This window comes from Tenacibaculum ascidiaceicola, assembly GCF_047470925.1.
Taxonomy (GTDB): domain Bacteria; phylum Bacteroidota; class Bacteroidia; order Flavobacteriales; family Flavobacteriaceae; genus Polaribacter; species Polaribacter discolor.
This window is the reverse complement of the sequence record NZ_JAZKJP010000010.1, coordinates 173015-285332: the sequence shown is the minus strand read 5'-3', so window position 1 is coordinate 285332 and position 112318 is coordinate 173015. Positions and strand designations below refer to the sequence as shown.

The window sequence follows — 112318 nt, the reverse complement described above, 5'->3', positions numbered from 1 at the left end:
TCCTGTGATTGTCAATACAACCGATGTTCTTGTTAAACTTGTACAAGTACCATCGTTATACTCTGCATAATAAGTTGCTGTTCCTACTGTATTTAATGTAGGGCTTGCAACTACATTTCCACCTGTTGAAGCATCGTACCAAGTAATTCCTGTTGTACTTGATAATGCATCGTTGGCATCTAAAGTCTGGATTGGACTTGTCTCACACTCTGTTATATCTCCACTGCTCACTGGGGCTGATGGAGCAATGTCTACAACTACTACAACAGACTCAATTTCATAACAACCACTAACTGAAGTTAACTTTATATAATAAGTTCCACTAGTAGCTACTGAGTTAGGAGATACTAAGGTATTAGTCGCTGCTGAATCTGTCCAATATGTTAATGTACCTGCAGAGCTACTTCCGTTAGCTCCATCTGTTACTGTGCTAGCCGTTAAATCAACAGTTGATGGGCTACATACTGATGCTGGATTCGTTATTATTAAAGTTGGTACAGCGTCTGTGTTTGCTGTAGCACTTGTTCCTACTCCTTGACCTTGTGTATTATTACCTCCATCAGCAGAACCACCAAAATTAACTATGTTAGGAACACCATCACTATCTACCCCTCCTGTTATTCTACCACCTGATAAGTCTGATATATCTACATCTTCATTTCCTTCTATAGCATCAAAACAGCCATCTCCATCTGAATCGGTATCTAAGTAATTTGGGATATTATCGTTGTCGGTATCTGTACAAGAAGAAAATACTGTAGCTACTCCCCCAACAGCATCTAAACCGGTACCATTTTGATTTTCAATAACAAAACTATTGCTTCCTGCTAAAAAAGAAATTGTATTAAAAGTACCTCCTCCTCTAATTTGCATTAATTCTAAAGATGTAGAATTGGTTGAGCGAGAACCATATACTGTAACATTACCTGAAAAATCAATTTCTACCTTTAATCTTGGTAAGCCATTATTATTAGCTACCCATGGTGCACTCATTGCTGCACCATCTGTAAATTCTAAAAACACTTCTCCTGCTACCGCCGTTGTTTCTAATTGAAGAATATTATTTACATTTAAACCTCCTCCATTTATAGAAACAGATACAGAATTATCAACATAATAAAAATTAAATATAGCTGAAGAAACTGCAGATTGAGAAAAACTTGCTGTGCTCCCTCCATCTCCACCAAAAATAATAAAATCACTAGTAGAGCAACTTCCTTCAACAGAGTCTAAAATACCGTCATTATCATCATCTAAATCACAAACATCATCAATACCATCTCCGTCTGAGTCATTAGTTCCTAAGGTACAAATATCTCCTGTTGGAGTACTGACTGTGTTTGAATCAACAGATTGATTAGTAGTAACACCTCCTGTAACAATAGGATATTCTACTGTTCCAGTATTATCAATATTAGCTGGTAATGTTCCGTTATCTACTGTTACTCTAAATGTAATAGTAACAGGACTACCAATAGTAACTACCCCATCTGGTTGTGTATCAGAATGTATTTCTGTAGCGGTAATGTATGGCATATTACCACCTACATCAGCTACCGAAACTCCGTTTAACTGAGTCGAGTTTGCTATATAAGTTGTAGAGGCCGGTATTGCATCTATAAATGTGGCATTAGAAGCTGATAAATTACCTATATTATTTACTACTATAGTATACTCTAATACATCTCCACTTAACGCTATAACAGCTGGATCTGCTGATTTTGTTATATTTTTAACTGACTTTGTTGCTGTTAAATCAGGGTTATAGGTTGGAGTTGAACAAGATCCCATATCATACACCCCTGGTGATGCTGTACCGATAAGAGTTCCTGATAATGTTGGTGACGAAAAGTCTATTGAGTAAATATCACTAGTACCATCTCCATTAGATGTACTCGTAATCATATTTCCACTACTATCAAATGCAACTCCCGTTGCTGCATTAGGTCCCACATTACCTAGGTTTTGTGCTACTAATGTATTCGTGTTTATTATAAATAAATAAGAAGCTCCACTACCTCCTACTGAAGCATACCAATGTAAACGACCATTACCATCAAAAGCTAAATCTCCTGCTACTAATGTGGTTCCAATAGTATCTGTACCAAAGTTTAGAGCTCCTAAATCGGTAGCAGTACCCGATCCTTTCTCTATTACTCGTAAATGATATGAAGTATCAATATAGTATACATCTCCATCAGTATTCGCTCCTTGACCAACTAATTGATTTGGTAACGTAGCCCCCTCAGACACCTGAGTTGATCCATCTGAACTATATAAAGGAAATGATGCTGAAGCATCATCGTAATACGCATTACCATCAGCACTAATTGCCAAACCTCCTATTCTTTGAGGAGCCGTATACACAGGTGTCATAGTTGAACCTGTTAACGTATATAATGAATTTAAATTACCTAAAGTACCAGATGATGAACTTGCGTATACATCATTGCATGAAACCTCATGTAAACAAGAAATCTCAGCCTCCCATCCTGAAGCGCGGACAGAAAAATCAGAATCAAAAACAAAATGAAGTGAACTTCCTGTTGAAGTTATTGTAGTTGGAATATTACTATTACAAAAGTCTCCTATTTTTGTTGCTGTAGCATCTGAACCGTCATATACTGTTAAAACATCATAACAACCGGAACCATTATTCTCTACATCAAAACTAGTGAAATTAAAGTTTAAACGATCTCCAGTTGGTGACTCAAAGGTAACCGAATACAACTCGTTGTTGTTATAATTTCCGTTGCCTAAGTTATTTGAATCGGTAAACGTACCTGAACAAGTAACAATTGTATTTCCATTCTCATTTCCAATATTATACGTTTGAGCAAAAGACTTAACTGTAGACAAGAGAATTAACACTAAAAAGAAGACCTTCTTATATGTACTGATTTTAGAAACGTAGCTTTCCCCCATATTAATACATTTTATTTTATATACAATGTTGTACCCCGAAACTCTTCGAGGCTATTTATTTTTTAATAAACAATATGGTGGGATATAAAAAACCCCACACAAAAAAAACGTTAAGTTGCTCTTTTACAACTTATTTCTTGTGGGGGGCCTCTAAATATTTTTAGTGTGCAAAAGTAAACTATTTTTACTTTCACTAAAATATTAGACGTAAAATTAACAATTTAGGTCACATTATAGTAAAAAAAAACATTTAAGTAATTATCTATAAATAAAACCTATTGAAAACAATTCTATTAAATCACTTTTAAAAGATTTAATTTCTAATCAGAATAGTTTACAACAAATAAATAAAAAAACCTCTTAAAAACAAACAAAAAAGACTTTATTATTTTTTTACCACTTTTTTTAACTGATTAAGAACATAATCAACTTCATCGAATGTGTTTAATTTACTAAAAGAAAACCGTACAGATGTTTTCTTTTCTTCTTTCTCATCTAAAAACTCCTGTAACACATGAGATCCTTTACTACTTCCACTTTGACAAGCACTACCTCCAGAAACAGCTACTCCAGACAAATCTAAATTAAACAATAGCATTTTATCTTCTATAGGAAACCGTAGATTAAGTATTGTATAACTTGTTTTTTCTACAGACTCTCCATTAATCTCAATATTAGGGATTAATTCTTTTACTTTTTTTACAAAATATTTTTTTAATCCTATAATATACTCTTCATCTTTTCCTAAATCTTCATAAGCTATAGCTAGTGCTTTTTCCATACCAACTATGGAATGTACATTTTCAGTACTTGACCTAGCTCCTTTTTCTTGCTCTCCTCCATGTAACATCGGTAGTATTCCTATACCTTTTTTAAAATAAGCAAATCCTACTCCTTTAGGTCCATGAAATTTATGAGCACTTGCTGCAATAAAATCTATTGGTGTTTTTTGTAAATCTAAATGATAATGCCCTATAGCCTGTACTGTATCTGAATGAAAATACGCTTCATATTCTTTACATAATGCTACAACATCTTCAACAGGCAACATATTACCTATCTCATTATTTACATACATTAAACTTACCAAAGTTTTTTTCTTTGATTTATTTAGTAAGTCCCCCAGACTCTCCATTGAAACAGTCCCGCTTTCATTTACCCTAACATAATCTACAGCTATTTTATGTTTTGCTTCTAAAAACTTTACTGTATTTAAAACAGCATGGTGCTCTATCTTAGAAGTAACAATTCTTTCAACTCCTAAATTTAAAACGGCATTAAATAAAATTAGATTGTCTGCCTCAGTTCCTCCAGCTGTAAAAATGATTTCACTTGAAGAAATATTAAAGTGTTTCGCTATATTTTTTCTAGCTGTTTCTACTGCAGCTTTAGCTTTTCTACCATATTGATGTATAGATGACGGATTACCAAAATTTGTTAGCATTGACTGTTGAACAGCTTCAATAACTTCGGGCAACATAGGTGTTGTTGCAGCATTGTCTAAGTAAACAGATTTCATAGGGCAAAAATAAGGTTTTCTTACTGATGGTTAAGTTTTAAAAAAATTATTGATTTTGAAAAATATATACCTCGGTAGCACCTTGTCCATATTTTTGATAAGAAGCATCGTAATATTTAACGGGGTAATTATTCAATAAATATCGTAACTCAGTTTTTAAAACTCCATCACCTACTCCATGTATTAAAACTAGTTTTGATATTCTTTTAGATATACAGTATTCTAATTTATGTTTTGCTGTATTAATTTGTATTGATAAAATATCAAAATTATCCATTCCTCTTGTAGACTTAACCAACTTTTCAGCATGTAAATCTACTTCCATTACTATTTCTTTTTTATCTTTTACAAAAGATGTTTTTTTCTTCTTTTCTTTGGATTGAATTTTTGCTTTTAGCATTGGATTATTGATATCAGAATACTTGCTTAACTCATTTTGATCCACATCAACTTTTACCAATTCTTTCCTAAGAAAACAATACTCCATTCCGTCCTCATCTTTAACAAAAACCTCTTCATTTTTAATTTTTGTTACAAATCCTCTAATATCAGCATCAATTACTGCTACTTTATTACCGATTTCTAAACACATCCTTAACCTTTATTTAATTAGCTAAAAGGGTATTAGCTTGTATTTTTGCAAATAATTATACTCTGCAAAAGAACTGCAAATAAATGATAAACACTAAGAATATTAATACAAAAATTTTCTTTGAGGAAGCAAGAAAAGAGTTAATCCTTACTGAAGAGCGAAAAGATTTATTACTTGAAATAGCTGATACTATTCTTGAAGAGTATCTTGATAGAGAGAAAATAAATTTAAACTTTATTTGTACTCATAATTCTCGTAGAAGTCAGTTAACACAAGTATGGAGCTTCTTTGCTATTGAATATTTCAACTTAAAGAATATGTTTACTTATTCTGGCGGAACAGAAACTACCTCTTTCCACAGAAATACAGTAAAATGCTTACAAAAAACTGGTTTTACTTTTAGTGTAGTTGATTTTTCTCATCAAAACCCAAGATATTTGGTTTCCTTTAACGGAACTAAAAAATCTATCTTAGGTTTTTCAAAATTATACGATCATCCTCAAAACAGTTATCCTTTTATCGCTATCACTACTTGTGATAGCGCTGATCAAAACTGCCCGTATATTCCTGATGCAATTGAGCGTTTTCACCTACCTTATAACGATCCTAAAGTATCAGACAATACTGATTTAACTGAAGAAACGTATCTAGAAACAAGTAAACAAATTGCTGGTGAGTTATTTTATATTTTTGAAAATATTCAACAAAAATTATCTTAGTTATTATACCTCTATACTTTTATCGTAAGGTATTCTTTCTAAAATATAATTAATCACGTTTATCCTTGCTATTGTTTTTCTATTTGCTCGTATAACTTTCCAAGGAGATATTTTTGTGTTTGTTTTTGAAAACATGGCCTTTTTGTACTCTGTATAATCATCCCAAAGCTCTTGCGCTTTCTCATCCACAGGTGTCATTTTCCATTGTTTTAATGGATTATTCTTTATATCATTAAATCGTTTCGCTTGTTCCTTTTTGTTGATAGACATGTAAATTTTCACCAAACGAATACCCGACTCTAGAATCATACGTTCAAAATCGTTTACCTGATTCATAAAAATCTCATATTCTTCTTGCGTACAAAAACCATTAACAGGTTCAACTACTGCTCGGTTATACCAACTTCTATCAAAGAAAACAATTTCTCCTGCTTTTGGAAACTGTTCTACGTATCGTTGAAAATACCACTGTGTTTTTTGATCTTCATTAGGTTTTGGAAGCGCTACAATTCTCATATGACGAGGATTTATACGTTCTGTAATTCTACGTATTGCACCACCCTTACCTGCTGCATCTCTTCCTTCAAAAATTACTATTATTCGTTCATTTTCTTTTATTGCCCAAGCCTGTAAACGAATTATTTCAACTTGTAATTTTTTTAGTTTTCTTTCATAATCAACATATCGAATTGCTCTTTCTAAATTAAAAGATTTCGATAATAAAGCTTTTAAGCCTCTAGTTGTATTTAGTTTATTTACGTCTCTTTGAGTTAACTTTCCCATTCTTAATCTAAATGTTTTACTGAACGATAATAGCGCATTACGATATTTGGATCTGGTGTTAAAATCGTTTGAGCTTCTTCTTTTCCGTCATAGTCAAACTGAGATAGCACATGACGCATACACTCAACTCTTGCTTCTTTTTTATTATTTGTTTTTACTACTATCCACGGACTGTAAGCTGTATGTGTTTTGCTAAACATTTCATTTTTATAATAACTATACATATCCCATAATTCTTGTCCTCTTTTATCTACAGGACTAAACTTCCAACGTTTTAGTGGATTGTTATTTCGAGAATTGAAACGACGTAACTGCTCATCTTTTGAAATTGAAAGCCAAAACTTTATAACCACCACCCCATCTTCATATAACATATGTTCAAACTCTGGTACTTGCACCAAAAAATTCTGATACTGATCGTCATTACAAAACCCCATCACAGGCTCTACTACTGCTCTATTATACCAGCTACGATCAAAAAAAACTATTTCTCCAGGATTTGGTAATTCTTTAATATAACGCTGAAAATACCATTGTCCTTTTTCTACTTCTGTAGGCTTATTTAAAGCTACCAAACGAGTAGAACGCGGGTTCATATGTTCCATAAAACGTCGAATACTTCCCCCTTTCCCTGCTGCATCTCTACCTTCAAAAATTACAGCAACTCGCTTTTTATTTTTTGCAATCCATTGTTGAAGCTTAACCAACTCTATTTGTAGCTTTCTCAACTCTTCTTCATAATCTAGCTTTATCTGAACTTTAGTGATAGAAATTCCCTTTTTCTTAATAATAGCCAACAATTCTTCATTTGTTGAAACACTTTCAAAATCTTCAATTGTTAATTCAGGTTTTTCTTTCATAAGTTTACTAATTATTCTTGTTAATAATTTAACCAAGGTTGTGCTAAAATAATACGATATTTACAGCTATGAAAAAAAATATACTACTTTTATTCACCTTACTTTCTCTGCCTTCTTTCTCACAACGAAAATATGCTAGAGAGTTTAGTTTTATAAATGACAATGATTTATACACCTCTACTTACCAAGACAGATATTATACTAACGGAGCATTTTTAACATACCGTTTCTTAAGCAAAAAACAAGTAAAAAACATTGATAAAAAAATATATGAAATTCAATTAGGACATCATATGTACACTCCTTATAAAGCTATCGTAGAAACCGTTGAAGAACACGATCGTCCCTTTGCTGGTTATTTATTTGGTAGCTTTGGTATAAACAGGTTTTTCAAGAATGAATCTATTTTAAAAACATCCATACAAATAGGTGTTATCGGTTCATCTTCTTTAAGTGAAGAACTGCAAGGCGTTATTCATAAAATGTATGGTTTTAGAGAAGCTACTGGATGGGAGTACCAAATAAAAGACGCTTTTGCTCTTAATTTAAAAGCTGATTATATTAAAAAAATAACTAAAGACAATGTTTTTGATCTTAATTGGACTAACTCTGCCAGATTAGGTACTGTTTATACTGATTTATCAACTGGTTTATATACTCGTATTGGTTTCAAACCTTTAGAAAGTATTATTAACTCTATTGCCTTTCATGGAAACTTAAACAATCAGAATACAAACTTCGAGAATAAAGCTGAAGTCTTTTTATACTTAAAACCAATGATACATTATGTAGCCTATGACGCTACTATAGAAGGTAGCTTTTTAAATGACAATAGTCCTGTTACATTTGATGTAAAACCTTTTAAGTTTACAACGGAGTTTGGAATTCGTTTTACAAGTAATCGTTTTAATTTTGGTTATGCTATAAATTACCATACTAAAAAACTTAAAAGTTCGCGTGTTCCTAAAGGGAATTTTTACGGTACAATACAGTTAAATTATCAATTTAATTAAGCTTATTGTACACCCATAAAAAAATAATTTTTAAAATCATCAAATTAAGATATATTTGTAAGTCTAATAAATAGAAAAATTACTAAATGAAATTTATCGTATCTAGCTCACAATTATTAAAACAACTACAAGTTTTAGGTGGGGTTATAAATAGCAATAACACGTTACCAATTTTAGATAACTTTTTATTTGAACTATCTGAAAACGAATTAAAAATATCTGCTTCTGACCTTGAGACTACTATGTCTTCAGTTATTGAGGTAGAAAGTACTGATACTGGAGCGATTGCTATAAATGCTCGTTTATTATTAGATACTTTAAAAACATTTCCTGAGCAACCACTTACTTTTAAGGTTGAAGGAGATAATACTATTGAAATTATTTCTGAGCAAGGAAAGTATGATATGGCATATTTTAGTGGTGATGAATTCCCTAAAGCTGTAGAATTACCTTCTCCAAGTAGTACAGAAATTCCATCAAATATTTTAGCTACGGCTATTTCAAAAACTATTTTCGCAGCTGGTAACGATGATTTACGTCCAGTTATGAGCGGTGTGTTTTTTCAGTTCAATTCAAAAGAATTAACTTTTGTAGCTACTGACGCTCACAAATTAGTAAAATATACCCGTACTGATATTACTGCTGATAAGTCGGCTGAGTTTATCATGCCTAAAAAACCTTTAAACCTATTAAAGGGTATTTTAGGAGGTTCAGAAAACAACGTAACTATTGAGTATAACGATACCAATGCTAAGTTCACTTTTGACAACATAGTATTAATTTGTCGATTAATTGATGGGAAATACCCTAATTACGAAGCAGTTATACCAAAAGAAAACCCAAATAAATTAACAGTAGATAGAGCTTCTTTCTTAAACTCTGTTCGTCGTGTATCAATTTTCTCTAGTAAGACTACACATCAAATTCGTTTAAAAATGGCTGGTACCGAGTTAAATATTTCTGCCGAAGATTTAGATTACTCTAATAAAGCCGACGAACGATTAAACTGTGATTATCAAGGAGACGATATGCAGATTGGATTCAACTCTCGTTTTTTAAGTGAAATGTTGAACAACTTAAACTCTAACGATGTTTTAATTGAAATGAGCTTACCAAATAGAGCTGGAATTTTAACTCCAATTGACGGAACTGAAGAAGGAGAACTAGTAACTATGCTTGTAATGCCAGTGATGTTAAATGGGTAACACACACATATATAAACTAAGAAAACCACATTTAATTAATTAAATGTGGTTTTTTTATTTAATAACTTGAGTTTTAAACTTCTGTTTCTAATAAATTAATGTAGTTGAAACAGTATTTGGAGTTGTACTATACCAATGTGCCCAGTGCTTCGTTTGACCTTCCTGAGGAACATAAATATTAGGTGCAATAGGAAAACCTACCGACCAGTCATACACTTTGTTAGCTGAATTACAATAACAATATTTATGACCAGAAGCATTAAGCGTTACAGTTGGAAACCCAAAAGTTGAATAAACTTTATAACTTAACTCATACTCTAATCTGTTATCTGTTTTTACTGTTTTCCAATTTGACCACCATAAAAATTTCTTACGCTTTTGAACCTTCGTCTTAGCTCCTATAGAACTATAAAAAACCCAATATCCATTATACTGTCTGGCTTTCATCCTATAGTTACTATTGAAATAAACATATGAAGTAGCTCCTTTTGCACTTACATCATCTCTTTCCAACTTGTTATTGTGCATATATACACTTAAATCTTTGGTATACTCAATGGTTTTTCCTTTTTCTATTTCTACTTTACCTTCTTTGTAAGCTGATAAAAATTCGTTTATTTGACTTGAACTTCCTTCAGTGTATGTGTAAACAAATTCTCCATCAATTCTAAAGATCTTATCCTGAATTCCTATTTCCCCGTCTTCGTTTAGCAACAGCAACAACATGTCATCATTAGAACTTACTAAGGGAACCTCTTTTTCATTAATTCCTAACTTTTCTGCTTCATCTACCTCTAAGTTATAAACTAATAATAATGGATTATACTTCCCTTCTTCTGACATTCTTCTTGCTTCATCTAATAAATCTGTTTCAGATTCATGATGCTGTGAAATAAACGCTTTTAATTCTTCAGCAGTTGCAAAACGCAACATATTAGAACCACTTTCTCTAGATAGCTCAATTTCTTTTATTTGAGTTTTTTCTTTTACCTCCTCTTCTTTGCAAGATATAATCATGATACTTAACATGATTACTGTAATAATTTTTTTCATGTAATAATTAAAGTTTATTTAGTTTTACCTACTCGTTCGCTTTTCGGTTGCCGCGATTAATTTTAGCAGATTCTATAATCTACATAACCATTCTTATAACTAGTTAAAAAAGAACACTTCAAAAGTATGATTGAACCTTTAATGTAAAGAATGTTAAAAACTATACTTTAAGAGGGAAAAAAACCCAAAAAAAAAGAGGATTTAATTTTAGCTTATTAAAAATAAATATGAATTAATTCTTTTGATAAGTGGCAATTATGAACTTAATCATTTTTATTAACGTCTTTCTCTTTCAAAAATGATAAATAATTGTAAATTTACCTCTTTCAAACTTTATAAATTATAATGGGTAGAATTATTGCAATTGCAAATCAAAAAGGTGGCGTAGGTAAAACTACTACATCTGTAAACTTAGCTGCGGCTTTAGGTGTTTTAGAAAAAAAAGTATTGTTAATTGATGCTGATCCCCAAGCAAATGCTACTTCTGGTTTAGGTTTAGACGTTGAAAGTATAGAAATTGGAACATATCAGGTTTTAGAACATACAATCCCTGCTAAGGATACTGTTTTAAAAACGGACTCACCTAACGTTGACTTAATCCCTGCTCATATTGATTTAGTAGCCATTGAAATTGAATTGGTAGACAAACAACAACGCGAGTACATGTTAAAAAAAGCGTTAGAAGATATTAAAGATGATTACGATTTTATTTTAATTGATTGTGCCCCATCTTTAGGTTTAATAACCTTAAATTCTCTTGTAGCGGCTGACTCTGTTGTTATCCCTATTCAATGTGAATATTTTGCTTTAGAAGGTTTAGGAAAACTATTAAATACTATTAAGAGTGTTCAAAAAATACATAACCAAGAACTAGAAATAGAAGGTTTATTATTAACCATGTTTGATTCTCGTTTACGCTTGTCAAACCAAGTGGTAGATGAAGTACGTAAACACTTCAGTTCTATGGTTTTTGAAACAATAGTACATAGAAACATTCGTTTAAGTGAGGCACCAAGTTATGGAGAAAGTATAATTTCATACGATGCAACGAGTAAAGGTGCCGTAAATTACTTAAATTTGGCGAACGAAATTTTAACTAAAAACGCATAATCACTGTAAATGGCAAAAGCAACAAAAAAACAAGCTTTAGGTAGAGGTTTATCAGCATTATTAAAAGAAACTGCAGAAGTAAATTCAGCAGAAGATAAGAATGCAGATAAGTTAGTAGGAAATATTATCGAAATTGATATAAATTCAATAGATGTAAATCCATACCAACCTAGAACTTATTTTGATGAAGAAGCGTTGCGCGAATTAGCTAGTTCTATTAAAGAATTAGGGGTTATCCAACCTATTACTGTTCGTAAATTATCAAGTGATAAATTCCAATTAGTTTCTGGAGAGCGTCGTTTTAGAGCTTCTAAACTTATTGGTAACAAAACAGTTCCTGCTTACATTCGTTTAGCTAACGATCAGGAAATGTTAGAAATGGCGTTGGTTGAAAATATCCAGCGTAAAAATTTAGACCCAATTGAAGTTGCTCTTTCTTATCAGCGCTTAATTGATGAAATTCAACTTACACAAGAAGAACTAAGTACTCGTGTAGGTAAAAAACGTTCTACAGTTACTAACTATTTGCGTTTACTTAAGTTAGACCCAATTATTCAAACTGGAATGCGTGATGGGTTTATTTCAATGGGACACGGTCGTGCTTTAATTAATGTTGATAGTAATTCTGATCAATTAAACATTTATGAAAAAATTGTTCGTGATAAACTATCGGTACGTCAAACAGAAGAGCTAGTAAAAAACTTAAAAGCAGGTAAGGTTGCTAAAACAGCAAAAAAGAAAGCTTTACCTAATTATATTTCTGAAAGTGTTAAGGATATTAGCGACTATTTTGGACATAAAATTGACGTTACGGTGAACAATCGTGGAAAAGGTAAAATCTCTATACCTTTTCATTCAGAAGAAGACTTTAATCGTATTAAAAACTTATTAAAGTAATTGAACGTACGTACAATCATATTCGCTTTTTTTAGTCTTTTTTTGTTTCAAAATACCTTTGCTCAAAAAGATTCTATTGCTGTTAGGGCAAAACAGCTTCAATTAACTAGCGACAAATACAACCCTTTATCCCCTTCAAAAGCAGCTTTTTATTCTGCAATTTTTCCTGGAGGTGGGCAAATTTATAATGGAAAGTATTGGAAAGCCCCTATAGTATGGGCAGCAATGAGCGCTAGCGCTTATTTTTATATTGATAATAGCAACCAGTATGATCGCTATCGAACAGCTTTTAAGCTTCGTAAACAGGGTTTAAAAGACGAATTTACTAGAGAGGATGGAACTGTTCTAATTTCTACTGCTGGTTTAGAAAGTGCTCAAAAAACTTTACGAAAAAATAGAGATTTATCATTATTAACTGGTGTACTTTTATACGTTTTACAAATTGTTGAAGCTAGTGTTAACGCACACTTATTACAATTTGATACAGATGATAGCTTATCTGTAAAACCAGTAATAACTCCAGATCCTTTATTTATTGAAGCACCAAAGGTTGGTTTAACACTAAAATATTCTTTTTAAAATGAAAATAGCCTTACTTGGTTATGGTAGAATGGGTAAAGAAATTGAAAAAATTGCTTTACAAAGAGAACATGAAATCGTTATTAAATCTACAGGAGAAAATAGTTACGACATTACAAAAGCTGATGTAGCCATTGATTTTAGTATTCCTTCTTCTGCATATGACAACATAAGCAATTGTATTAACAATAATGTACCTGTTATTTCCGGAACTACTGGCTGGTTAGATAAATACAACGATATTGTTGATTTATGTAATAAAAAAAACGGTGCTTTTATTTATGCCTCTAACTTTAGTTTAGGTGTTAATGTTTTCTTTGAGCTAAACAAACAACTTGCTAAAATGATGAGTACTTTAGAGCAATACAATGTTTCTATTGAAGAAATCCATCATACTAAGAAGCTAGACGCCCCTAGTGGTACTGCAATTACATTAGCTGAAGGTGTTATTGAAAACACAAACAAAAAAGCTTGGGAGCTAGATAAAAAAACATCAGACGAAAATATTTCTATCAAAGCTATCCGAACTCCAGATGTTCCAGGTACTCATACTGTAACTTATAACTCTGAAGTAGATACAATTGATATTAAACACACCGCTCATAATCGTCAAGGTTTTGCTTTAGGTGCAGTAATTGCTGCTGAATGGTTAAATGGTAAAACAGGTGTTTTTACTATGCGAGATGTGTTAAACTTAGGTTAATAGCGTAACAAAAAACTCTAAAAGCACACAAATAATATTGAATTTATTCCTTGCAAGGAAATACAAAATATATAGATTATGACATTTACTGAATGGTTTTTATTCTTCTTACTTATACAAGTTATTCATTTTTTAGGTACTTGGAAACTATATACTAGAGCTGGTAAAAAAGCTTGGGAAGCAGCTGTGCCTGTATATAATGCAATAGTACTAATGCAAATAATAAATCGCCCAAAATGGTGGGTAGTTTTATTGTTTATTCCTATCGTTAACCTATTAATGTTTCCTATTATTTGGGTTGAAACATGTAGAAGTTTTGGCTTTAATAAAAGACCTGACACCATCTTAGCTATTCTAACTTTAGGGTTATACATCTATTATATCAACTACTTTACAAATGCAGAGCATATAGAAAACAGAAGTTTAAAACCTAGATCTCCTTTAGGTGAATGGGTAAGTTCTATTGCTTTTGCTATTATTGCTGCTACTTTAGTGCACACTTATTTTATGCAGCCTTACACCATCCCAACATCATCGTTAGAAAAAACCTTATTGGTGGGTGATTACTTGTTTGTAAGTAAATTTCATTATGGTGCACGTGTTCCTATGACTACAATCGCAGCACCTATGGCACATGACACAATTCCTGGATTAGGTGTAAAATCATTTTTATCTGATGATAAAAATAAAGATGGTTTACTAAATAAACTGTCATTACCTTACATGCGTGTTCCTGGTTTTCAAAAAATTAAACGTAACGATATAGTTGTTTTTAGCTGGCCTTCAGATTCCTTAGCTACAATGTGGGGTGATAATTCTGGAAAATTCACTTATAAACCTATTGATAAACGTACTAACTATGTAAAGCGCGCTGTAGGTACTCCTGGTGATAGCTTAGAAGTTCGTGATGGTTATGTGTTTATTAATGGAAAAAAAACGGTATTACCTGATAGAGCAAAGCCACAATGGTACTTTTTCATTGATACTGATGGAGAAAAATTTAGTCAAGGAGCTATTTCTAGATATAATATTAGAGAAGGACAAATGATGCCAGATGGTAGATATGCTTTAAATCTAACAGATGAAGAGGCAGCTTTGATAGCAAAAAACCCTATTGTAAAAACTATTGAAAAGCATATAACTCCAAAAGGGACTTATGATAAATCTGTTTTTCCTCACGACCCAAGATATGCTTGGTCTACTGATAACTTTGGACCTATATATATCCCTAAAAAAGGAGCTACGGTAGAACTAAACTCTAAAACCATACCTTTTTATGAGCAGATTATTCGTAGATATGAGAATAACAACTTAACAATCTTTGGAGACGACATTTACATTAATGGTAAGAAGGCAAAAGAATATACTTTTAAGCAAGATTACTACTGGATGATGGGAGACAATCGTCAACGCTCATTAGACGCTAGAAATTGGGGATACGTACCTTTTGACCACGTAGTTGGTAAACCTGTAATGATTTGGTTAAGTTGGGATGCTAACGCACCTAATTTTATCGCTAAATTAAACTCTATTCGTTGGGATAGAATGTTTACAACTGTTGGCGGCAGTGGTAAACCAGTTTCTTATCTTTGGTTAGTTTTATTATTAATTGGAGGTTATACTGTATATAGTTTTAGAAAAAGTAAAAAGAAGAAAGCGTAATGTCACTTTTTATCCCTACTTACTTTGCTCCTATTTCACAGTATGCTGCAATCTATAAGTCAGACGTAATAACTTTTGAAGTAGAAGATAATTATCAAAAGCAAACCTACCGTAATCGCTGTTATATTTATGGAGCTAACGGTAAACTTGCCTTAAATATTCCTGTTAAACACAAAACAAAAGACGGTAGAAAAAAGACAAAAGACACGTTAGTGGAAAATGATTTTCCTTGGCAGCAACAACATTTTAAATCGTTACAATCAGCCTATCGCTCTTCTCCTTTTTTCGAATTTTTTGAAGATGATTTACATACTATTTTCAGCAAAAAATACGCCTTTTTACAAGACCTAAATATTGATACTCATTTATTTGTAGCAGATGCCTTACAAATTGATCAACAATTTAGTAAAACAACTAGTTACGAATTAAGCCCTGAAAAAACTGATTTCAGGTCTTTAGCAATTGCTAAAAAAGGAGTTGAAATAGAAATGGATTCCTATGTTCAAATGTTTGATGAAAAATATGGATTCATACCAAATTTATCTATTTTAGATCTCCTTTTCATGGAAGGTGCTAATACTATTAGCTTTTTAGAGAAAATTAATGTAAATTTGGAATAACCCCCTCTAGTTATTTCATCCTTTCATTATTTTACTTATGGAGTTTTTTAGAGAGTTTTCGCAAAATTTTCATCCTTTATCTGAAGCTGCTTTAAATAAAATATTTGCTATTTTATCAATAAAGAAATTTCCTAAAAATTATGAGTTGGTTTCTTTAGGTCAGAGGCCCATAAATGTATACATCTTAAAAGAAGGGATTATAAGGTCGTATAATGTAGACTCTAAAGGAAAAGAACACACAAAAACCCTTTACACTCCCGTAATTACGTCAGGTAATTTGGGGGCTTTGATAAAAAATGAGCCTTCTGAATTAATTTATGAATGCTTAACCGACTGTGAAGTTTTAGAATGTAATTATCAAGATTTTTATAATCTTTCTTTACAATATCATGAAATTTCTATTTTTCACTACAAAATACTGCAAAACATATACGTTAGGGAGGAGTCCAAAATTTTAGAATTACAGATGTTGGATGCTACTCAGAGGTATAAAAAACTACAAGAAAACTATCCAAATATTGATAACCTTATTAATCAATATCATATAGCTTCTTATCTTAATATTACTCCTGTTCAACTTAGTAGAATTAGAGCTAATTTCATTTATTAACATATGTTAATGGTTATACTATAAAACTATCCTAAATTTGCTATTGTAATTAACAAGTTACATACCCCTTAACACATTTCAGACCTAATTTCCCCTTAAAGTTAGGTCTGTATTTTTACTTCAATACTGAAAGTTTTTTATTAACTTAGTAATTTACCCTCACTATTATCATATAACTTGTTAATTATGAATGATGATATAAAAAACTTTGTTCATCTCTACGTTGACTTGCCCGATTATTTAGTTTCTCTATTTGAAGGTATAGTTACATTTACAGAGTTAAAACCTAAAGAAATTCTCACTAAAGAAGGAGAATACTCAAATGATTTTTTTATAATCAAAACAGGAATTATGCGGTCTTTTTTATTGAATGAAAAAGGAACTGAAACCACTAGGGCTTTTTTTATTTCTGGCGATATTTCTGGAGCAAACTCTGCAATGATGCAAAAAATCCCCTCGGAAGTTAACTATCAAGCCTTAACAAACGTAACAGGTTATAAAGGAGATTTTGATAAACTTATAGAACTAACATTAAAGTATAAAGAATTTAGTATATTCTACATAAAAGCACTTGAAAATGCATATTTAATAGCTGAAGAATTACTTTTAAATATTTCTACACTTACTTCAACAGAAAGATATATAGCATTAAAAAAAAGAATACCAAATATTGATAAACTAATTACACAACGACACATTGCTTCATATCTAAACATTTCTCCTGTACAACTTAGTAGAATCAAGAAAAAACTAAAAAATCAATAATTTTTTAACATAAATTAAGAGGCCGTTTACTTATTTTATATATATTTGTCAGCGAAACATTTCCCCCTTTTTAATGTTTCATTTCCCCCTTATTATTAAGAAAAGACTTGTTCCCTTTGTGTGCAGGTCTTTTTATTTTATATATCTTTTTGCCAAGTTATTTATCTGTTCTGAAATAGATAACTTTACTACAACAAAAACATAAACTGCAATAATTAGTATACTTTTTAAAATGATATTTATTATAGGATGAATTGGAAAATCCAAAAGGTAAAACTCAGGTATTGAGAAGTTCCAAAAATTAAACCCTAAAAACATAATTAAGACAATAAGAATCATTAAAAATGTTTTATTAGTAAAAGGTGTCATATTAAACTTTTCTTTTACAAACCATAGTTTAAAGGTATTAAATACTAAAACTGTAATAAGCGTTGCTAGTGCCAACCCTTTCGTTCCCATTTCTAAATCATTAAAAAAGTAAATATTTAAAAAATATACAGAAAAGGCCATTCCTAAACCTACAGGTAAAGTAATACGGTAAAATTTAGAATTGCTTATAATGGCACCGTTACTACCTAATGACATTAAAAACAACTTTGCAGACGAGATTAATAATACTACTAGTACTCCTTCTTTTCCATAGTTTTTATTCGGCATCAGCCTGAATAATTCCTCCACATTACAATTCACTAAGACAAAAAATAGTCCACCAATCAACAATAAGTTAATAGAACTTTTTTTGTATAAGTTCTCTGTTTCTTTAGGATTATTTTCATTAAGTGCCTTAGAGGTTAATGGCTGTAAAATTTGTCCCATAGCTCTGCTTGGGGCTTCTATAAACGACCCTATAAACACAGCTACCGTATAATATGCTGCTGTAGCAAGACCTTCTTTACCTGGTATCATTACTTTATCTATATCTAAAATAATAGCCCCAGCACTACCTGCTAAAATAATATAAAAAGTATATCTCAATACTTCTTTAAAGTTACTTGGTAAACTAAATGTAAATTTTGGTGTATACAAACGAAAAGCGTATGTCATCATTAGCAAAACTCTAAATATATATGCTACCGACATATAAATTAAAAATTCTTCTTTAGTTATTACATTAAAGTACACAGCTAAAAGCAAAACCATTACTGCCACTCTATTATATAATTCTTTTAAAAGATTTCCAAAAACTGACTGCATTTGTACCCTTGCCCAAGAGTAAAACACTTCAAAATAAGCACAGGCAACAGCTATTATATAAATATAAATTGTGTAGTCTTCAATTATTAAATTCTCATTAGCTCCACTTTCTACTACATAACTCATAATCCAATCATGAAAGAAATTCCAAAAATACCCTATTGGAATTGCTATGAATAATGGTAAAAAAATTATAGAGCTTAAAAACTTATCTTTTTCTACCTTTGAAGTATACCCTGAAAAAAACTTGATTATAGTAAAATGAACTCCGAAAGCTGTTATGGGCATTATTAAATTTGAAGCAGAAAACACATAGGTTGCTAACCCATAATACTCATCACCTAAAAATCGTGTATATAATACCAAGGTATTAATACCGCCTATTAAAAATCCTAAATAAATTATTAAGGTGTTTCTGAATGATTGTTTAAATACAATTCCCAACTTATTCTTTTATTAATTTTAGTATTGATTGATATATTTTTTCTCCTACATTCTCTCCGTACAACGGCTCTTTAAAATCTTTTGTTGTCGCTAAAAACTGTTGGAAATAATTTTCTATTTTTTCTGTACTAGCTCCAGCTATAGCTGCATAACCGTTATCTACTAATTCTTTCCATTCTGTTTCTTCTCTTGCTATTATGCAAAACTTCTTATTAAAGAAAGCCTCTTTTTGTAATCCTCCACTATCAGTAATAACCAAGCTACAGTTTTTTAACAACTCTAACATTGAAAAATAACCTACAGGTTCTATAAAAGTAACGTTTGGTTGTAATCGGTATTTCTCTAACACCTTTTTTGTTCTCGGATGTAAAGGAAGTACCACTTCTTTTGTTTTATGAATCTCTTCTAAAGCAGAGAAAATATTAGTTAATTTACCTTCATCATCTGTATTTTCTTGACGGTGAATTGTTGCTAATACAAACTCTTTTTTCTCTAAACCTAAGTCTTTAATAATAGTTGACTTGTTTTCGGAAACTTGACTATAAAACTCTACAGCATCTTTCATTATATCGCCATGCTTCTTTATCAAAATATCAAAACTATCAAAACCTTCATTTCTTAAGTTTGATACAGCAATATCTGTTGGACAACTTAGTAAGTTCCCTATTCTATCTGTTAAGATACGGTTAATTTCTTCAGGCATTAGCATGTTAAATGAACGCAATCCTGCTTCAATATGCACTACTTTTATATGAAGTTTTTTTGCCGCTAAAGCTCCAGCTAAAGTTGAATTAGTATCTCCGTATACAACAACTACATTAGGCTTTTCCGCTAATAAAATTTCTTCAATTTTTTCTAGCATTTGCCCCGTCATTGCCCCATGATTTAGTCCATTAATATTCAAGTTATACTTAGGCTTAGGAATTTGCATTTCATCAAAAAAAACAGCGCTCATGTTTGCGTCAAAATGTTGTCCAGTATGCACTATTACTTCTTCAATTTCATTGTACTTTTTGATTACTCTACTTAACACGGCTCCCTTTATAAATTGCGGACGTGCACCTAATATAGTTACTATTTTTTTCAAGAATTAACGACTTGTTTTAATATGATAGATAATTTTTCAGTTAACTTTTTTCGATGATATTGCTCTATGTTTTCAGAATTAACTTCTAAAACTCCTTTCTTATATTGATAATAGAGAAGTTTAATTTCTTTTTTCATTTTTACTACATCATCAAAATCAACAATAGTTCCTGAGTTAGTTTTAGCCAATATTTTTGCTAAATCACCATCTTCTGGACCTACTGCTAAGATAGGACGTTTTGCTTGTAAATATTCAAAAATTTTACCTGTTATAATCCCTTTAGCACTTGGTACTTTATTTACAGCTAACAATAAAATTTGTGATTTTCTTTGGTGTTGCTGTACTTCTTGGTGAGGAACATAAGCAATTTTTGTAATATTTTTAAACTTATATCCTTCTAAAACTTTTTCAACTTCTTTAGCTACTTTTCCTATAAGTTTAATTTCTAAGTCTTCTGCAAATTCATTATTTTCTACACATAACTCTGATAAAGCTTTCCATAAAACCTTAGGGTTTCTATCAGCATTCATCAAGCCTATATGCGTTATTGAAAAATTTTTATCAAGAACAACATTTTCTTTATCATTCAATTCAGAATCAAATCCATTGGTTATAACGTGAATATTTTTGGAAAATTTTTGATAATTCATTTTCATTGTTTCCCCTACTACCAAACTTGCATCAGCATATCTTAGAACTTCCTCTTCTAGCTTATAATGTTTTATTTTAGATTTTTCAGTTAAAGGTAATTGATGAAAATAATCAATATCTGTCCAAGGGTCTCTAAAATCTGCAATCCATTTTACTCCTAATTCTTTTTTTAATTCTAGTCCTATTAAATGTAAGCTATGTGGAGGGCCAGTGGTTATAACAACATCAATATCACCTTCTTTTAAATAGTTTTTAAGTTTTTTAACTGAAGGTTTTACCCAAAACTTACGTGCGTCAGGAATAAAATAGTTAGCACGAATATACTGCATTACCTTCCCTATAAAACTTGGATTAGGGTCTAGAAATCCTGCACTTATTTTTGTTTCTTTTTTCTTAAAAACAGATAATAAATCATTAGGTTCCCATATCGGAGTTTTAAATACTTCTAAATCCTTAGGAACATCTTTTTTTAGTGATTCATCTATAATCGGGTATGTTGCCCCGTCAACAGTAAAAACTACTGGTTCAATATTAAAATCTCTTAAATATTTTACAAACTTCAACCATCGTTGTATACCAGAACCTCCAGCAGGCACCCAATAATATGTAATTATTAATACTTTCAAATTATAAACTTTTGTACAAGTTTATCAATCCTTTTGAGGTCTTATCCCAAGTAAACTCATTTCTAACAAAAGTTTCACCATTCTTCCCCAGTCTTTCTCTTAATTGTTCTTCTTTGTACAGAGTTAAAACCTTCTTTGTAAAATCAGCCACATTTTTTTCTTCGTGTACTAATCCTCCTCCTACTTTTTCAATTATATTTTTTTGTGCTGTAGCATCACTAACTAATAAAGGTTTTCCTAAACTCATATATTGAAATAACTTATTTGCATGTGTAGTATCATGATGAATGTTTCTATGTAGTGGAGATAAACAAATATCACTATTACTTATATAACTTGGGAATGTCACTTCATTCTGCCAACCTTCAAAACTAACGTATTGCTCTACATCTAAGTCTTTTACTAATGCTTTTAAATCATCATTTACATTTCCTACTATAACTATTTTGATGTTTTTTATATCTTTTTTTAAAACAGGTAGGCTTTTTATTACTGTTTTTAAACCTCGTCTTTCACCCGTATCACCAATATACAATAAGTTAAAACTATTTTTTATTGTATGTTCTTTAAGTTTATTTAATGATTTAAAAAAAGAATTTCTAACAGTATTAGGAACTATAAAAATTTTTTTTGACGCTATTTTAACTCTTTCTAATATTTCTTTTTTTGCCTCCTCAGTAACAACTATTAATTTACTAGCTTTTTTAATAAACTCCTCTTCTTTCTTCTTCCATTTGTTAGTTGATATTAAAATACTTTGTGGAAACTTTTTTAAGTGAGGATAAAACTTCATTATCTCAGGCCTATTCTCATGTAAATCTAATATAAATGGTATTTGCTTTTTTTTATTAGCTAATAGAACAGCTTCTGCAACAATTATATCATGTACATGAATCGCTTCTATAGCGTATTTATTAAGAAAATGACTTATCTTTTTTTTCATTAGAATAGAGTATAATGGTATAGTATAAGCTAAAGCTGATAATTTATATTCTAATTTATTAGATTTATATCTCTTTACCTTTATCTCATTTATAAACTCTTCTGAAGGTTCATTAGTAGTATAGGTTAAACAAAACAAAAAAACCTCATGACCTGCTTTTATAAGCTCTATAGCTTCATTTTGCACTCTAGGATCTGGAGGAAATGTTTTATCTAAAATCATTCCTATTCTCATTTCACATTAGCTTTTTCTGCGTATACAGCATAATACCTAGGAGTATATTTTCTTAAAACAGGTCTAATTCCAAACTTATTAATTGGGCTAGTCCATTTTTTTGTATCAACAATATTCCACCCTGATTTTTCTAACAACCAATCATACTGCCAATCTTCAAACTCATGATAATGTCTATCCCACATATCTGTTTTACTCCTGTAAGCACTCGTAAACCATAATTTTAATGGAATAGTTGTTATTATTTTTGTTGCCTCAATTTCTCTTAACACATTGAAAGGGGCTAACAAATGCTCAAAAATTTCAAAAGCTGTTACAGCATCTACTTTATATTCTTTTACTATTTCTGGTAACAAATCTAAATCTTCCCCATTAGTATTATAAACTGTGTAACCGTTCTCTTCCATTATTTCAGAAAAAGGGTTACGAACTCCTAAATCTAGTATAATAGCCGGTGCAGGAAGATGCTTTTGTAAAAATTCAAGTGTGTGCTTATATCTTTTTTGAGGTAGTTTAGAATACATGAACATTATTTTAATAACAAATGTATTACTATTTTATCATTTCAAACAACAATGCTTAAAATAGAATTAAGTAACATCGTATAAAAAACAAAAGCGAAAGATTACTCCTTCGCTTTTAACTATTTAGTTTTCCATAGCAATTCGTACTTATTTTAATTAGTACGTTTTACATGCTACAAACATATTATTGTTTCACTTATAAAAAAAACATTATATACCGTATTTTATAAAAAGCATCATTAAAATAATGTATATTTGAAGTTGTTGCATATGTTTTTTTAGAAAAAGAACTTTCTTTATTTGACTGATTTATATTAAGATGACCAGATTTATAATTATAATACTTATAACCTTATTCTCTTCTTTAAAAATAATTCCCCAAACGAAGTATTTAGACTCTATAAATCATAGTAAAATTGACTTTTATAAAAACATTAATAGTGATAGCTTATTTTTTTATTGTGATAAATTAGAAAACTCTAACGATATCTGTAAAAAAATAGTGGCCTCTACTGGTAGAGCTTATGGCTTTTATAGATTAAAAAAATATGATAAGGCTGAAAGAATATCCATCAATGTAATAAAACAAGTAGACTCTTTGTTAAAGGTGGAAAATTTAACTTGCCTTATTGACAGGAAGATTGCTGCCTTAAATAGACTTTTTTGGCTTAAAAAAAACCAAGAAAAATATGAAGAAGCATACTCTATTCTCATAAAGTATGAACATGAAATATTAAATCATCCTATTCAAGATCAAAAATGGATTAGAAATAAGTTAGGTCTTGCTCTCAGTAAAGCTGTAATAAAAAATAAGCTTAACATGCAAGAAAAATCGAAAGCTATATTATTAAACACTATCTCTGAATCAAAAAACCCTATTCTAAAAAGTGTTCAAAAGAATAGTTTTTTTCTTCAATGGAAGGCTAATTCTTTTAATTGCCTTGGAAACACATATATGTCTATTAACAGTAAAAAGCCAAATAAAACTTACCTAGATTCAGCTGATTACTATTTTAACAAAGCTTATAAAATAACTCAACAGTTTATACCCGAGCATAAGGACTCTGAAATCTTTTATAACTTAAGAAAAACTGAAGTTTTAATGGCTAGAAAAGAATTTTCCAAAGCCATCGACTTAATTAATAATTATAAAAACATAAGTAACGGATACCCTTATTTTCATAGAGAGTATTTTCAAAAAGCTATCTGCTTTCACAACTTGAAAAAATCTGATTCTGCTATTTATTATTCAAACAAACTCTTAAAAAATCACAAAAAATGCGAAACAAGTAAACTTATTACCATTTACGATATACTCTCTAAAGAATACAATAATTTAAACAAACTAGATAGTGCTTATAAATATTCTAAACTTACTTTAGACCAGTATAATTTGGCAAAAAACACTAAGGATAAAACTTTTAATTTATTTTACAACAACAACTTTGAGCAGGCTCAAAAACTCAACAAAACTATAGAAAAAAGAGAAGCCAAAAAGCAACGAAACCTTATCATTTCTTTTATAGTATTACTATTAACTTTTATTATTATCACCTTTTATCTTTTAAATAAAGAGAAAGAAAAGAAAAAAGAGCTTATTTTAATAATGAATAAAAACAAACCTATAGAAACTGAAAGAAAAGAGTATAATATTGATGAGGCTTTAGAAACCAAAATTCTTGATGAATTTAAAAACGTAACTGAAAGTTTAGACTTTTTAAAACCTGAATTTTCAATTAATTACATTGCAGAAAAACTAGATACTAACACTACATATATTTCATTTGTTTTTAATAAACATCATGATGAATCTTTTAAGCAATACTGTACTAAGCTTAAGATTAACTATGTGGTAGAAAAATTAAAGACAGACAAAAATTTTAGAAAATATTCTATACAAGCCATAGCTGAAGAAATAGGCTATACCAATGCATCTGCTTTTACAAGAGCATTTAAAAAACACATTAGTATAACTCCTTCTGCTTTTTTAAAAAGTATTGAGAATTAGTTCTTCTTTCTTTTTATTACAAACCAACCAATAGGTATTATCAGTAATAAAGCATAACAGAATAAAGACAATAAACTTCCTGTTTTTATTACACTAGGTTCATATTTAAAAGTTATAGTATGTTTTCCTTTAGGAACTTCCATCCCTCTTAAAACATAGTTTACTCTATAGTATGGTACACTCTTTCCATCAATATAAGCATTCCATCCATCTTTATAATAAATTTCTGAAAATACAGCAAATTGATTTGAATTTGTATTTGACTCATACATCAATTCAGTAAGGTCCTTCTTTACTAAAGAAATAGTAGCTGTTGAATCCTTTTGAAATCTATCAACTTCTACTTTAAACTCCTTTGAGTTAATAACCGCTTCTGATTTAGTATTCAAACTATCTAATGTCACAATTTCTTCATTAGCTGAATTAACCTCTTTTAAAGAGTTTACAAACCACACATTTCCATTCGCTTTAGGGTTTTCTTGAAATTGTTCATCACTAATAATAAAGTACTTAGTATTTAACATATTTAGTACTTCCATATTATTTTTAGCTATTTGATAATCAAACAACTCTTGATAACGTTTCATTTTTGCAGCATGGTACCCTCCTATCGAATTGTGGAAATAAGATGTTCTACCATCTTGCATAGGACTTACACTAAAATTAACAACTCTGTAATATCCTTTATCTTTTAAAATTTCTGTATCAGCTTTTGTTGCTGTAAATGGCTTTTGCACTCTTCTTGCTGATGTAAAATCTTCTTTATTAACATAATTAGCATCTATTGACACTAAATCAAAAATTATGAGTCCTCCCAATACCATCAATACAGGTACTTGCTTCAGTTTTCCTTTTAAATAAAACCATAATATTCCTGCAACAGCTAAAACAAGCAAAAGAGAACGTAAACTATCGTTAAATAACATTGATTTTCTATCTGCAATTAAAGCATCAATTAACTCTGGAAGTTGCTGATATTGCGCATCTCGTAATCCTTCAAAAGCAAACAAACTAGACCCAAACAGTAAGAATAGTAAAGAAATACCTCCTACAATATAAAAAGCTTTCTTTACTGCATCTTCTTTTTCTTCGGAAGAATTCTCAGAAGAGAAAAATTCTTTTAATGCTAGAACACATAACAACGGAACACATAATTCTGCAATTACTTGAATAGACGAAACTGCTCTAAACTTATTATATAACGGAACATAGTCAATAAAAAAGTTCGTTACTATGGAGAAGTTTTTACCCCAACTTAATACGATGGAAAAAATAGTGGCTGCAACCAACCAATATTTTAATCGTCCTTTTACTAAGAAAATTCCTAAAAAGAACAAGAAAAAAACAATTGCTCCAATATAAGCTGGTGCTTCAACAATAGGTTGCTTCCCCCAATAAGTTAAAACTTGACTAGAATAGTCTTTTGCTACACTTCTACCTGCATTCTGTTCTAAAACTTGATAAAAATTAGAGTTCTCCCCTAACTCTTCAACTGTTCCTCCTCCCATAAAACGAGGAATTAATAAATTAAATGTCTCAGCAATTCCATAACTATACTCTGTTATGTACTCCTTATCTAATCCAGAAGATTTTTCTTTAGGCAGCCCTTCAGGAGTAATTGTTAACTCCGATTTACCTCGTGTACTATAATCAGCATATTCTTTCATAGCTAACAACCTAGTAGAATTAGCTCCAATACCAATTAACATTGCTGCTACTAAAATAGCTGATTGTTTAAAAAACACAGGCAATGTTCTCGATTTGAAAGCTTCAATACCTTCAACAATTGCCAAAATCAACAAACAAAATCCTAAATAATAAGTCATTTGCGGATGATTTGAATAAATTTCTAAAGCCATTGCCAAGGCCGTTAGAATAAACCCGAGTAAATATCGCTTTCTAAAAATATAAATTACTCCTGCAATCACCATTGGCATATAGCCTATAGCATGTGCTTTCGCATTGTGACCAGCTCCAAAAATAATTATTAAATACGTAGAAAAACCAAAGGATAAACTTCCTAAAACAGCTAGCTTCCAATCTATCTTTAAAGCTGTTAACAACAAGAAAAAACTTAAAAAATATAAGAAAAGGTAATCTGCTGGTCTTGGTAAAAAACGAATTGCTTTATCAATATAACGCACAAAATCATTAGGATAATAAGCACTTACTTGATATGCTGGCATTCCGCTAAAAGCATTATCTAACCAATACGGCTCTTCTCCTTTTTCAGCTCTATACTCTTTTACATCTTTTGACATTCCTATAAACTGGGTAATGTCACTTTGTTTAATTTGTTTTCCGCTTAAAACCGGATTAAAATACAATACAGATGCTATTGCAAAAACAATAATTGCTATTGCAAACGGTAAAAATTTCTTTAAGTTCATGGTTAGTCTATTTCTTCATAGTCAACGTACTCGCCAACAGAATTATTACTTTCTTTTGAATTATTTGGCTTTTTATCAATAACAGTCTTTCCTACTTCAACATCAGATGTTTGTTGTTGGTTTCTATACTGTTGCTCAGCTTTCTTTTGTACTTTGTCTACTGCTTTTTTTATTAAGTATGGTCCAAAAAGTTTTGCTAAAAACTTAATAGCATAATAAACTAACAGAATAATTAATATGGTTTTTATAAAATTCACAGGTCCAGCTTCATTTAAATATGTCATCTTTTTCTTAAAAATAAAAAAATCAATCAAAAATAACAATTTGAAGCAAAAGGAAGCGTTAAGAGTTTACAAAACTTATATTATATAGGTAATTGTATTTTTACGTATGTTTGTACAACCTGAAAATTTGGATTTATTATATGATTAAGAAACTTCTTATCCTTTTTGTTTTTTGCTCAATTTTAACTGCTAACGCGCAATATACACCTGTTATAAATTCAAATAGGCCAGGTTTCTCTGAGAGCCCTTATAGTGTTGGCTCGGGAGTTTATCAGTTTGAAACAAGTGTTTTTTATAGAAAGATGAATCCTACACCTACCTTTAGTAACCCTGAAGCACTAGGTTTAAATTTATTTTTTAGAACTAGTTTTATTTCTGAAAAGCTAGAAGTTAATTTTAATACTTCTTTACAAAGAGATAAAATTGCTTTTAAAAATATTTTTGAATCATCTTATAATAAAACAGGATTGAGTCAATTTAGCTTAGGTGCAAAGTATATGATTTATGCTCCTAAATATGATGATAAAAGCAAAGAAATAAGAAGTTGGAAAAAAAGACACTCTTTCGACTGGAAAAGATGGATACCACATATTGGTGTTTCTGCTGGAATAAATATTGGAAGCTTTTTAACTGATTACCATGAAAGAGGTGGGTTTAGTCCTAAAATTGGTGTTTTATTACAAAATGAACTTTCTGACAAGTTAAATGTTATCACCAACCTTCATTACGATTATATTGGCACTGATTTTTCTCAGTTTTCTTATATAGTAACTGGTACTTATAACTTCAATGATTACTGGTCTGGTTTTGCTGAAATGCAGGGTATTTTTGAAAAATATGAGAAAAAAACAAATATAGGAGCTGGAGCTGCCTATCTTTTTAGCGAAAATTTACAGTTTAATGCTTCTTTAAGAGCTAACTTACAACAAGATGAAATTGGAGTTTATAGTTCTTTAGGGGTATCGTACAGACTTAATAGACATAAAGATGATTTTGTTGAGATAGACGAATTCGGAAACAAAATTGAAAAAGAAAAACCTGTTAAATATGACGAGGATAGAAACTTCTTTGGTCGTATGTTTAGTAAAGTAGGTAAATTATTTTCTAAAAAAGATAAACGAAAAATTGATTCGAATACTGACTCTGGTGATAGTGACCTTTTAAATGAAAAACCAAAGAGACAACGTCAAGAGTCTTTAGTTGACATGATCGTTAAAGAAGATAAAAAACAAAAGAAAAAAACAGCCAAAGAAGAAAGAAAAGCCGCTAAAAAGGCTAAAAAGAAAGCTGAAAAAGAAGCTAAACGTAAAGAAAAAGAACGCCTAAAGCTTGAGAAGAAAATAAAAGAAGAAGAAGAAAAAGAAGCCAAGCGTAAAGAAAAAGAGCGTTTAAAACTTGAAAAAGAGATAAAAAAGCTAGAAGAAGAAATCAAGAAAGAAGAACAACAAGAGAAAGAAAAGGAAAAAGAAAAGGAGGACAATTAAAAGACTTAAATTTGCAAAATGATTCAAATTAAAGAAATAACTACCAAAAAGGGAATGAAACAATTTGTTAAGTTTCCTTTTTCTCTTTATAAAGACAATAAGTATTGGGTTCCTCCTATTATTAAGGATGAAATTGAAAGTTTTGACAAGAATAAAAATCCTGTTTTTGAATATGCCAACGCTCGCTTTTTCCTAGCCTTAAAAAACAATAAAATAGTTGGTAGAATTGTAGCTATCATCAATTCTTACGAAATTGAAAAACAGCATATAAAAAAGATACGTTTTGGTTGGTTTGATGTTATTGATGATATAGAAGTATCTAAAGCTTTGTTAAATAAAGTTGCAGAAATAGGTCGTGAGAACAACCTAGAATATATGGAAGGTCCTGTCGGTTTTAATAACTTGGATAAAACCGGAGTTCTTATTGAAGGTTTTGATTATATAGGTACCATGATTACTTGGTACAATCATCCATACTATGCTAAACATTTAGAGCAATTAGGCTTTACAAAAGAAAAAGAATATATTGAAAGTATATTCTCTTTTAGTAATGTTGACATTAAAAAATATGGAAAGGCTAGCAATATAATTCAAAGAAGGTATAACTTAACTCCTTTGAATTTTACTTCAACAGATAAAATAATGCCTTATGTAGATGAGATGTTTGATTTGTTTAGTAAGACTTATTCAAAGCTATCTACGTATGTACCTATTTCAAATGCTCAAATAGCTTACTTTAAAAAGAAATACATAAGCTTTATAAATCCTGAATATATAAAGTTTGTTGTTGATAAAAATCACAAATTAGTAGCCTTTGCAATTGTAATGCCTTCATTTTCTGAAGCCTTACAAAAAGCAAAAGGAAAACTTTTCCCTTTTGGAATTTTCCACTTGCTAAATGCCAGAAAAAACTCAAAAGACGTTACGTTTTATTTAATTGGTGTTGATCCTGAATACCAAAACAAAGGTGTAACCGCTATTATTTTTGAGCAATTTCACCCTATCTTTTTAGCTAAAGGAATTCAAAATTGTATTAGAACACCAGAACTTGAAGAAAATCAAGCAATTCATCAAATCTGGAAAGATTTTGATCCTAAAATTCATAAAAGAAGAAGAACATACAAACTCGACTTATAATGCAACTCTTTTATAATTCAGATTTATTAACTACTTCAAAAGAAATTACTTTCAATAAAGATGAAAGTCGTCATATAATTCGTGTATTACGAAAAAAAGAAGGAGACGTATTACACATTACCAACGGAAATGGAACTCTTTTTTTTGCCGAAATAATTATTGGAAGCGATAAAAAATGTATTGCTAAAATTATTAAACTTGAAGAAAAACCTCGTACTAGAGATTACTATTTACATGTAGTTATAGCTCCTACAAAAAATAATGATCGTTTAGAATGGTTTTTAGAAAAAGCTACAGAAATAGGTATTGATGAAATTACTCCTATTATTTGTAAAAACTCAGAAAGAAAAATTGTAAAAATTGATCGTTTAGAGAGGATTATACAATCTGCTATGAAACAATCACTACAGTTTACATTACCTAAACTTAACCCTCCTATAAATTTTTCTGATTTTATAAAGAATGATTTTTCAGAAGAAATATTTATTGCACATTGTGAAGAAAGTATTGAAAAAAAGTTTTTAAAAAATATTGCTTCTCCTAAATCAAAATACATAATTCTTATTGGTCCAGAAGGAGATTTTTCTCATGAGGAAATTCAACAATCTTTAAATAAAGGGTTCATTCCTATATCTTTAGGAGCTAATAGACTTAGAACAGAAACAGCTGGTTTAAATGTAGTGCAGAGTATAGCCTATTTACACCAGTAATTCATTTTTTGTATATTTAGCTACTCTTAAAGGTTTTTTATTTTGACTACAGCAGATTTTTTTAATCTCTTTTTGTTGATTAGTGCCGTTCACGGTTTCGCTTTTAGTATTATACTTTTTTGTTCTAAAAACGGAAGAGAAAAAAGTATGATATACCTAAACCTCCTAATATTAGCTATTTCATTAAACAATATACAATCTTGGGCTTTAGAAAAAGAATTGTTTCAACATAAGTTTGCTTTAGACTATGTACAGGTTCCTTGGCACTTTTTAGCAATGCCTTTTTTGTACATGTTTTTAATACACTACCTAAACCTTGCTGAAAAAGCTTACAAAATATTAAAGATAATTATTCCTGTTTTTTTTATTCTAGTTGCTAGTCAAATCAGTTTTGTTCTTTATTACAGTGATTCGGCTTCAAGAGAGAATTTAAATTTTATTTACGAGAGATATACCTCTATTGAAGAAATATTCAGTTTAATTACCTCATTAAGTATATTTATATATTCATTTTACATTTTATATAAAAAGGAAAAACTTTTCCCTAAAATCCTATCATTTGACAACCTTAGATGGATTTATACATTCTTTATATTAAGTTCTATTGGATATACTCTTTGGATTTTAGCTTTAATCGTTAAGGTAAGTATGAACTTTACTGGTTTCTTATTTTCATATTATCCTTTAAGAATTTACACCACAGTCTTAATTTATTGGTTAGGGTATCAGGGATTAAAACAAATTCGTGTATTAAAAGAACGTGAAAGAATTAGAAAATCTCTTCTAATTGATTTAAATGGGGACTTTAGTGTTGACACAATTAATTTGAATACGGAAAAAAGTTTCTCTGAAAATCAGGTTGAAAAACAAAAGGAACAGTTTATCGAGATAGATAAATTCATCCGATCAAAAAAGAAATATTTACTAAATAAATACACACTACAAGATCTTTCAAAAGACACAGAGTTGAGTTCTAGCACACTTTCTCTTATTATAAATAATATTGCTAAAAAATCTTTTACTGATTATTTAAACGAAATGAGAATAGATTTAGCCAAAACACTCTTATTAGATCCTGATTACACAAGCTACACAATAACATCTATAGGACTAGAGTCTGGATTTAACTCTAAATCTACATTCTACACTGTTTTTAAAAAACATACAGGATATACACCTGTTCAATTTAAAAGCTCATCACTAGCTGTTTTAAATTAAAGAAACTTACTTTCTTTTTATAAAAAGACAGTTCGAAAACATCCATTTTGGATGTTTTCGAACCTCTATCTCCTTATTCCAAAGTATATTTACTTAGTGAAATTAAAAAATTAGTAATTGAAAATAGTTGAAGGGGTTTTCAATTTATAATTAAGATTTCTAATAAAATTATTGGGAACACTTATTCTCAATACGAAAAAGGAAAAGCTATAGCTTAAAAACACCAATATTAATATTGGTGTTTTTTACCTTTTATAAACCAAATACACTCCATAAACAAAACAATATTAATCATGCTTTTTATAAAAAGTTGGTTTTAAAACACCTTTTTGGATGTAACTGGACTACATATATAATAGCTTACAATATTTTTATCACATAGAATAAAAAGCTTTTTTGAAAAATTAGGGGAATTTTCATAAAAGAAAGCTTATTTATTTTTTAAGGGGAAAAAACACCAACACATTTGTTGGTGTTTTTTATTGTTGTTTTACTATATTGCTTTTAAATTCAAGTTAATTAATGAAAAACTTCACCCTGTTTTTTTTCTTTCTATTAAACCTCAATATTTTTTCACAAGAAATAGCTATTATACAATATAATGGAGGTGGTGATTGGTATGCAAACCCTACAGCATTACCAAATCTTGTAAAGTTTACTAATCTAAACACAAAAGCACAAATTGATAAAGACATACAAAGCATTAAACTTGATGATGATACCATCCTTAACTATCCTATAGTTTTCATTACTGGACATGGTAATGTTTTATTTACAGATAATGAAGTATCAACACTAAGAAACTACCTTATTTCTGGAGGCTTCTTACACATATCAGACAATTATGGTCTTGATAAGTACATACGAAGAGAATTAAAAAAAGTTTTTCCCGAGCTAAAACTTCAAGAAATTCCTAATAACCATCCTATTTATCATCAAACCTTCTCTTTTCCTAAAGGTCTGCCAAAAATTCACGAGCATGATAAAAAGCCACCACAAGGATTTGGTTTATTCTACAAAGGTAGACTCGTAGTTTTTTATGATTATGAAAGTGATTTAAGTGATGGTTGGGAGGATACCGCAGTACATAACGACCCAAAAGAAATCAGAACTAAAGCTCTACAAATGGGAGCGAACATAATAGAGTATGCTTTTAAACATTAACACTTTACAGATTGATAATATTAAGATTAATTTTGACACAGAGGCTTTATGGATGCTTAATATTGCTCTAGCAATAATTATGTTTGGTATTGCCTTAGATATAAAAATAGATGACTTTAAAAGACTTGTTAACAACCCTAAAATATTATTTGTCGGATTATTATCTCAGTTTATTCTACTTCCTTTTTTAACTTTTGTTCTTGTTAATATTATTAATCCATATCCTAGTTTTGCTTTGGGTATGATGATGATTGCTGCTTGTCCAGGGGGAAATGTTTCTAACTTTTTTAGTAAAATGGCAAAAGGCAACGCTGCATTATCTGTCAGCCTAACGGCTTTTTCTACAATTATTTGTTTAATAATGACTCCTTTAAACCTACAGTTATGGGGTAGTTTATATGAACCTACCAATGAAATTTTAAAAAGTGTTTCCTTAAATCCTTTTGAGCTTTTTAAACTTGTACTTCTTATTTTAGGGATTCCAATAGTTTTAGGAATGCTAGTTAATCATTACCATCATGAAATGGCGAAAAAAATAAATAAGCTTTTACGTCCGTTTTCTATCTTCTTTTTCCTCTTATTAATTGTAATAGCATTGTATGATAATGCGAATATTTTTAAAAACTATATACATTTAGTATTGTTTCTCGTAATATTTCATAACATTTATGCGTTTGTTATAGGCTATGTTACCGCTAAATCTTTTAAGTTAAATAAAAAGGATTGTAAAACGATTTCTATGGAAACTGGAATACAAAATGGTGGCTTAGGTTTACTTCTTATTTTTAGCTTTTTTGACGGCTTAGGCGGTATGGCTCTTCTTGCTGCGTTCTGGGGTGTTTGGGATATTTTTTCAGGAATGATGTTAGCTACTTATTGGGGAAGAAATAAACAATAAATGAAAACACTTTTATACTACTTTTTTAAACTCTTTGTAAGAACCGGTTTATTCTTTTACTCTAAAAAAACAACAGTGATTGGTAGTGAACGTATACCAAAAAATGAAGCTGTAATTTTTACTGCTAATCATCCTAATGGTTTAATTGATCCTTTGCTCATAGCCACCCACATAAAAAGGAGAACAAACTTTTTAGTACGCGCTGCAGTATTTAATAACCCTATTATTGCTAAGTTTTTTAACTTACTTGGAATGATGCCTATATATCGTATTAGAGATGGTGTACAACAGCTTAGTAAAAACGAAGAAATTTTTAATAAATGTCAGTTGATATTAAAAAATAACAAAACCTTACTAATCTTTCCAGAGGGAACTCATAAAAAATATAGAACTGTTAGACCTTTAAGTAAAGGTTTTACAAGAATTATTTTTAAAACTTTAGATAATTTCCCTGACACTAAAATTAATATCGTTCCTGTAGGAATTACATATCAAAATGTATCTAGTTACCCTTCAAAAACTGCTATCCATTTTGGCTCTCCAATTTTGGCTAACAATTATTACGATAAACAAAACATAAATCAATCAGTAAAAAACATAAAGGAACTTGTTTCAAATCAACTAGAAGATTTAAGTGTTCATATAAAACAAGATGAAAATTATGAAACTATTTTGTCTACCTTAAACAATGCTCAAGTTGATTTTACCAAAGTTAATCATGTTAATGCTCTTATAAAAGACAAAAAAATACTTCCACAAAAAAAGCGCAGTATAAACTACGCTCTTCCTTTACTTTTATTAATTGTTTTAAATAGCTTAGTTCCATATTCAATTTGGAAGCTTTTAAGTAAAAAAGTAGACGAAATAGAGTTTATAGACACCTTTAGGTTTGGTGTAAATGCTATTTTATTTCCTTTGTTCTACTGTATCCAAAGCTGGGTAATTAATATCTTTTTTGGCTGGAAAATAGCTTTACTCTATTTTTTAACTTCTTTCTTACTTATTCTTTTATACACCAAATTATCTATTACTCCGCCATCAAAATAGCATCTTGAATATCTTGCTGAATTTTAGTACGTATATTACTTTTTACTAAACCATAATTTCTCATTGTGGGATAAATTCTATTTGATAAAAACACATATACAACACCTGTTGCTGGATCTGCCCAAGTATAAGTTCCTGTAAAACCACTATGCCCAAAACTTACATCTGACACACAACCACAGGTAGCTTTAACTTTAGGGTTTAACTGTGGTTTATCAAAACCTAAACCTCTACGTACTTTTTTGTTTGCATAATAACGCTTATTAAACTTGTGTACAGTTTCTGGCTCTAAGTACTTTTTTCCTCCATAAGAACCATCTTGTAAAAACATTTGCATAATTTTAGCTACATCATTTGCGTTTGCAAACAAACCAGCATGTCCACCAACACCTCCAAGCATTGCTGCTCCCATATCATGAACATACCCATGAACTAATTGGTGTCTGTAGTAATTATCTCTTTCAGTAGGAACAATTTCATCTTTTGTAAACTTAGTTAAAGGTAAGTAAGTCATTCTATTTGCTCCAATAGATTGATAAAACTGCTCATCAACTAGTTTATTTAATGGTCTTTTGTATTTTCTTTCTATAATTTCTTTAAAAATATAGTATCCTAAATCACTATACTTATACCCTACCCTTTTTCGTTGCTCTGAATCTACTATCTGCTTGTATATTGAATCTTTATATTCTTTAGCTAGGTATAAATTTTTAGCTACTTTTATACTAAACCTTGGTGTGCGCTTTTTTCTATAAAATTTAGTAGAGTTTTTACCTGTTATACTATCTTTAGTACCCAAGTAAAAAGGAATCCAAGAACGTAAGCGTCCGTAATGAGATAATACTTCTTTTAATAGTAAAGTATCTTTATTAGACTTACTATATCGTGGTAAAACATCTCCTAAACTTGAAAACAAACTTATTTTTCTCTCTTCTTCGGCTTTCATTATCATTGGTAACGATGCCAATATTTTGGTTAAAGAAGCTAAATCATAAATATCAGAATTTTTAACAGGATGTTTTTTTTCTAAAGTATGATAACCAAAGCTCTTGTTATAAATCACTTTACCATCCTTAGCTACTAAAATTTGTCCTCCTGGAGACATTTTCTCTTGTAAAATGGTATCGATTCTTTTGTCTATAATTGAAAGTTTTTCTGATGAAACTCCGGCCTCTTCAGGAATTGTATACTGTAACACATCCAATCCATCTACCAATAGTCCATACCCAACTTTAAACTCATTTTTTATAGATACTGGCAACTTTCCTTTTAAATCGAAAGCTCCAAAAAGAGCTTGCGCTGAAAGTTCTTGAGCTAACTTACTATTTTGGTATGACATAACAACTCCTTCTATATTAGTAAAAGAAGGAACTTGAAGTAAACTATAAGGACTAGCAAAGACATCTAACACTACTTTATTACTTCTAGCTATTTCTTGTAACCAAACAAGGTCTTTGTTAGAAAACTTATAACTTTTCCATGGGTTTTTATTTGATTTATGAAAACCAATAACTATAAGATTATACTTTTCTAACTTCTTCTTTAAAACGCTTAAATGCTTATCTGAAACTTTATCTACCTTAGTATAATTTTTAAGCATTTCATAGAAATCTGATCCATTATCACTTCCTAAAGAAACATAAGCTACTTTTTTATCCTTAAGGTTGTTAATTGGTAAAATGGCTCCTTCATTTTTCAAAACTGTGATAGAGTTTTTTATCAACTTACGATGTAAAACCTCATCATAAGGATTATTTATATCTTTTAGAACATTTTCTGTAACAATAGGCTTATACTTATTCAATCCAACTAGGTATTTAGCCTTTAAAATCTTTTTAACTGAATGATTTAAGCGCGCCTCTGTTAATTTCCCTTCTAAAAGAGCTTTTTTAATCAATCTAATTGAACCTGGAACATCTTGAGGAATCAATAACATATCATTCCCTGCTAAAATTGCTGCCAAATCTATTTCTGCTGGTGTTGAGTAATTTGCAGCTCCTTTCATATTCAGTCCATCAGTAATAACTAATCCTTTAAAACCTAGTCTGTTTTGTAACAGATTAGTCACTACACTTTTTGATAATGATGATGGTAGTTTTGGATTGGTTTCTAATGCTGGAATGCTTAGATGTGCAGTCATTACACTTCCTACTCCTGCTTCAAATATTTTTTTGAATGGATATAACTCTATAGAATCTAAGCGTCTTTCACTAAAATTAACTGTTGGTAATGTGTGATGAGAATCTGCTTCAGTATCTCCATGTCCTGGAAAATGCTTCGCATTTGCTAACACGCCTACACCTTGCATTCCTTTTGTAAAAGCTATAGCTTTTTCTGCTACATTTTCTTTACTCTCTCCAAAAGAACGGTTTCCTATAATAGGATTATTCGGATTTGTATTTACATCTACAACTGGAGCAAAATTCATATGAATTCCTACTCTCTTACAATGTTCTCCTATTCTTTTACCAACTTCTTGAAGTAGAACGGTGTCTTTAACAGCTCCTAAAGTCATGTTCCAAGGAAAACGATATGTATTTTTTAAACGCATATCCAAACCCCATTCACCATCAAAACCTACCATTAGAGGTACTTTTGCTAATTTTTGATATTTATTGTTTAAAACTACTTGTTTATCTGGTGTTCCTTGCATAAAAATAATATTTCCTACATGGTATTTTGTAACCATACTTGAAATAAAATCCTCATGCTTTTTATCTTTATTTGAATAAGCTTGTATCATGAACAACTGCCCTATTTTTTCATCAACAGACATGCTTTTCATAATACTATCTACCCAAACATTTTGTGCTATAGAATCTTTTGCCAACAAAGGATCTACTTGCTGAGCTTGAATTATTTGTATAAAAACAAACGCTAGTACCGTAAATACTTTTCTCTTCATATTATCATACTTCTTTACAAACTTTACACATTATTGTAAAGTTTTAATTCCTTTTAAATGAAATCAATAGTTATACCAAAAATCGTGCATGCCAACTCTCATTTGCTGGCACTTCCCATTTTTTCTCAAAATCTTCTTTAGTATTTACCATATTATTAAACACAACTGTTTCTGCTGTTACTTTTTGTTCTTTGGCAAAATTTTGGAACTCTGGAAGTTTTACGATATTAATGTTATCTCCGTCTTTAAAAGAAACATTCATTTTATCCATTAAATCTAATTCTAGCTCTTTTTCTAATTCTTGTATAAAACGTACAGAAGCATCTATTGAACACCCTGAAACGTTATTAAAATTCTCATCTACTCCCAATATTAAAAATTGATTGTACTTAATAGTAAAAGATCCTCTTAAATCATCCCCATGACGCGTCCAATTATCTATAAAAAGTAATGCTTTTGCACTAATAAACTCTATTTCTTCTTGTGTAAACTCTCTATCTGACTGATACACCCAAACTCTTGAGTTTTGAGGTAGTTTTTTATATTCTGTAAACATTTTTATAGTGTTTGTTTTCGTAATATCTAAATTAAAGAACAACTTAGATAATTACTAAAAATAAATGTTAAAGATTACCTTAAATTAAATTTTTGTTGTAAAGCTTGTAGCTTTTCTTCATCTGTCATGGTATCTTTTGGTGCCGACATTCTTTCTTTTATTTCTCGTAATACTTTTTTTGTATATAACGGAAAATCGGCATTTTGTATCCAAGCATTATATCCTGGGTTCTCTTTTAGTACTTCTTCTACAGTTCTTCCTTTATACTTTCCAAAAGAAAAGATTTCTTGGTCTTTATCATTAAATAAGATAAAACCAGCAAAATCAGCTCTTTTTCCATGTGTGGAAAACTCACTTAATGCCTCTACTGAGTTTTCTAAATCTTCATACTTCTCAACTTGTGCTAATAAGATTTCATAAGTTGCATTGGTATCTGCTTCTGCTCCATGTGCTCCTACTAACTCTTTTCCACAATAAAACTGATATCCTGCTCCTAACGTTCGTTGTTCCTTTTTATGAAAAATAGTTTGTACATCTACAGCTTTACGGTTATTCATATCGAAATCAATTCCTGCTCGTAATAATTCTTCTGCTAATAAAGGAATATCAAATCGGTTTGAGTTAAACCCTGCTAAATCAGCATCGCCAATTAGCTCATTTATTTGCGGTGCTAATTCTTTAAAAGTTGGTTCTGTTACTACTTTTTCATTAGTAATTCCATGAATATCTGATGCTTCTTTTGGTATTTCTATTTCTGGATTCACCAACCATGTTTTACTTTCTTTATTACCATTAGGAAACACTTTTAAAATAGATATTTCAACTACTCTATCTTTAGCTATGTTTACTCCTGTTGTTTCTAAATCAAAAAATACGATTGGTTTTGTTAAGTTTAGTTTCATGTATATTGTTTCTCTAGTTCGAAAGTTTTTAATATTTAAAAAGTTGGTATGTTCTCTATCTATACTTTACAGCTTTGTACTTTCTAACTCTTTATTCTTTATTTAATTCTTTTTTGAATTCATCTATTTGGTCTAACACTTTCTGCGGAAGTGTAGGCTCTTTAAAATTATATTTTTCTAACTCTTCTTCTAACGTTTTTGCTACAATGTAACGTGCTGTTGGTTTATCATCAGCTGGTATTATATACCAAGGTGCGTTATCTGTAGATGTTCTTTGCAACATATCTTCATAACACTCTTGATATTTATTCCACAACTTTCTTTCCTCAAGATCACCAGCAGAAAATTTCCAGTTTTTTTCTTCAATATTTAACCTACGTAATAACCTATTTTTTTGTTCTTCTTTAGATACATTTAAAAAGAATTTTAAAACAATAGTTCCGTTTTCTGATATGTGTTTCTCAAACTGATTAATACGTTCCATTCTACTATGATAAAAAGCATCAGTTAAATCATCTAAACTTTTTACTGTCGGAATATTTTCTGCAAATATATACTCTGGATGCACTCTTGTTACCAAAACATTCTCGTAATGTGTACGATTAAAAACTCCTATTTTTCCTTTTGCGGGTAATGCAGTATAATGACGCCATAAAAAATCGTGCTTCAACTCCAAATCTGTTGGTACTTTAAAACTATGTACCACTACTCCACGCGCATTTACATCTTTAAAAACTTCGCGAATTAAACTGTCTTTTCCCGCTGTATCCATTCCTTGTAAGCACAATAAAACACTATACTTACCCTCTGCATACATAGTGTCTTGTAAATCACTAATCTTTTTTCTTGATTTTTTTAGCTTTTTCTTAGCATTATCGACAATTTCTTTAGTTGAAAATTCTTTTAACTCTCTTTTTTTAGAAAATTTATAGGTATTTGTGTTCATTCGCTTTTTATATAGTATAAAAGTACAAAAATATAGAGTTTTTTAATTGATTTTTTCTTGGTTATTATCAATTATTACAATTAAATCTAAAATATTTCTTAATTTATTTTTTTGAGCTTTACTTCCAAATAAACAACAGATGAATAAAACAATTATTATACAAGCTAGCTCTAAAAGTACAGGAAACACTAATAAAGTGATTAACTACCTCAACAGTAATAAATCTTTTGATTTTGTTGACTTAAAAACCAAAAATATTGGTGTGTTTGAATACGACTTCTCTAATGCTGGTGATGACTTTATTCCCCTAATGGAAGAAATTATTAACAAGTACGATACCCTTGTATTTGCTACTCCTGTTTACTGGTATACCATGAGTGCTACTTTAAAAACTTTTTTTGACAGATTGTCTGACCTACTAAAATATAAGAAAGATTTAGGAAGACAATTACGTGGTAAAAATATGGCTATGATTAGTAACTCATGGGCTGATGACCGTAGAAATGGTTTTGAAATGCCTTTTATTGAAAGTGCTAAATATTTAGGTATGAACTATCTTGGTAGTACCCATGCTTGGTTTACTGAAGACGGAAACGACATACATCCTGATGCTAAAGTTAAAATTAATGAATTTAGAAATATTTTAGCTACTAAAAATTTTAAGGATGTTTTAACCCGTTAGAATTTTAAGATGTCGTTTTTTTACAATTTATAAGAAACCTTTGACAGTATTTTTGAGTTTTAATTTTAATTCATCACAATGCAAAAAGTAATTATAGCTCAAATAACAATTCAACAAGGAAAAGAAAACGATTTTTTGAAATTGGCTGTAGAAATGGTAAAAACGAGTAACGCTGAAACAGGATGTATTACCTATCAATTACATAAAGACCTATTTAATGAAGGTAATTATTTGTTTTATGAAGAGTATATTGATAGCAAAGCTGTAAATACACATAATAACTCTGCTTACTTTCATCAATTTATAAAGGATATTACTCCTTTAATTACCAAAGAGCCTATTATAAATATTTATTAATTTAAATGAGTATAAAACACTATAAACCATCAAATTACCTATCTCCTTATATTGATAGGTATTTTGTTTGTTCTCAAACCAAAAGTCTTCCTTTAATTTTACCAGGCACTGGTTTAGAAGTACTTTTTCATATTGATACCCCTTTATCTATCAATAATAAAAAATTAGATGTTGCTCATATTATTTGTCCGAGGGAAAAATTAATTTTTGATTCAACTAACAATGTAAATTATATTTCTGTACGTTTTCATAGTGGCGGTTTTAGACATTTTACTTCCATACCACATACACAAATTGTTAATCAATATTTGTCTGTAGAAGGAATATGGAATAATGAAGGTAGAGAACTTTTAGAAATTCTTTATTCATTACCTAGTATAGAAGAAAAAATTAAACTAATTGATTTCTTTCTATGCAATCAATTAAAAAAACATCATTTTTCTACTATCGTTAATTGGGATTTGATAATTAAAACTCTATACAAAAACTTTAATTCAATATCTCTTCACGAATTAGCCTATCATAGTAACTTAAGTTACCGTCAATTTGAACGTCTTTTCAAACAAAAGTTTGGCGTTTCTCCTAAAAAATTTCAACGAATCACTAGGCTTCAAAAAACTGTAAAACAAGTATTGCTATCGAGTAACAAACATTATTTGTCTACTGCTTTAGATAATGGTTATTACGACCAAAGTCATTTTATTAAAGAATTTCAAAGTTTTACAAATCTTAAACCTTCCCAGTATTTTGTAACTAAAAACTTTGAAAACCACTTTTATTATAAACCTTTAAGCTAGTCAATCCAGTTTTTAAAATCTTTTACACGCTCCCTACTTACAATTATTTCTGAGTCTTCATAAGATTCTAATTTTAGTTGTAAGCGTGAGTTTGTATAAGACACAATATCTTTTATAGCGTTTATATGTACTATAAATGTTCTATTTACTCTAAAAAACTGCTCTGGATCTAACTCTTCTTGCCAGTACTCTAAAGAATTATCTATCAAATAGTTTCTGTTGGAATTGGTCTGTATATAAGTTGCTTTATTTTCCGAATAAAAGCATTCAATATCTTCTGTATTAATTATTTTTAAGTGCTGTCCTACTTTTATAGTAAATCGTTTTTTATACTTTCTATCTACAGGATTAATTAATAGCTTACGAATGTCATTTATATTGACTTGAATGTTACTTTGTAAAGGTTGATGTTCTTTAAACTTATCTACAGCTATTTTTAACTCGTCTTCATCTATTGGCTTTAATAGATAGTCTATTGAATTTAACTTGAATGCTTTTAATGCATATTCGTCATAAGCAGTGGTAAAAATAATGGCTGATTTTACTATTACTTCTTCAAAAATCTCAAATGATAACCCGTCTGAAAGCTGAATATCTAAAAATATCAAATCTGGATGAGTATTATTTTGAAACCAATTAATTGATTCTTCTACTGAATGCAACATTTGCTGAACTTCTATGTTTAGTTCCGCTAACATTCTACTTAACCTTCTTGCAGCTGGCTTTTCATCTTCAATAATTATAACATTCATAGTTTGGTTTATTTTTAGCAATTATTTGTTCATATATTCTTTAATCTTTCGTTCTTCCCATTTTTTAGAAAAAAGTTTTCCTTTTGCAAAAACATTAAATCCGTGTAAAAATACTATAACTCCCCACCAAAAGAATAAATTATAGTTGTTTATATCTAAAAAGGCCTCCATTACTGACTCATCTCTATAAACAATATCTTTATATATTACTAAGTCTTAAGACCATTCTCCTCTATATGGGTTATAACTACATTTAAGAGGTTTTGAGAGAGGATTAATGGGTTCAGAGAGAAACGCTCTACAATCAGTGCAAATATGTCTGAATTCACATACTTTACAATCGTTTATGTCATCTTTTTTTATAGATGTAAGTTTTGTATAATCTTTACTATTTAATAGTTCCTTTGAAATAAATTCTACCTCCGTGTTTTTTATATTTCCAAAAGTTAAATCGAGAGCTGGGCAATTTTTTATATTCCCTTTTCTATCAATTGCTAGTTTTTGATTTAAACAAGAGTTAAAATTTAGAGACTCTAAAAATTTTTCCTGATTAAGAGTGAAGTATTTTTTAGAGATAGTACCACAAAAAGAAAAATCAGTAAATGTTGTCTCAAGATGTTTGGAGGTAAAAAAAGGAATTTGAAAATAATTCTCTTCTGAAAAAGAGCTTCCATGTAAAATAACTTTTTTAAACCTTGGATTACTGAGGTGAGCTTCTTCAAAAAATGCTTTATCTTGATTATTATGGTATTTCATAATGATTTCGATAGTAGATAAGCTTTTTAAATTAAAAAGCTTTAAAAGCTTATTTAATTCCGTTTTACTCAAAGAAAAATAACAGACGAAATGTAATGATTTACTGCTAGTTATTCTTGCTATTTCTTTTATCCTTTGAAGTTTTTCAAAATCAAAAAAATCTAGTTCTACAATAATATCATTTAATTGGTTCGCTGTCTTATAAGTAGTATCAAGATCAGGAAACAAATCGAATTCTTCTATCTCACAAAAAAAACCAAAATTTTTATTCTCCAAATGAAGCAGGGCTTCATCTATAATTTTTTCTTCATCAGGATGAAACTCTTTTTTTATAGAAGAAATACTCTCTCTATTATTAAGGCTTTCTATTATATCTGCTATTTCATTTGGCAAAATAAAGACTTCTTTTGCTTGTAAATCACAAATAGTAGACCTACTAGCTCCTTTTACTATTAAACAATTAGCAAATAATTGGAAATAATTTTTCTTTATCATAATCTTATAATTTCTTTATGAGGATTTGACATAGATTCAGGAACTTTTTTTATTTCTTGAGGAATCTTTAAGTAGGAATCATTTTTTGCATAGGTTATATATTTAGTTATAACAGGTAATAAGTGTTGTTTATCTCTCATTTTCATTTCTTTTAATTAGCTAAATAATCAGCTATTTTTTCTTCTATTCTATAATTACAGGGATAAGAGAGCATTCCGAATTGACCAACTGGATTAACCTCTAAAAAGTAATATTTGTTATTTGGTGTAACAAGAATATCAATAGAACCAGAGTTTAAGTTTAACCTACTCATTAAGAGTTTTATTTTGCTCTCTATTTTTTCAGGTAATTTATAGGGGACTTTTCTTTGCACTATATCAAAATCATGGTTTCTCAAATCTATAGATGTTGCTTTGTTTTTCTGAGAAAATATAGCCATAGAATAAGTCTTATCATCTAAGTAAAAAACTCTCAATTCATATTTTTTTTGAATTGTTTTTTGAAACAAAGAAGGAAAAAATGTATCTTCTTTTATATCATCAACTAGATTGGTATACATGGCTCCTTTCTTCTTATTAATTCTTATTATAGGATTTCCAAAAATTGTTTTAGTTACTAAAGAAGTTTCGTACTTTTTAATTTTTAAAAACTCTTTTTTTGAATTTATGACATAACTTTTAGGAACATTTAAACCTACACTTTCTGCAATATCTATTGCAATCAATTTATTTACAGTTGCAGTTGAAAACGTATTTAGGTGTTTTTTCTTAAATAACAAAAAATATAAATACTCTTTTAAAGATTCTCCCTCTAATTCTAAAAAACTTAAAAGGGACTTGTATATTTTTTTATAATCCTTTTCTGTAGAGACAAAAGAATTATTATTTATATATCCTCTTCTATACCAAACTGATTTTATTTCAGATAATTTAAAACTTTCATTATTAAAATTAAAAAGAAAGTCATCAGCAACAGGGGTTACAATTACTTTATCTTCTTTATTTATACGTATCCATGCTACATTTTTCCTGTTAAGCCAGCTAATAACATCCAAAGTAGAAGCCTCATTTTCTTTTGAAATTATTAAAACCATAATTATTGAATTAATTCAATTTAAAAATGCTAGACAAATTTGCCTAGCACTCTTTTTCACAAAATGTAATCCTACTACAAATTATTACTCTCTAGTTATAAATTGTAGAAGGTCCCCAGCTAATTTTGTCTATACAATCAGTATCACCTCCTTCTGAACTAGCAGCGGTAGAATATTTTACCATATCCCCTGGCGATTCTACCGAATGCTCACCTCCTTTAACACTAGACATTGATTGGTTGTTTAAACTTTCATTTTCTTGAGCGAAGGCTCCGATCGATTTTAATGATCTTTTCATAATAAATATTTATAATTAATAATTAGGTTACAATTTTAATTCCACAAGTTTATAAGGTAGTCTTGCCAAAAAATATCAAACTCGATAGTTGGTAATCCAATTCTTAGCTTTCTTCTATTTTCATTGTAATAGCTATATTTTTTTGGTGAAAGCTCTTTTGTGTTATATGTCCCATAAAGTTGTTCTCTGTCATTATATAAATGGTATTGATCTACCATAATGGCATAGATATGAGGTTCGCATTTACCTTCAAAAATAAATTTCTTCATTTTAGGTAAAAAATAGTTCATTCTTATGCTATCCTTTGTATGCAATAAGAGAACATCAATGTCAACTACTGAACCTTTATAAAATTTAGGACCTATAATTGTTTCATTTGGGAATATATTTTTCTCAAATAAATCAACTAAAAGTTTCTCATTAATAGAATCACTTTTTTTCCAAAGCTTATCTTTATCTTTTCCTTCATAATAAGTTCTGTAATATTGATCTTCTTCAATCGCCTTGAATAATTGCTTTCGCAAAACCGTATCTAAAGATTTGACATAAGAATCATTCAAAGAATCAATTTCTCTCTTACTAATTTTATGTTTTTTAAGTAAATGTTTTAAAGTGGAATCTCTGTGCATATACATAGAAGAAGCTCCTCCATATTCACTAATTAAACGCTCAACTTCTTTTTTAGAAACATCATTTCCTGATAAATGCTTAGAAATTACATACCTGGTATATTCTCTAAAATTAAAGGTGTTCAAAGGCTTGTATTTATTGAATGTCTCATTGAAAATATTATATGCTTCTGAATATCTTTTTACAGCAAACAAGGAATCTGCCTTTGCCACATTACTATAATAAGTGGAGTAAGAATTTTCAGAAGTTTCAAGGCTTTTATTTTCTTTAACAGCCCTACAAGAAGCTAATAAGAAAGGAGCAAAAAGCACAAAAGATAAAACAGAGGATAAATTTAATTTCAATTTTTAATTCTTTTTCAGTATACAAATATATACAAAAACATATAAAACACGCAACTGAAACATAGTTTAATAGAAAGTTGCTTAAAATTTTAACATTTATTTTTACAAATCAAAACCATATATTACCACAAGAAAAACACTCATATTCTTCATTATGCTTGTAGATTTTTTTAATTTCTTCTACTCTTCTTTGAGCTCTTATATATTGTTGTTCTCTATTTAAAGTTTCCATTTTCTTTCTTTTTTAATTCATCTAGATACTCTTGTATTTTACGTTGTTCCCAATCTTTATTAAAAAACATATTGTTTCCAAATACTCCTAACCAATGAAAAAAAACTCCAATCCCCCAAAAAAGCCAAGTAGCATACACCCCAAAATTGGTTATTGATTTTGTAAAAGTTAATTTATCTTCATTCATCAATCCCATAATAATTACGACTGAAATAAATATATTCACAATTACATACGCTGCCAAGTGCCAGTAAAATCCTTTTATTTTTTCTACTCTTTTTTTAGCTAATAAATATTTATGTTCTTCTTTATAATCATTTTCCATACTAATCCTTTTTATTAAGGTATTCGTTTATCTTTTTCTCCTCCCAATCTTTTCCAAAACCTAATGCATTAACTCCAAAAACTAGCATCCAATGAATAAAAGTAACTAGTACTATTCCTATAACAGGAAACCAAAACCAATGATAATAAGGTGAGAATTTTAAATTCACTAAAACAATAATAATTACTGAAATTATATTTACTAAAACATGAGCATAAAACCCTTTAACCTGTTTTACTTTCTTTTTTGCTTCTAAATACTTTTTCTCTTCTGTATAATTATTTTCCATTGTTATTATTTTCTAAAAATTCTTTAATTTTTCGTTCTTCCCAATCTTTTCCTAACCCTATTTTTTCTATTCCGAAAACTCCTAGCCAATGAAAAAACACACCTATTAACATTCCTATTATTGGGTAATAAAACCAATGATAACTGGGTACAAACTTTAAGTTTATAAAAATCAAAACGGGTATAATTAGTACTGTTACTATAAGGTGAACATAAAAACCTTTAATTTTTTCTACTTTCTTTTTTGCTTTTGCGTATTTATACTCTATTGTATGGTCTTTTTTCATTTTACTTATAGTTTTTATCATCATCCATTAATTCCTTAATCTTGCGTTCTTCCCAGTTTTTTCCTAAGAATAAACTATAATTATTTACTTCTAAATAATGAAAAACTAGTCCTATTCCCCAACCTATCATTGGAAACCAAAACCATTGAAATTTTGAATATGTTTTAAGGTTTATAAATATTAAAAAAGGAATGACTATACAATACGAAACTAAATTTTGGTAAAACTCTTTTAGTTTTTCTACCTTTTCTACTGCTTTTACGTAGTTACTATTCTCTAAACTTTTTGTATCCATGATACTATCTTTTATATTAATTAACAGTGGTAAACACACTGTAAATGTTTTATTGTTATTAATTATTTGAACGTTTTTATCAGTTATTAAACCGTAACGATCTGCTATATTTCTTAATCCAACTTTTGTGCTTTTTCCTATAGCTTCTTTTGGATTAATATTATTTTGAATTTTTAAGAAGCCTTCTTCTTCAAAAATCTTTATTTCTAAAGGTTTAGTTGAAGAAACTACATTATGCTTTACTGCATTCTCTAATAATAATTGAAGAGATAATGGAACTATTTTTAAATCGGGATTACTTACTTCTTCTGGAATATTAAATTGTACAGCTTCTTCAAAACGCATTTGTAATAATTCCATATACGTCTTAGCAAATTGTAATTCTTCTTGTATAGGTACTAATTCTTTATTTCGTTGCTCTAATACATACCTATATACTTTAGATAATTTTGTAGTAAATTTTTCTGCTTGCTTTGGGTTTTCACTTATTAAAGAGGTTAGTACATTTAGACTATTGAATAAAAAGTGTGGATCTATTTGACTCTTTAAGGTTTCAAACTTTGCTGTTTCTGTTTTAGCTACTATTTCATGCTGTGTGGTTTCTTGTTTTACCGATGCCTTCCAGTTTACCATAAAATCTTTTGCATGGAAAAACACAGCGATGGCTAATGAAAGTATAATTGCAAATAAATGCATCCATAAAAACTGACCTTTAAAAAAGTTATCTATATTGTTATTAAAAATAACAAAGTATTGCACGTAATGGATTAATAATACTGCCACTACAGTGTAGCTTATTGTTGTTATGATACCTGCCCAAACTCTTTGATTGGTTTGTGAAACCCAATCCCACTTTTCACTTAAGTAGTCATTAATAACTCCATTGCCTAGTCCTAAAATAAAAGAATACATTGCTGAAAACAAAAACACCAATCCAGCTTCTTTTAACGTAAATGCTTGATTTATTAAAGTAAAAACAACACCAAAAATGATTGTAAGCTTTGTACAAATCCAAATATCATTTTTTAAGTTCTTAAGTGTTTTTTTTAATGGTGTCTTCATTTCTTTTCTTTTATTTACTACAAACTTAAGTTTACCTTAGTTCATTAAAATTTAATATCGAAAGATACATCTTTATCCTTAACTAAGAATTTTGCGGCTTCATATTGAGGTGGTCCAAAACGTGATAAATTATTATTTGATGCACCATAATCTTCTAAAGGCATTCCGTTAGGTTCAAAATCCATTCTATTATTATTGTTTGCATCATGAAAACAAATAATAGCATACTCACCAACAGGTACTTTTTCAAAAACCACAGTGCTTTTTCCTTCTTTTACTAGTGATTCTTTAGCTTCCAATGGTTCTTTTCTAAAGTTCTCTTTAGTGTATAAAGCGAACTTTACTTTTCCTTTGTCAGAAGTAACGTTTACAACTGTTGCTGTAATTGTTTTGTTTTGAGCTGACACTGTTTCAATAGTAAACAAAATTGCTATAACAAAAATGTGTATTAAGATTTTCATCGTGTTATTTTTTATGGTTAATTATGACACAAATATTCATCAAAGACTTTATTTCTAAAATAAAAACAAACTGAGTTGTATTATTTTTAGGATGAGCTGTAACAATTTGTATTTTTGAGCTACTTATAACATATCAACTCTACTAAACTTAGTGAAAAAAGAATTAGAAAATAAATTTTTAACTGATTTCGAAGCCAATCAAAACATTGTGCATAAGGTCTGTAGGATTTATACTACTAACCAAGAAGCTCATAATGATTTGTTTCAAGAAATTACCATTCAGTTATGGAAAAACTATAGTAAGTTCAGAGGAGATGCAAAGTTTAGCACTTGGATGTATCGAGTAGCATTAAATACTGCTATTTCTTTATACAGAAAATCAACAAGAAGTATAAAAACACAAAATTTCACAGATTATTCTTTTAAAATTAAAGCTGAAGAGTATGATGATACTGAGGAGGTACAGTTAAAAGCTCTGTATGGTGCTATCCGTAAATTAAATGATATTGATAAGGCATTAATTTTTTTATACCTAGAAGATAAACCTTACAAAGAAATCTCTGAAACTTTAGGTATTAGTGAGGTAAATGCTCGTGTGAAAATGAATAGAGCAAAAGATAAATTGAAAAAAGTATTAAACCCATAGTAATAAATGGATTTAGATTTAGATAAATATAAAAAGGCTTGGGGTAATCAATCAGAAGAAACAAACAAAGTTTCTAAGGTTGATATTTATAGAATGGCACATTCCAAGTCATCATCAATAGTAAAATGGATTTTTATTATTGGCCTTTTAGAGTTCGTTTTTGTAGCGGTTATTAATTCTTTTTTTAGAGTCAATCCTGATGATTATGATGCTTTAAAAGGTCATTTTATAGGAAATTACATGCTCGAAATTGAGATACTTTCTTATTTAATAATCATTTATTTCTTAATACGTTTTTATAAAAACTACAAAAGTATTTCTACTTCAGATAACACTAAAGTTTTAATGTCTAAGATTTTAAAAACTCGTAAAACAGTTAAAGCTTATGTTTTTATTAATTTAAGTTTTGTTTTTATTGTTGCCCTTATTACCATAACTCAAACCCTGTTATACGAAGAGCATGCTCATACTGCTACTTTTTATATAACTGTAATTGTTGTTTCTATTTTCCTTATAATTATAATTATAGGTCTATATTGGTTATTTTACCAACTACTATATGGTATTTTACTACGAAAGCTTAACAAAAACTATAAAGAGTTAGCGAAGCTTGAAGAATTAAACTAAAAACTTACTAACTATTTTATAAACTTCTCTTAACATTTTGTGATGACTATTCCCTATATTAGCTGAGTTAACCTTTTACATATGAGAAAATTACTACTTTTTGGATTTTTAATTTGTTCTACTATTGCTTTTACTCAGGAAGATCATTTTTGGAATAATGTTCGCTTTGGAGGTAGTGTTGGTTTTGGGTTTGGTTCTAACAATACAACACTTTCCATATCTCCTGCAGCTGTATATGATTTTAACGATAGTTTTTCTCTAGGTGTGGGTATTGGGTATTCTTACAACAAAAAAGATTCTTTTAAATCAAATATTTTTAGTCCAAACATATTTATACTATACAGGCCTATTAGAGAGATAGAGCTTTCTTCAGATTTACAACAAATGTATGTTCACAGAAAGTCTAATTCATTCTCTGAAAAGTACAACTACCCTGCATTGAACTTAGGAATTTCATATAAAACAGGTAGTGTATCCTTGGGAGTACAATACGATGTTCTATATGACGAAAATAAAAGTATCTATGCTTCAGGTTTTACTCCCGTAGTTAGAGTTTTCTTTTAAAAAAACGCTTTCAATTCTTCTAGCAGCTTTTCATGCATATCATCCGTATAATCTAAATGTGTTACAATACGGATTTTTCCTTCACCCATTGAAATTAGTAATACACCTCTTTCTGCCATCTTTTTCATAAAGTCATCTGGGTTTATTGAATCTTCTACATAAAAAATAACAATATTCGTTTCAATAGGTTCTACTTTTACTACGTAAGAACATTTTTCTAAAACAGCCCCAATTTCTTTTGCTTTCTTATGATCCTCAGCTAAACGTTCCACTTGATTATCTAAAGCATAAATTCCCGCTGCTGCTAAAAAACCTGCTTGACGCATTCCCCCACCAAATAACTTACGTACACGTAATGCTTTTTCAATATGAGCTTTACTACCCACTAATACAGATCCTACAGGAGCTCCTAATCCTTTTGACAAACAAATTGAAATCGTATCAAATAACTCTCCATATTGCTTTGGAGCTTCATTTTTTGCTACTAATGCATTAAATAAACGTGCTCCATCTAAATGATATGCCAAATCATTTGCTTTAGCTACTTTTTGAATCTTTTGCAATTCTTCAAAATCCCAACAAGCACCACCTCCTTTATTCGTCGTATTTTCAGCACAAACTAATCTACTGTATGGAGTATGGATATCATTTCTTCCTCCAACTAAACTATCTAACTGTTTAGCTGTAAACATTCCTCTATCTCCATCAATCAAACAAGAAGTTACCCCTGCATTAAATGCAGCTCCTCCTCCTTCATAATTATATACATGTGCCCATTTATCACAAAACATTCTATCCCCTGGCTGTGTATGAATTTTTATCGCAGTTTGATTTACCATGGTTCCCGAAGGAAAAAATAAAGCATCTTCCATTCCAAACATATCAGCTACTTTTTCTTGTAGTAAATTTACTGTTGGATCTGCTTTAAAAACATCATCTCCTACCTTAGCACTCATCATTGCTTCCAACATTCCTTTAGTTGGCTTCGTTACAGTATCACTTATTAAGTTTATTTCCATTTCTAACTACGATTTATAAAATGTATTTTTGCATTTATGATTACACACGAACAGCTTAAAAATATCGCTGAACGAATTGGCAAGTTAAAAGGATATTTAGAAATTGACAAGAAGTTAATTGAAATTTCAAATGAAGAAGAAAAAACAGCTAACCCTGATTTTTGGAACAACCCGAAAGAGGCTGAAGCTGTAATGAAATCACTTCGTTTTAAAAAGAAATGGGTAGAAGATTACAATGCTGTTCTAGCTATGAATGATGATTTAACTGTACTATATGACTTTTATAAAGAAGGTGATGTTGATGAAAATGAACTTACAACACAGTTTGAAAAAACAGCTACTTTCTTAGAAGATATTGAATTTAAAAACATGCTTTCTGAAGAAGGTGATAGTTTAAGTGCTACGATACAAATTACAGCAGGTGCAGGAGGAACAGAAAGTTGTGATTGGGCAGAGATGCTTACTCGTATGTATACCATGTGGGCTGAAAAGCAAGGTTATAAAATAAAAACTTTAAACTACCAAGAGGGTGATGTTGCTGGTATAAAAACGGTTACTTTAGAATTTGATGGTGATTATGCCTTCGGATGGTTAAAAGGTGAAAACGGCGTGCACCGTTTGGTTCGTATATCTCCTTTTGATAGTAATGCAAAACGTCACACCTCATTTGCTTCTGTATATGTATACCCTGTTGCTGATGATTCAATTGAAATAGAAGTTAATCCTGCTGATATTGAAATTACCACAGCTCGTTCTAGTGGAGCTGGAGGACAGAATGTAAATAAAGTTGAAACTAAGGTTCAATTATTACATAAACCAACAGGAATTCAAATTCAATGTTCTAACTCTCGTTCACAACACGATAACAGAGCTACAGCTATGCAAATGTTAAAATCACAATTGTATGAAATTGAATTACAAAAACGTTTAGCTGCTCGTGATGAAATTGAAGCAAATAAGATGAAAAATGAATGGGGAAGCCAAATTCGTAATTACGTAATGCACCCATATAAGTTAGTTAAAGATGTACGTACCGCTCATGAAACAGGAAATGTAGATGCTGTTATGGACGGAAATATCAATCCGTTTTTAAAAGCTTATTTAATGATGATGGGACAAAAAGAAGATTAAAACTATAAAACTCATTAAAATGATAAAAATATACCACAATCCACGTTGTTCTAAATCAAGACAAGGTTTAGAAATTTTAGAAAACTCTGGTAAAGAGTTTAAAACCGTAAAATATTTAGATACTATTCCTTCTGAAGAAGAATTAAAAGAAATTATTAACCTTTTAAATATTTCTCCGATTGATTTAGTTCGTAAAAATGAAAAAATTTGGAAAGAGGAATATAAAGGAAAAGAACTATCAGGTGCTGAGATTATTACGGCAATGGCTAAAAATCCAAAGTTAATAGAAAGACCTATTGTAATTAATGGAAATAAAGCTGTAGTAGGCAGACCGCCAGAAAACATAAAAGAAATTATTTAATTTTTAAAAGCTCTCAAGAAATTGGGAGCTTTTTTATTTTAACACAATTTAAATAACTAATTTTTTAGTTTATTAATAATTCAATGTAAATTGCTTCCAAATTAAAATTCATATACTATGAAAAAAACATTATTAGGACTATCCCTGGCCTTCTTTATATCTACGGGGTATAGTCAAGCTTTAAAAGAAACACAACAAAAGCTATCAAAAAAAGGAAAAGTAAGTGCTATGAAAATCCCAACCGATCCTTCGGTTAAGATAGGAAAACTATCAAATGGGATGACTTATTACATCAAACAAAACCCAAAACCAGCCAACAAAGTAGAGTTACGATTAGTTGTAAATGCAGGTTCTATTTTAGAAGATGATGATCAATTAGGATTAGCTCACTTCATGGAACACATGAACTTTAACGGAACTAAAAACTTCAAAAAGAACGAACTAGTAGATTACCTACAATCAATTGGGGTAAAATTTGGTGCTCACTTAAATGCATATACAGGTTTCGATGAAACTGTATACATTTTACCTATTCCAAGTGATGACAAAGAAAAACTTGAAAAAGGTTTTCAAATTCTTGAAGATTGGGCACATGGAGCCTTATTAGAAGGAAAAGACATTGATGAAGAACGTGGTGTTGTCTTAGAAGAATACCGTTCTCGTAGAGGAGCTGACAGCCGTATGTTAGAAAAATACTTGCCAAAAGTAATGCATGGTTCTAAATATGCTGAAAGATTACCTATCGGAACTAAAGAAAATTTAGAAAACTTTAAACATGAAAGTATTCGTCGTTTTCACAAGGATTGGTATCGCCCAGATTTAATGGCTGTTGTAGCTGTAGGTGATGTTAGTATTGATGTGTTAGAGGAAAAAATCAAATCACACTTTAATAAAATCCCTGCTGTTAAAAATCCTCGTAAAAGAGAAGTTGGCTCATTAAAAAACCATAAAGAAACTTTCATTGCAATTGAAGCAGATAAAGAAGCTCCTTTTTCTAGTGTTCAATTAATGTACAAAGATTATGGAGAGGCTACACCAGATGTAACAGTTACTGATTATAGAAATTCAATTGTAAAGTCTTTATTTACTCAGATGATTAACAATCGTTTGGATGAGTTACGTAACAGCGAAAATCCTCCTTTTGTATACGGATTTAGTTACCATGGAGGAACATGGGCTCGTGGCAAAGAAGCGTATCAATCAAGAGCTAGTGTAAGTGCTGATGGTCAGTTAAAAGGTTTACAAGCATTATTAGACGAAAGCGAACGTGTTAAAAGATATGGTTTCCAGCAAGGTGAATTAGACCGAGCAAAAATGAATATATCTGCTCGCATAGAAAAAGCTTTTAAAGACAAAGATAAAAGAGAATCTAGAAGAATTGTTGGTGAATATGTAAACAACTTCTTAGAGCAAGAACCAATTCCAAGTATTGAATGGGAGTACAAAGCTAACCAAATGCTATTGCCTTCTGTAAAATTAGAAGAAGTAAATAAACTTATTGAAAATTATTTACATGATGATAATCGCGTTGTTGTTATTACTGGGCCTAAAAAAGTTGTTACTGAACAACAAGTTATTGATGCTTTAAATAACGTTAAAACAAAAGAATTAAAGCCTTATGAAGATAAAGCAGTAGCAGCCTCTTTAATAACAAAACAACCAACACCTGGATCTATTGTAAATGTTACTGAAAACAAGAATTTAGGAACAAAAACTATGACTTTAAGTAACGGAGCTAAAGTTACCTATAAGAAAACCGATTTTAAAAATGATGAAGTATTATTTGAAGCATTTAGTTTCGGAGGAACTTCTTTATACTCTGATGAAGAATTAAAAGCTACTTCATTTGCTAACAGAGGGCTTTCTGAAGCTGGAATTAACGGTTTTTCTAAAACAGATTTATCTAAAATGATGTCTGGTAAAATTATTCGTGTTTCTCCATTCATTAGTAGCTTAAGTGAAGGATTTAGAGGTTCTGCTACTCCTAAAGACTTAGAAGAGTTATTCCAAATGGTACATTTATACTTTACTTCTTTAAATAAAGATGAAAAAGCATTTAACTCTTATGTAAACAAACAAAAAAGCTTCTTAGGAAACTTATTAGCTAGCCCTAATTTCTTCTTTCAAAAAGAAATGAGTGAGTTTGTTTATGGAAAAGATCCTCGTTATACAGGCTTCCCTTCTCCAGAAAAATATGAAAAAGCTGATTACAACTTAGCATATAAAAAGTATCAAGAGCGTTTTGCTGATGCTGGTGATTTCAACTTCTATTTTGTTGGTAATGTTGATGAGAAGAAACTTGCTGAGTATGCAACTAAATATATTGCGGGTTTACCAGGAAAAAATTCTAATGAGGCATATAGAGTGTCAGATTTTAGACCTTTATCTGGTTCTCATACTAAAACAGTTACTAAAGGTAAAGATCCTAAAAGTAATGTGCGTATCACTTATCAAGGAAAAGCTAAATACAATAAAAAAGATGCATTAGCTTTTAAAATTTTAGGTGAAGTTGTTGGAATTAAATTAACTGAAAAGTTACGTGAACAAGAAGGTGGAGTGTATTCTTCAAGAACTCGTGGTAGTATCTCTAAAATGCCTTACGGTTGGTATAACTTTACTATTTCATACCCTTGTGCTCCTGAAAATGTTGAAAAATTAAAAAATATTTCTGTTGCTGAAGTTGCTTCGGTTGTTAAAAACGGACCAACTGAAGAAGATTTAATGAAAGCTCAAAAAGGAATGATTGCCGACTACAAAGAAGATCTTAAAAAGAATCGTTTTTGGTTAAGCACAATTAAAAATATAGACTATCAAAATAATAATGTTTCAGATATAGCTTCTTTTGAAGATAGAGTGAACTCTTTAACTAAAAAGGATATTCAAAAAGTAGCTAAAAAATATTTAACTAATGGATATATTTTAGGTGTTTTAAACCCTGAAAAATAATTTTAACTAAATTATAATTAAAAAAGGCTCTCAAGAAATTGGGAGCTTTTATTTTTTTAGAAATTTAGATTCTAAAAAGCCTAATCCATAACCATAAAACTGAGTAATAGTCGTAACTATACTCAACAAAGCTACTTTTAGGTTTTTATTTTGAATTAGAGAGTCTAGAAAAATACAAGTAAAATACCCTCCATAAAAAATTAACAACTGCCAATACCCAAAAAATAGTGCTATAATCGCAATATCAATTCCAATAATAAATAAACTCGGAAACCAATAGGTTAATTTTGCTGTTTCAGGATATTTTTTGTTTAAAATAGGTCTTGCTGTTCCAAAAGAAAAAGTTTGCTTAAAAAACTGCTTAATAGTACTTCTACGTTTATGGTACACAAAAGCCTTTTCTATTAATTGTGTTTCAAAACCATTCTCCCAAAGGCGAAAGGTTAAATCAATGTCTTCACCAGCTTTCATCTTTGAAAAACCATTTGTTTTTTCAAAAGCAGTTCTTGATAAACCTAAATTAAAACTTCTGGGTTGAAATTTTCCTACGGATTTTTTCTTTCCTCTAATTCCTCCAGTTGTTAACACCGAAGTCATCGAATAATTAATAGCTTTTTGTAAAGCTGTGAAATTAGGATGTGCTGCGTCTGGACCTCCAAAAGCATCTGTATAATTCTCTTCTAATGCTTTTTTAACTTCAGAAAGGTATTGTGGGGGAACAATAACATCGGAGTCTAAAATAATAAAGTAGTTTCCTGATGCTCTTTGCATTCCATAATTACGACTTGCTCCTGCCCCACTATTCTCCTTATAAAAATAGTTTAGATTGAGTTGTGAAGTGTACTTTTTTACAATTTCTTCAGATGAATTTTCAGAACCATCTTCAACAATTAATACCTCAAAATCATCTTGAAAACCTTGTTTGGTTAAGCTTTCTAACAACTCATCAACCTCTTGTGGTCGATTATAAACAGGTACTATTACTGAAAACTTTAAGTCCATTATAACCTAAGCTCTTTGTTTAATTTGTTGAGCTATTCCATTCCAAAGTTGTATTCTTTTCTCCAAAGATTCCTTAGCATAAAACAACACATCATCCCACTTTTGTTGATCTTCACCACACAACTCTTCTATCATTTGTAACGATAACGGTCCGTGTTCATCTCCATCTAATTCAATATGTCTGTTTAAATAATATGTAAGCTTACTGTAAGAACTTCCTTCTTTTTCTTCAGTATTTTTTACAATTTCTAAAAACATATCTGGTATTACATCTTCTCTACCAAAAGTAAAACTCGATGCTATAATATGTGGTTGATTTGTTTTAATTACTTCAAAAGAAAAGTTTACAAAGTCTTTTACTTCTTCAATAATTGAACAATTTTGCATTGCCTCCTTAACTGGTTTTCTATCAATAATACCTGAAATAAAGTTTGAAATTTCATCAATGCTAGCTCCTGCTTGACGCATCGCATCAATATACATTTCAAAGTGACTCTTTGGTTCTCCTAATTCATTAATATCAGTTTCTTCACCTAAAACAATTTCATTGATAAAACGTGCCGTTTTGGTATTTACAGCAGGTAACCAAGGTAATTTTACACAGGTAAGCTCTCTTTGTAACGCTTTTAATAGTGACATGAAATCCCACACAGCAAATACATGCGATTCCATAAATAATTTTACATCGTCAATATGCTCTAACGAGTTATATAGTTCATGTTCCTTTAGTTGCTTCCTTAACGGTGCTAACTCTTTTTCAATGTGTAAAATATTGCTCATATTATAACTATCAATAAAAAAAGCAAATCTAACGATTTGCTTTTTATCTATAATTCTATTTCTATAAAGATCTTATTCTTCAGTAAATCTTTCCATTACCGCATCACTCACTCCCATATTAGAGAAACCTCCATCGTGGAATAAGTTTTGTAATGTTACTTTCTTAGTTAAATCTGAGAATAATGAGATTGTATAATCAGCACATTCTAATGCTGTTGCATTTCCTAATGGAGACATTTTTTCAGCATACGAAATAAATCCGTCAAATCCTTTTACTCCTTGTCCTGCAGTTGTAGGTGTAGGTGATTGAGATATTGTGTTTACACGTACTTTGTGATCTCTTCCGAAGAAATATCCGAAACTACGTGCGATACTTTCTAAATACGCTTTGTTATCTGCCATATCATTGTAATCTGGGAATACACGTTGTGCTGCCATATAAGTTAACGCAACAATACTTCCCCATTCATTCATGGCTTGCTTGTTATATAAAACGTTCATTACTTTATGAAAAGACACCGCTGAAACGTCCCATCCTTTTGTTGTAAAATCGTATTTAGAATCTGTATAATGACGTCCTTTACGTACATTAACTGACATACCGATTGAGTGTAAAACGAAATCGATTTTACCTCCTAAAATTTCCATAGACTTTTCAACCAAGTTGTTTAAATCATCCATAGAAGTTGCGTCAGCTGGAATAATTTCTGATCCTGTCTTCGCTGCTAAATCTTTAATACCTCCCATACGCATTGCTATTGGTGCGTTGGTTAATACAAACTCTGCTCCTTCTTCGTGAGCACGTTCAGCTACTTTCCATGCAATAGAATTTTCATCTAATGCTCCAAAAATAATTCCTTTTTTTCCTTTTAATAAATTATACATATTTAAAATATTTTAGTCTATCGTTGTTTGTTTTAAAAGCAAATATACTCTTAATTTAATAATTCTTTTGCATGAGTTAAAGCACTCTCAGAAACATCTTTTCCACTTAACATTTCTGCTATTTCTCTAATACGTTCGTCATCTGACAATAACTTTAAATTAGAGGTTGTTACCCCTTTTTCTTCACCTTTAAACACTTTATAATGCTGTACTCCTTTTGAAGCTATTTGAGGTAAATGTGTAATGGTTATTACCTGCATGTGAGCACTCATATCTTGCATTATTTTTGCTATTTTATTAGATACCTCTCCTGAAACTCCAGTATCAATTTCATCAAAAATAATAGTTGGTAACTGTATGTTTTCCGATAATATTTTTTTTATAGATAACATAATTCGAGACAATTCCCCTCCTGATGCTACCTTCTTTAACTCTCCAAAGTTCCCCCCTTTATTAGCTGAAAATAAAAACTGTAAGTTATCTTTTCCGTTTGATAAATATTCTTCTGAAGATAGTAATTCAATAGCAAAACGAGCATTTGGCATTCCTAATTCTGATAATAGATATTCTAATTCTTTTTTCAACTTTGGAATTACTTTATTTCTCGAAGTAGTGATCATCTTCGCTACTTCATCTAACTTTTTAGCTACATCTTTAATTTCTCCTTCTTTTTGAGCCACTATTCCTCCAGCATCTTCAACTTGTGCTACCTTTTCTGATAATGATGCATGAATTTCTTGCAATTCTATTATAGTTGATGCTGAATGTTTCTTTTGAAGGTTATAAATTAATTGTAACCTATCATTGAGCTCTTCAATTTCGTTAGGATTAAACTCTACCTCTTCATTTGCGCTTTCTAACTCGGTAACTACATCATCTAATTCAATTTTCACACTCATTACTCGATTCGCTAACTCTTCATATTGTTTAGAAAAAGAACTGATCTTTTGTAGTCTTCCTTCTAAAGAATTTAGCAAAGTTTGAATACCTATTTCTTCATTAATCGAAACACCTAAAGCTTCTGATAAATTCAACTTTATTTCTTCAATATTATTTAATTTATCTAACTTTTCTTCTAAAACTCCTTGCTCTCCTTCTTTTAAGTTTGCTTCTTCAAGCTCATTAAACAAGTGTAAGTTGTACTCGTATTGTTCTTTTGATTTTTCAGTTTCTTCTTGAAGTGCTTTCAGCTCTTTTCGTAATTTGTTATACGTGCGCAAACCTCTTTTATAAGATGCTATTTTAGCCTGATTTTTTGCCAAGGCATCAATAACAGAGAATTGAAAAGACACATCTGACAACTGCATGGTTTGATGTTGCGAATGAATATCAATGAGCTTTGTTTTCAAAGCATTTAACACCGATAATGTAACCGGTGTATCGTTAACAAAAGCTCTTGATTTACCAGATGGTAAAATTTCTCTTCGAATTATGGTTTCTTGTTCATAATCGAGATCTAACTCTTCAAATAACTCTTGTAAAGCATATCCTTCTACCGAAAACTGTGCTTCAATAATACACTTTTTTTCAGTATCTTTTAAAGAAGATAAGTCGGCACGATTACCCATTACCAAACCTAAAGCTCCTAATAAAATGGATTTTCCTGCTCCAGTTTCACCAGTAATGATAGATAAACCTTTTGTAAAATCAATCGTTAACTGATTGATTAACGCATAATTATGTATAGATAAATGTGTAAGCAAATTCTATTCTTTTGTGAAGAATAAAAGTAAGGATTTTGAATGAATTAAATCAAGCTAAAACAAAGGAAGTCTATTGATTTTTCAACAGCTTATAAACGTTGTATTTAATGGTTTAATAACAAAGCCCTTTTACTGAAGATTTTTCCACTTATCTTTATAAGTTGGAGCAATTTTATTCAAAACCTTGATCATTTGTGATTGGTTTCTTGAAGCAATTCCATCAGAAAAAACATTTACTATTTCATCTCCTTTAGCGTCTAAGAAAACGCGAATCATATAATTACCAATAGTAATATTGTGCAGTTTGTCTAAATCTAAAACACTTTTTTCAATTGCTTCTTTAGCTGAATTTTTATTATCTGCAAAATTATCGAAACCGTTACGGTGGTAATTGTAGTAGATACTTCTTAAGGCACTAAATTTAGAAGACAATAAATTGTCTATTAAAGCAAATCGATTTTGTTTTCCTACTTGATTTTGCCAACCAGACTCTCCGTTAGACTGTGCTAACAACATAATATTTTCTGCTTGCTTCAAGTAATTCTCTCCTCCTTTTAAAGCAAAAGTATCTGCGTCAACTCCTAATATTGTATACACATAAAAAGCAATTGTTGAGATTAAATTAGATTCGTAGATAGTTGGATTGTAAATTAACGGATCAAACTCATTATAGCGAAAGTTAAAGTTTGTATCATTAATGTTTAAAACAGGTGTAGCGTAGGTTGAATTATATACAGGTCTAGTTGACTGTACTTGCAAAGTAGCTGAAAAATTACTCCCGTTTTGCTCATTTATAATGATGTTAAATGCACAATTTATACGTTCTTGTTGCTTAAAGTTTCTATTCGTCCATTGTTTATCATTAATAAACTCAGTTAACGCTTTTTGTAGCGTTTGATAAACTTGTTTATTACTACTCTGTACTTTATCTGAATTGATAATTACAGTAGCATTCAACTCTTGTGAATAAGAAGAAAAAGTAACTAAAAGAAGAAAAAGTATAAAGAAAAACTTACGCATTTAATTTTTGTATTATTTCGTTAACGATATCTTTTGATACTGCTTTTTTCGATTTTAAATCGAACGATTTTTCATTAAAATCAGCATCAATAATTGTAATTTTATTAGTGTCGGTTGCAAAACCAGCACCTTTATCACGTAACGAATTTAATACAATAAAATCTAAATTTTTGCGTGTAAGCTTACTTTTTGCGTTTTGTACCTCATCGTTCGTTTCTAATGCAAACCCAACTAACAACTGTTTTTTCTTAATTTCTCCTAGAGATTTTAAGATATCTTTAGTTGGTTCTAACTCAATACTTAACGCTGCTTCTTTCTTTTTTATTTTTTGAGTAGCTACATTTTTTGGTCGATAGTCTGAAACTGCTGCCGATAATACAGCTATGTCAACCTCAGCAAAATACTTATGACATGCTTCATACATATCTTGTGCAGACTTAACATCTATTCTATGAATAAAAGAATGATTTACCTGCTGATGTGATGGACCTGCTACTAAAAACACCTCAGCTCCTAAATTAGCTGCTGTTTTTGCTATTTCAAATCCCATTTTACCTGAAGAGTGGTTTCCAATAAAACGTACAGGATCTATCGCTTCATAGGTTGGGCCTGCTGTTATTAACATCATTTTCCCACGAAGTGGTAATTTAGATACTATATCTTTTTCTATAAAGTCAACAATATCTTCTGGTTCAGCCATACGACCTTCTCCAACCAACCCACTTGCTAATTCTCCTGAAGTAGCAGGAATTAATATATTTCCAAAACTTTGTAAACTTTCTAAACTAGTTTTTGTTGATGGATGTTGATACATATCTAAGTCCATCGCAGGTGCAAAATACACTGGACATTTAGCTGACAAATAGGTTGCTAATAATAAATTATCACATGTGCCATTTGTCATTTTAGACAAGGTATTTGCTGTAGCTGGAGCAATTAACATTAAATCTGCCCATAAACCTAAATCTACATGATTATTCCACAATTCATTTTCATCTTCTTTATCATAAAAAGTAGAATGAACTGGATTTTTTGATAAGGTGGAAAGTGTAAGAGGTGTTATAAAATCTTTAGACGCAGGAGTCATAATTACTTTGACTTCTGCGTCTGATTTTATAAATAAGCGAACTAAGCTCGCTGTTTTGTATGCCGCTATACCGGCGGTAACACCAAGTAAAACTTTTTTACCGCTTAGTACAGACATATTATTTTGTCTCTGGAGTTCTATAATATACTTTACCATTTAACCACTCTTCTACAGCTATAGCATGTGGCTTAGGTAAACGCTCATAAAATTTAGAAACTTCGATTTGCTCTTTGTTTTCAAAAACTTCTTCTAAACTATCGTTATAAGTAGCAAACTCATCTAACTTATCAACTAATTCCTTTTTTAAATCAGAATTAATTTGTGTAGCTCTCTTTGCTATGATAGAAATAGCTTCATAAATATTATGCGTTGGAGCCTCGATAGCTTCTTTATTATAAGTTATAGTACTTAACGGCGCTTTCGTTTCTTTATAATCCATTTTTTAACTTTTAGCTAATTGTTCTTGTTCTTTGTTTAATGCTGCTAGCATTTCGTTTGACTCTTCCATGAATTTTGATTCAGGAAAGTTTCTTTTTAATTTATCGTACGCTTTGACTGCTTCTTTAATTCTTTCTGCTTTTCTACGTTGCGTACTTTTCATTGCAAAATCATGCGCTGCTTTTAAACGGTAGTATAAAGCTTCTTCTTTATACTTAGTTCCTAAATAATCTTCTAATAAATTATCAAAAGCTACAATAGCCGCTTTATAATTTCTAGAGTCATAATCAGCAGTTCTATAATATGTTTTTGCTATTTCAAAAGATTTCTTTTCAAGTTTTGCTCTTAACTCCGCATGATACTTGTTAGCTTCTTCTATCTTATCTGAATCTGGATAATTATCAATAAATTTTTGGAAAGCCTCTAACGCTTTGTTTGTATCCGTTGGGTCTAAACTATAACTAGGTGCTGCTTTGTAATAGCTTAAAGCTGATAAAAAAGCTGCTTCTTCTCTTTTTGAACTTTTTGGATAATTTCCTGTAAATCTATTAAAGTAATATCCTGCTAACCCATAATTTTTCTCATTAAAGTTAGATTGAGAAACCATAAATTGAATACGCTCCATTTGAGGTTTCCCTCTGTATGATGGTGTAATTTTTTCAAACAAACGTAAGGCTTTACTGTACTTTTGAGCTTCGTACATTTTTACAGCCATTTTGTATTGTTCTTCTACAGTTCCTTTATTCAATACTTTTTGATATTCTCCACATGAAGAAAGTACTAAAAGCATTACAGCAATATACGCTAGATTTTTCATTTTTTGCATCTGGCAAAATTAGTGATTAATTATGGATTATTAAAACGATTTTTTATCTCATAAATGAGATTAACAAGAAACTACAAAATCTGTTATAATTTTTCCAAAGAACTCCTAAATGTTTGTTAATCTTATTGCTGAGCTCCAGCAGCAGATTGAGCTACTATTTGCTTTACATCGTTATCAAATAAATACAATCCTCCCTTATCGTCTCCAATTAGGTTAATTTTATCTAAAATGTTGCGTGCCAATGCTTCTTCTTCTATTTGCTCAGATACATACCATTGTAAAAAGTTATGGGTTGCATAATCTTTTTCTTGTAATGTAATATGTACTAAATCGTTTATTGATTTAGATACCATTACCTCATGATCAAATAATGTTTGGAACATATCTTTAAAAGACCCAAACTTTGCTGGTGGTTCTTTTAAATCAGAAATATGTGCGTGTCCGCCACGTTCATTTACAAACTTTATTAATTTTAACATGTGCATACGCTCTTCATCTGAATGTGCATACATAAATTGTGCTACACCTTCAAAACCTTGAATTTCTGCCCAACATGCCATAGCTAAATATACTTGTGATGACTCTGCTTCTACTCTTATTTGGTCGTTTAATGCCTGCTCTATTACTTTTGATAACATATTTTCTACTTTAAAAATTACATCTTTATACAAAGATGCTAAAAAAAGACTACAATAACGAAATTGTAGCCTTTTGCATTCTTTATTTTTGTTTAGACAGCTTATAGATTATCTATAAAATCTGATATTTTTGTTTGTAATTCTTCTGAGGCTGTTACTAATGGTAAACGTACTTCATCTAAACAGATTCCTAATTTTTGTAATACTGCTTTAATTCCCGCAGGATTATTTTCTTCAAAAATTAGATTTACTATATCCATTAGTTTGTAGTGTATATCGTAAGCCTCTTTTGCTTTCCCTTCTAATCCTAACTGAATCATTTTTGAAAACTCTTTAGGTAATGCTTGCCCAATTACAGAAATAACTCCTGCTCCGCCTGCTAAAGCTACTCCAACAGCCAAATCATCATCGCCAGAAATCACTAAAAAGTCTTCTGGTTTATCTTTTAACAACTCGTAGTATTGTTGTTGATTGTTTCCTGCTTCTTTAACTGCAACAATGTTTTCAAAATCTCTTGCTAATCGTAAAGTTGTTGCTGGCTCCATATTTTTTGCTGTTCTGCCAGGAACATTATACATAATAATTGGCTTAGGACTTGCTAAAGAAATCGCTTTATAGTGCTGATAGAATCCTTCTTGTGTTGGTTTACTATAGTATGGAGCTACTGATAAAATTCCATCTATTTCAGATAAGTCTAAAGATTGTAATTCTTCTACAACAGCTTGTGTGTTGTTTCCTCCAACTCCTAAAACTAAAGGTAAACGTCCTTTATTTTCTTCAGCAATTACTTTTATTATTTCTATTTTTTCTTCTTTAGTAATTGTTGCACTTTCTCCAGTAGTTCCATTTATTACTAAATAGTTTGTACCGTTTTCAATATTGTAATTTACTAACTTTTTAAGTGCTTCGAAATCTACACTTAAATCTTCATTGAAAGGAGTTACCAAAGCTACTCCAGTTCCTACAAACTTTTGCATTATATTTTATTTAAAATCGTTAGGTATTTTTTTAATTCTTGATTTAAAACTGCTTCGTTAAAACTAGTATCAGACACTACTATATCGTACAATCTGTCATCAATTTCTGCAAAACCAGCTTTAAAATCTGCTTGTGACAACAAAGTTACCATATTCGTTAATAAGTTTGACGTTTTTGTATAGTTTATGAGTAGGTCATATTTGTTTTTAACGAAATCTTTTAAATTGTCGGATTTTAAACTCGCTTTGAAACCAAAATCTTTTTCGGTAAATAACTCTGTAGATGGCTCTTCTTTCTTTGAGTACTCTTTGTAAACTAGTACTCTTATATCTGCTTTTTGAAAAGGAAAAATGTTTGTTAAGTTGGCTATTACTACATTTACTAAAGCTTCATTATCTAACAATATTGCTACACTTTTAACTTTAGTTTCTTTATGTGGGGTATTCTCTTTTTTTACAACTAATTTGTCGTATACTTTCTGAATAGATTTTTTCTTTAGGGTACTTATCATCTGTAAAAATTACGAATAGCTAATTTATATTATTTCTCTTCAATTTCTAATAATAAAAACTGATTTAACTGCTTTCCATACAACTGAAAGTTATCATCAGCCGCTAATATTAACGATTTGTTTCCGTTTTGTAATATTGGACCAAATGTAATCGCTTCAATGTTATCTATTATCCCATCGGTTAATTCATTTTTAACAGTACTAAAATCTAATAACAGTTCTTTTTTTAACGGCGTATATTTTTCGTTTTTTAAAGATTGTATTTCCAAAGTGTTTGTTGAAGCATCGTTAATGGATGCTTTAAAAATTCTAACTACATTTCCATAGCTTTCATAACCACTTTGATAAGCTCTTTCAATTATGAAAAAGTGATTTTTTTGATATTCTAAAATAGCTGTTGTTCCGTTTAGGTTTATATTTCCTTTAGCTGGTTTATCAATTTTTTCTAATTGATAAGCAAATTGCTTCGTCGCCTTTTTTGATTCGTTATCAAAGTAGGTTATTCTAATAGGAGATTGTGTTTCGTGAAATGTTGGTTCTTCTCCATCTGCTTCTAAAGGAGCTTCCATTGCTACCCAAAAACCTTTACCGTCAAAACTTTTTGAAGAACTTTCAAAAACACCATTATGCTTTGGCTTCGCTTTGGATGTTGCTTTGAAATAACTCGGTATTTCTACCTGACTTTTAAAACTTCCATCTGCATTAATTTCAAATATACTTGGGTCTTTTTTATACTGAATAGACCCTTCACTTACTAAATTTATGATTCCCTTATCTACGAAAACAGATTCTAAATCCAATACATGGTTTTTAGTAAACTGACTTATAGTATCTACTATAATAACATCTTCAAAATTTACCGATTGTATTGAATCATTTTTAACAATAATATCTCCTACTAAAATTCTTGGGTTTGTAGCATCATCCACTACCATGTAGTAATTATTATTATAAAAATCGATTCCAGAGATTCCACCAACAACAGTATTATCAATTACTAAAGAATCCTTTACCACATATTCATCTAAAAACTTAAGCGCTGTTTTTTGTTGTTTACAAGCTAATAAACCAATAACTGATAGAGTAAGTATTATTTTTTTCATACTTACAAAAGTATTGTTTTTAGTTTATGTAAGCATTAAAAATTGCAACGTCTAACTTAATAGATTCAATTAAGCATGAAAAAATATATTATTTTAATTTTAAAACTGATAGCAGCTATTATAATGCTTCAGACATTGTTTTTTAAATTTACTGGAGCACAAGAAAGTATTAATTTATTTACTAAAATAGCTGGAAGTAATGAAGCTTATATGCGAATAGGAACTGGTGTTTTTGAATTAATTGCTTCTATACTTTTATTTACTCCCCAAAAAACTTGGTTAGGTGCTTTGCTAACTACAGGTTTAATGACTGGAGCAATTATGAGCCACTTAACCATTTTAGGTATTGAGCATGATGGTGATGGTGGTACTTTGTTTATATGCGCTATTATAACTTTTATCTCTGGAATAATTTTATTGATTTTCAACAGAAAAAGCATTCCAATAGTTGGGAACAAATTATAGCTTTATAAATCAAAAAGGACAGTTATAAAACTGCCCTTTCATTATTAATTTAATCCTATAAATATTTCTACTTCTGCATTTGTTGGATCTAATGCTTTTGTTCCATACACCTCATAATCGGAAGTATATGCCCTATTTATATCTTCGTTCCAAATCTCTAACCATTTATTGTAGACTATATTCTCTGCTAAATTTCCTTTTGCTACATATGTTTTATAGTTTGGTGCTTCAATTTTTTTACTCACAAACCCTTCTGGGATATCATCTACCTCGTTTACTTTGTAACCTATGATTGTTGTATATGGTTTCGTATGGTCTGACTCATAATCGGTATACACAGCATATACTTCATTTGAAAGTTTATTGGGTATTTGTTCAGCTATATTTTCTGACATAAATCGCTGCCATAAAGCAGGTATATCTTTTGCAGCTTGTTGATTCTCATTGGAAGTTCTTACTGAAATTCCTATCACGTAAAACGGTTCATTTTGTCCTGTACTCATCTTTTGTTTTTTTATTTTCAACAAAAATAAAACCTCACTATGTCAACCCTATGTCAGTAGTTTTTAATTTTCTTTAGCTATGATTGCTTTAACAATTAAGTATTGAGAAACGATATACAGGATGATTATAGCAATATCAAACAACCTTTTTGGTGTATAAAAGTTATTCAATGCTATAAGGCTATCAGAAGCAATAAACAAAATAGCTCCTAACAACAACCATGAATTCGCTGTATTTTTTTGCTGACGATAATTTAGTAATGCCGCTGTTCCAAATGTTGAAATAGCTATTCCATACACCAATACAGGTAGTAACATCTCACCTAAATTATTATAAATTAAACCTAAGAGTCCCACAAATAACAATACAAAGGGAATTGCTGATGTTAGTATTTTAACTACTGAATCTTTATACAAAAAGCTTGTCGTTATTTTAATATAAACAACATGTGCTACTAAAAACGAGGCTAAACCAAACACAAAAAAGTTTGTTTTATCTAGCAGGAAAACATCACCCCAAAACGAAAAAAACAAGGCTGACAATAACCAAAAACTAGGCTTTTTTACCGATACCAAATACACTACTGCTAGTGATGTCATTAGTAAAGGTTTAAAAATCATCTCTATTGTTTTATTTTGTGTAATTACTGCATACACATCAGCAATAGCAACCAATAAAAAAAAGATAGAAGCTAGGGTTATTTTAGTTTGTTTGGTCATGTTTTCTATTAAAAAAATTCAACTCTTATTCCTTTAAATATAATTCATTATACTAAAGTCCACTAATGATTCTTTAATACAAGTATTTTTATTCTAAACCATATATCGGCAACTTTTGTTCTTCATCTGAAAAACCCATTCTAAAAGCTTTCAATATTTTCAAGACTCTAATACCAATATCATTGAAAGCTATAAAATCTTTCTTCTTAATTTCAAATTTATGATTATGAATTAATTCATTTCTTAATTTCCAAAATTTCTGTAAAGATTTTGCCGTATCATAATCTATTACATTTCCTTCTCTTAATTTCTCAACCATTATCATAATAGATAACGGTCTTGTTTCAGATAATTTAAAATGTTCCTCGAAAATAATCCGTAAAGTTTTTTCTATCTCAACAGATAAACGTATCAAATCCATTGAATAATCATCTGTAATTTGATACGTTTCTTCATTATTTCTAATCGAAGGAGAACCAAGCCCTATAGCTTTATCAGCTTTTACAAATAAGCTTTCTTCTACTTTTTTAATTTCTTTATTTAACTCCTCTAGCTCTAGCTCAAAACTTCCAAGTTTTATTTTCTTAGTTCTTTTTAATAGTTTCTCAGGCTCATTAATCAAAATAGCAAAAGTACCTATAGCTAAAAGGGAAAGTGAAATCAAATCAAAAGTCAGTTTAGGAAAAACCATCCTAAAAACAATTATTATTAGGCAAATAACCGCTACTATATACTTTGAATATTTATTCATTACTAGTTGATATAAAATTTTATTAAAAACTAAGCTATCATATCAATAAAATCTTGTTCAGAAATAATTGGAATACCTAAACTTTCAGCTTTTGTAAGTTTACTTGGTCCCATATTATCACCAGCAATGATATATGTTGTCTTTTTAGAAATAGAACTCGATACTTTTCCTCCGTTATCTTCAATCGCTTTTTTAAGTTCACTTCTACTCATCTGATGGAAAACTCCTGAAACCACAAATACTTTTCCTGCTAGCTTATCTGTCTGTCCTTCCAAGCTCTCTACAGAGACCTCTAACTGAACTCCGTGCGATTTTAATCGGTTAATTAAATCGATGTTTCCTAAATTGTTCGAAAAATCAATAATACTTTGTGCTATTCTATCACCAATTTCATCAACTGCAATCAATGTTTCCAAATCAGCATTGATTAGGTTATCTATCGATTTAAAATGTTTTGCCAACTTTTTAGCTACAGTTTCTCCTACAAATCGAATTCCTAACGCAAATAATACTTTTTCAAACGGAATTTCTTTTGATTTTTTAATTCCTTCAATCATATTTTGCGCTGACTTTTCTGCCATTCGTTCCAACGGAATTACTTGTTCTACTGTTAAGTCATACAAGTCTGCATAGTTCTTTATCAGTCCTTCTTTGCGCAATAAATCTACAGTTTCTCCTCCTAGGCCATCAATATCCATCGCTTTTCTACTGATAAAATGCTTGATTCTTCCAGTAATTTGTGGTGCACATCCAAATTCATTCGGACAATAATGCTTCGCATCTCCTTCAGTTCTGACTAATTCAGTATTACATTCAGGGCAATGTGTAGCATACTCTGTAGGAACAGAATCTACTGGTCGTTTTGTTAAATCAACAGCAATAATTTTCGGAATAATTTCTCCGCCTTTTTCTACAAAAACCGTATCTCCTATTCGTACGTCTAGCTTTGCTATTTGATCGGCGTTGTGTAGTGAAGCTCTTTTTACAATTGTTCCTGCCAATTGCACAGGTTCTAAGTTTGCTACAGGAGTAATGGCTCCAGTACGACCTACTTGGTAAGTAATTTCATTTAACACAGTTGAAACTTGCTCTGCCTTAAATTTATAAGCAATTGCCCAGCGAGGAGCTTTTGAAGTATACCCTAGTTCGTCTTGTTGTTGAAACGAATTTACTTTTACCACTACTCCATCTGTTTCATAAGGTAATGTGTGACGCTTAACATCCCATTCATTTACAAAGTTTAGCACCTCTTCTATCGACTTGGCTAAAACAATTGTGTCTGGAATTTTAAATCCAACTTTTCTAGCTGCTTCTAAACTTTCAAAATGTGAAGCATATTTACGTTCTCTCGTTACTAACTGATATAACAGACAATCTAGTGGTCGTTTTGCAACTTCAGCACTATCTTGTAACTTCAAACTTCCACTAGCTGTATTACGCGGATTTCTATAAGGTTCATCATCATTTGCAACACGTTCTTCATTCATTTTGTGAAATCCTTCTAACGGTAAAATGATTTCTCCTCGCATTTCAAAATCAGAAACAAAGTCATTATTTGGTAATAATGGAATAGATTTTATGGTGCGAATATTAGTTGTTACGTTATCTCCTTGAAATCCATCTCCACGTGTTACTGCTTGTACAAATTGTCCATTTTCATAGGTAAGATTAATAGAAGCTCCATCATATTTTAACTCACAAGTATATTCGACTTGATCGGTTCCTAAAATTTTCTGAACGCGCTTTTCCCAATCTAACAAATCTTCTTTAGAGTATGAATTATCTAATGAATACATTCTATGCTTGTGGGTAACGGTTTCAAAGTTTTTAGTAACTTCTCCTCCTACTCGTTGCGTTGGTGAATTTGGATCGAAATATTCTGGATTCTCATCTTCTAACTGCTGAAGCTCTTTTAATTTAATATCAAACTCATAATCTGATATAGTTGGTGCATCCAACACATAGTAACTGTGATTATGTGTATGTAACTCTTCTCTTAACTGTTGTATCTTCTCCTTAACTGTCATTAAATTATTTTCTAACGGTACCTGTAAAATGATTGATTTTTGAATTGATTGGGTTTCCTGAGGCTCTTCTAAATGAGGCTAACTGACCTGCGTGCCAAATAGCATCAGCAATAGGTCCATTAATAGCATTCCATATTGGATGTTTTTTATCTCCAAAAATTATTTTGTGCTGCGATACATCTGTGCTTTTTCTAAAAATATCGCTCGCTAACTTTAAATTTTCTAAGGTTGCTTTTCTCTTTTCAGTAAATGTCATTTCTGATTTTACTTCTTTATGCGGAACCTTTAATGCTGCATTTTTAATTACTTGCGATAAACTTAACACATGATCTATTGTTTCTTCAGTAGTTTTTGCGTCTTTACTCGGTTTATACTCTAAGTCTTTTTCGGTTAAACCGTCTGTAGCCCAGTAATAACGAAATCCTAATCCATCAATCATCCTACTCACAATGGTTCCTGCTGTAAACTCTTCAGCTTCTTCTGGTATTTCGTAATATGGTAATTTGGATTGTGCGCTTGTTGTTAATGCTGCAAATAGCAATAATATTGGTGTAAGTACTGCCCTCATTTAATCTTATTTTTTGACGCTAATTTAAGGAAAAGATTTATGAGTAGTATAAGTAAAATAGGATCTACTTAAATAAAAAAACCGAGGCAATCCCTTACCTCGGTCGTTAAAAAACAAACTATGTATGATAGTTTATTTTTTTAACCACATAGTATAGATGGTTTCTTTATTTCTTGCTGAAACTAATAACATTGTTTCGCTAATTTTTTCAATTTTTAAATTTTCTTCAAAGCTTTCATTGTCAAACTCTAGCTCATTTGTATCTGTAATTAACTTCCATGTTCCTCTTTCTTCTTTATTACTCATCATAACCTGATATTTTCCATCAGAACTTAACTCTAGCCAGTTCTTTCCATCTAAGAACTCAAATTTTTCATTTCCAATTTTCATTGAATCTACAAACCATTTTCCAGAAACTAGTGTTTTTAATTCTTGAGAATAACTTAGCGAAGTAATGCCAAGTAGTAGGAACAGTAATGTTATTACTTTTTTCATTGAGGGGACATATTTAAGGGGTTACTCTTAGTCAAATATAGCAAAAAAGCCGAAGCAAATCAATGCTTCGGCTTTTTTTATCTGTTTTTAACTTTATTTTAATAATAAGTATAACGACGTACTTTAGCAATATGCTTTGCTAAACGCATTACTTGGTGTGAGTAACCATACTCGTTATCATACCATACGTAGATTACAATCGTATCTCCATCTGCAATAGTTGCTTTACTATCAAAAATAGAAGGAGCTGTTGTTCCTACAATATCAGAAGATACTAATTCATTACTTAATGAGTATTGAATTTGCTCTACTAAATCTCCTTCTAACGCGTATTGTTTCATAATAGCGTTAACAGATTCAACTGTTGCTGGAGTTTTTAATTGTAAGTTTAAGATTGCTAATGACCCGTTAGGTACTGGTACACGAATAGCACTTGAAGTTAACTTACCTGCTAATGCTGGCAATGCTTTTGCTACTGCTTTACCTGCTCCTGTTTCGGTAATTACCATATTTAAAGCAGCTGCTCTACCTCTACGGTATTTCTTATGCATATTATCAACTAAATTTTGATCGTTTGTATATGCATGAATTGTTTCTAAGTGTCCTTTTTTAATTCCGAAGTTTTCTTCTAACACACTTAATACTGGTGTAATAGCATTAGTTGTACATGAAGCTGCTGAGAAAATATCTATATTATCAGGATTATTTTCTTCATGATTTACTCCGTGTACAATGTTAGGAACACCTGCTCCTGGAGCTGTTAATAATACTTTACTTGCTCCTTTTGCTTTTAAGTGACGGCTTAATGCTTCTTCATCTCTAAAAGCTCCTGTGTTATCAATAATTAACGCATCGTTAATTCCATATTGCGTATAGTCAATATCTTCAGGTTGCGCAGCAGAAATCATATGAACAGTTGTACCGTTAATGATTAATGCATTGTTATCAGCGTCTACTTGAACTGTTCCTAAGAAATCTCCATGAACAGAGTCTACACTTAATAAAGAAGCTCTTTTTTCTAATACTGTTTGATCTATTTTACCACGAGTAACTACTGCTCTTAATCTTAATTGAGAACCTTTACCCATCTTACTACTCAACTCACGAGCTAGTAAACGACCAATACGTCCAAAACCGTATAATACTACATCTTTTGGTTGAATGTTTTCTGCTTCAGTTGCATCTTTTAATTGCTCTTTTACAAAAGCTACCTTGTCTGCTGATGCATCATCTTGTAAGTGAAATTCGTAAGCTAATTTACCAATATCTAATTTTGATGGTGGTAAATCAATCGATTGAATTGCTTTAGCTATTTCTAAAGCATCTTCTATTGTTATTGGCTTCGCTACAAACTCTTTAGCGTAATCGATTAAGTTTAAAACCTCACTAGCTCTTTTATCTACTAATGGATTTCTAAATAATACTAACTCGATAGATTTATCGTACCATAAATCGTTAACGATATTAATAAACTCAACCGTAGCTCTTCGAACTTGCGCTTGATTTACTACTTCTTTTTCGTAATTTGTTATTGTTGACATAGTTGTGTGTTAACTAAAATTAAAAAATTTGTGCAAAAATAGGTATTTCTTCTTTATTTTTTGTTGGTTTTATAAAAGAAAAAGCCTTGTTAAAACGATTTTAACAAGGCTTTTTCTTTAAGTATATATATTCTAGAGTTTTTTAACCTTTTACTAGTATCTAAATCTTTCTATTTGACCCGAAGGACTAACCATTTCTAACAAAAGTCTATTTCCACTTCCGTATACACTATCTAACATAGTAACGGCTTCTTTTGCTGACATAACTTTCTTTCCGTTAACTTTAGTTAAAATATACCCTTTTCCAACTTCAAACTGTTTGAATGCCATATTTTGAGTACTCTTTATCTTTGCTCCTCCGTCCAAATTAAACTTTTTTCTATCTTCTTTTGTAAGATCTTCAAACTCGGTTTCTAAAACTCTACTTACAGGCAGCTTTATAAGTTTAGTTAATTTAACTACTTTGGTAAGCTCTTCTCCATCCCTGTCAATTATTACATTCACGTATTCTCCAGGTCTTTTTGCTGTTAACTGTCCTTTCAAGTCTGAGAACTTAGAAATCTTCACATTGTTTACTTTCATAATAACATCTCCTTCTTTTAATCCAGCTTTTTTAGCACCTCCTTCTTCTAAAACTTCTCCTATTTTTACTCCTTCAATATCTTTTGTTTCTGGATCTATACTAATTCCTAAAACAGCTTGTTGTACCGCTCCAAACTCTAACAAATCATCTACTACTTTTTTAGCTATGTTTGACGGCACTGCAAACGAATATCCTATAAAAGAACCAGTTCTTGATGAAATAGCTGTATTAATTCCTATTAACTCACCTCGTGTATTTACCAACGCTCCTCCACTATTCCCTGGATTTACAGCTGCATCTGTCTGAATAAACGAGTCTATATTTGTGTTTCCATCCAAATCACGTCCTTTTGCACTTACAATACCTGCAGTAACAGTAGATGTTAAATTATATGGATTTCCTACTGCTAAGACCCATTCTCCTACTTTAATATTATCTGAGTTTCCAAAAGGTAAATTAGGCAATTCAAAGTCAGCCTCTACTTTCAACAGAGCGATATCGTTACTTTTATCTGCTCCAATTAAAGTTGCTTTTAACTTTTTTTGATTATTCAACGTAATTTCAATATCGCTTGCTCCTTCAATTACATGATTATTAGTTACAATATACCCGTCAGGAGAAATAATTACACCGCTTCCTGTACCTACTTGTTGATACTTTCTCGTTCCACTTCCTCTACCATAAAATAATTCTGCTAACGGGTTTTGTTGTGTTCTTATTGAGGTGTTTTTAACATGCACCACCGCATGTACTGTTTTATCGGCTGCTTCTGTAAAATCGGTTGGTATTGATGTTGAGTTTATTACTGTTGGCGTATAGCTTGCCTTTACGGTCTGCATTGTTGGTTCTACCGATTTCTCTACAATCACTTGCGGTTCTTCAATCAATGTTTTATATCCTGCAAGTGCTATTGCGCCTCCTAAAATCGCAATTCCTAAAGTTCCAATAATTTTCTTCATATGCTTACAAAATTTTATACTCCAAATATACAATTTTAACATTTCAAGTAAATGTGTTTAACTTCTATTTAACTGATTTTAACCGCTATTTAACAGTCCTCTTTCCTTCATAAAATATGTATCTTTGCCCATTATTATGGATTTAGAATTTTACAAATACCAAGGAACTGGTAACGATTTTATCATGATTGATAATCGTTCAAAAACCTTTCCAAAAAATAAAACTGACATAATTGCAAAATTATGTGATAGACATTTCGGTATCGGAGCTGATGGTCTTATCCTACTTGAAGAAGATAATACCACCGATTTTAAGATGGTATATTATAACTCTGATGGTAATGAAAGTACTATGTGCGGTAATGGAGGTCGTTGTATTGTAGCTTTTGCTCATAAACTTGGACTTTTCGAAACCGAAACTACTTTTATTGCTATTGATGGATTACATCATGCCTCTATTTCTAACAACCTTGTTTCTTTACAAATGATTGATGTTGACAAGGTGAATATTTTTGACAAATACGTTTTTACCAACACAGGATCTCCACACCATGTTCAGTTGGTAAACGATCTTGCAAATTATGATGTCTTTTCAAACGGAAAAGAAATTAGGAATGAGATTTATGGTACTGAAGGAAGTAATGTTAACTTTGTAGAACAAATAGCTAACAACACTTTTAAAGTACGTACCTACGAACGAGGAGTTGAAGATGAAACTTTAGCTTGTGGTACCGGTGTTACTGCCGTTGCCATAGCCATGCATGCAACTCAAAAAACAAATAGTTCTTCTATTATTTTACCTGTTGAGGGAGGAGAATTAGAAGTTTCTTTTAATGAACAAAACGGAATCTATTCTGAGGTCTTTTTAAAAGGACCAGCTACTTTTGTATTTAAAGGTAAAATAAATATTTAGTGCATACGTTAACTGGAACACATATCAAGTTAAGAGCTTTAGAACCTGAAGACTTAGAGTTTTTATTTCAAATTGAAAACAATGAGTCTTTTTGGGAAGTAAGTCATACACAAGCTCCATTTTCTAAATTTTTATTGAAACAATATTTAGAAAACGCTCACTTAGATATTTTTGAAGCTAAACAGTTACGATTAGTTATTGATAAAAAATCGACTGGTAAATCTATCGGTATGATAGATTTGTTTGATTTTAATCCACAACATAAAAGAGCTGGTATTGGAATTTTGATCCATCCTGACTTTCAGCAGAAGGGATTTGCCTCTGAAGCTTTACAATTACTAATTAACTATTGCTTTACACATTTGCATTTACATCAATTGTATGCAAATATTACTAATAATAACACCAATAGCTTACATCTTTTTGAAAAACAAAATTTTAAGCAAATTGGAATTAAGAAAGATTGGATTTTTTACAACGGAACATATAAAGACGAACTATTATTTCAATTAATAAATGAATAAGAAAATTATTTTAGGAGGTATTGCCGCCATTTTTTTAATTGGTGGAATTATTGGATTTAACTACTATCAAAAAATATTTGGTAAAGCAGTTACTAAAGACGGGGCTATATATATAGGTTCTAATGCTTCTTTTATAGATGTAAAAAAACAACTTACTGAATTTGTTAAACATCCTGAAAATTTTGTTTGGGTTGCAGAAAAGAAAAAATTCACCAAACCTAAAGGTGGAAAATATTTACTAAAAAAAGGGATGAACATGAATGATGTTGTTAACCTTTTACGTAGTGGAAATCAAACACCAATTACTTTATCATTCAATAATCAAGATACCTTAGAAAAATTAGCAGGAAGAATTGCTAAACAAATTGAAGCAGACTCTATTGCTTTATTACAAGCTATGCAAGATCCTTCTTTTTTAGCTACCAATAAGTTTTCTAAAAAATCTGCATTGGGAATGTACATCCCTAATAGCTATGAGTTTTATTGGAATACTTCTGCTGAAAATTTCCGTGATAAAATGTTGCGCGAATACAATCGTTTTTGGACTTCTGCTAGATTAGACAAAGCTAAAAAGCTAAACCTTTCAAAAGAAGAAGTAATTACTCTAGCTTCTATCGTTCAGAAAGAAACAGCTAAAAAAGTAGAGCGCCCTATTGTTGCTGGTTTGTATTTAAATAGATTAAAAGATAATTGGCCTTTACAAGCTGACCCAACAGTTATATACGCTATTAAAGAAATTAAAGGACAAGATTTTGTTGTAAAAAGAGTTTTAAACAAAGATTTAGTAATAGACTCTCCTTACAATACTTATAAAAACACAGGGCTTCCTCCTACTCTAATTGCAATGCCAGATATTTCATCTATTGACGCTGTTTTAAACCATCAAAAACACAATTATTACTATATGTGTGCAAGTGTTGATAAGATTGGTTTTCATGAATTTGCTAACTCTTTAGCACAGCATAATAGAAATGCAGTGAAATATCAACAATGGATAAATCAACAAGGGATAAAGAGATAAATTAACAAAATTTTATTCTTACCAATTTCATCAAAACATTACCAAAAAACCAATAAAAGATAAATATTTTTGTTTTTTACCTAAAAAAAACACAGGAAAACAACTTAATTATCAATAGTTAAACAACTGTAAATTATTGATTTATAGCCTGTTGTAAAAAAATGCCGTATCTTTGCATCGCTAAACAGAAAGTATTTAATTATCAGACATTTAGTATTAGTGTTTTTAGGATTTGTATTATTAACCAGTTTTACAGAGACTACAGCTAAAAAAGAAAAAACTACTACAACAACGCCAATACCAATTCATAAGGTAGAAAAGGTTAACATTCCTTTTTTATTAAATGATTTTGTAGGATTTAAAGAAGCTTTAGCTTTTAAAGAATCACAAGGCAGGTATAGAGTAGTTAACACACTTGGATACTTAGGGAAATACCAATTTGGTAAGGAAACCCTAAAGAGATTTAGAATTTACAACACCACTCACTTTCTTAAAAACCCAAAATTACAAGAACGCACATTTGTCGCTTATTGTAAATTAAACAAATGGATTTTAAGAAAAGACATAAAGAGAAGTGTTGGCAAAACCATTAATGGAGTTAAAATAACCGAATCAGGTATTTTAGCAGCAGCACATTTAAGTGGTGCAGGTAATGTAAAAAAGTTCTTACGTTCGAATGGATCTATCCGTTTTAATGATGCCTATGGAACCTCTATACAATCATACCTTAAGAAGTTTGCTGGTTATGATGTTTCTAACATCAAAGCCAATAAGAAGCCCACGGTTTAACTAATAAGAAAACAATAAAAAAAAGCATCGATTGAATCGATGCTTTTTTTTATTTATGGATGATAAAGATAGCTGGTCGTTTATGTAAATCCGTTTTTACATGCTTCCATTCTTTCACCGTTAGTGTTTTAATATACTCTGTTGGAAGTGTTATATCACACGCCACACAAACTCTTGTATCAGGAGATAAAGTAGCACGTAAATCATCTAACATTTTTTCATTCCTGTAAGGAGTTTCGATAAAAAGCTGTGACTGATTTTTTTCTTTTGAAAGCTTCTCTAAATCTTTAATTGCTTTTTTTCTATCTGATTTATCAATAGGTAAATATCCATTGAATGCAAAACTCTGCCCATTCATACCAGAAGCCATAATTGCCAATAAAATAGAAGAAGGGCCTACCAATGGAACTACCTGAATTCCTTTTTGATGTGCTAACTTCACAATACTTGCACCTGGATCTGCCACAGCTGGCACCCCAGCTTCAGAGAGTAAACCAACAGATATACCTTTTTCACAAGCATCTAAGTAATTTTTGGTTTCTAAATCATCTGAATACTTATCTAACAACATCAACTCCAATGAAGGTTGCGACTTTGTTGGTGTAATTCTTTTAATAAATCTTCTAGCAGACTTTTCGTTTTCAACAATAAAGTGATCTAATTGCTCTACTACCTTTTTTACTGATAAGGGCATTACCTCTAATGGCTCAGTATCACCTAACGTTGTGGGAATCAAGTATAATTTACCTTTCATTATTTCTGTTCTAATTTTGAAGCTATAATTTCACACGCTTCATCTAACATTTTGTATACATTTTCAAAACCTTGATCTCCTCCATAGTACGGATCTGGAACACTCCTATTTTCATTAGGATGTAATTCGTTCAAAATCATTTTTACTTTTTCATGCTGCTCTTCATTTTCAGACATGGCTACAATATCACCATAATTACTTTGATCCATCGTAAAAATAATGTCAAATTTATCAAAATCAGCTTTTACAAACTTTCTTGATCGTTGATTAGTAATATCTATCCCATATTTCCTAGCTACTTCAATAGAGCGCCCATCAGGTAATTCGCCAACATGATAACCAGCTGTACCTGCTGAATCTACTGCAAAATTCCCTGAAGATAATTTAGATTGTAAAATTCCCTCGGCAAGAGGAGATCGACAAATATTTCCTAAACAAACCATTAATATTTTTTTCATACTCATAAAAAAACCTCACTAGGTGAGGTTCGTTGTTTATAAAGTTAACTTTTTTGTTAAGTCTTCTACGTACTTTTTAAACTGCTTATCTGTTTCAGTCAAATTATCAACAGTTTTACATGCATGTAATACAGTAGCATGATCCCTTTTACCTATTTGACTTCCTATACTTGCTAATGATGACTTTGTCATACGTTTTGCAAAATACATAGCTAACTGACGTGCTTGTACAATATGACGTTTACGTGTTTTAGATTGTAAAGTTGCCACATCCATATCAAAGTATTTTGATACAACTTTTTGAATGTAATCAATAGACAATTCTTTTTTCGTGTTCTTTACAAATTTATCTACAATCTGTTTTGCTAGTTCAATTGTAAACTCTTTTCTATTAAAAGAAGCTTGAGCTATCATTGAAATTATCACTCCTTCTAGCTCACGAACATTAGACTTGATATTCTTCGCTATATACTCAACAATTTCTTCAGGCATTTCAACACCATCTCTGTATAACTTGTTTTGTAAAATAGAAATTCTTGTTTCATAATCTGGTGCTTGTAATTCAGCTGACAACCCCCATTTAAAACGAGAAAGTAAACGTTGTTCAATATCTTGCATATCAACAGGTGCTTTATCTGAAGTTAAAATAACCTGTTTTCCATTTTGATGTAGATGGTTGAAAATATGAAAGAATACATCTTGTGTTCCTGCTTTTCCTGATAAAAACTGCACATCATCAATAATCAACACATCAATCATTTGATAGAAGTGAATAAAATCATTTCTTGTATTCGATTTTACCGAATCAATAAACTGTTGTGTAAATTTTTCAGAAGAAATATACAATACAGTTTTATCTGGATATTTATCTTTTATTTCAACACCTATAGCATGTGCTAAGTGTGTTTTTCCTAATCCAACTCCTCCATATATTAACAATGGGTTGAATGAAGTTCCACCTGGTTTATTTGCTACAGCCATACCAGCAGAACGTGCCAATCTGTTAGAATCTCCCTCAACAAAATTCACAAAGTTATAATTTGGATTTAGTTGAGATTCTATCTTCACCTTTTGTAACCCCGGAATAACAAATGGATTTTTAAGTTCTCGTTTTGACTCTAACGGAACTGTTACCTTTTGTGGTTTTAAAGGGTTACGGTTTGAACTAGGTATTTTTACAGTCTGAGGGCTATTACTACTATACGTATTCTCCATACGTACATCGTAAATTAATTTAGCATCATTTCCTAACTGACGAACCAAAGCTACTCTTAACAATTTAATGTAATGCTCTTCTAACCACTCGTAAAAAAATTTACTTGGTACTTGAACTGTCAAAGCTTCCCCCGCCAATTTAATTGGCTTTATCGGTTCGAACCAAGTCTTATATGCCTGTGGCTTAATGTTATCCTTAATAAAAGACAAGCATTCCATCCAAACTGAATCGGCTGTTTTAGTCATATTGGTAAAAAACAATTTTAGTTGTTAATTTTTATTCAGGTTTAGGGGACACCAAACATGAAAGTCTGGGCGAACAAAAGTGTGAATAAATTTTAGTATAAAAAAATCAAATCACTATTGACTTTTATTTTTTTTTTGCGTATCGTTAATGCAATTAAAATAAAATATTCTTTTGCAAAAACATCACACAACTATACGTGTTCGGTATGCTGAAACTGATCAAATGGGAGTAGTTTATCATGGAAACTACGCACAATTTTTTGAGATTGGTCGTACCGAATGGCTACGTTCTCTGGGCGTTACATACAAATATATGGAAAAAACAGGAATCATGTTGCCTGTTATTTCTTTATCTTGTAACTTTAAAAAGTCGGCATTATACGACGATGAATTAACCATTACAACCATTTTAAAAAAAACACCTTCAGTAAAAATTGAATTCGACTATGAAATTACCAATCAAAATAACGAACTAATTTCAACTGGAAATACTGTGTTAGCATTTATTAACAATAAAACAAAAAAACCTATGCGTTGTCCTGATTATATTTTAGATAAATTAGCTATCTTAAAAAAATAATCAAACAAGTAAAAAACATATGAAAATATACACTAAAACAGGTGATAAAGGTACCACTGCCCTATTTGGTGGCACCCGAGTACCTAAACATCATTTAAGAATAGAAAGCTATGGAACTGTTGATGAACTTAACTCTTACATTGGACTAATCAGAGACCAAAACATTAACGAAACTCTGAAAAAGAAATTAACAAAAATTCAAAGCGATTTATTCACTTTAGGTGCCATGTTAGCTACACCACCAGAAAAGGAAACTTTAAAAAGTGGTAAAGAACGCTTAAACATTCCTAAAATTAATGAAGACTCAATTCAGTTTTTAGAAGACGAAATTGACCTTATGAATAAAGACCTACCTCAAATGACACACTTTGTATTACCTGGCGGTCACCAAACCGTGTCATTTTGTCACATAGCACGCTGCGTATGCCGTAGATCGGAACGATTAGCTGTGGCTTTAAACGAAGAAGAAACAATTAGCGATACTGTTTTAAAGTATTTAAACCGACTTTCTGACTACCTTTTTGTGTTGGCACGAAAGTTGACCCAAGACTTACAAGCTGAGGAAATTAAATGGATTCCTGAAAAGCTTTAACTAAGTTCTTTAATTATTGATTTCACATTTTTTAAAAAAAACTTGACTTTTTACAAAAAAAAATTATTTTTGCGGAAAATCTTATTAAACAGATAAAGAAATGTATTGGACACTTGAATTAGCATCTTATTTAGCAGATGCACCCTGGCCTGCAACTAAAGACGAATTAATTGATTACGCTATTCGTACTGGAGCACCGTTAGAAGTGGTAGAAAACTTACAAGATATCGAAGATGAAGGTGAGGCATACGATTCTATTATTGAAATATGGCCAGATTACCCTACTGAAGAAGATTATCTTTGGAATGAAGATGAATACTAGAAAAAAATAAATAATAAAAAGTCTCTTTTACAGAGGCTTTTTTTTTGCTTACTTTTAAGCACTCAATAAAAAACACAAAAAACGCTAATTAAAAACAACTTAATTAGCTATAAAACAATATTTTACAAATGAGCGTTTTAAATTCGATTATAAAACTATTTGTTGGAGACAAACAACAAAAGGACCTAAAATCACTACAACCGATCGTTGAAAAAGTACGATCTTTTGAAAATTCATTAAATAGTTTATCAAATGATGAATTACGGGCAAAAACAATCGAATTTAAATCTAAAATTAAAGACGCTACAAAATCTTTTAATGACAAAATAGCTGAGCTTGAGGAAGAAGCTAAAAATGCAGATATTGATCGTCAAGAAGACATTTATACAGAAATTGATAAATTAAAAGACGAAGCTTACGAAGCTTCAGAAGCTGTTTTGTTAGACATTATGCCAGAGGCTTTTGCTGTTGTAAAAGAAACTGCAAAACGTTTTACTAACAATACAGAAATAGAGGTAACTGCAACTCCTTTTGATAGAGAGTTATCAGCTACTAGAGAACATATCACACTAGAAGACGACAAAGCTTTTTGGGCTAATTCATGGGATGCTGCAGGTAAAGAGGTTATTTGGGACATGATTCATTATGATGTTCAGTTAATCGGTGGATCTGTATTACACCAAGGTAAAATTGCCGAAATGATGACAGGGGAAGGTAAAACATTAGTTTCTACATTACCTGTATACCTAAACGCTTTAACTGGTAACGGAGTACATGTTGTTACTGTAAACGACTACTTAGCAAAACGTGACCGTGCGTGGATGGCTCCTATTTTTGAGTTCCACGGGTTATCTACTGACTGTATTGATTTCCACCAACCAAACTCAGAAGCACGTAGAGAAGCTTATAACGCAGATATTACCTACGGAACCAATAATGAATTTGGATTCGACTACCTACGTGATAACATGGCAAACTCTAAGAAAGACTTAGTACAACGTGCGCCAAACTATGCTATTATTGATGAGGTGGATTCTGTTTTGATTGACGATGCTCGTACACCGTTAATTATTTCTGGACCAGTACCACAAGGAGATAATCATGAATTTAATGAATTAAAGCCTCTAGTTGCCGATTTAGTTTCTCTTCAAAATAAATATCTAGTAGGTGTTTTAGCTGAAGCTAAACGTTTAATTAAAGAAGGCGACACTAAAGAAGGTGGTTTCTTATTACTAAGAGTTTATAGAGGTCTTCCTAAAAACAAAGCCTTAATTAAGTTTTTATCTCAAGAAGGAGTTAAACAAATCCTTCAAAAAACTGAAAACTTCTACATGCAAGACAACAACAAGCTAATGCCTGAAGTTGATGCTGAATTATGGTTTACTATTGAAGAAAAAAACAATCAAATTGATTTAACTGATAAAGGTATCGCACACCTTTCTGATATCACAAAAAATGAAACATTCTTCGTTTTACCAGATATTAGTGTAAAAGTTGGTCAAATAGATAATAGCGACGTTACTCCAGAAGAAAAAGCTGATCAAAAAGAAGAACTATACCGTGAGTTTAGCATAAAGAGTGAGCGTATTCATACCATGAATCAACTTTTAAAAGCATACACTGTTTTTGAAAAAGATGTAGAGTATGTGGTAATGGATAATAAGGTAATGATTGTAGACGAGCAAACAGGTCGTATTATGGACGGTCGTCGTTACTCTGACGGATTACACCAAGCAATTGAAGCTAAAGAAAATGTGAAGATTGAAGACGCTACGCAAACGTTTGCTACCGTTACTTTACAGAACTACTTTAGAATGTACCGTAAGCTATCTGGTATGACAGGTACTGCAATTACAGAAGCTGGTGAATTCTGGGAAATCTACAAATTAGATGTTGTTGAAATTCCAACAAACAAACCAATTCAAAGAGACGACAAACAAGATTTAGTTTATAAAACTACTCGTGAAAAGTACAACGCTGTAATTGAAGATATCGTAAAATTAGTTGGAGAAGGAAGACCAGTACTAGTAGGTACTACTTCTGTTGAAATCTCTGAATTATTAGGAAGAATGTTACAAATCCGTAAGATTCCTCACAATATATTAAATGCAAAATTACACAAGAAAGAAGCAGATGTAGTTGCTGAAGCTGGTAAACCTGGAGTGGTAACCATTGCAACAAACATGGCTGGTCGTGGTACCGATATTAAATTATCTGAGGAAGTAAAAGCTGCAGGTGGTTTAGCTATTATTGGTACAGAGCGTCATGATTCTCGTCGTGTAGACCGTCAGTTACGTGGTCGTGCAGGACGTCAAGGAGATGTAGGTTCTTCTCAATTCTATGTAGCTTTAGACGACAACTTAATGCGTTTATTTGGTTCAGAAAGAATTGCGAAGATGATGGATAGAATGGGATTAAAAGAAGGCGAAGTAATTCAGCACTCTATGATTTCAAAATCTATTGAAAGAGCTCAGAAAAAAGTAGAAGAAAACAACTTTGGTATTCGTAAGCGTTTATTAGAGTATGATGATATTATGAATGCACAACGTGAGTTTGTATACAAGCGTCGTCGTCATGCTTTAGATGGAAAGCGTTTACAGATTGATATCGCAAACATGATTTATGATACTTGTGATTCAATTGTAAGACAAAATAAAGAAGCAAAAGATTTCCAAAACTTTGAATTCGAATTAATTCGTTTCTCTGCAATGACTTCTCCTTTTTCTGAAGAAGAATTCAATAGAACATCAGAGCAAGATTTAATTGACAAGCTATACAAAATAGTAACAGAACACTACAAAAACGATGCGGAAAGAAATGCTGAAAATGCATTCCCAGTAATTAAAAACGTTTTTGAAAACGAAGGTGATCGTTACGAGCGTATCGTTGTTCCTTTTACAGATGGTTCTAAAACACTACAAGTAGTTACCAACTTAAAAGAAGCTTACGAAAGTGAAGGAAAGTCACTAGTAAATGATTTTGAGAAAAACATCACTTTAGCGATTATTGATGAAAATTGGAAGGATCACTTACGTAAAATGGATGAGTTGAAACAAACTGTTCAAAATGCTACGTACGAGCAAAAAGATCCTTTATTAGTTTATAAATTTGAGGCTTTCGAATTATTCCAAGAAACAATTGATAAAGTTAACAAAGAAGTGTTATCATTCTTGTTCAAAGGAAAATTACCAAGTCAAGAAGCTTCACAAGTATCAGAAGCTCGTGAACAACAACGTGAGCATTTAGATTTACGTAAGGACGAAGTTCAAAACTCAACACAGCAAGCTATTAGCAATGCTCGTAACCAACAAACACAAGAACAGCAAGCTGTAGAAACTATTGTTCGTGAACAACCAAAAATTGGTCGTAACGAAAAAGTTACTATCAAAAATGTAATGTCAGGTGAAGAAAAAGAGGTTAAGTACAAGCAAGCTATTCCTTTATTAGAAAAAGGGGAATGGGTATTGTACAACAAGTAATCTTTTTTAAAAACTATATATAAAAAGCTCGGTAAAACCGAGCTTTTTACTTTTACGCAACCTTTACTGAACTTTTTAGTAAAGATTTTATTACCAATATTTTATAATTACTTCACTTTTTAAAAACATTCAAAAAGTAACTTTGATACATATCGAAGTACACTTAGAATGAAAAAACACAAAAAACGTAAATTAGATATTGCTGTAATATCAGATGTTCACTTAGGAACTTTTGGTTGCAGAGCCACAGAGCTTCATAATTACCTAAAAACCATCAATCCAAAAATATTGATTTTAAATGGTGATATTATTGATATTTGGCAGTTCAACAAGCGTTACTTTCCTAAACCTCACATGAAAATCATCAAGCAACTGATGAATTTTATCACTTCTGGAACAAAAGTTTACTATATCACAGGAAATCACGATGAAATGTTACGTAGGTTTAAAGGCTTTCGCTTAGGAAGCTTCGAAATCGTAAATAAAGTAGTGTTAGATATTGACGGTAAGAAAGGATGGTTTTTTCACGGAGATGTTTTCGATGTCACCATGCAACACTCTAAATGGCTTGCTAAGCTAGGCGGAATGGGTTATGATTTTTTAATCCTTATTAATACGATTGTAAACTGGATAAGTCATAAAATGGGCTATAGCAGGCTTTCATTCTCTAAAAAGATTAAAAACAGCGTAAAAAGTGCCATTAAATTCATTAATAATTTTGAAACCACCGCTGCAGATATTGCAATTGATGAGGCTTATGACTATGTAGTCTGCGGTCATATCCATCAACCTGAAATAAGAACAATCGAAACTGAAAAAGGAAGCACTACTTACTTAAACTCTGGCGATTGGATTGAAAATTTAACAGCTTTAGAATATAAAAATAAAGCGTGGTCTTTATATGAATACGAAAAAGATGAGATAGCTAAAAATATTCATTTAGACTACCCTGTAAAAGACTTAGAGCTAATTAGTTCTGAACACAATAATAGCGAACTTTTTACAGAGCTCCTCAAAGAATTTAACATTAAAACCCAATAACCATGAAGCCCATTATAGGCATTAAGTTAAGGAATGATTAGTATCTATTAAATAGATAATTTTCTGAAAACAACCAATTATAAAAAATTTAAAAAGATGAAAATATTATATGCTTTTCAAGGAACAGGAAATGGACATGCAAGTAGAGCCTTAGAAATTATTCCACATTTACAAAGACGTGGGGATGTAGATGTATTGGTTAGTGGATCACAATACGAAATAGAGCTTCCTTTCAACATAAAATATAAATTACATGGATTGGGCTTCGTTTTTGGTAAAAAGGGAGGAATCGACCTAGTTAACACTTTAAACAGCTTAAACTTAAAAAAAGTTTACCAAGAAATTAAAACACTTCCTGTAAAAGAATACGATTTAGTAATTAATGATTTTGAACCAATATCTGCTTGGGCATGTCTTTTTAGAAATGTTCCTATTATTTCTTTAAGTAATCAAAACGCTTTATTAAATGAGAAAAATTCAGCTTATCAAAAATTTAGATTAGAACGACTAATAATCAAATATTACGCTCCTGCTAAGAATAAATTTGGTTTTCATTTTAAAACACACTCGTCTTCTACTTTCTTGCCTATAATCCGTAAAGAAATTCGCTATAGAAATATTACAAACAAAGGACATTATACTGTGTATTTACCTTCTTATAGCGATGAAAAAATAGTCAAAGTACTTTCAAAAGTAAAAGACATAAAGTGGCAAGTCTTTTCTAAGAAAACAAAAGAGCATCAATTTTTTCATAATATTACAATCCTACCTATCAACGACGATGCATTTATCCGAAGTATGGCTTCTGCAAAAGGAGTAATTTGTGGAGCAGGCTTTGCAACACCTACTGAAGCGTTGTATTTACGTAAAAAACTATTGGTTATTCCTATGAAAAATCAATACGAACAACAATGCAATGCTGTTACTTTAAAAGAAATGGGAGTTACTGTTGTAAAAAAATTGAGTAAAAAACAGCTTCCTAAAATTGAAAAATGGATTAACACTAACAAAATTGTTGAAGTTCATTATCCTGATGTTACTGAAGATATGTTAGATGCTATTATTTTACCGTATTACAACAAAACTATTTTACCCGAAATTACCATTGAATAGTTGCTGAACCTATACTTTGTAAAAAATCGTTGGTTTTAGAAAAATGTTTGTTATCAAACCAATACCCTCTATTAGCACTTAATGGTGATGGGTGGCCTGAAGTTAAAATATGATGTTTATTTTTATCAATAAGTTTTGCTTTTTTCTTAGCAAAACCTCCCCAAAGTAAAAACACAACATCCTTTTTTTCTTCAGAAATTTTCTGAATTACAGCATCAGTAAATTGTTCCCAACCTTGCTTTTGGTGGCTTCCTGCCTCACCTGCTCTTACAGTTAAAGTTGCGTTTAATAACAACACTCCTTGTTTTGCCCAACGGGACAAATCGCCACTTTTTGGATATGGAATATTTACGTCCTTTTCAATTTCTTTAAAAATATTAATTAATGATGGTGGATGTGTAATACCATCATGTACCGAAAAGCACAATCCGTTTGCCTGCCCTACTCCATGGTATGGATCTTGACCCAAAATCACCACTTTTAAATCATCTAACGCACAAAAATCAAACGCTGCGAAAATATCTGATCCTTTTGGGTAACACATATGGTTTGAATATTCATTTTTAACAAATTCAGTAAGATTTTCAAAATATGGTTTCTCAAATTCAGGTTGTAAAATATTTTTCCAGCTATCATTAATTTTTACTTGCATTGTTTGTTATTTTTGTCGTGGTTTCAAATATACTATTTTGACTAAAAACATTACAGAAAAAACACTTCAAGATTTAGAGTTTACAACAGTTTTAGAACAAGTTGCAACGCATTGTATTTCAAATTTAGGAAAAGAAAAAACAATGCTAGTTCAGCCTATTTCAAACAAAAAAAAGTTATTTTTTGAATTAAATATGGTGAATGAATATTTGTCTTCTTTTGAAAACGAAAACAGAATTCCTAATCATTATTTTGAAGATATTTCTGAAGAAATTAAGCGACTCGCTATTGAAAATAGTTTTTTAGAAACAGATGGTTTCTTAAAAGTTTCATCAGTTTCAGAAACAGTAAATGAACAAAAGAAATTTTTAAAGAAGTTTCAAACCTACTACCCTACACTATTTGCTCTAAGTGATGAAGTTGAGTTCACCACGGTTATTGTAGATAATATTAAAAAAGTTATTACCCCGTATGGTGAGGTTGCGGATAATGCTTCTCCTGCTTTAAAACAAATACGAAAAGAAATTGGTTCCGTTAGAGGTAAAATTTCTGAAAGCTTTTCTCGGGCTTTGAGTAAAAACATGTCGAGTGGATATTTAGATGATATTAAAGAAACCGTTGTTGACAATCAACGTGTATTAGCTGTTTTAGCTATGCACAGACGTAAGGTTAAAGGAAGTTTGTTAGGTTCTTCTAAGTCAGGAAACATTGTTTATATCGCTCCACAAGCCACGTTGGCTTACAGCAGGGAGTTACAAAACCTTTTGTATGAAGAAAAGCAAGAAGTAGTACGTATACTAAGGTATCTAGCTACTGAAATACGTCCTTATACTCCGCTTTTAAATGAGTATGTTTTGTTTTTAACACATTTAGATTTGGTGGGTGCTAAAGCAAAATATGCTAAGAGCATCAACGGACTACTTCCTAAAATTACTAAGGAGAAAAAAGTTTTTCTAAAAAATGCTTTTCATCCTATTTTATGGCAAAAAAATAAGGCTAAGGATATTGAAACCATTCCGCAGACCATTCAGTTAAGTGAACAGCAACAAATTATTGTAATTTCAGGACCTAATGCTGGTGGTAAAAGTATTACACTTAAAACAATTGGCTTGTTACAAGTAATGTTACAAAGTGGATTATTAATTCCTGTTCATGAACGTAGTGAAACCACACTTTTCAATACTATCTTAACTGATATTGGTGATAACCAATCTATCGAAAATCAATTGAGTACCTATAGCTATCGATTAAAAAACATGCGTTACTTTTTAAGAAAGTGTAATGATAACACCTTGTTTTTAATTGATGAATTTGGTACGGGTTCCGATCCTGAGTTAGGAGGTGCTTTAGCTGAAATTTTCTTAGAAGAGTTTTATGAAAAGAAAGCCTTCGGAATTATAACCACACACTATGCCAACTTAAAAGTACTAGCTGATGAGTTAGATAATGTTACAAATGCTAATATGCAGTTTGATGAGCGTACTTTAGAGCCTTTATATAAATTGTATATCGGACAGGCAGGAAGTTCTTTTACGTTTGAGGTAGCGCAGAAAAACGGAATTCCATATAGCTTAATTAACCGTGCTAAAAAGCGCGTTGAAACTGAAAAAGTTCGTTTAGATAAAACAATCTCTAAACTTCAAAAGGAGCGAAATCGTTTACAAAAAACTTCTGAAAGTTTAAACAAACAAAAATCTAAAGGACAAGAGCATATTGAAAACTTACAAGAGAAAGAACTTAAAATACGTGAAAAATTAGAAGGTTTTCAAGAATTATACGATAACAACCAACGTATGTTATCATTAGGAAGAAATATTAATGAAATGCTTAATAAATACTTCCAAACAAATAATAAAAAAGAACTTTCTGCTAGTTTTTTCAAATGGGCAATGGCAGAAAAGACCAAGTACATAAAGAAAAACCCACCTAAAAAGAAAACTAAAACAGAAAAGAAAGAAGAAAAAGTTGCTACACAAAAACAACAGGAGGCAATTAAAAAAGTAGAAAAAGAAGTGCTTCAAAAAGTTGTAAAGGTTAGAGAAGAAAAGAAAAAAGAAGCAGAAAAAATTGCAAAAGAAAGAGCCGCCTATGTTTTTAAAGTAAATGACAGAGTTCGTTTAATTGACGGAAACGCTGTAGGGACCATTGACAAAATAGAAAAGAAAAAAGCGTTTATTAATTACGGCTTGTTCACTACGGAAGCTAAAATTGAGCAATTGGAATTAGTGGAGCGTGCTAAAAAATAATCTTTTAGCAGAAAGAAAAACATTATCTAACCACTTACAACCTAGAATTATAACAGATTCAACTTTGTTTGAATTTACTATTAATTACCTTATAGCATGTGCAACTAAAAGTTATTTGACTCATAACTTCATACAATACAACTAAATAAAAATAATTATGCCACATTTTGTAATTGATTGCTCTGAAAACATTATCAAATTAAAATCACCAAAAGAAATTATTCAAAAAGTTTATGATACAGCAGAATCAACAAATCTTTTTGACAAAAGGGATATTAAAGTAAGAATAAATCCATTTGAGTATTATACTGTAGGAAATACTAATGATGATTTCATCCATATTTTTGCTAATATCATGGAAGGCAGAAGCACTCTACAAAAAAAAGAATCTTTCAGAAAAAATTGTTACTGAATTAAAATTAATGTTTCCTGAAGTTCCAATCATTTCTATCAACATTAGAGACTTTGAAAAAGCTACTTATTGTAATAAATCTATGGTGTAAGCACACAAATAAAAAGCTCAAGTTGTAAATTTACAACTTGAGCTTTTTATGTTAATTTATGTGATGATTAGTTAATATAATTCGTCAACTTCAATAGTTAGGTTATTAATAAAGTTTTCTGCATTCTTTATATCATTATGTAATACCCTGTCGTCATTCACTACAGGCACATCTTGTCTAAACATACCTACAAAAGAAGCTAAAAACTTAAATGTACTATGTTTTCTAAAAGACAATCCTTGAGATACATTTATTAACAAGAATAAGTGTAACAAATCATTAATCTTATCTACTTATAAACCATATAATAATAAATCTATAAAACATGATAAGAGTTTTTAAATACGCTTTACTTCTTGCGCTTTCCACATCAATTAAAACTTTTGCTCAAGAAAATTTTTTAACCCCAAGTAACACAAAAATTGATAAACAGTTTGTCAAAAATGAAAGTTACGAAATGACTTGGTTTATGTTAAAGGACACTATCAAAATTGAAATTGGAAAAGTGTTCACGGATATCAAAAAGAAAAAGAAAGAAATATTAATTACCACAACAGTTAACATGAACAGATCAACTTCTAAATGGGTTGATAGCACAATTGTTAAAGCTAAAAACCTAGCTCCTATTTACCATTCTTCTTTTAACCAACAACGAGATATGGTTTTAAATTTCGGTAAAAAGGTAACGGGTTATTATTCAAATAAAAAGACAGGAGAAAAAACCATTATATCAGAAACTACCAAACAACCTTATTTTGACAGTAACTTTTACCCACAATTAATAAGATGGCTTCCTTTAAACGATTACTACTCGGCTGTAATTTCAATCTTTGATTATAATCCGCATGCTAAAACAGGGGTTATTTCTGCAACAATAAAAAATGTACAAAAGACTTCGATTAATTTAAATGGAGAAAAAAAACAGGTATGGAAAATACAAACAACAGATGAAATATCTAACAATTCGGTAGTTAGCACCTACTACTTAGATTACAAGACTCGAAAATTACTTAAACAAGACATAGACGCTAGTGGGAGAAAAATGGTAATGTTATTAAATGAATAATAACATTTATTAACACACAAGTATTCAACCATCACCATCAACCTATTTTAATAGCATAAAAAAGCTCCAACTGAAATATAGTTGGAGCTTTTTAAAAATATAATTTCACTATTCTTTAGAATAATTCTTCTACTTCAATAGTTAGGTTATTGATAAAACCTTCTGCTTTTTTAATATCATTATGCAACACTCTATCATCATTAACTAAAGGTACATCTTGTCTAAACATCCCCACAAAAGAGGTTAAGAATTCAGATGTACTATGTTCTCTAAAAGAAAGTCCCTGAGAAGCATTCATTAACTCAATAGCTAATACTGAACATACATTATCTATTACTTTTTTAGCCTTAACAGCAGCATTAGCCCCCATACTTACATGGTCTTCCTGTCCGTTACTCGATACAATAGAATCTACACTAGATGGTGTACAGAATTGTTTATTTGCACTTACAATACTAGCCGCAGTATATTGTGGAATCATAAATCCACTATTTAATCCTGGGTTAGACACTAAAAAGTCTGGTAATCCTCTTAAACCAGAAACTAACTGATAAGTCCTTCTTTCTGAAATATTACCTAATTCAGCAATTGCAATAGCTAAATAATCTAATGCTAAAGCTAGCGGTTGCCCGTGGAAGTTTCCTCCAGAAATAATAATGTCTTCATCTACAAAAACATTCGGGTTATCTGTTACCGAGTTTATTTCTGTAATAAATGTTTTCTTCACAAACTCTAATGTATCTTTTGTTGCTCCATGGACCTGAGGCATGCATCTAAAAGAGTAAGGATCTTGTACGTGTTCTTTTGGCTGTTCAATTAACTCACTTCCTTCTAATACTTCCTTAATACGTTTAGCTGTAGCTAACTGTCCGTTATGAGGACGAACCAAATGTATTAACTCATTAAATGGCTCTATTCTTCCATCAAAAGCTTCCAAAGAAACAGATCCAATAATATCTGCTAAGTAAGAAAGTTTATATGCCTTTAATAAGTTATGCACACCATAGGCACTCATAAATTGAGTTCCATTTAACAATGCTAGTCCTTCTTTAGATTGTAAGTTTATTTTCTCCCAACCAAATTTTTCTAATAAGTTTTCTCCTGAAATTCGTTCTCCAGCAACGTATACCTCCCCCAGACCAATTAATGGCAATGAGAGGTGAGCTAACGGTGCCAAATCACCTGACGCTCCTAACGAACCTTGCGTATATACAACTGGTAAAATATCATTATTGTAAAACTCTATCAAACGCTCAACAGTTGCCAGTTGAACACCTGAATGACCATAACTTAATGATTGTATTTTTAGTAACAACATTAATTTTACAACTTCTTGTGGTACTTCGTCTCCTGTTCCACAAGCATGACTCATTACCAAGTTTTCTTGAAGCTGTTGTAAATTATCTCCACTAATCTTAACATTACATAACGAACCAAATCCAGTATTAATTCCATAAATTGGATCGCTATGAGTTTTCATTTTCTCATCAAGAAATGCACGACATTTTAATATCTTTTCTTTTGATTCTTCTGATAAAGAAAGTTTTTTATCTAGTAATACAATACTATGAATATCTTCTAAACCAACAGGTTGTGAATTTATTATATGTGTAGTATCCATTTTAATATTTTTAAGGTGTACAAAGAACCAAAAAAAAGATAAAACTTCAAGCTGATTCTTTGTAAAAAATAGAGTGTCATTTAAATAAAGTGTTAATTTTTTTGATAAAAAAGTTAAAAAAAGTAACTTCGGCGCCTTAAACACCATATTCTCACTAAACATTAAACAATGAAAAAACTAGTACTTTTAGTCCTCTTAGGAGTTACCATAATTTCATGTAAAAAAGAAGAAAAGCCTGTTAAAGACTACTTGGTCTTAACTGGTAAAATTGATAACCTCAAAAAAAGAAATGTTACTTTAAATGGTTTTCAATTTGAAAAGAAAATAAAATTTGACAGAAAAACTGGCTCTTTTGTTGATACTCTTAGAATTAATAGAGAAGGTTATTACACCTTAGTTTATAATACTAAACCTATTAAAGCTGTCAATTTATATTTAACAAAGACAGATGACACAGGTATCGTATTTGATTATGATAACCCAGACTTCATTAACTTTGAAGGTACTAACAAAAAGATAAATAGTTATCTTCATGAAAAACAAAAAACTTGGCCTGAAATACTCGTTAGCGCTAATAAATACTTTGCTTTAGAAGAAGGTGAGTTTTTAGCAAAAACTAATGAATATAAAGATGCTGTAACTGAAGCTTCTATCTCAAAACAATTACCTGCAGATTTCTTAAAAAAAGAAGTTAAGAACATTGATTATGAATGTTTAAGAAACATATATAATTATCAAGATTATCACAGAACATTAACAGGAAATAAAGACTTTGAAGTTTCAGAAGATTTCCCTGACCCATTAGAAAACTTTAACTACAGTGGAGGTGACTATGCAACTTCTTACTTCTATAGAGCAATGTTAGAGACTGAACTTCAAAGGATTGCTAAGGAGAAAAACAAGGAAGGTGAAGATTTACCCTTAACTTATTTAGAAACAGTTCAAACTGAAGTTACCGACACGATTGCAAAAAATGATTTATTATACAATAGTGCTGAAAGCAGTATAACATATACTAGTGACTTAAAAGAGTTTTATAGAAAATTTATGGCGTATTCTACCAATAAAGCACATAAAGAAGAAATTACTAAAGATTACGAGTTATTAAAAACCACTGCTAAAGGACAACCTGCTCCTAAATTTAAAGACTATGTAAACTACGATGGTGGTACTACTTCTTTAGATGACTTATTAGGACAAGGAAAGTACTTATATATTGATGTTTGGGCTACCTGGTGTGCTTATTGTAAAAGAGAAATTCCTTTATTAAAGAGATTAGAGCAAGAATACCATGGTAAAAACATTGAGTTTGTAAGTATTAATGTTGACGCTAAAGGGAATGACGAAAAATGGAAAGAAACCATTCAAGATAGAGAAATGACTGGTATACAGTTAATGGCTGGAGATAGCCACTTAAATTTAGACTGGGCTCAAAATTTCTTAATTAAAGGGTTGCCTAGATTTATCATCATTGATCCTGACGGTAATATTGTAAGTCCAAACGCTCCTGCACCATCACAAGGAGAACGTTTAATCAATATGTTTGAAGAGTTAGGAATCTAAACCTTATTATCATAAACTAAAAAAAGCCGCTAAATTTAGCGGCTTTTTTTAGTTTATGATAATAAAACAATAATTCTAAAACCTATTATCTCCATCTAAGATATCTCCTAAACCTCCCAAAACACTACCTTCTCCTCTGTCGCCTTTTCCTGTTTGTGGAGCCATTGCTAACACCCTACCTGCTAATCTACTAAATGGTAATGATTGAATATATACCGTTCCAGGACCTCTTAACTTTGCAAAGAACAATCCTTCACCTCCAAAAATGGTGTTTTTTATACCTCCCACAAATTCAATATCATAATCAACATCTTGTGTAAAACCTACAATACAACCTGTATCAACTTTCAAAACTTCACCAGGCTGTAAAACCTTTTTTGCCATAGTACCTCCTGCATGAACAAAACCAATACCATCACCTTCCATTTTTTGCATAATGAATCCCTCTCCTCCAAACAGACCTCTTCCTAAACGTTTTGAAAACTCTATACCAATAGATACACCTTTAGCTGCACATAAAAAAGCATCTTTCTGACAAATAAACTTACCTCCAAACTCAGTTAAGTCAATCGGAATTATTTTCCCGGGGTATGGTGAAGCAAAAGAAACTTGCTTTTTTCCTTGACCATCATTTGTAAAAACAGTCATAAATAAACTTTCTCCTGTTAAAATTCTCTTTCCTGCTGAGAAAATCTTTCCCAACAATCCTTTCTCTTGATTGGAACCATCTCCAAAAATCGTATTCATCTTTACATCTGCATCCATCATCATAAAGCTACCACTTTCGGCAACTACTCCTTCTTGTGGATCTAATTCTATTTCTACATACTGCATTTCTTCTCCAAAAATGCGATAATCAATTTCGTGTGCATTCATAATTTTTTGTTTTATCTATTAGACATCAAAAACTTTATTTTGTTACAATTTTACTTTTAAACTCCATTCATATTCAAACTTCGAAACAGAAATACCTTCTTCATTAAAACCTTCAGATGTTACAATTACAGTTTGACCTTCACCTGTTTCAATTGCTTTTTGAATCGTTTCTCTTATTAATTGTCCTTGATTACATTCAAAGCGTATTTTTCCTGTTGCCTTTTTTGTAAAAGTCCCATTCATGTTAGTAACTAACATTGAAATTTTTCTGTTGGACGCATCAATTTCCTTCATTACCAAAATACCTGTAGATAATTCTGATGCCATCCCTTGTACCGCCCAAAACATCGATTTAAACGGATTTTGATTCATCCATCTATGGGTTACTTTAACCACTGCTGCATCATTAGTAAGAGACTTTAACCGTACTCCTGTAAAAAAAGCAGACGGTAATTTAAATAACAAAAAGATATTAACTTTTCGAGGTGTAAACTTCATTTTTTCAGTATTTACAAGCAATGTACAGCTTTTTCTTTAATTATTTCATCTGATTAAAATGTTAAAATTTGTTAATTTTTAGTACTATGTATTGCATAATACCTTTTAAAAGATATATATTTGCAATGTAAAGTATTATATAAATCATTTCACTATGCAACATAATAACCAAAACACCAATGCTTTTTTAATACATATTTCTGCTTTTGCAGGGTATTTATTTCCTTTAGGGAGTATTATTACTCCGCTTATATTATGGCAAACTTTAAAAGAGAGAAGTACTTTTTTAGATGAGCATGGTAAAGAAGCTGTTAATTTTAACATTAGCTATAGTCTATACATTTTTATACTAGGTCTTTCTTTTATTCCTTTTTTCTTCGGAAGAATTTTTAATGGATTTGACGGTGTAGATATTGACTTTGGTGGATACCACGGACATGGAGGACTGTTTGGCATTTTTGGATTTGCTTCAATAGTAAGTATTGTTGCTCTTATTAAAATAGCGCTGATAATTATAGCAGCTATGAAAGCTAACAAAGGTGAAATGTATCATTATCCACTTACAATAAAATTTATAAAATAACCCATAAACCGCATTACATGAAGATAGAAAACACAAAAGCACAAATGCGTAAGGGTGTTTTAGAATATTGCATCTTATCCATTTTACAAAAAGGAGATGCTTATACTTCTGAGATACTCTCTAGCCTTAAAAGTGCAGAAATGATTGTGGTTGAAGGAACCATATATCCGTTACTTACCCGCTTAAAAAACGCAGGATTATTAAGTTACAGATGGGAAGAATCAACCTCTGGACCTCCAAGAAAATATTACGTACTCACTGAAAATGGCGGAATGTTTTTAAAAGAATTAGACAAAACATGGCATAATTTAGTAAACGCAGTAAACCAAGTAACAAGTACAAAATCAACTAAAGATGAATAAGACAATAAATATAAACCTGGGCGGATTTTTCTTCCATATAGATGAAACTGCCTATCAGAAATTAAAACGATACTTAGACGCCATTGCTCGTTCGTTAAGTGACGATCCGCAAGGAAAAAATGAAATTATAGCAGATATTGAAGCTCGTATTAGCGAATTATTATCTGAAAGAATTACCGATGCTCGTCAAGTAGTAAATGAAAGCGATATTGAAGAAATTATTGCTATCATGGGGCAACCTGAAGATTACGCCGAAGCCGAAGAAGCTTATAACGAAAATACTTCTTACAGTTACAATAGAAACACCTCTAGTAAAAAAATGTTTAGAGATGGTGACGACAAATTTTTAGGAGGAGTGTGTTCTGGACTAGGACATTATTTTAATGTAGATGTTGTTTGGATTCGTTTAGCCTTTCTAATTTTAACACTAGCTGGGTTTGGTTTCGGAATTATAGGATACATTATTTTATGGGTTATCCTGCCAGAAGCTAAAACCACTTCTGAAAAACTTCAAATGGAGGGTGAAGCTGTAAATATTGATAACATTGAAAAAAAAATTCGTAATGAGTTTGAAAGCCTTTCATCAAAGGTAAAGGAAGGCGCCCATGATTTATCGGATAAAATTTCAAATGCTGATTATCAAAAACTACGCAACCAAACTAAATCTGGTTTTCAGGATTTCATAGACACTATGGGTAAAATTTTACTAGCTATATTCAAAGTGTTTGGTAAGTTCATGGGCGTTTTATTAATATTTATCGCTGGTATTACAATCATTTCACTACTACTAACTTTATTTTCGGTTGGAAGTTTAGAAATCTTGAATTTTGATGGAGACATGATTCATTATCCTCCTTTCTTTTATGATTCAGCAATGCCTAAATGGTTGTTAATGACATTTGTATTTTTCTTAATAGGAATTCCTTTTGTGGTCTTATTTATTTTAGGATTACGAATTTTATCTCCTAATGTTAAAAGACTTGGTATTGCTACTGTTTTAACATTGTTTGGACTTTGGCTGGTGTCTTTATTAGCAATCGGATTCTCTGGAATTGAGTATTTCACTACACATGCTTACGATGGTGCCCATGTTTCAAAACACAGCATTACATACAATCAAGAAGAGCCTCTAAAAATACGCGTGGTAAACGACGATAATATTTATTACCAACATAATTTACGTAATAGAGATAACTCTATATCTGTTCATGTGAATGATAAAGAAATGAAGTATTCTAACGATATAAATATAGATGTTCGCAAAAGCGAAACTGGTAACGCTTATATTGAAATTAAGAAAACTTCTGAAGGAAGAAAACGTAATAACGCTAATAGTAATGCAGAGGCTATTCAGTATAACTTTAAAACAGCTAACAACACTATTGTTTTTGACGCCTTTTTTATTAGCGAATACAAAAACATATGGAAGGATGAAGAAATTGACGCTGTTTTATACATTCCTGAAGGAACAACTGTATATTTTGAAGGTTCATCTCGTAACTTTTTAGATGATGTAGAAAACGTTCAAAACGTATACGATCGTGATATGGCTAATCATCATTTCAAAATGACTCCTAAAGGTTTTAACTGTTTAGATTGTGATGAAGAAGATATTAATGATAACGATTCAAACGAGAGGGATTCTGATAATGATGATGAAGTAAGTTTTTTATTTGATAGTACAATTAATAATGTAAAAGCTGAATTTATCATCTCTAAAACAACTACTGAAGATGAGCTTAACAAATTAATTGACTGGTTTAAAGATCGTAAAAACATAGATATTGATATTGTTGACTCAAAATTTAATAGTGATAGAACAATTAGTAATCTCGTTTTAGAAATTGATTGTAACGATGGCTATGTAGGAAGTATAGCTATTTCAAACGGTACATTAGATAATATATCTAAAGGTTTCCGTAGACTGTATAATGAAGAAGGAGCTTTGAGCTTTAAAACTTGGTAAACGCATAAACTGAAAAACTATGAACGATTTATTTGACTTCTTCTTTAAGGGTAACTTTTTTATGAAAATAGTTACCCTGCTATACACACTCTTGCTATCATGGGTAATGAATGGACAAGTACAAGAAATTCCAAACTATAAACCTATTGACATCGACTTGCACAAGCAAATTGTAAAAATGGATAGTATATTCTTTAACGCTTACAATACTTGTGACATTAAAACACAGTCTGATATTTTAAGTGATGATATTGAGTTTTTCCATGATAAAGGAGGCTTATCTACGTCTAAAAATGAAATTATGGCTGCCACCAAAAAGAACATCTGTGGCAAGGTTACTCGTACTTTAATAAAAGGAAGCATCGAGGTATACCCTATAAATAATTATGGTGCTGTAGAAATTGGATATCATAAGTTTTTTAATAATAGAGAACCTAACGCTAAATCAATTCCTAGCAAATTTATCGCCATTTGGAAAAAAGAAAAAAATCAATGGTTAATGACTAAAGTAATCAGCCTACATTAATTTATTGAGAATAAACAACAGGAGCTCAGATATAATCTTTTTATGAGTTTATTATTATAAACTCTTCAGTTAAAGCTAAGAAAAATGAACAAACTGATATTAATAACAGCATTTATCATACTACTCTTTTCTTGTACAAAAACCAAGAAATCTACTCTGCCTGTCAAAGAAAATTCAGAAAAGTATCAAGTCAAAATTGATAGTCTTTTGAATACTTATTTAGAAGCTAATAATTTTATGGGAAGTATAGAATTATCTTACGACGGAAAGACTGTATATAAAAATGCTGTAGGTTTTAGTGATATTAAAGCCTCTAAAAAAGTAGATTCAGTAACAAAGTACCGTATAGGATCAGCTTCTAAGATATTTACAGCAACCTTAATTTTTAAAGCCCTTGAAGAAAACAAGCTAACGCTTGATAAAACTATAGAAACATTTTTTCCGAAGCTTAAAAACGCAAACAAAATTACTATTGCTCATTTACTTCAACATAGAAGTGGTATTCATAACTTTACAAAAGATAATTTCTTGGAGTACCATACTCAATATAAATCTACTTCTGAAATGTTATCTATGATTTCGAATTACAAAAGTGATTTCGAACCAAATGATAAAGGTGACTATAGCAATTCTAATTATTTTTTGCTATCACTAATTCTAGAAAAAACATATAAATCCTCATATAAAGACCTTATTCATAATAAAATCTGCAAGCCTCTTAATCTTTATGATACTTATGTAGGTAATGAAATAAATATTAATAATAATGAAGCTTACTCGTATATCTACGACAAAGAATGGAGTAAGTTTCCTGAAACTAATATGTCTATTCTCAAAGGTAGTGGCTCAATAGTTTCAACTTCAAAAGACATTAATAATTTTATAGAAGCCTTATTTACAGGTAAGTTAATTTCAACAAAAAGCTTATCATTAATGAAAACTATAAAAGATCATTACGGAATGGGACTCTTCCGGTACAAAATTCATGATAGACAAGGATATGGACATCGAGGGCATATTGATGGTTTTAGGTCTACTTCAATTTACTTCCCTGAAGAAAAACTTTCATTCACCTTGCTTTCAAATGCTTCTAAAGTTGATGTAAATAATATATATTCAGAAACTCTCAATCTATATTTTAATGATGTAATTGTTGATATATCAGAAACTGAAATTGAAAAATTTGTAGGTAAGTATGTTTCATTAAAAGATAAAACACATGAATCTACCTTTATAAAGGACAAAAAAACTTTAATCCACTTAATAAAAGACGAATTCAAAGAACCTTTAGTTTATAAAGGAAATAACCGATTTATTATGAATCAAGTTTATGCTGAATCAATATCATTTATTTTTTCTCAAGATGGTAAACAGTTAACTTTTAAGCAAGGGGATTACAAAGATATATTAGTAAAAAAAACAACTCCGTAAAATATTAAAAACATTAGTTCATTGGTTTAGCTAACTCCGATGACACTAATACTTGGTTTTATTAGTTAAGCCAAAGCTGTACAGCTTTGGCTTTTTTCTTTTTTATATTTGATACTACACTCAAAAAAAGTAACTTCGTTATCTAACAAGTTTTAGTAATGGTAGCAGAAATAATTACAACTATCCTTTTTTTAATTGCAGTCATTGATCCTTTAGGAACAGTTCCTGTATATTTAGAGGCTACCAAACAATTAGATACATACCACAAGAAAAAAGTAGCTATCCGCGCATCATTCATTGCTTTTTTAATTCTATTATTCTTTATTGTAGTAGGGCAAATTATTTTAGAAGGAATGAAAGTTACTCTAGATGCTTTTCAAATTTCTGGAGGTGTTATTCTTTTTCTTTTCGCTTTAACTATGATTTTTGGTGAAGGAAAACCAGAATCTGAAAAACATTTAATTTCAGACTACAAGCATGTTACTATTTTTCCTGTAGCAATTCCTTCAATTGCTTCACCAGGTGCTATTATGGCAGTAGTATTATTAACTGATAACCATATATATACTATTCAACAACAAACCATTACTACCCTACTCGTTCTTTTTGTAGTAGTACTCACTATGATAATTCTTTTATTGGCCAGCCGTATACAGAAAAGGATTGGCGAATATGGTATTACAGTTATTAGTAAAGTAATGGGGCTTATCTTGGCTTCTTATGCTGTGCAAAGTATTTTAAGTGGGTTAAAAGGTTTCTTTTTTACTGCGGGTTAAACTTTATTATCCTTTTCTGTTTTTATTATATTTGAAAATTGAAAAAGAATAAAAAAATGACTATAGAAATTACCACAACTCCAAATGAGCAAGATCCTAAGACTATAAGTCAAGGAATTGTAGATTTTAATCATTCAAAAATTCCTGATCTAGAACCAATAGAAGAAGAAATCAAGTTTTTTACTTTTGCTAGAAATCAAAATAGAGATGTAGTTGGCGGAATAAGAGCTGTATGCTTTTGGAACACCTTACACATTGAACTACTTTGGTTATCAGAAGATTGTCGTGGAAAAGGAACTGGGAAAAAGTTAATTGAATCTGCTGAAAACTTCGCAAAAGATAATGGTTGTGAAAAAGTCTTTGTTGAAACTACTAGTTGGCAAGCTAAACCTTTTTATGAAAAGGTTGGCTACAAACATATTGCAACAATCAACGATAGACCCAAAGGACACTCTTCTCACTATTTAACAAAAGAGTTAGGTTAATAACTAACCATATCCCTAACTTAAATTAAAATTACCAAAAAAAAGAAAGGTTTACCCTAATTTCAAACCATTCTTTACTTCCTATTAAACACTTCTTAAAATGAGCTTAAAAAACACCTCTCTACTATTATTAATCCTTTTAACAGTTAGTTGCTTTAACAAAGAAAAAACAGACGAAGAACTACTTAAAAAAGACAAAATAGAATTAAAAGAAAACTTAGATTCTTATAAAATAGCCACTTATAAATTTGGTAAAATTCTAATCAGATCTTCAGCAGAAAAAGATACTATTTCTACAGAATTTCAGTCTTTTAAAAAAGATCTTGATAGGATCTTTAATAAAGTGGTAAAATATGATGTTGAAAACCCAGAAAGTTTATCACTCATAGATTACATTTTAATATACCGTGATTATAAAAAAATGGAAGACTTCATTATGAAAACTGATGAAGATATTTTTCCAACATTAGTAGACTCTTTTAATCTAATTTACGGAGACTCTACTAGCAAAAAAAGAGAGTATTATAAAGGAGAAGAAAAAGAATATGTTCAAAATATAGAGCACGCTATTTTAAGTGCAATTGTAATATTAAGTAAAGATTTAGGTAAGGAAGTATCGCTTTATGAATGCACAAAAACAAATCCTGAATTACTTCCTGATTCTGAAATAAAAACTCTACTACAATACTTTAGAGGCTTCTTGTTTTTTGAAAAAGGTCTTTATTATTTATCTGAAGATGAAATTTCAAGAAATATTAACTGGTTAAACAACAATAAAGATGTGGATTTACCCTATACAAGAGCTTTCTTTCAATGGGGAAATCTTGATAATAAAAGTACTCATTTAGGACTTCACTCTTTAAATCATTTATTTAGAGGTTTTGACCGATTAATGATGGAAAGAGAAATTGATGAAAAACGTGCTCTTGAAGATTTTGAAGCATTTTTAAAAGATGCTAATAAAATTGGATTAAATAATGAAATTACTTGGTCAATAGAAACCTATTTATATTTAAAAAACGAAGAAAATGAAAAAGCAATTGCTTCTTTAACCAAACTTAAAACAAGTACCCTACTCTCTTCAGAAGATAAAGAAAGAATAGACGAATCTATTGAATATGTTAAGAACAGAGAATCAGGTAAGGTCTTAAATGGTTTTTATGATAAATTCTTTTTGAGTAAAATTGCTACAAAATACATGTACTCAATTTTATCAAAGGTAGATTGGGAAAAAGTAATGAAAGAACAAAATGTACCACATACAAATGAAATATTTAAAACTATTGATAATCTAAAAAGCTTTATTGACAACCTAAAAGAGTATGCCAGTACAGAAGACCTAAAGAATAAAGGAAAGAGCCTCTGGAACAAAACAAAAGAATTAGTTAAATAATTCTATAAAAAAGAAACATACAATACATTAAACAACTTAAAAATTAAAATGGGAAAAATTAAAATTGAAAGCACAGTTGGTGCTAAAATCTATGCTAACGAAAAAGAACTAGGTCTAATAAAAAAGGAAGATAAAGAATATGAATTAGAAAATGGTGAATATGAAGTTTACGCCAAAGCCTCTTGGTGTGGTAGTCAAAAAATCAACATAAATGTTACTGATGATCAAACCGTAACTTTAACTCTTAATAGTTTTAAATATGAAGGAATTATAAGAGCTGTTATGATGGTATTTGTTGCTTTATTTATGTTTTCTAAAAGTCTTATTTTTCTAATCCTTGCAGGAATTATCATTCTATACCCTTTGTATTATATATCATTCGGAAAAGATAATTATTTAGAATTGACTGAGAAGAAAGAAAATAGTTTAGCTAACTCTCACAACATTTAATTTTTATTTTAACAAACCTCAACCTGTATCCCCCAATAAAACAGTTATGAATTACAAAATAATAAAACTACTATTTGACCCAAGAGAAACTATTAATAAAGAAGAGTTTTTATTTGGGATAATAGTTCTATTCTTTTTAGCTTTTATTTTTATTCTTGATTTTACTATAATTAATAGTGTTACGTCGATTATAAGCTCAAAAGGTGCTCTGCTATTAGCTACGCATAAAGTTATAAGACCATTTACTGTCCCTAATTTACCTGTAGGTTTTATTTTATTTTACAGCGTTTTAACTTTAACTATTAAAAGAGTAAAAGACTTAAATTCTAAGTTATGGGTAGGTGCTTTAGTTGGAACACTTATTTTTCTTTTTTTTGATGTTGTTTTTTTAAAAACAACCACTAGCCTAGGGGTCTTTTCTGACTTAATGGGAATAGAAATTGACAATCAAATAAAGGATTTTCATGTATTTAACATCCTTTTTTATATTGTTTTAGGAATAAGTTCAATACTCTTCCTTTCTGTTCTCAAAGGATCTAAACCTTATATAAACGATGTTTATAAAAAAGGAAGTTTAACTATTAATCAATTCATTAAACAGTTAGGTATATGGTACATAGCAATACTTTTTGGTCTTATCATAATTACTCTACTACTTGGCATTAATAAAAATATGACTACTTTAAGTTACGGCAGTTTTTTACCTCTCTTAATTGTAATATGTATACTTTTTATATGGTATTTAAAATTGGTTTACATGAGGTTAAAAAACACTACTTTTTCTTTTTTCAACTACTTTCTTTGTTTAATAGCTTATGTTATAAGCCTTACTTCTTTAATCATAATAATTTCTAAAGTTGATAACTTGAACTATATAAATATATCTTTAACTTTTTTCTCTGTTATTAGTATAGCATTTTCATTTATAAACCTTTCTTTATTTTTGTTAGATAAAGACTCCGAACCATTGGTATTTGGAATTGAAAAACAAGATTAATGAAACAATTTTTAATTTTTTTTAAACTCTACAAAACAGAGTTTCATTTTCACAAAATAATTCAAACCGAAAGAAATAAAGCAGTACTAAGCCTAAACATAAACCCCTATTACCCTTAGTATATACAAAAAACATTAACTACAAGCTGAAAAAACAACTATGATCAAACCAAAAAAATTACAACAAGGTGATAAAATCGCCACAATCTCTTTGTCTTGGGGCGGTGCTGGAGAAATTCCTAGTAGATATGAAATTGGTAAAAAACAGATACAAGATAACTTTGGGTTAAAAGTTGTTGAAACTAAAAATGCTTTGAAACCTGCTAAATGGATTTATGAAAACCCAAAAGCAAGAGCAGAAGATTTAATGGAAGCTCTCGAAGACGCCTCTATAAAAGCGATTATTTCCAATATAGGAGGTGATGATAGCATACGAATGTTACCCTTTATAGACTTTGATGTTATTAAAAGAAATCCCAAAATTTTTATTGGTTTTTCTGACTCTACAATAACACATTTTTGTTTCTATAAAGCAGGAGTAACCTCTTTTTATGGGACGTCAACACTTGTAGGGTTTGCTGAAAATAACGGAATTCATCAATATCAAATAGCCGATATTAAACAAACCTTATTTTCTAATAAAATAATAGGTGAAATTCAACCTAATATGGAAGGTTGGACATCTGAACGCTTAGAATGGAGCAATCCAGAAAATCAAACTATTTCAAGACAATTAACAAAATCTAATGGGTGGAATTTTTTACAAGGTACTAAAACTGTTTCAGGAGAATTGTTAGGAGGTTGTTTTGATGTTTTGGAAACTTTAAAAGACACAAAACTGTGGGTAAGCCCTTCCGATTGGAAAGGTAAAATAATGTTTTTTGAAACATCGGAAGCAATGATGCCACCTCATTATTTTCTTTGGATTTTAAGAAATTATGTTGCTTCAGGAATCATGCATAACATTAATGGACTAATTGTAGGTAGACCCTATAACAATCAATATACAAAGGAATATGAAGATGCTTTAGTACAAGTAATTAGAGACGAAGCTGGTTTAACAGACTTACCAATCATTACTGAAATGGATTTTGGGCACACCTGTCCTATTTTCACAATTCCTTATGGAATCAAAGCGGAAATAAACCCTACAAATAAAACTTTTTCGATAATTGAAAATGCTTTAGAAAAGTAAATCCTTTTGGTGATTTTCAATAATTATATGTTAATTAAAACAAATTGAATGACAAAATTTGCTAAAATTTCTAAATTCTTTGAAACTGAGTTTCCTTTAAATCAACACGGACTCGATGAACTGTTTAGTCTATTTAAAATAGAAAAATACACTAAAGGAACTATTTTACTTCAAGAAAATTCTAAAGAAAAAAAGTTGCGTTTTTTAAATAATGGAATTGTAAGAGAATATTATGCAAATGAAGACAAGGAAATCAATATTAACTTTTATGTAAAACCTCAGTTTATCTCCGATTTACTAACTTTTAGTCAAAATACCGCTACCAAGAAAAACCAAGAGACCTTAACTTCTGTAGAAATTTTAAGTATTGAAAGGCAACTCTTTTTTGATTTATTAGAAAAATATCAATGTGGTAAAACCTTTGTTGATGCCTCTTTTCAAAAACTTTTAAAACAAAAAGAGAGACTAGAGTTTAATCGTACTACAAAATCACCTGAAGAATTGTATAATGAATTATTTATTTACAAACCCGAATGGATACAAAACATACCTCAATATCATTTAGCTTCTTACTTAAACATAACACCAGAAACGTTAAGCAGAATTAAAAAACGTATTTCTTGATTTGAATCAATGAAAACAAATAGTTTATAAAAGACATTTGTATAACTAAAAAGTTATACCATGTTACATATACACCAAATAAGAAATGCTACTATAATTATTGAAACTGAAAAAGAGGTTATTCTTGTCGATCCAATGCTCGGTAACCAAGGAATTATGCCTCCATTTACTCTCTTTAGACATAAAGCTAGAAAAAACCCAACTGTTCCACTTCCCAAAAAAACACACGCACTACTAAAAAAAGTAACTCATTGCTTAATAACTCATCAACATCCAGATCATATAGATAATGCTGGTGTAGAGTTTTTAATCAAAAATAACATTCCTGTTACCTGTAGTGTAAAGGATGAGAAGGCTTTTAAAAAGAGAGGGCTAAATGTTGTTCAAAGTTTAAAATACTGGGAAAAACAACCCTTTTTAGGAGGAGAAATAGAAGGTATTCCTGCAAAACATGGTTACGGATTTGTAGCCAAACTTATGGGAAATGTATTGGGTTTCTATATAAAGCTTCCTAATCAAAAAACTATTTACCTCAGTTCCGATACTATTTATACTGACGCTGTGCATAAAGTACTGACTAATTATAAACCAAATATTAATGTATTAGCCTGTGGAACTGCTCAGTTTGACCTTTTCAAACAACTTATTATGAGCGTAGACGATATTCTAAAATTTATAAAAAATTCATCGGGTTTAGTCGTTGCTAATCATATGGAAGCTATCAACCATTGTCCATTAACTAGAGAAAAACTTAGAACCATATTAAAACAAAATAACTTATATCATAACGTTTACCTTCCTGAAGATGGTGATATAGTGGCTATTGAGTAAAAGTCTGTTATATTTACATAATTGTACAATAACCATTATTATTAGCAATATGAAACAGAAAACTTTATTACTTGTTACTCTATTAATCACTTTTTCAACCTTAGCTCAAAATATTCCTAAAAAAATTAATGAAAGTGATTTTTCCATTGGAAAAACTGTTCAAATAAAGTCGACTATTTTAAAAGAAGATAGAACACTAAATATTTATTTTCCTGCAAGCTACGATATTGATAAGTCAAAAAAATATCCAGTAATTTATTTATTAGATGGTTCTAAAGATGAAGACTTTATTCATATTGCTGGAATTGTACAATTTGGCTCTTTTCCATGGATAAATATGCTTCCTGAAGCTATTGTAGTTGGTATTGGAAATGTAGATAGAAAAAGAGACTTTACATATCCATCTTCTATAGAAATTGACCAGAAAGAATTTCCTACTTCAGGGAAATCTGAAAAGTTTATTCAATTTCTAAAAAAAGAACTCCTCCCTTTTATAGATACTAACTACAGAACTACAAATAGCAAAACACTAATCGGTCAATCACTTGGAGGGCTTTTAGCTACAGAAGTTTTATTTAAAACCCCTAACCTTTTTAATAACTACATAATTGTAAGTCCTAGTCTTTGGTGGGATGCTGAAAAACTTTTAACCTTTACACCAGTAAAGTACGACACTAAGAAGAGTATATACATTGCAGTTGGTAAAGAAGGGCCAATCATGGAAAGAACTGCCAAAGAACTACATGATAAACTACTGAGTAAAAAAACTAAAAAGACGAAGCTTTATTTCGATTTTTTGGAAGACAAAACTCATGGCGATGCTTTACATGAAGCCGTGTACAATGCTTTTGAAAAAATATTTAAAGTAGAGAAATAACATAGACTACTCATAAAAAAATAACATTATGCTTAAAATTATTTCAAGTCCTAACTGTGGAAATTCACCTAAAATGACATTCTTAAAAGAATTCAATATCGCCCTAGCAAAAGGAGATCTGGATTTTCTTACCGAAAGTGTTACTGATAATATAATTTAGAGTATAGTTTGAGATAGAAAATTGAAGGAAAGAAGGAGTTTTAAGAAAATAAAAGAGAAAGACGTAACCGAATTAACACTTAAACAAATCTTATCTCACGGAAAAGAAGGCGCTGTAAATGGAACTATTAAAATGGAAAAAACATGCTTTTTCAAACTTTTATTTTTTCAAAGGGAGAAAAGGTGCTAAAATAAAATTAATAACATCTTATATCATTGAAGTTGATCTACAATAAAAACAGTTTTTTAACACTTATAAAGAACCTAATCTTTGTAAATTTAGCTTTTCAATTTAATAGAAAAAGTTATATAGAAAAGCCTCACTACTTTTTACTTACAAAAACATTAACAATAACTAAAAAACAATACTATGGGTTGGGATATAAGTTATCATCCTATATCAGAAAAACAAATAAACGATTGGTATTTTGATGTATTAGATGATCAAAGTTTACTTGAAAAAGTAATCTCAGAAAATACCTTTGAAAATTTTTACAAAGACCATTATAAAGAAGTCATTGAAAATGGCTTAAACATTAAAGAAGATGATATTTTTGATAAAAGCCATGGATTTAACATAGCTGTTACACAAGGT

Annotated in this window: 117 protein-coding genes (1 of these 117 only partly in view); 59 read left to right on the top strand and 58 right to left on the bottom strand. The window is 30.5% G+C overall.

The window, feature by feature from the left end:
* From VBY68_RS11135 to VBY68_RS11125, 3 genes are all read right to left on the bottom strand, one after another.
* The coding region (locus tag VBY68_RS11135) for a CUB domain-containing protein (RefSeq protein WP_415269774.1) at positions 1 to 2925 on the bottom strand (2925 nt) is incomplete at its 3' end.
* A 385-nt stretch (positions 2926 to 3310) separates the two neighbouring features.
* Positions 3311 to 4444: a cysteine desulfurase family protein gene (locus VBY68_RS11130; protein WP_415269773.1), complete on the bottom strand. Its 1134-nt coding sequence runs from the start codon at positions 4442 to 4444 to the stop codon at positions 3311 to 3313.
* A 46-nt stretch (positions 4445 to 4490) separates the two neighbouring features.
* Complete coding sequence (locus VBY68_RS11125) at positions 4491 to 5036, bottom strand: Smr/MutS family protein (protein ID WP_121147192.1); 546 nt, start codon at positions 5034 to 5036, stop codon at positions 4491 to 4493.
* An 83-nt stretch (positions 5037 to 5119) separates the two neighbouring features.
* Between VBY68_RS11125 and VBY68_RS11120 the strand changes: the two genes are divergently transcribed.
* Complete coding sequence (locus VBY68_RS11120) at positions 5120 to 5755, top strand: low molecular weight phosphatase family protein (protein WP_415269772.1); 636 nt, start codon at positions 5120 to 5122, stop codon at positions 5753 to 5755.
* A gap of 3 nt (positions 5756 to 5758) precedes the next feature.
* Here VBY68_RS11120 and ppk2 (VBY68_RS11115) read toward each other — a convergent pair whose 3' ends face one another.
* Positions 5759 to 6538: a polyphosphate kinase 2 gene (gene ppk2 / locus VBY68_RS11115; protein ID WP_099216466.1), complete on the bottom strand. Its 780-nt coding sequence runs from the start codon at positions 6536 to 6538 to the stop codon at positions 5759 to 5761.
* A gap of 2 nt (positions 6539 to 6540) precedes the next feature.
* Entirely contained in the window at positions 6541 to 7398 is an 858-nt protein-coding gene (gene ppk2 / locus VBY68_RS11110; protein ID WP_099216465.1) for a polyphosphate kinase 2, read from the bottom strand.
* A 68-nt stretch (positions 7399 to 7466) separates the two neighbouring features.
* Between ppk2 (VBY68_RS11110) and VBY68_RS11105 the strand changes: the two genes are divergently transcribed.
* Positions 7467 to 8411, top strand: a complete 945-nt coding sequence (locus VBY68_RS11105) for a lipid A deacylase LpxR family protein (protein ID WP_415269771.1) — start codon at positions 7467 to 7469, stop codon at positions 8409 to 8411.
* An 86-nt stretch (positions 8412 to 8497) separates the two neighbouring features.
* A complete protein-coding gene (gene dnaN, locus VBY68_RS11100) occupies positions 8498 to 9616 on the top strand; it encodes a DNA polymerase III subunit beta (RefSeq protein WP_415269770.1) in 1119 nt (372 codons plus the stop codon).
* An 87-nt stretch (positions 9617 to 9703) separates the two neighbouring features.
* Here the strand turns inward: dnaN and VBY68_RS11095 are convergent, their stop codons facing one another.
* Positions 9704 to 10669 (bottom strand): hypothetical protein, encoded by a 966-nt coding sequence (locus tag VBY68_RS11095; protein WP_415269769.1) that lies wholly within the window; start codon positions 10667 to 10669, stop codon positions 9704 to 9706.
* A gap of 345 nt (positions 10670 to 11014) precedes the next feature.
* On the opposite strand from VBY68_RS11095, the gene VBY68_RS11090 reads away from it, so the two are divergent.
* From VBY68_RS11090 to VBY68_RS11055, 8 genes are all read left to right on the top strand, one after another.
* Entirely contained in the window at positions 11015 to 11779 is a 765-nt protein-coding gene (locus VBY68_RS11090) for a ParA family protein (protein WP_099216461.1), read from the top strand.
* Positions 11780 to 11788: 9 nt separating this feature from the next.
* Positions 11789 to 12676: a ParB/RepB/Spo0J family partition protein gene (locus VBY68_RS11085; RefSeq protein WP_047789667.1), complete on the top strand. Its 888-nt coding sequence runs from the start codon at positions 11789 to 11791 to the stop codon at positions 12674 to 12676.
* Positions 12677 to 13255 (top strand): DUF5683 domain-containing protein, encoded by a 579-nt coding sequence (locus tag VBY68_RS11080; protein ID WP_121147187.1) that lies wholly within the window; start codon positions 12677 to 12679, stop codon positions 13253 to 13255.
* A 1-nt stretch (position 13256) separates the two neighbouring features.
* Positions 13257 to 13958, top strand: coding sequence for a 4-hydroxy-tetrahydrodipicolinate reductase (gene dapB / locus VBY68_RS11075; protein ID WP_415269768.1), 702 nt, complete (start codon positions 13257 to 13259; stop codon positions 13956 to 13958).
* Positions 13959 to 14036: 78 nt separating this feature from the next.
* Positions 14037 to 15620, top strand: coding sequence for a signal peptidase I (gene lepB / locus VBY68_RS11070; protein WP_415269767.1), 1584 nt, complete (start codon positions 14037 to 14039; stop codon positions 15618 to 15620).
* Complete coding sequence (locus VBY68_RS11065; RefSeq protein WP_415269766.1) at positions 15620 to 16240, top strand: WbqC family protein; 621 nt, start codon at positions 15620 to 15622, stop codon at positions 16238 to 16240. The genes lepB and VBY68_RS11065 overlap by 1 nt, the downstream gene beginning before the upstream one ends.
* A 37-nt stretch (positions 16241 to 16277) precedes the next feature.
* Positions 16278 to 16850 carry a Crp/Fnr family transcriptional regulator gene (locus VBY68_RS11060; protein ID WP_415269765.1) on the top strand — a complete coding sequence of 191 codons (573 nt, stop codon included), beginning with the start codon at positions 16278 to 16280 and terminating at the stop codon, positions 16848 to 16850.
* Between the two features lie 186 nt (positions 16851 to 17036).
* Positions 17037 to 17615: a Crp/Fnr family transcriptional regulator gene (locus VBY68_RS11055; protein WP_415269764.1), complete on the top strand. Its 579-nt coding sequence runs from the start codon at positions 17037 to 17039 to the stop codon at positions 17613 to 17615.
* A 132-nt stretch (positions 17616 to 17747) separates the two neighbouring features.
* On the opposite strand, the gene VBY68_RS11050 is transcribed toward VBY68_RS11055, so the two are convergent.
* From VBY68_RS11050 to VBY68_RS11030, 5 genes are read right to left on the bottom strand one after another with little or no spacing between them, the layout of a single operon-like run.
* On the bottom strand, positions 17748 to 19253 hold the full coding sequence (locus tag VBY68_RS11050) for a lipopolysaccharide biosynthesis protein (protein WP_121147183.1): 1506 nt from the start codon (positions 19251 to 19253) through the stop codon (positions 17748 to 17750).
* Position 19254: 1 nt separating this feature from the next.
* A complete protein-coding gene (gene wecB, locus VBY68_RS11045) occupies positions 19255 to 20340 on the bottom strand; it encodes a non-hydrolyzing UDP-N-acetylglucosamine 2-epimerase (protein ID WP_415269763.1) in 1086 nt (361 codons plus the stop codon).
* Positions 20337 to 21617, bottom strand: a complete 1281-nt coding sequence (locus VBY68_RS11040; RefSeq protein ID WP_415269762.1) for a glycosyltransferase — start codon at positions 21615 to 21617, stop codon at positions 20337 to 20339. The genes wecB and VBY68_RS11040 overlap by 4 nt, the downstream gene beginning before the upstream one ends.
* 1 nt (position 21618) lies before the next feature.
* Positions 21619 to 22794, bottom strand: a complete 1176-nt coding sequence (locus tag VBY68_RS11035; protein WP_415269761.1) for a glycosyltransferase family 4 protein — start codon at positions 22792 to 22794, stop codon at positions 21619 to 21621.
* The gene (locus VBY68_RS11030; RefSeq protein WP_415269760.1) at positions 22791 to 23318 is read right to left on the bottom strand and encodes a methyltransferase; all 528 of its coding nucleotides are present in this window, start codon (positions 23316 to 23318) and stop codon (positions 22791 to 22793) included. The genes VBY68_RS11035 and VBY68_RS11030 overlap by 4 nt, the downstream gene beginning before the upstream one ends.
* A 319-nt stretch (positions 23319 to 23637) precedes the next feature.
* Here VBY68_RS11030 and VBY68_RS11025 point away from each other — a divergent pair, with 319 nt between their 5' ends.
* The gene (locus VBY68_RS11025) at positions 23638 to 25326 is read left to right on the top strand and encodes a helix-turn-helix domain-containing protein (protein ID WP_415269759.1); all 1689 of its coding nucleotides are present in this window, start codon (positions 23638 to 23640) and stop codon (positions 25324 to 25326) included.
* Here VBY68_RS11025 and VBY68_RS11020 read toward each other — a convergent pair.
* The gene (locus tag VBY68_RS11020) at positions 25323 to 27716 is read right to left on the bottom strand and encodes a YfhO family protein (protein ID WP_415269758.1); all 2394 of its coding nucleotides are present in this window, start codon (positions 27714 to 27716) and stop codon (positions 25323 to 25325) included. The two genes, VBY68_RS11025 and VBY68_RS11020, sit on opposite strands and share 4 nt — an antisense overlap.
* Before the next feature lie 2 nt (positions 27717 to 27718).
* Positions 27719 to 28000, bottom strand: a complete 282-nt coding sequence (locus VBY68_RS11015; RefSeq protein WP_121147176.1) for a DUF4834 family protein — start codon at positions 27998 to 28000, stop codon at positions 27719 to 27721.
* A gap of 140 nt (positions 28001 to 28140) precedes the next feature.
* Between VBY68_RS11015 and VBY68_RS11010 the strand changes: the two genes are divergently transcribed.
* The 7 genes from VBY68_RS11010 to VBY68_RS10980 all read left to right on the top strand — a co-directional run bounded on the left by VBY68_RS11010 (position 28141) and on the right by VBY68_RS10980 (position 35658).
* Positions 28141 to 29484, top strand: coding sequence for a transporter (locus tag VBY68_RS11010; RefSeq protein WP_415269757.1), 1344 nt, complete (start codon positions 28141 to 28143; stop codon positions 29482 to 29484).
* A gap of 18 nt (positions 29485 to 29502) precedes the next feature.
* Positions 29503 to 30621 (top strand): GTP cyclohydrolase, encoded by a 1119-nt coding sequence (locus VBY68_RS11005; protein WP_415269756.1) that lies wholly within the window; start codon positions 29503 to 29505, stop codon positions 30619 to 30621.
* Positions 30621 to 31331 carry a 16S rRNA (uracil(1498)-N(3))-methyltransferase gene (locus VBY68_RS11000; protein ID WP_415269755.1) on the top strand — a complete coding sequence of 237 codons (711 nt, stop codon included), beginning with the start codon at positions 30621 to 30623 and terminating at the stop codon, positions 31329 to 31331. Before VBY68_RS11005 ends, VBY68_RS11000 begins: the two co-directional genes overlap by 1 nt.
* A 147-nt stretch (positions 31332 to 31478) precedes the next feature.
* A complete protein-coding gene (locus tag VBY68_RS10995) occupies positions 31479 to 32549 on the top strand; it encodes a helix-turn-helix domain-containing protein (protein WP_415269754.1) in 1071 nt (356 codons plus the stop codon).
* A gap of 522 nt (positions 32550 to 33071) precedes the next feature.
* Positions 33072 to 33713 carry a DUF4159 domain-containing protein gene (locus VBY68_RS10990; RefSeq protein WP_415269753.1) on the top strand — a complete coding sequence of 214 codons (642 nt, stop codon included), beginning with the start codon at positions 33072 to 33074 and terminating at the stop codon, positions 33711 to 33713.
* Positions 33697 to 34611 (top strand): bile acid:sodium symporter family protein, encoded by a 915-nt coding sequence (locus VBY68_RS10985; protein ID WP_415269752.1) that lies wholly within the window; start codon positions 33697 to 33699, stop codon positions 34609 to 34611. Before VBY68_RS10990 ends, VBY68_RS10985 begins: the two co-directional genes overlap by 17 nt.
* A complete protein-coding gene (locus VBY68_RS10980) occupies positions 34612 to 35658 on the top strand; it encodes a lysophospholipid acyltransferase family protein (protein ID WP_415269751.1) in 1047 nt (348 codons plus the stop codon). It abuts the gene before it with no gap.
* On the opposite strand, the gene VBY68_RS10975 is transcribed toward VBY68_RS10980, so the two are convergent.
* The 4 genes from VBY68_RS10975 to VBY68_RS10960 form a co-directional block, all read right to left on the bottom strand.
* Positions 35639 to 38563 carry a glycoside hydrolase family 3 N-terminal domain-containing protein gene (locus VBY68_RS10975; protein WP_415269750.1) on the bottom strand — a complete coding sequence of 975 codons (2925 nt, stop codon included), beginning with the start codon at positions 38561 to 38563 and terminating at the stop codon, positions 35639 to 35641. The two genes, VBY68_RS10980 and VBY68_RS10975, sit on opposite strands and share 20 nt — an antisense overlap.
* Positions 38564 to 38633: 70 nt before the next feature.
* On the bottom strand, positions 38634 to 39119 hold the full coding sequence (locus VBY68_RS10970; RefSeq protein ID WP_415269749.1) for an ABC transporter ATPase: 486 nt from the start codon (positions 39117 to 39119) through the stop codon (positions 38634 to 38636).
* 74 nt (positions 39120 to 39193) lie between these two features.
* On the bottom strand, positions 39194 to 40021 hold the full coding sequence (locus VBY68_RS10965) for a 3'-5' exonuclease (protein WP_099216437.1): 828 nt from the start codon (positions 40019 to 40021) through the stop codon (positions 39194 to 39196).
* 91 nt (positions 40022 to 40112) lie between these two features.
* Complete coding sequence (locus VBY68_RS10960) at positions 40113 to 40967, bottom strand: PPK2 family polyphosphate kinase (RefSeq protein ID WP_415269748.1); 855 nt, start codon at positions 40965 to 40967, stop codon at positions 40113 to 40115.
* A 139-nt stretch (positions 40968 to 41106) separates the two neighbouring features.
* On the opposite strand from VBY68_RS10960, the gene VBY68_RS10955 reads away from it, so the two are divergent.
* The 3 genes from VBY68_RS10955 to VBY68_RS10945 all read left to right on the top strand — a co-directional run bounded on the left by VBY68_RS10955 (position 41107) and on the right by VBY68_RS10945 (position 42803).
* Complete coding sequence (locus tag VBY68_RS10955; RefSeq protein WP_124590867.1) at positions 41107 to 41649, top strand: flavodoxin family protein; 543 nt, start codon at positions 41107 to 41109, stop codon at positions 41647 to 41649.
* A gap of 78 nt (positions 41650 to 41727) precedes the next feature.
* Entirely contained in the window at positions 41728 to 42006 is a 279-nt protein-coding gene (locus tag VBY68_RS10950; protein ID WP_415269747.1) for a putative quinol monooxygenase, read from the top strand.
* A gap of 5 nt (positions 42007 to 42011) precedes the next feature.
* Positions 42012 to 42803, top strand: coding sequence for a helix-turn-helix domain-containing protein (locus VBY68_RS10945; protein WP_415269746.1), 792 nt, complete (start codon positions 42012 to 42014; stop codon positions 42801 to 42803).
* On the opposite strand, the gene VBY68_RS10940 is transcribed toward VBY68_RS10945, so the two are convergent.
* The 12 genes from VBY68_RS10940 to VBY68_RS10885 form a co-directional block, all read right to left on the bottom strand.
* The gene (locus VBY68_RS10940) at positions 42800 to 43555 is read right to left on the bottom strand and encodes a LytR/AlgR family response regulator transcription factor (RefSeq protein WP_121147164.1); all 756 of its coding nucleotides are present in this window, start codon (positions 43553 to 43555) and stop codon (positions 42800 to 42802) included. The genes VBY68_RS10945 and VBY68_RS10940 overlap by 4 nt on opposite strands.
* 21 nt (positions 43556 to 43576) lie before the next feature.
* A complete protein-coding gene (locus tag VBY68_RS10935; protein WP_415269745.1) occupies positions 43577 to 43726 on the bottom strand; it encodes a 2TM domain-containing protein in 150 nt (49 codons plus the stop codon).
* Positions 43727 to 43771: 45 nt separating this feature from the next.
* Positions 43772 to 44806 (bottom strand): grasp-with-spasm system SPASM domain peptide maturase, encoded by a 1035-nt coding sequence (gene gwsS, locus VBY68_RS10930; protein WP_415269744.1) that lies wholly within the window; start codon positions 44804 to 44806, stop codon positions 43772 to 43774.
* The gene (locus VBY68_RS10925; protein WP_415269743.1) at positions 44803 to 44946 is read right to left on the bottom strand and encodes a hypothetical protein; all 144 of its coding nucleotides are present in this window, start codon (positions 44944 to 44946) and stop codon (positions 44803 to 44805) included. Before VBY68_RS10925 ends, gwsS begins: the two co-directional genes overlap by 4 nt.
* A gap of 11 nt (positions 44947 to 44957) precedes the next feature.
* Positions 44958 to 45899, bottom strand: a complete 942-nt coding sequence (gene gwsG, locus VBY68_RS10920) for a grasp-with-spasm system ATP-grasp peptide maturase (RefSeq protein WP_415269742.1) — start codon at positions 45897 to 45899, stop codon at positions 44958 to 44960.
* Between the two features lie 91 nt (positions 45900 to 45990).
* Positions 45991 to 46197, bottom strand: coding sequence for a hypothetical protein (locus tag VBY68_RS10915; protein ID WP_415269741.1), 207 nt, complete (start codon positions 46195 to 46197; stop codon positions 45991 to 45993).
* Between the two features lie 35 nt (positions 46198 to 46232).
* Positions 46233 to 47171, bottom strand: a complete 939-nt coding sequence (locus VBY68_RS10910) for a hypothetical protein (protein WP_415269740.1) — start codon at positions 47169 to 47171, stop codon at positions 46233 to 46235.
* 215 nt (positions 47172 to 47386) lie between these two features.
* On the bottom strand, positions 47387 to 47728 hold the full coding sequence (locus VBY68_RS10905) for a 2TM domain-containing protein (protein ID WP_415269739.1): 342 nt from the start codon (positions 47726 to 47728) through the stop codon (positions 47387 to 47389).
* Position 47729: 1 nt separating this feature from the next.
* Positions 47730 to 48017 carry a 2TM domain-containing protein gene (locus VBY68_RS10900; RefSeq protein WP_408026953.1) on the bottom strand — a complete coding sequence of 96 codons (288 nt, stop codon included), beginning with the start codon at positions 48015 to 48017 and terminating at the stop codon, positions 47730 to 47732.
* Complete coding sequence (locus VBY68_RS10895; RefSeq protein ID WP_099216482.1) at positions 48007 to 48303, bottom strand: 2TM domain-containing protein; 297 nt, start codon at positions 48301 to 48303, stop codon at positions 48007 to 48009. Before VBY68_RS10895 ends, VBY68_RS10900 begins: the two co-directional genes overlap by 11 nt.
* Before the next feature lies 1 nt (position 48304).
* Positions 48305 to 49660: a 2TM domain-containing protein gene (locus VBY68_RS10890; protein WP_121147162.1), complete on the bottom strand. Its 1356-nt coding sequence runs from the start codon at positions 49658 to 49660 to the stop codon at positions 48305 to 48307.
* A gap of 44 nt (positions 49661 to 49704) precedes the next feature.
* Entirely contained in the window at positions 49705 to 50121 is a 417-nt protein-coding gene (locus tag VBY68_RS10885; protein ID WP_124590862.1) for a DUF2141 domain-containing protein, read from the bottom strand.
* A 151-nt stretch (positions 50122 to 50272) separates the two neighbouring features.
* Between VBY68_RS10885 and VBY68_RS10880 the strand changes: the two genes are divergently transcribed.
* From VBY68_RS10880 to VBY68_RS10870, 3 genes are all read left to right on the top strand, one after another.
* Complete coding sequence (locus VBY68_RS10880) at positions 50273 to 50767, top strand: RNA polymerase sigma factor (protein WP_124590861.1); 495 nt, start codon at positions 50273 to 50275, stop codon at positions 50765 to 50767.
* 6 nt (positions 50768 to 50773) lie between these two features.
* The gene (locus VBY68_RS10875) at positions 50774 to 51394 is read left to right on the top strand and encodes a hypothetical protein (protein WP_273694604.1); all 621 of its coding nucleotides are present in this window, start codon (positions 50774 to 50776) and stop codon (positions 51392 to 51394) included.
* Positions 51395 to 51475: 81 nt separating this feature from the next.
* Positions 51476 to 51958 (top strand): hypothetical protein, encoded by a 483-nt coding sequence (locus VBY68_RS10870; protein ID WP_415269738.1) that lies wholly within the window; start codon positions 51476 to 51478, stop codon positions 51956 to 51958.
* On the opposite strand, the gene VBY68_RS10865 is transcribed toward VBY68_RS10870, so the two are convergent.
* Entirely contained in the window at positions 51955 to 52977 is a 1023-nt protein-coding gene (locus tag VBY68_RS10865) for a threonine aldolase family protein (protein ID WP_415269737.1), read from the bottom strand. The genes VBY68_RS10870 and VBY68_RS10865 overlap by 4 nt on opposite strands.
* 36 nt (positions 52978 to 53013) lie before the next feature.
* Between VBY68_RS10865 and prfB the strand changes: the two genes are divergently transcribed.
* The 3 genes from prfB (at position 53014) to VBY68_RS10850 (ending at position 57415) form a co-directional block, all read left to right on the top strand.
* A complete protein-coding gene (gene prfB, locus VBY68_RS10860; protein WP_124590857.1) occupies positions 53014 to 54108 on the top strand; it encodes a peptide chain release factor 2 in 1095 nt (364 codons plus the stop codon).
* A 19-nt stretch (positions 54109 to 54127) separates the two neighbouring features.
* Positions 54128 to 54469 (top strand): arsenate reductase (glutaredoxin), encoded by a 342-nt coding sequence (arsC, locus tag VBY68_RS10855; protein WP_415269736.1) that lies wholly within the window; start codon positions 54128 to 54130, stop codon positions 54467 to 54469.
* 117 nt (positions 54470 to 54586) lie between these two features.
* Positions 54587 to 57415 carry a M16 family metallopeptidase gene (locus VBY68_RS10850; RefSeq protein WP_415269735.1) on the top strand — a complete coding sequence of 943 codons (2829 nt, stop codon included), beginning with the start codon at positions 54587 to 54589 and terminating at the stop codon, positions 57413 to 57415.
* Positions 57416 to 57463: 48 nt separating this feature from the next.
* On the opposite strand, the gene VBY68_RS10845 is transcribed toward VBY68_RS10850, so the two are convergent.
* The 12 genes from VBY68_RS10845 to VBY68_RS10790 form a co-directional block, all read right to left on the bottom strand.
* Positions 57464 to 58417: a glycosyltransferase family 2 protein gene (locus VBY68_RS10845; protein WP_415269734.1), complete on the bottom strand. Its 954-nt coding sequence runs from the start codon at positions 58415 to 58417 to the stop codon at positions 57464 to 57466.
* Positions 58418 to 58423: 6 nt separating this feature from the next.
* Positions 58424 to 59197, bottom strand: a complete 774-nt coding sequence (locus VBY68_RS10840) for a DUF3050 domain-containing protein (protein WP_415269733.1) — start codon at positions 59195 to 59197, stop codon at positions 58424 to 58426.
* A 72-nt stretch (positions 59198 to 59269) separates the two neighbouring features.
* Positions 59270 to 60082, bottom strand: coding sequence for an enoyl-ACP reductase FabI (locus VBY68_RS10835; protein ID WP_099216418.1), 813 nt, complete (start codon positions 60080 to 60082; stop codon positions 59270 to 59272).
* A gap of 50 nt (positions 60083 to 60132) precedes the next feature.
* Positions 60133 to 61785, bottom strand: a complete 1653-nt coding sequence (recN, locus tag VBY68_RS10830; RefSeq protein ID WP_415269732.1) for a DNA repair protein RecN — start codon at positions 61783 to 61785, stop codon at positions 60133 to 60135.
* Between the two features lie 129 nt (positions 61786 to 61914).
* Positions 61915 to 62805, bottom strand: a complete 891-nt coding sequence (gene porD, locus VBY68_RS10825; RefSeq protein ID WP_415269731.1) for a type IX secretion system protein PorD — start codon at positions 62803 to 62805, stop codon at positions 61915 to 61917.
* Positions 62798 to 64009: a bifunctional phosphopantothenoylcysteine decarboxylase/phosphopantothenate--cysteine ligase CoaBC gene (coaBC, locus tag VBY68_RS10820; protein WP_415269730.1), complete on the bottom strand. Its 1212-nt coding sequence runs from the start codon at positions 64007 to 64009 to the stop codon at positions 62798 to 62800. The genes porD and coaBC overlap by 8 nt, the downstream gene beginning before the upstream one ends.
* Before the next feature lies 1 nt (position 64010).
* Positions 64011 to 64331, bottom strand: a complete 321-nt coding sequence (locus tag VBY68_RS10815) for a DNA-directed RNA polymerase subunit omega (protein WP_099216414.1) — start codon at positions 64329 to 64331, stop codon at positions 64011 to 64013.
* A 3-nt stretch (positions 64332 to 64334) separates the two neighbouring features.
* The gene (locus VBY68_RS10810) at positions 64335 to 65147 is read right to left on the bottom strand and encodes an outer membrane protein assembly factor BamD (RefSeq protein WP_237270976.1); all 813 of its coding nucleotides are present in this window, start codon (positions 65145 to 65147) and stop codon (positions 64335 to 64337) included.
* Positions 65148 to 65278: 131 nt separating this feature from the next.
* Positions 65279 to 65794, bottom strand: a complete 516-nt coding sequence (locus VBY68_RS10805) for a ferritin (protein ID WP_099216412.1) — start codon at positions 65792 to 65794, stop codon at positions 65279 to 65281.
* A gap of 101 nt (positions 65795 to 65895) precedes the next feature.
* Positions 65896 to 66771: a 4-hydroxy-tetrahydrodipicolinate synthase gene (gene dapA, locus VBY68_RS10800; protein ID WP_415269729.1), complete on the bottom strand. Its 876-nt coding sequence runs from the start codon at positions 66769 to 66771 to the stop codon at positions 65896 to 65898.
* Positions 66771 to 67283, bottom strand: a complete 513-nt coding sequence (locus tag VBY68_RS10795; RefSeq protein ID WP_121147149.1) for a DUF6913 domain-containing protein — start codon at positions 67281 to 67283, stop codon at positions 66771 to 66773. Before VBY68_RS10795 ends, dapA begins: the two co-directional genes overlap by 1 nt.
* A gap of 29 nt (positions 67284 to 67312) precedes the next feature.
* On the bottom strand, positions 67313 to 68386 hold the full coding sequence (locus VBY68_RS10790) for an esterase-like activity of phytase family protein (RefSeq protein WP_415269728.1): 1074 nt from the start codon (positions 68384 to 68386) through the stop codon (positions 67313 to 67315).
* A gap of 75 nt (positions 68387 to 68461) precedes the next feature.
* On the opposite strand from VBY68_RS10790, the gene VBY68_RS10785 reads away from it, so the two are divergent.
* Positions 68462 to 68851, top strand: coding sequence for a DoxX family membrane protein (locus VBY68_RS10785; RefSeq protein WP_415269727.1), 390 nt, complete (start codon positions 68462 to 68464; stop codon positions 68849 to 68851).
* A 44-nt stretch (positions 68852 to 68895) separates the two neighbouring features.
* Here the strand turns inward: VBY68_RS10785 and VBY68_RS10780 are convergent, their stop codons facing one another.
* The 8 genes from VBY68_RS10780 to VBY68_RS10745 all read right to left on the bottom strand — a co-directional run bounded on the left by VBY68_RS10780 (position 68896) and on the right by VBY68_RS10745 (position 76998).
* On the bottom strand, positions 68896 to 69354 hold the full coding sequence (locus VBY68_RS10780; RefSeq protein WP_415269726.1) for a GyrI-like domain-containing protein: 459 nt from the start codon (positions 69352 to 69354) through the stop codon (positions 68896 to 68898).
* Between the two features lie 63 nt (positions 69355 to 69417).
* Entirely contained in the window at positions 69418 to 70074 is a 657-nt protein-coding gene (locus tag VBY68_RS10775; RefSeq protein ID WP_415269725.1) for a lysoplasmalogenase, read from the bottom strand.
* An 88-nt stretch (positions 70075 to 70162) separates the two neighbouring features.
* Positions 70163 to 70825 carry a hypothetical protein gene (locus VBY68_RS10770; protein WP_415269724.1) on the bottom strand — a complete coding sequence of 221 codons (663 nt, stop codon included), beginning with the start codon at positions 70823 to 70825 and terminating at the stop codon, positions 70163 to 70165.
* Positions 70826 to 70854: 29 nt separating this feature from the next.
* Entirely contained in the window at positions 70855 to 72852 is a 1998-nt protein-coding gene (ligA, locus tag VBY68_RS10765; RefSeq protein WP_415269723.1) for an NAD-dependent DNA ligase LigA, read from the bottom strand.
* 4 nt (positions 72853 to 72856) lie between these two features.
* Positions 72857 to 73420: a hypothetical protein gene (locus VBY68_RS10760; protein ID WP_124590847.1), complete on the bottom strand. Its 564-nt coding sequence runs from the start codon at positions 73418 to 73420 to the stop codon at positions 72857 to 72859.
* 132 nt (positions 73421 to 73552) lie between these two features.
* Positions 73553 to 73915: a hypothetical protein gene (locus VBY68_RS10755; protein ID WP_415269722.1), complete on the bottom strand. Its 363-nt coding sequence runs from the start codon at positions 73913 to 73915 to the stop codon at positions 73553 to 73555.
* A gap of 98 nt (positions 73916 to 74013) precedes the next feature.
* Positions 74014 to 75456: a glyceraldehyde-3-phosphate dehydrogenase gene (locus VBY68_RS10750; RefSeq protein ID WP_415269721.1), complete on the bottom strand. Its 1443-nt coding sequence runs from the start codon at positions 75454 to 75456 to the stop codon at positions 74014 to 74016.
* A 153-nt stretch (positions 75457 to 75609) separates the two neighbouring features.
* Positions 75610 to 76998 (bottom strand): trypsin-like peptidase domain-containing protein, encoded by a 1389-nt coding sequence (locus VBY68_RS10745; RefSeq protein ID WP_415269720.1) that lies wholly within the window; start codon positions 76996 to 76998, stop codon positions 75610 to 75612.
* Between the two features lie 136 nt (positions 76999 to 77134).
* Between VBY68_RS10745 and dapF the strand changes: the two genes are divergently transcribed.
* The 4 genes from dapF (at position 77135) to VBY68_RS10725 (ending at position 80245) form a co-directional block, all read left to right on the top strand.
* Positions 77135 to 77911, top strand: coding sequence for a diaminopimelate epimerase (gene dapF, locus VBY68_RS10740; protein ID WP_415269719.1), 777 nt, complete (start codon positions 77135 to 77137; stop codon positions 77909 to 77911).
* Positions 77911 to 78435 carry a GNAT family N-acetyltransferase gene (locus VBY68_RS10735; protein WP_415269718.1) on the top strand — a complete coding sequence of 175 codons (525 nt, stop codon included), beginning with the start codon at positions 77911 to 77913 and terminating at the stop codon, positions 78433 to 78435. Before dapF ends, VBY68_RS10735 begins: the two co-directional genes overlap by 1 nt.
* Complete coding sequence (gene mltG / locus VBY68_RS10730) at positions 78428 to 79456, top strand: endolytic transglycosylase MltG (protein ID WP_415269717.1); 1029 nt, start codon at positions 78428 to 78430, stop codon at positions 79454 to 79456. The genes VBY68_RS10735 and mltG overlap by 8 nt, the downstream gene beginning before the upstream one ends.
* A gap of 219 nt (positions 79457 to 79675) precedes the next feature.
* The gene (locus tag VBY68_RS10725) at positions 79676 to 80245 is read left to right on the top strand and encodes a peptidoglycan-binding protein LysM (protein ID WP_415269716.1); all 570 of its coding nucleotides are present in this window, start codon (positions 79676 to 79678) and stop codon (positions 80243 to 80245) included.
* A gap of 49 nt (positions 80246 to 80294) precedes the next feature.
* Here VBY68_RS10725 and VBY68_RS10720 read toward each other — a convergent pair whose 3' ends face one another.
* From VBY68_RS10720 to dnaA, 3 genes are read right to left on the bottom strand one after another with little or no spacing between them, the layout of a single operon-like run.
* Complete coding sequence (locus tag VBY68_RS10720) at positions 80295 to 80999, bottom strand: SAM-dependent methyltransferase (protein WP_121147138.1); 705 nt, start codon at positions 80997 to 80999, stop codon at positions 80295 to 80297.
* Entirely contained in the window at positions 80999 to 81457 is a 459-nt protein-coding gene (locus tag VBY68_RS10715; protein WP_415269715.1) for a low molecular weight protein-tyrosine-phosphatase, read from the bottom strand. Before VBY68_RS10715 ends, VBY68_RS10720 begins: the two co-directional genes overlap by 1 nt.
* Positions 81458 to 81493: 36 nt before the next feature.
* Positions 81494 to 82918 (bottom strand): chromosomal replication initiator protein DnaA, encoded by a 1425-nt coding sequence (gene dnaA, locus VBY68_RS10710; RefSeq protein WP_047789195.1) that lies wholly within the window; start codon positions 82916 to 82918, stop codon positions 81494 to 81496.
* Positions 82919 to 83090: 172 nt separating this feature from the next.
* On the opposite strand from dnaA, the gene VBY68_RS10705 reads away from it, so the two are divergent.
* The 6 genes from VBY68_RS10705 (at position 83091) to VBY68_RS10680 (ending at position 90045) form a co-directional block, all read left to right on the top strand.
* Complete coding sequence (locus VBY68_RS10705) at positions 83091 to 83498, top strand: acyl-CoA thioesterase (protein WP_099216391.1); 408 nt, start codon at positions 83091 to 83093, stop codon at positions 83496 to 83498.
* Positions 83499 to 83517: 19 nt separating this feature from the next.
* Positions 83518 to 84090: a cob(I)yrinic acid a,c-diamide adenosyltransferase gene (locus tag VBY68_RS10700; RefSeq protein ID WP_124590841.1), complete on the top strand. Its 573-nt coding sequence runs from the start codon at positions 83518 to 83520 to the stop codon at positions 84088 to 84090.
* Between the two features lie 100 nt (positions 84091 to 84190).
* The gene (locus VBY68_RS10695) at positions 84191 to 84412 is read left to right on the top strand and encodes a DUF2795 domain-containing protein (RefSeq protein WP_047789198.1); all 222 of its coding nucleotides are present in this window, start codon (positions 84191 to 84193) and stop codon (positions 84410 to 84412) included.
* A gap of 128 nt (positions 84413 to 84540) precedes the next feature.
* Positions 84541 to 87891 (top strand): preprotein translocase subunit SecA, encoded by a 3351-nt coding sequence (secA, locus tag VBY68_RS10690; RefSeq protein ID WP_415269714.1) that lies wholly within the window; start codon positions 84541 to 84543, stop codon positions 87889 to 87891.
* Positions 87892 to 88059: 168 nt separating this feature from the next.
* Positions 88060 to 88932 carry a UDP-2,3-diacylglucosamine diphosphatase gene (locus tag VBY68_RS10685; protein ID WP_415269713.1) on the top strand — a complete coding sequence of 291 codons (873 nt, stop codon included), beginning with the start codon at positions 88060 to 88062 and terminating at the stop codon, positions 88930 to 88932.
* A gap of 96 nt (positions 88933 to 89028) precedes the next feature.
* Complete coding sequence (locus VBY68_RS10680) at positions 89029 to 90045, top strand: glycosyltransferase family protein (RefSeq protein WP_415269712.1); 1017 nt, start codon at positions 89029 to 89031, stop codon at positions 90043 to 90045.
* Here the strand turns inward: VBY68_RS10680 and VBY68_RS10675 are convergent.
* Entirely contained in the window at positions 90032 to 90697 is a 666-nt protein-coding gene (locus VBY68_RS10675) for a uracil-DNA glycosylase (protein ID WP_028892678.1), read from the bottom strand. The two genes, VBY68_RS10680 and VBY68_RS10675, sit on opposite strands and share 14 nt — an antisense overlap.
* 37 nt (positions 90698 to 90734) lie before the next feature.
* Between VBY68_RS10675 and VBY68_RS10670 the strand changes: the two genes are divergently transcribed.
* A complete protein-coding gene (locus tag VBY68_RS10670; protein WP_415269711.1) occupies positions 90735 to 92942 on the top strand; it encodes an endonuclease MutS2 in 2208 nt (735 codons plus the stop codon).
* 157 nt (positions 92943 to 93099) lie between these two features.
* On the top strand, positions 93100 to 93354 hold the full coding sequence (locus VBY68_RS10665) for a 5-carboxymethyl-2-hydroxymuconate Delta-isomerase (RefSeq protein WP_415269710.1): 255 nt from the start codon (positions 93100 to 93102) through the stop codon (positions 93352 to 93354).
* A 162-nt stretch (positions 93355 to 93516) separates the two neighbouring features.
* Here VBY68_RS10665 and VBY68_RS10660 read toward each other — a convergent pair whose 3' ends face one another.
* A complete protein-coding gene (locus tag VBY68_RS10660; protein ID WP_415269709.1) occupies positions 93517 to 93720 on the bottom strand; it encodes a hypothetical protein in 204 nt (67 codons plus the stop codon).
* A 50-nt stretch (positions 93721 to 93770) separates the two neighbouring features.
* Between VBY68_RS10660 and VBY68_RS10655 the strand changes: the two genes are divergently transcribed.
* Positions 93771 to 94511 carry a DUF3108 domain-containing protein gene (locus VBY68_RS10655; protein WP_099216382.1) on the top strand — a complete coding sequence of 247 codons (741 nt, stop codon included), beginning with the start codon at positions 93771 to 93773 and terminating at the stop codon, positions 94509 to 94511.
* A gap of 115 nt (positions 94512 to 94626) precedes the next feature.
* Here the strand turns inward: VBY68_RS10655 and hutH are convergent, their stop codons facing one another.
* A complete protein-coding gene (gene hutH / locus VBY68_RS10650; protein ID WP_415269708.1) occupies positions 94627 to 96132 on the bottom strand; it encodes a histidine ammonia-lyase in 1506 nt (501 codons plus the stop codon).
* Positions 96133 to 96300: 168 nt separating this feature from the next.
* On the opposite strand from hutH, the gene VBY68_RS10645 reads away from it, so the two are divergent.
* Positions 96301 to 97695: a TlpA family protein disulfide reductase gene (locus tag VBY68_RS10645; RefSeq protein ID WP_415269707.1), complete on the top strand. Its 1395-nt coding sequence runs from the start codon at positions 96301 to 96303 to the stop codon at positions 97693 to 97695.
* Positions 97696 to 97770: 75 nt separating this feature from the next.
* Here VBY68_RS10645 and VBY68_RS10640 read toward each other — a convergent pair whose 3' ends face one another.
* The gene (locus tag VBY68_RS10640; RefSeq protein WP_099216379.1) at positions 97771 to 98571 is read right to left on the bottom strand and encodes a TIGR00266 family protein; all 801 of its coding nucleotides are present in this window, start codon (positions 98569 to 98571) and stop codon (positions 97771 to 97773) included.
* A gap of 42 nt (positions 98572 to 98613) precedes the next feature.
* Positions 98614 to 99069: a DUF4442 domain-containing protein gene (locus tag VBY68_RS10635; protein WP_099216478.1), complete on the bottom strand. Its 456-nt coding sequence runs from the start codon at positions 99067 to 99069 to the stop codon at positions 98614 to 98616.
* Positions 99070 to 99223: 154 nt separating this feature from the next.
* Here VBY68_RS10635 and VBY68_RS10630 point away from each other — a divergent pair, with 154 nt between their 5' ends.
* The 16 genes from VBY68_RS10630 to VBY68_RS10555 all read left to right on the top strand — a co-directional run.
* Positions 99224 to 99652, top strand: coding sequence for a DUF4870 domain-containing protein (locus VBY68_RS10630; RefSeq protein ID WP_121147127.1), 429 nt, complete (start codon positions 99224 to 99226; stop codon positions 99650 to 99652).
* A 17-nt stretch (positions 99653 to 99669) separates the two neighbouring features.
* A complete protein-coding gene (locus VBY68_RS10625; protein WP_028890785.1) occupies positions 99670 to 100014 on the top strand; it encodes a PadR family transcriptional regulator in 345 nt (114 codons plus the stop codon).
* Entirely contained in the window at positions 100007 to 101980 is a 1974-nt protein-coding gene (locus VBY68_RS10620) for a PspC domain-containing protein (RefSeq protein WP_415269706.1), read from the top strand. Before VBY68_RS10625 ends, VBY68_RS10620 begins: the two co-directional genes overlap by 8 nt.
* 19 nt (positions 101981 to 101999) lie before the next feature.
* Positions 102000 to 102506: a nuclear transport factor 2 family protein gene (locus VBY68_RS10615; protein ID WP_415269705.1), complete on the top strand. Its 507-nt coding sequence runs from the start codon at positions 102000 to 102002 to the stop codon at positions 102504 to 102506.
* Positions 102507 to 102590: 84 nt separating this feature from the next.
* Complete coding sequence (locus VBY68_RS10610; RefSeq protein WP_415269704.1) at positions 102591 to 103937, top strand: serine hydrolase domain-containing protein; 1347 nt, start codon at positions 102591 to 102593, stop codon at positions 103935 to 103937.
* A gap of 158 nt (positions 103938 to 104095) precedes the next feature.
* On the top strand, positions 104096 to 104713 hold the full coding sequence (locus VBY68_RS10605) for a MarC family protein (RefSeq protein ID WP_099216476.1): 618 nt from the start codon (positions 104096 to 104098) through the stop codon (positions 104711 to 104713).
* A 56-nt stretch (positions 104714 to 104769) separates the two neighbouring features.
* On the top strand, positions 104770 to 105198 hold the full coding sequence (locus VBY68_RS10600; RefSeq protein ID WP_121147124.1) for a GNAT family N-acetyltransferase: 429 nt from the start codon (positions 104770 to 104772) through the stop codon (positions 105196 to 105198).
* Positions 105199 to 105298: 100 nt separating this feature from the next.
* Positions 105299 to 106591: a short-chain dehydrogenase gene (locus VBY68_RS10595; protein WP_121147123.1), complete on the top strand. Its 1293-nt coding sequence runs from the start codon at positions 105299 to 105301 to the stop codon at positions 106589 to 106591.
* Between the two features lie 48 nt (positions 106592 to 106639).
* The gene (locus tag VBY68_RS10590) at positions 106640 to 107041 is read left to right on the top strand and encodes a hypothetical protein (protein ID WP_415269703.1); all 402 of its coding nucleotides are present in this window, start codon (positions 106640 to 106642) and stop codon (positions 107039 to 107041) included.
* A 46-nt stretch (positions 107042 to 107087) separates the two neighbouring features.
* A complete protein-coding gene (locus VBY68_RS10585) occupies positions 107088 to 108038 on the top strand; it encodes a hypothetical protein (protein WP_415269702.1) in 951 nt (316 codons plus the stop codon).
* Positions 108039 to 108197: 159 nt separating this feature from the next.
* Positions 108198 to 109232 (top strand): S66 family peptidase, encoded by a 1035-nt coding sequence (locus tag VBY68_RS10580; RefSeq protein WP_415269701.1) that lies wholly within the window; start codon positions 108198 to 108200, stop codon positions 109230 to 109232.
* Positions 109233 to 109280: 48 nt separating this feature from the next.
* Positions 109281 to 109856, top strand: a complete 576-nt coding sequence (locus VBY68_RS10575) for a Crp/Fnr family transcriptional regulator (protein WP_415269700.1) — start codon at positions 109281 to 109283, stop codon at positions 109854 to 109856.
* 60 nt (positions 109857 to 109916) lie between these two features.
* Positions 109917 to 110687: an MBL fold metallo-hydrolase gene (locus VBY68_RS10570; protein ID WP_121147118.1), complete on the top strand. Its 771-nt coding sequence runs from the start codon at positions 109917 to 109919 to the stop codon at positions 110685 to 110687.
* 49 nt (positions 110688 to 110736) lie between these two features.
* Entirely contained in the window at positions 110737 to 111564 is an 828-nt protein-coding gene (locus tag VBY68_RS10565; RefSeq protein WP_121147117.1) for an alpha/beta hydrolase, read from the top strand.
* 28 nt (positions 111565 to 111592) lie between these two features.
* Complete coding sequence (locus VBY68_RS10560) at positions 111593 to 111724, top strand: hypothetical protein (protein ID WP_262607255.1); 132 nt, start codon at positions 111593 to 111595, stop codon at positions 111722 to 111724.
* 369 nt (positions 111725 to 112093) lie between these two features.
* Positions 112094 to 112318: the 5' portion of a hypothetical protein gene (locus VBY68_RS10555; RefSeq protein ID WP_415269699.1), read on the top strand. It continues 531 nt past the right edge of the window; the window shows 225 of its 756 coding nt (coding positions 1–225); the start codon lies at positions 112094 to 112096; its stop codon lies off the right edge, out of view.

Excerpts from the sequence above, each read along its gene's own strand:
- VBY68_RS10620 (WP_415269706.1), top strand. The coding sequence starts at position 100,007 with ATGAATAAGACAATAAATATAAACCTGGGCGGATTTTTCTTCCATATA.
- VBY68_RS10750 (WP_415269721.1), bottom strand. The coding sequence starts at position 75,456 with ATGTCAACAATAACAAATTACGAAAAAGAAGTAGTAAATCAAGCGCAA.
- VBY68_RS10990 (WP_415269753.1), top strand. The coding sequence starts at position 33,072 with ATGAAAAACTTCACCCTGTTTTTTTTCTTTCTATTAAACCTCAATATT.
- hutH (WP_415269708.1), bottom strand. The coding sequence starts at position 96,132 with ATGGATACTACACATATAATAAATTCACAACCTGTTGGTTTAGAAGAT.
- VBY68_RS10645 (WP_415269707.1), top strand. The coding sequence starts at position 96,301 with ATGAAAAAACTAGTACTTTTAGTCCTCTTAGGAGTTACCATAATTTCA.
- VBY68_RS10590 (WP_415269703.1), top strand. The coding sequence starts at position 106,640 with ATGGGAAAAATTAAAATTGAAAGCACAGTTGGTGCTAAAATCTATGCT.
- VBY68_RS10955 (WP_124590867.1), top strand. The coding sequence starts at position 41,107 with ATGAATAAAACAATTATTATACAAGCTAGCTCTAAAAGTACAGGAAAC.
- VBY68_RS10560 (WP_262607255.1), top strand. The coding sequence starts at position 111,593 with ATGCTTAAAATTATTTCAAGTCCTAACTGTGGAAATTCACCTAAAATG.
- VBY68_RS10665 (WP_415269710.1), top strand. The coding sequence starts at position 93,100 with ATGCCACATTTTGTAATTGATTGCTCTGAAAACATTATCAAATTAAAA.
- VBY68_RS11105 (WP_415269771.1), top strand. The coding sequence starts at position 7,467 with ATGAAAAAAAATATACTACTTTTATTCACCTTACTTTCTCTGCCTTCT.
- VBY68_RS10615 (WP_415269705.1), top strand. The coding sequence starts at position 102,000 with ATGAACGATTTATTTGACTTCTTCTTTAAGGGTAACTTTTTTATGAAA.
- VBY68_RS10935 (WP_415269745.1), bottom strand. The coding sequence starts at position 43,726 with ATGGAGGCCTTTTTAGATATAAACAACTATAATTTATTCTTTTGGTGG.
- VBY68_RS10875 (WP_273694604.1), top strand. The coding sequence starts at position 50,774 with ATGGATTTAGATTTAGATAAATATAAAAAGGCTTGGGGTAATCAATCA.
- VBY68_RS10780 (WP_415269726.1), bottom strand. The coding sequence starts at position 69,354 with ATGAGTACAGGACAAAATGAACCGTTTTACGTGATAGGAATTTCAGTA.
- VBY68_RS11010 (WP_415269757.1), top strand. The coding sequence starts at position 28,141 with ATGATTAAGAAACTTCTTATCCTTTTTGTTTTTTGCTCAATTTTAACT.
- VBY68_RS11090 (WP_099216461.1), top strand. The coding sequence starts at position 11,015 with ATGGGTAGAATTATTGCAATTGCAAATCAAAAAGGTGGCGTAGGTAAA.
- gwsS (WP_415269744.1), bottom strand. The coding sequence starts at position 44,806 with ATGATAAAGAAAAATTATTTCCAATTATTTGCTAATTGTTTAATAGTA.
- VBY68_RS10775 (WP_415269725.1), bottom strand. The coding sequence starts at position 70,074 with ATGACCAAACAAACTAAAATAACCCTAGCTTCTATCTTTTTTTTATTG.
- VBY68_RS10925 (WP_415269743.1), bottom strand. The coding sequence starts at position 44,946 with ATGAGAGATAAACAACACTTATTACCTGTTATAACTAAATATATAACC.
- VBY68_RS11025 (WP_415269759.1), top strand. The coding sequence starts at position 23,638 with ATGACCAGATTTATAATTATAATACTTATAACCTTATTCTCTTCTTTA.
- VBY68_RS10745 (WP_415269720.1), bottom strand. The coding sequence starts at position 76,998 with ATGAAGAAAATTATTGGAACTTTAGGAATTGCGATTTTAGGAGGCGCA.
- VBY68_RS10640 (WP_099216379.1), bottom strand. The coding sequence starts at position 98,571 with ATGAATGCACACGAAATTGATTATCGCATTTTTGGAGAAGAAATGCAG.
- VBY68_RS10835 (WP_099216418.1), bottom strand. The coding sequence starts at position 60,082 with ATGTATAATTTATTAAAAGGAAAAAAAGGAATTATTTTTGGAGCATTA.
- VBY68_RS10980 (WP_415269751.1), top strand. The coding sequence starts at position 34,612 with ATGAAAACACTTTTATACTACTTTTTTAAACTCTTTGTAAGAACCGGT.
- VBY68_RS10605 (WP_099216476.1), top strand. The coding sequence starts at position 104,096 with ATGGTAGCAGAAATAATTACAACTATCCTTTTTTTAATTGCAGTCATT.
- VBY68_RS11095 (WP_415269769.1), bottom strand. The coding sequence starts at position 10,669 with ATGAAAAAAATTATTACAGTAATCATGTTAAGTATCATGATTATATCT.
- VBY68_RS10960 (WP_415269748.1), bottom strand. The coding sequence starts at position 40,967 with ATGAACACAAATACCTATAAATTTTCTAAAAAAAGAGAGTTAAAAGAA.
- VBY68_RS11005 (WP_415269756.1), top strand. The coding sequence starts at position 29,503 with ATGATTCAAATTAAAGAAATAACTACCAAAAAGGGAATGAAACAATTT.
- porD (WP_415269731.1), bottom strand. The coding sequence starts at position 62,805 with ATGCGTAAGTTTTTCTTTATACTTTTTCTTCTTTTAGTTACTTTTTCT.
- VBY68_RS10805 (WP_099216412.1), bottom strand. The coding sequence starts at position 65,794 with ATGTTATCAAAAGTAATAGAGCAGGCATTAAACGACCAAATAAGAGTA.
- VBY68_RS10755 (WP_415269722.1), bottom strand. The coding sequence starts at position 73,915 with ATGAAAAAAGTAATAACATTACTGTTCCTACTACTTGGCATTACTTCG.
- VBY68_RS10950 (WP_415269747.1), top strand. The coding sequence starts at position 41,728 with ATGCAAAAAGTAATTATAGCTCAAATAACAATTCAACAAGGAAAAGAA.
- secA (WP_415269714.1), top strand. The coding sequence starts at position 84,541 with ATGAGCGTTTTAAATTCGATTATAAAACTATTTGTTGGAGACAAACAA.
- VBY68_RS10595 (WP_121147123.1), top strand. The coding sequence starts at position 105,299 with ATGAGCTTAAAAAACACCTCTCTACTATTATTAATCCTTTTAACAGTT.
- VBY68_RS10795 (WP_121147149.1), bottom strand. The coding sequence starts at position 67,283 with ATGATAAGTACCCTAAAGAAAAAATCTATTCAGAAAGTATACGACAAA.
- VBY68_RS10625 (WP_028890785.1), top strand. The coding sequence starts at position 99,670 with ATGAAGATAGAAAACACAAAAGCACAAATGCGTAAGGGTGTTTTAGAA.
- VBY68_RS10720 (WP_121147138.1), bottom strand. The coding sequence starts at position 80,999 with ATGAAAGGTAAATTATACTTGATTCCCACAACGTTAGGTGATACTGAG.
- VBY68_RS10785 (WP_415269727.1), top strand. The coding sequence starts at position 68,462 with ATGAAAAAATATATTATTTTAATTTTAAAACTGATAGCAGCTATTATA.
- ppk2 (WP_099216466.1), bottom strand. The coding sequence starts at position 6,538 with ATGGGAAAGTTAACTCAAAGAGACGTAAATAAACTAAATACAACTAGA.
- VBY68_RS10770 (WP_415269724.1), bottom strand. The coding sequence starts at position 70,825 with ATGAATAAATATTCAAAGTATATAGTAGCGGTTATTTGCCTAATAATA.
- dapA (WP_415269729.1), bottom strand. The coding sequence starts at position 66,771 with ATGCAAAAGTTTGTAGGAACTGGAGTAGCTTTGGTAACTCCTTTCAAT.
- VBY68_RS10790 (WP_415269728.1), bottom strand. The coding sequence starts at position 68,386 with ATGAAAAAAATAATACTTACTCTATCAGTTATTGGTTTATTAGCTTGT.
- VBY68_RS10760 (WP_124590847.1), bottom strand. The coding sequence starts at position 73,420 with ATGAGGGCAGTACTTACACCAATATTATTGCTATTTGCAGCATTAACA.
- VBY68_RS10600 (WP_121147124.1), top strand. The coding sequence starts at position 104,770 with ATGACTATAGAAATTACCACAACTCCAAATGAGCAAGATCCTAAGACT.
- VBY68_RS10580 (WP_415269701.1), top strand. The coding sequence starts at position 108,198 with ATGATCAAACCAAAAAAATTACAACAAGGTGATAAAATCGCCACAATC.
- VBY68_RS10845 (WP_415269734.1), bottom strand. The coding sequence starts at position 58,417 with ATGGACTTAAAGTTTTCAGTAATAGTACCTGTTTATAATCGACCACAA.
- ppk2 (WP_099216465.1), bottom strand. The coding sequence starts at position 7,398 with ATGAAAGAAAAACCTGAATTAACAATTGAAGATTTTGAAAGTGTTTCA.
- VBY68_RS10985 (WP_415269752.1), top strand. The coding sequence starts at position 33,697 with ATGCTTTTAAACATTAACACTTTACAGATTGATAATATTAAGATTAAT.
- VBY68_RS11130 (WP_415269773.1), bottom strand. The coding sequence starts at position 4,444 with ATGAAATCTGTTTACTTAGACAATGCTGCAACAACACCTATGTTGCCC.
- VBY68_RS10700 (WP_124590841.1), top strand. The coding sequence starts at position 83,518 with ATGAAAATATACACTAAAACAGGTGATAAAGGTACCACTGCCCTATTT.
- VBY68_RS10905 (WP_415269739.1), bottom strand. The coding sequence starts at position 47,728 with ATGGAAAATGATTATAAAGAAGAACATAAATATTTATTAGCTAAAAAA.
- VBY68_RS10870 (WP_415269738.1), top strand. The coding sequence starts at position 51,476 with ATGAGAAAATTACTACTTTTTGGATTTTTAATTTGTTCTACTATTGCT.
- VBY68_RS10695 (WP_047789198.1), top strand. The coding sequence starts at position 84,191 with ATGTATTGGACACTTGAATTAGCATCTTATTTAGCAGATGCACCCTGG.
- dnaN (WP_415269770.1), top strand. The coding sequence starts at position 8,498 with ATGAAATTTATCGTATCTAGCTCACAATTATTAAAACAACTACAAGTT.
- VBY68_RS10685 (WP_415269713.1), top strand. The coding sequence starts at position 88,060 with ATGAAAAAACACAAAAAACGTAAATTAGATATTGCTGTAATATCAGAT.
- prfB (WP_124590857.1), top strand. The coding sequence starts at position 53,014 with ATGATTACACACGAACAGCTTAAAAATATCGCTGAACGAATTGGCAAG.
- VBY68_RS11035 (WP_415269761.1), bottom strand. The coding sequence starts at position 22,794 with ATGAGAATAGGAATGATTTTAGATAAAACATTTCCTCCAGATCCTAGA.
- VBY68_RS10895 (WP_099216482.1), bottom strand. The coding sequence starts at position 48,303 with ATGAAAAAAGACCATACAATAGAGTATAAATACGCAAAAGCAAAAAAG.
- VBY68_RS11015 (WP_121147176.1), bottom strand. The coding sequence starts at position 28,000 with ATGACATATTTAAATGAAGCTGGACCTGTGAATTTTATAAAAACCATA.
- VBY68_RS11125 (WP_121147192.1), bottom strand. The coding sequence starts at position 5,036 with ATGTGTTTAGAAATCGGTAATAAAGTAGCAGTAATTGATGCTGATATT.
- VBY68_RS10840 (WP_415269733.1), bottom strand. The coding sequence starts at position 59,197 with ATGAGCAATATTTTACACATTGAAAAAGAGTTAGCACCGTTAAGGAAG.
- VBY68_RS10890 (WP_121147162.1), bottom strand. The coding sequence starts at position 49,660 with ATGAAGACACCATTAAAAAAAACACTTAAGAACTTAAAAAATGATATT.
- coaBC (WP_415269730.1), bottom strand. The coding sequence starts at position 64,009 with ATGTCTGTACTAAGCGGTAAAAAAGTTTTACTTGGTGTTACCGCCGGT.
- VBY68_RS10575 (WP_415269700.1), top strand. The coding sequence starts at position 109,281 with ATGACAAAATTTGCTAAAATTTCTAAATTCTTTGAAACTGAGTTTCCT.
- VBY68_RS11120 (WP_415269772.1), top strand. The coding sequence starts at position 5,120 with ATGATAAACACTAAGAATATTAATACAAAAATTTTCTTTGAGGAAGCA.
- VBY68_RS10655 (WP_099216382.1), top strand. The coding sequence starts at position 93,771 with ATGATAAGAGTTTTTAAATACGCTTTACTTCTTGCGCTTTCCACATCA.
- VBY68_RS10630 (WP_121147127.1), top strand. The coding sequence starts at position 99,224 with ATGCAACATAATAACCAAAACACCAATGCTTTTTTAATACATATTTCT.
- VBY68_RS10965 (WP_099216437.1), bottom strand. The coding sequence starts at position 40,021 with ATGAAACTAAACTTAACAAAACCAATCGTATTTTTTGATTTAGAAACA.
- gwsG (WP_415269742.1), bottom strand. The coding sequence starts at position 45,899 with ATGGTTTTAATAATTTCAAAAGAAAATGAGGCTTCTACTTTGGATGTT.
- VBY68_RS10970 (WP_415269749.1), bottom strand. The coding sequence starts at position 39,119 with ATGTTTACAGAATATAAAAAACTACCTCAAAACTCAAGAGTTTGGGTG.
- VBY68_RS11020 (WP_415269758.1), bottom strand. The coding sequence starts at position 27,716 with ATGAACTTAAAGAAATTTTTACCGTTTGCAATAGCAATTATTGTTTTT.
- dnaA (WP_047789195.1), bottom strand. The coding sequence starts at position 82,918 with ATGACTAAAACAGCCGATTCAGTTTGGATGGAATGCTTGTCTTTTATT.
- VBY68_RS10945 (WP_415269746.1), top strand. The coding sequence starts at position 42,012 with ATGAGTATAAAACACTATAAACCATCAAATTACCTATCTCCTTATATT.
- ligA (WP_415269723.1), bottom strand. The coding sequence starts at position 72,852 with ATGACAGTTAAGGAGAAGATACAACAGTTAAGAGAAGAGTTACATACA.
- VBY68_RS10635 (WP_099216478.1), bottom strand. The coding sequence starts at position 99,069 with ATGAAGTTTACACCTCGAAAAGTTAATATCTTTTTGTTATTTAAATTA.
- VBY68_RS10815 (WP_099216414.1), bottom strand. The coding sequence starts at position 64,331 with ATGGATTATAAAGAAACGAAAGCGCCGTTAAGTACTATAACTTATAAT.
- mltG (WP_415269717.1), top strand. The coding sequence starts at position 78,428 with ATGAATAAGAAAATTATTTTAGGAGGTATTGCCGCCATTTTTTTAATT.
- VBY68_RS10585 (WP_415269702.1), top strand. The coding sequence starts at position 107,088 with ATGAATTACAAAATAATAAAACTACTATTTGACCCAAGAGAAACTATT.
- VBY68_RS10810 (WP_237270976.1), bottom strand. The coding sequence starts at position 65,147 with ATGAAAAATCTAGCGTATATTGCTGTAATGCTTTTAGTACTTTCTTCA.
- VBY68_RS10865 (WP_415269737.1), bottom strand. The coding sequence starts at position 52,977 with ATGGAAATAAACTTAATAAGTGATACTGTAACGAAGCCAACTAAAGGA.
- VBY68_RS10675 (WP_028892678.1), bottom strand. The coding sequence starts at position 90,697 with ATGCAAGTAAAAATTAATGATAGCTGGAAAAATATTTTACAACCTGAA.
- VBY68_RS10900 (WP_408026953.1), bottom strand. The coding sequence starts at position 48,017 with ATGGAAAATAATTATACAGAAGAGAAAAAGTATTTAGAAGCAAAAAAG.
- VBY68_RS10680 (WP_415269712.1), top strand. The coding sequence starts at position 89,029 with ATGAAAATATTATATGCTTTTCAAGGAACAGGAAATGGACATGCAAGT.
- dapF (WP_415269719.1), top strand. The coding sequence starts at position 77,135 with ATGGATTTAGAATTTTACAAATACCAAGGAACTGGTAACGATTTTATC.
- VBY68_RS10610 (WP_415269704.1), top strand. The coding sequence starts at position 102,591 with ATGAACAAACTGATATTAATAACAGCATTTATCATACTACTCTTTTCT.
- arsC (WP_415269736.1), top strand. The coding sequence starts at position 54,128 with ATGATAAAAATATACCACAATCCACGTTGTTCTAAATCAAGACAAGGT.
- VBY68_RS11065 (WP_415269766.1), top strand. The coding sequence starts at position 15,620 with ATGTCACTTTTTATCCCTACTTACTTTGCTCCTATTTCACAGTATGCT.
- VBY68_RS10975 (WP_415269750.1), bottom strand. The coding sequence starts at position 38,563 with ATGAAGAGAAAAGTATTTACGGTACTAGCGTTTGTTTTTATACAAATA.
- VBY68_RS10915 (WP_415269741.1), bottom strand. The coding sequence starts at position 46,197 with ATGAAAAGATCATTAAAATCGATCGGAGCCTTCGCTCAAGAAAATGAA.
- VBY68_RS11060 (WP_415269765.1), top strand. The coding sequence starts at position 16,278 with ATGGAGTTTTTTAGAGAGTTTTCGCAAAATTTTCATCCTTTATCTGAA.
- VBY68_RS11000 (WP_415269755.1), top strand. The coding sequence starts at position 30,621 with ATGCAACTCTTTTATAATTCAGATTTATTAACTACTTCAAAAGAAATT.
- VBY68_RS11085 (WP_047789667.1), top strand. The coding sequence starts at position 11,789 with ATGGCAAAAGCAACAAAAAAACAAGCTTTAGGTAGAGGTTTATCAGCA.
- VBY68_RS10940 (WP_121147164.1), bottom strand. The coding sequence starts at position 43,555 with ATGAATGTTATAATTATTGAAGATGAAAAGCCAGCTGCAAGAAGGTTA.
- VBY68_RS10885 (WP_124590862.1), bottom strand. The coding sequence starts at position 50,121 with ATGAAAATCTTAATACACATTTTTGTTATAGCAATTTTGTTTACTATT.
- VBY68_RS11055 (WP_415269764.1), top strand. The coding sequence starts at position 17,037 with ATGAATGATGATATAAAAAACTTTGTTCATCTCTACGTTGACTTGCCC.
- VBY68_RS10570 (WP_121147118.1), top strand. The coding sequence starts at position 109,917 with ATGTTACATATACACCAAATAAGAAATGCTACTATAATTATTGAAACT.
- VBY68_RS10850 (WP_415269735.1), top strand. The coding sequence starts at position 54,587 with ATGAAAAAAACATTATTAGGACTATCCCTGGCCTTCTTTATATCTACG.
- VBY68_RS10565 (WP_121147117.1), top strand. The coding sequence starts at position 110,737 with ATGAAACAGAAAACTTTATTACTTGTTACTCTATTAATCACTTTTTCA.
- VBY68_RS10715 (WP_415269715.1), bottom strand. The coding sequence starts at position 81,457 with ATGAAAAAAATATTAATGGTTTGTTTAGGAAATATTTGTCGATCTCCT.
- VBY68_RS10995 (WP_415269754.1), top strand. The coding sequence starts at position 31,479 with ATGATATACCTAAACCTCCTAATATTAGCTATTTCATTAAACAATATA.
- dapB (WP_415269768.1), top strand. The coding sequence starts at position 13,257 with ATGAAAATAGCCTTACTTGGTTATGGTAGAATGGGTAAAGAAATTGAA.
- lepB (WP_415269767.1), top strand. The coding sequence starts at position 14,037 with ATGACATTTACTGAATGGTTTTTATTCTTCTTACTTATACAAGTTATT.
- VBY68_RS11030 (WP_415269760.1), bottom strand. The coding sequence starts at position 23,318 with ATGTATTCTAAACTACCTCAAAAAAGATATAAGCACACACTTGAATTT.